This window comes from Roseibium sp., from assembly GCF_965229775.1.
In the GTDB taxonomy this organism is placed as follows: Bacteria; Pseudomonadota; Alphaproteobacteria; order Rhizobiales; family Stappiaceae; genus Roseibium.
Genome location: NZ_OZ245929.1, coordinates 4,392,393 through 4,506,599 on the forward strand (window position 1 = coordinate 4,392,393; position 114,207 = coordinate 4,506,599).

100 protein-coding genes and 1 pseudogene (2 of these 101 running past the window's edge) are annotated in these 114,207 nt (G+C 60.4%); 46 read left to right on the forward strand and 55 right to left on the reverse strand.

Features of this window, described 5'->3' with window-relative positions:
• Nucleotides 1-561, forward strand: partial view of a M23 family metallopeptidase gene (locus ACO07N_RS19800; RefSeq protein ID WP_421982675.1) — the 3' portion only. 471 nt of this gene lie to the left of the window's left edge; only the last 561 of its 1,032 coding nucleotides appear in the window; its start codon lies off the left edge, out of view; its stop codon occupies nt 559-561.
• 63 nt (nt 562-624) lie between these two features.
• Here ACO07N_RS19800 and ACO07N_RS19805 read toward each other — a convergent pair whose 3' ends face one another.
• Entirely contained in the window at nt 625-1,203 is a 579-nt protein-coding gene (locus ACO07N_RS19805) for a MarR family winged helix-turn-helix transcriptional regulator (RefSeq protein ID WP_421982676.1), read from the reverse strand.
• Nucleotides 1,204-1,428: 225 nt separating this feature from the next.
• Between ACO07N_RS19805 and ACO07N_RS19810 the strand changes: the two genes are divergently transcribed.
• The gene (locus ACO07N_RS19810) at nt 1,429-2,430 is read left to right on the forward strand and encodes a DMT family transporter (protein ID WP_421982677.1); all 1,002 of its coding nucleotides are present in this window, start codon (nt 1,429-1,431) and stop codon (nt 2,428-2,430) included.
• Between the two features lie 3 nt (nt 2,431-2,433).
• Here ACO07N_RS19810 and ACO07N_RS19815 read toward each other — a convergent pair whose 3' ends face one another.
• Together ACO07N_RS19815 and ACO07N_RS19820 are read right to left on the reverse strand one after the other, a co-directional pair.
• Nucleotides 2,434-3,327: an ROK family protein gene (locus tag ACO07N_RS19815; protein ID WP_421982678.1), complete on the reverse strand. Its 894-nt coding sequence runs from the start codon at nt 3,325-3,327 to the stop codon at nt 2,434-2,436.
• Nucleotides 3,328-3,691: 364 nt separating this feature from the next.
• Entirely contained in the window at nt 3,692-4,627 is a 936-nt protein-coding gene (locus ACO07N_RS19820; protein WP_421982679.1) for a pirin family protein, read from the reverse strand.
• A gap of 147 nt (nt 4,628-4,774) precedes the next feature.
• On the opposite strand from ACO07N_RS19820, the gene ACO07N_RS19825 reads away from it, so the two are divergent.
• Nucleotides 4,775-5,302 carry a DNA topology modulation protein FlaR gene (locus ACO07N_RS19825; RefSeq protein ID WP_421982680.1) on the forward strand — a complete coding sequence of 176 codons (528 nt, stop codon included), beginning with the start codon at nt 4,775-4,777 and terminating at the stop codon, nt 5,300-5,302.
• Nucleotides 5,303-5,338: 36 nt separating this feature from the next.
• The gene (locus ACO07N_RS19830; protein WP_421982681.1) at nt 5,339-5,941 is read left to right on the forward strand and encodes a thiamine phosphate synthase; all 603 of its coding nucleotides are present in this window, start codon (nt 5,339-5,341) and stop codon (nt 5,939-5,941) included.
• 21 nt (nt 5,942-5,962) lie between these two features.
• On the opposite strand, the gene ACO07N_RS19835 is transcribed toward ACO07N_RS19830, so the two are convergent.
• A complete protein-coding gene (locus ACO07N_RS19835) occupies nt 5,963-6,841 on the reverse strand; it encodes a LysR family transcriptional regulator (RefSeq protein WP_421984460.1) in 879 nt (292 codons plus the stop codon).
• Between the two features lie 278 nt (nt 6,842-7,119).
• Between ACO07N_RS19835 and ACO07N_RS19840 the strand changes: the two genes are divergently transcribed.
• Nucleotides 7,120-8,619 carry a CoA-acylating methylmalonate-semialdehyde dehydrogenase gene (locus ACO07N_RS19840; RefSeq protein WP_421982682.1) on the forward strand — a complete coding sequence of 500 codons (1,500 nt, stop codon included), beginning with the start codon at nt 7,120-7,122 and terminating at the stop codon, nt 8,617-8,619.
• A 47-nt stretch (nt 8,620-8,666) separates the two neighbouring features.
• Here ACO07N_RS19840 and ACO07N_RS19845 read toward each other — a convergent pair whose 3' ends face one another.
• On the reverse strand, nt 8,667-8,984 hold the full coding sequence (locus tag ACO07N_RS19845; RefSeq protein ID WP_421982683.1) for a hypothetical protein: 318 nt from the start codon (nt 8,982-8,984) through the stop codon (nt 8,667-8,669).
• A 324-nt stretch (nt 8,985-9,308) separates the two neighbouring features.
• Between ACO07N_RS19845 and cydD the strand changes: the two genes are divergently transcribed.
• The 5 genes from cydD (at nt 9,309) to cydX (ending at nt 15,874) form a co-directional block, all read left to right on the forward strand.
• Complete coding sequence (cydD, locus tag ACO07N_RS19850) at nt 9,309-11,024, forward strand: thiol reductant ABC exporter subunit CydD (RefSeq protein WP_421982684.1); 1,716 nt, start codon at nt 9,309-9,311, stop codon at nt 11,022-11,024.
• Nucleotides 11,021-12,673 (forward strand): thiol reductant ABC exporter subunit CydC, encoded by a 1,653-nt coding sequence (cydC, locus tag ACO07N_RS19855; RefSeq protein ID WP_421982685.1) that lies wholly within the window; start codon nt 11,021-11,023, stop codon nt 12,671-12,673. The genes cydD and cydC overlap by 4 nt, the downstream gene beginning before the upstream one ends.
• Before the next feature lie 285 nt (nt 12,674-12,958).
• Nucleotides 12,959-14,566, forward strand: coding sequence for a cytochrome ubiquinol oxidase subunit I (locus ACO07N_RS19860; protein WP_421982686.1), 1,608 nt, complete (start codon nt 12,959-12,961; stop codon nt 14,564-14,566).
• 6 nt (nt 14,567-14,572) lie between these two features.
• Complete coding sequence (gene cydB, locus ACO07N_RS19865) at nt 14,573-15,730, forward strand: cytochrome d ubiquinol oxidase subunit II (protein ID WP_421982687.1); 1,158 nt, start codon at nt 14,573-14,575, stop codon at nt 15,728-15,730.
• A 12-nt stretch (nt 15,731-15,742) separates the two neighbouring features.
• Nucleotides 15,743-15,874 carry a cytochrome bd-I oxidase subunit CydX gene (gene cydX / locus ACO07N_RS19870; RefSeq protein WP_319387106.1) on the forward strand — a complete coding sequence of 44 codons (132 nt, stop codon included), beginning with the start codon at nt 15,743-15,745 and terminating at the stop codon, nt 15,872-15,874.
• A 45-nt stretch (nt 15,875-15,919) separates the two neighbouring features.
• Here the strand turns inward: cydX and ACO07N_RS19875 are convergent, their stop codons facing one another.
• Nucleotides 15,920-16,795, reverse strand: coding sequence for a hypothetical protein (locus ACO07N_RS19875; RefSeq protein ID WP_421982688.1), 876 nt, complete (start codon nt 16,793-16,795; stop codon nt 15,920-15,922).
• Between the two features lie 269 nt (nt 16,796-17,064).
• Between ACO07N_RS19875 and ACO07N_RS19880 the strand changes: the two genes are divergently transcribed.
• From ACO07N_RS19880 to dusA, 4 genes are all read left to right on the forward strand, one after another.
• Nucleotides 17,065-17,502 (forward strand): TRAP transporter small permease subunit, encoded by a 438-nt coding sequence (locus ACO07N_RS19880; protein WP_421982689.1) that lies wholly within the window; start codon nt 17,065-17,067, stop codon nt 17,500-17,502.
• Nucleotides 17,499-19,055 (forward strand): TRAP transporter large permease, encoded by a 1,557-nt coding sequence (locus ACO07N_RS19885; RefSeq protein ID WP_421982690.1) that lies wholly within the window; start codon nt 17,499-17,501, stop codon nt 19,053-19,055. Before ACO07N_RS19880 ends, ACO07N_RS19885 begins: the two co-directional genes overlap by 4 nt.
• A gap of 16 nt (nt 19,056-19,071) precedes the next feature.
• Nucleotides 19,072-20,136, forward strand: coding sequence for a TRAP transporter substrate-binding protein (locus ACO07N_RS19890; RefSeq protein WP_421982691.1), 1,065 nt, complete (start codon nt 19,072-19,074; stop codon nt 20,134-20,136).
• 97 nt (nt 20,137-20,233) lie between these two features.
• Nucleotides 20,234-21,253, forward strand: coding sequence for a tRNA dihydrouridine(20/20a) synthase DusA (gene dusA, locus ACO07N_RS19895; RefSeq protein WP_421982692.1), 1,020 nt, complete (start codon nt 20,234-20,236; stop codon nt 21,251-21,253).
• A 12-nt stretch (nt 21,254-21,265) separates the two neighbouring features.
• Here dusA and ACO07N_RS19900 read toward each other — a convergent pair whose 3' ends face one another.
• The 4 genes from ACO07N_RS19900 to ACO07N_RS19915 all read right to left on the reverse strand — a co-directional run bounded on the left by ACO07N_RS19900 (nt 21,266) and on the right by ACO07N_RS19915 (nt 24,312).
• On the reverse strand, nt 21,266-21,982 hold the full coding sequence (locus ACO07N_RS19900; protein WP_421982693.1) for a retropepsin-like aspartic protease family protein: 717 nt from the start codon (nt 21,980-21,982) through the stop codon (nt 21,266-21,268).
• Nucleotides 21,982-22,161: a DUF1289 domain-containing protein gene (locus ACO07N_RS19905; protein WP_421982694.1), complete on the reverse strand. Its 180-nt coding sequence runs from the start codon at nt 22,159-22,161 to the stop codon at nt 21,982-21,984. The genes ACO07N_RS19900 and ACO07N_RS19905 overlap by 1 nt, the downstream gene beginning before the upstream one ends.
• Before the next feature lie 71 nt (nt 22,162-22,232).
• A complete protein-coding gene (locus ACO07N_RS19910; RefSeq protein ID WP_421982695.1) occupies nt 22,233-23,348 on the reverse strand; it encodes an alpha/beta hydrolase in 1,116 nt (371 codons plus the stop codon).
• 91 nt (nt 23,349-23,439) lie between these two features.
• Nucleotides 23,440-24,312, reverse strand: coding sequence for an adenosylcobinamide-GDP ribazoletransferase (locus tag ACO07N_RS19915; protein ID WP_421982696.1), 873 nt, complete (start codon nt 24,310-24,312; stop codon nt 23,440-23,442).
• Between the two features lie 105 nt (nt 24,313-24,417).
• On the opposite strand from ACO07N_RS19915, the gene cobT reads away from it, so the two are divergent.
• The gene (gene cobT / locus ACO07N_RS19920) at nt 24,418-25,440 is read left to right on the forward strand and encodes a nicotinate-nucleotide--dimethylbenzimidazole phosphoribosyltransferase (protein ID WP_421982697.1); all 1,023 of its coding nucleotides are present in this window, start codon (nt 24,418-24,420) and stop codon (nt 25,438-25,440) included.
• 2 nt (nt 25,441-25,442) lie between these two features.
• On the opposite strand, the gene ACO07N_RS19925 is transcribed toward cobT, so the two are convergent.
• Nucleotides 25,443-26,993, reverse strand: a complete 1,551-nt coding sequence (locus ACO07N_RS19925; protein WP_421982698.1) for a sensor histidine kinase — start codon at nt 26,991-26,993, stop codon at nt 25,443-25,445.
• 131 nt (nt 26,994-27,124) lie between these two features.
• Between ACO07N_RS19925 and ACO07N_RS19930 the strand changes: the two genes are divergently transcribed.
• Together ACO07N_RS19930 and ACO07N_RS19935 are read left to right on the forward strand one after the other, a co-directional pair.
• Nucleotides 27,125-27,775, forward strand: coding sequence for a uracil-DNA glycosylase family protein (locus ACO07N_RS19930; RefSeq protein ID WP_421982699.1), 651 nt, complete (start codon nt 27,125-27,127; stop codon nt 27,773-27,775).
• 149 nt (nt 27,776-27,924) lie between these two features.
• Nucleotides 27,925-28,410 carry an Lrp/AsnC family transcriptional regulator gene (locus ACO07N_RS19935; RefSeq protein ID WP_421984461.1) on the forward strand — a complete coding sequence of 162 codons (486 nt, stop codon included), beginning with the start codon at nt 27,925-27,927 and terminating at the stop codon, nt 28,408-28,410.
• A gap of 72 nt (nt 28,411-28,482) precedes the next feature.
• Here ACO07N_RS19935 and ACO07N_RS19940 read toward each other — a convergent pair whose 3' ends face one another.
• Nucleotides 28,483-29,127, reverse strand: a complete 645-nt coding sequence (locus ACO07N_RS19940) for a TetR/AcrR family transcriptional regulator (protein WP_421982700.1) — start codon at nt 29,125-29,127, stop codon at nt 28,483-28,485.
• Nucleotides 29,128-29,290: 163 nt separating this feature from the next.
• Between ACO07N_RS19940 and ACO07N_RS19945 the strand changes: the two genes are divergently transcribed.
• The 3 genes from ACO07N_RS19945 (at nt 29,291) to ACO07N_RS19955 (ending at nt 33,786) form a co-directional block, all read left to right on the forward strand.
• Nucleotides 29,291-31,330, forward strand: a complete 2,040-nt coding sequence (locus tag ACO07N_RS19945; RefSeq protein ID WP_421982701.1) for an FAD-dependent oxidoreductase — start codon at nt 29,291-29,293, stop codon at nt 31,328-31,330.
• 142 nt (nt 31,331-31,472) lie between these two features.
• On the forward strand, nt 31,473-32,708 hold the full coding sequence (locus ACO07N_RS19950; protein ID WP_421982702.1) for an aromatic ring-hydroxylating oxygenase subunit alpha: 1,236 nt from the start codon (nt 31,473-31,475) through the stop codon (nt 32,706-32,708).
• A 4-nt stretch (nt 32,709-32,712) separates the two neighbouring features.
• A complete protein-coding gene (locus ACO07N_RS19955) occupies nt 32,713-33,786 on the forward strand; it encodes a 2Fe-2S iron-sulfur cluster-binding protein (RefSeq protein ID WP_421982703.1) in 1,074 nt (357 codons plus the stop codon).
• A 6-nt stretch (nt 33,787-33,792) separates the two neighbouring features.
• Here ACO07N_RS19955 and ACO07N_RS19960 read toward each other — a convergent pair whose 3' ends face one another.
• Together ACO07N_RS19960 and ACO07N_RS19965 are read right to left on the reverse strand one after the other, a co-directional pair.
• Nucleotides 33,793-34,491 (reverse strand): DNA alkylation repair protein, encoded by a 699-nt coding sequence (locus tag ACO07N_RS19960; RefSeq protein ID WP_421982704.1) that lies wholly within the window; start codon nt 34,489-34,491, stop codon nt 33,793-33,795.
• Nucleotides 34,492-34,972: 481 nt separating this feature from the next.
• Entirely contained in the window at nt 34,973-35,125 is a 153-nt protein-coding gene (locus ACO07N_RS19965; protein WP_421982705.1) for a hypothetical protein, read from the reverse strand.
• A gap of 98 nt (nt 35,126-35,223) precedes the next feature.
• On the opposite strand from ACO07N_RS19965, the gene ACO07N_RS19970 reads away from it, so the two are divergent.
• Entirely contained in the window at nt 35,224-36,165 is a 942-nt protein-coding gene (locus tag ACO07N_RS19970; protein WP_421982706.1) for a LysR family transcriptional regulator, read from the forward strand.
• Between the two features lie 75 nt (nt 36,166-36,240).
• Here ACO07N_RS19970 and ACO07N_RS19975 read toward each other — a convergent pair whose 3' ends face one another.
• Nucleotides 36,241-37,761, reverse strand: a complete 1,521-nt coding sequence (locus ACO07N_RS19975; protein WP_421982707.1) for a DUF1214 domain-containing protein — start codon at nt 37,759-37,761, stop codon at nt 36,241-36,243.
• Nucleotides 37,762-38,056: 295 nt separating this feature from the next.
• Here ACO07N_RS19975 and grxC point away from each other — a divergent pair, with 295 nt between their 5' ends.
• Both grxC and ACO07N_RS19985 read left to right on the forward strand, forming a co-directional pair.
• The gene (gene grxC, locus ACO07N_RS19980; RefSeq protein ID WP_421982708.1) at nt 38,057-38,908 is read left to right on the forward strand and encodes a glutaredoxin 3; all 852 of its coding nucleotides are present in this window, start codon (nt 38,057-38,059) and stop codon (nt 38,906-38,908) included.
• Nucleotides 38,909-39,005: 97 nt separating this feature from the next.
• On the forward strand, nt 39,006-39,533 hold the full coding sequence (locus ACO07N_RS19985; RefSeq protein ID WP_421982709.1) for a hypothetical protein: 528 nt from the start codon (nt 39,006-39,008) through the stop codon (nt 39,531-39,533).
• Between the two features lie 37 nt (nt 39,534-39,570).
• On the opposite strand, the gene ACO07N_RS19990 is transcribed toward ACO07N_RS19985, so the two are convergent.
• The 3 genes from ACO07N_RS19990 to ACO07N_RS20000 form a co-directional block, all read right to left on the reverse strand.
• Entirely contained in the window at nt 39,571-40,551 is a 981-nt protein-coding gene (locus tag ACO07N_RS19990; protein ID WP_421982710.1) for a hypothetical protein, read from the reverse strand.
• A 162-nt stretch (nt 40,552-40,713) separates the two neighbouring features.
• Nucleotides 40,714-42,135 (reverse strand): amidase family protein, encoded by a 1,422-nt coding sequence (locus ACO07N_RS19995; protein ID WP_421982711.1) that lies wholly within the window; start codon nt 42,133-42,135, stop codon nt 40,714-40,716.
• Between the two features lie 269 nt (nt 42,136-42,404).
• Nucleotides 42,405-43,514, reverse strand: a complete 1,110-nt coding sequence (locus ACO07N_RS20000; protein ID WP_421982712.1) for a serine/threonine protein kinase — start codon at nt 43,512-43,514, stop codon at nt 42,405-42,407.
• Between the two features lie 336 nt (nt 43,515-43,850).
• On the opposite strand from ACO07N_RS20000, the gene ACO07N_RS20005 reads away from it, so the two are divergent.
• Together ACO07N_RS20005 and ACO07N_RS20010 are read left to right on the forward strand one after the other, a co-directional pair.
• Nucleotides 43,851-44,390: a heme NO-binding domain-containing protein gene (locus ACO07N_RS20005; protein ID WP_421982713.1), complete on the forward strand. Its 540-nt coding sequence runs from the start codon at nt 43,851-43,853 to the stop codon at nt 44,388-44,390.
• Nucleotides 44,390-46,120, forward strand: a complete 1,731-nt coding sequence (locus tag ACO07N_RS20010; protein WP_421982714.1) for an ATP-binding protein — start codon at nt 44,390-44,392, stop codon at nt 46,118-46,120. Before ACO07N_RS20005 ends, ACO07N_RS20010 begins: the two co-directional genes overlap by 1 nt.
• Before the next feature lie 155 nt (nt 46,121-46,275).
• Here the strand turns inward: ACO07N_RS20010 and ACO07N_RS20015 are convergent, their stop codons facing one another.
• The 6 genes from ACO07N_RS20015 to ACO07N_RS20040 form a co-directional block, all read right to left on the reverse strand.
• A complete protein-coding gene (locus tag ACO07N_RS20015) occupies nt 46,276-47,580 on the reverse strand; it encodes a ferric reductase-like transmembrane domain-containing protein (protein WP_421982715.1) in 1,305 nt (434 codons plus the stop codon).
• Between the two features lie 165 nt (nt 47,581-47,745).
• Complete coding sequence (locus ACO07N_RS20020; RefSeq protein ID WP_421982716.1) at nt 47,746-49,041, reverse strand: TRAP transporter large permease; 1,296 nt, start codon at nt 49,039-49,041, stop codon at nt 47,746-47,748.
• The gene (locus tag ACO07N_RS20025) at nt 49,038-49,601 is read right to left on the reverse strand and encodes a TRAP transporter small permease subunit (protein WP_421982717.1); all 564 of its coding nucleotides are present in this window, start codon (nt 49,599-49,601) and stop codon (nt 49,038-49,040) included. The genes ACO07N_RS20020 and ACO07N_RS20025 overlap by 4 nt, the downstream gene beginning before the upstream one ends.
• 55 nt (nt 49,602-49,656) lie before the next feature.
• Entirely contained in the window at nt 49,657-50,652 is a 996-nt protein-coding gene (dctP, locus tag ACO07N_RS20030; RefSeq protein WP_421984462.1) for a TRAP transporter substrate-binding protein DctP, read from the reverse strand.
• A gap of 42 nt (nt 50,653-50,694) precedes the next feature.
• The gene (locus ACO07N_RS20035; RefSeq protein WP_421982718.1) at nt 50,695-51,348 is read right to left on the reverse strand and encodes a GntR family transcriptional regulator; all 654 of its coding nucleotides are present in this window, start codon (nt 51,346-51,348) and stop codon (nt 50,695-50,697) included.
• Complete coding sequence (locus ACO07N_RS20040) at nt 51,345-52,211, reverse strand: dihydrodipicolinate synthase family protein (protein WP_421982719.1); 867 nt, start codon at nt 52,209-52,211, stop codon at nt 51,345-51,347. The genes ACO07N_RS20035 and ACO07N_RS20040 overlap by 4 nt, the downstream gene beginning before the upstream one ends.
• A 95-nt stretch (nt 52,212-52,306) precedes the next feature.
• Between ACO07N_RS20040 and ACO07N_RS20045 the strand changes: the two genes are divergently transcribed.
• Complete coding sequence (locus ACO07N_RS20045) at nt 52,307-53,149, forward strand: PfkB family carbohydrate kinase (RefSeq protein ID WP_421982720.1); 843 nt, start codon at nt 52,307-52,309, stop codon at nt 53,147-53,149.
• A gap of 57 nt (nt 53,150-53,206) precedes the next feature.
• Here ACO07N_RS20045 and ACO07N_RS20050 read toward each other — a convergent pair whose 3' ends face one another.
• Both ACO07N_RS20050 and ACO07N_RS20055 read right to left on the reverse strand, forming a co-directional pair.
• Nucleotides 53,207-54,754, reverse strand: coding sequence for a permease (locus ACO07N_RS20050; protein ID WP_421982721.1), 1,548 nt, complete (start codon nt 54,752-54,754; stop codon nt 53,207-53,209).
• Nucleotides 54,751-55,467 (reverse strand): annotated as a pseudogene (locus ACO07N_RS20055) (ABC transporter ATP-binding protein); the annotation flags it as partial. The gene ACO07N_RS20050 and the pseudogene ACO07N_RS20055, both read right to left, overlap by 4 nt.
• A gap of 397 nt (nt 55,468-55,864) precedes the next feature.
• On the opposite strand from ACO07N_RS20055, the gene ACO07N_RS20060 reads away from it, so the two are divergent.
• The 3 genes from ACO07N_RS20060 to ACO07N_RS20070 all read left to right on the forward strand — a co-directional run bounded on the left by ACO07N_RS20060 (nt 55,865) and on the right by ACO07N_RS20070 (nt 59,396).
• Entirely contained in the window at nt 55,865-56,338 is a 474-nt protein-coding gene (locus tag ACO07N_RS20060; protein ID WP_421982722.1) for an FGGY-family carbohydrate kinase, read from the forward strand.
• A 144-nt stretch (nt 56,339-56,482) separates the two neighbouring features.
• Nucleotides 56,483-58,213, forward strand: coding sequence for an L-arabinonate dehydratase (gene araD, locus ACO07N_RS20065; protein WP_421982723.1), 1,731 nt, complete (start codon nt 56,483-56,485; stop codon nt 58,211-58,213).
• Between the two features lie 673 nt (nt 58,214-58,886).
• Nucleotides 58,887-59,396 carry an ABC transporter permease gene (locus tag ACO07N_RS20070; protein ID WP_421982724.1) on the forward strand — a complete coding sequence of 170 codons (510 nt, stop codon included), beginning with the start codon at nt 58,887-58,889 and terminating at the stop codon, nt 59,394-59,396.
• A 51-nt stretch (nt 59,397-59,447) separates the two neighbouring features.
• On the opposite strand, the gene dmeF is transcribed toward ACO07N_RS20070, so the two are convergent.
• The 5 genes from dmeF to ACO07N_RS20095 all read right to left on the reverse strand — a co-directional run bounded on the left by dmeF (nt 59,448) and on the right by ACO07N_RS20095 (nt 64,445).
• Nucleotides 59,448-60,458 carry a CDF family Co(II)/Ni(II) efflux transporter DmeF gene (gene dmeF / locus ACO07N_RS20075; protein ID WP_421982725.1) on the reverse strand — a complete coding sequence of 337 codons (1,011 nt, stop codon included), beginning with the start codon at nt 60,456-60,458 and terminating at the stop codon, nt 59,448-59,450.
• A gap of 241 nt (nt 60,459-60,699) precedes the next feature.
• Nucleotides 60,700-61,869, reverse strand: coding sequence for a trans-sulfuration enzyme family protein (locus ACO07N_RS20080; protein WP_421982726.1), 1,170 nt, complete (start codon nt 61,867-61,869; stop codon nt 60,700-60,702).
• A gap of 43 nt (nt 61,870-61,912) precedes the next feature.
• Nucleotides 61,913-62,824 carry an ABC transporter permease gene (locus tag ACO07N_RS20085; RefSeq protein ID WP_421982727.1) on the reverse strand — a complete coding sequence of 304 codons (912 nt, stop codon included), beginning with the start codon at nt 62,822-62,824 and terminating at the stop codon, nt 61,913-61,915.
• Entirely contained in the window at nt 62,821-63,534 is a 714-nt protein-coding gene (locus tag ACO07N_RS20090; protein ID WP_421982728.1) for an ABC transporter permease, read from the reverse strand. Before ACO07N_RS20090 ends, ACO07N_RS20085 begins: the two co-directional genes overlap by 4 nt.
• A gap of 134 nt (nt 63,535-63,668) precedes the next feature.
• Nucleotides 63,669-64,445, reverse strand: a complete 777-nt coding sequence (locus ACO07N_RS20095) for an ABC transporter substrate-binding protein (protein WP_421982729.1) — start codon at nt 64,443-64,445, stop codon at nt 63,669-63,671.
• 661 nt (nt 64,446-65,106) lie between these two features.
• Here ACO07N_RS20095 and ACO07N_RS20100 point away from each other — a divergent pair.
• Nucleotides 65,107-65,754, forward strand: a complete 648-nt coding sequence (locus tag ACO07N_RS20100) for a glutathione S-transferase family protein (protein WP_421982730.1) — start codon at nt 65,107-65,109, stop codon at nt 65,752-65,754.
• A 115-nt stretch (nt 65,755-65,869) separates the two neighbouring features.
• On the opposite strand, the gene ACO07N_RS20105 is transcribed toward ACO07N_RS20100, so the two are convergent.
• Nucleotides 65,870-66,793 (reverse strand): LysR family transcriptional regulator, encoded by a 924-nt coding sequence (locus tag ACO07N_RS20105; RefSeq protein ID WP_421982731.1) that lies wholly within the window; start codon nt 66,791-66,793, stop codon nt 65,870-65,872.
• Nucleotides 66,794-66,974: 181 nt separating this feature from the next.
• Here ACO07N_RS20105 and ACO07N_RS20110 point away from each other — a divergent pair, with 181 nt between their 5' ends.
• A complete protein-coding gene (locus tag ACO07N_RS20110; protein ID WP_421982732.1) occupies nt 66,975-67,976 on the forward strand; it encodes an MBL fold metallo-hydrolase in 1,002 nt (333 codons plus the stop codon).
• 80 nt (nt 67,977-68,056) lie between these two features.
• Here the strand turns inward: ACO07N_RS20110 and glp are convergent, their stop codons facing one another.
• From glp to ACO07N_RS20145, 7 genes are all read right to left on the reverse strand, one after another.
• Nucleotides 68,057-69,334: a gephyrin-like molybdotransferase Glp gene (gene glp, locus ACO07N_RS20115; protein WP_421982733.1), complete on the reverse strand. Its 1,278-nt coding sequence runs from the start codon at nt 69,332-69,334 to the stop codon at nt 68,057-68,059.
• A complete protein-coding gene (gene mobB / locus ACO07N_RS20120; RefSeq protein ID WP_421982734.1) occupies nt 69,331-69,852 on the reverse strand; it encodes a molybdopterin-guanine dinucleotide biosynthesis protein B in 522 nt (173 codons plus the stop codon). The genes glp and mobB overlap by 4 nt, the downstream gene beginning before the upstream one ends.
• Nucleotides 69,849-70,502 (reverse strand): molybdenum cofactor guanylyltransferase MobA, encoded by a 654-nt coding sequence (gene mobA, locus ACO07N_RS20125; RefSeq protein ID WP_421982735.1) that lies wholly within the window; start codon nt 70,500-70,502, stop codon nt 69,849-69,851. The genes mobB and mobA overlap by 4 nt, the downstream gene beginning before the upstream one ends.
• Entirely contained in the window at nt 70,499-71,362 is an 864-nt protein-coding gene (gene fdhD, locus ACO07N_RS20130) for a formate dehydrogenase accessory sulfurtransferase FdhD (RefSeq protein WP_421982736.1), read from the reverse strand. Before fdhD ends, mobA begins: the two co-directional genes overlap by 4 nt.
• A 288-nt stretch (nt 71,363-71,650) precedes the next feature.
• The gene (locus tag ACO07N_RS20135; protein WP_421982737.1) at nt 71,651-72,109 is read right to left on the reverse strand and encodes a BLUF domain-containing protein; all 459 of its coding nucleotides are present in this window, start codon (nt 72,107-72,109) and stop codon (nt 71,651-71,653) included.
• A 203-nt stretch (nt 72,110-72,312) separates the two neighbouring features.
• A complete protein-coding gene (locus tag ACO07N_RS20140) occupies nt 72,313-72,903 on the reverse strand; it encodes a GNAT family N-acetyltransferase (protein WP_421982738.1) in 591 nt (196 codons plus the stop codon).
• A 31-nt stretch (nt 72,904-72,934) separates the two neighbouring features.
• The gene (locus tag ACO07N_RS20145) at nt 72,935-73,615 is read right to left on the reverse strand and encodes an SDR family oxidoreductase (RefSeq protein ID WP_421982739.1); all 681 of its coding nucleotides are present in this window, start codon (nt 73,613-73,615) and stop codon (nt 72,935-72,937) included.
• A 249-nt stretch (nt 73,616-73,864) separates the two neighbouring features.
• Here ACO07N_RS20145 and ACO07N_RS20150 point away from each other — a divergent pair, with 249 nt between their 5' ends.
• Nucleotides 73,865-75,013, forward strand: a complete 1,149-nt coding sequence (locus ACO07N_RS20150) for an Mrp/NBP35 family ATP-binding protein (RefSeq protein ID WP_421982740.1) — start codon at nt 73,865-73,867, stop codon at nt 75,011-75,013.
• A gap of 608 nt (nt 75,014-75,621) precedes the next feature.
• Nucleotides 75,622-76,860, forward strand: coding sequence for a multidrug effflux MFS transporter (locus ACO07N_RS20155; protein ID WP_421982741.1), 1,239 nt, complete (start codon nt 75,622-75,624; stop codon nt 76,858-76,860).
• Nucleotides 76,861-76,901: 41 nt separating this feature from the next.
• Here ACO07N_RS20155 and moaA read toward each other — a convergent pair whose 3' ends face one another.
• From moaA to ACO07N_RS20170, 3 genes are all read right to left on the reverse strand, one after another.
• Nucleotides 76,902-77,891: a GTP 3',8-cyclase MoaA gene (gene moaA / locus ACO07N_RS20160; protein ID WP_421982742.1), complete on the reverse strand. Its 990-nt coding sequence runs from the start codon at nt 77,889-77,891 to the stop codon at nt 76,902-76,904.
• A 202-nt stretch (nt 77,892-78,093) separates the two neighbouring features.
• Complete coding sequence (locus ACO07N_RS20165) at nt 78,094-78,549, reverse strand: MarR family winged helix-turn-helix transcriptional regulator (protein ID WP_421982743.1); 456 nt, start codon at nt 78,547-78,549, stop codon at nt 78,094-78,096.
• The gene (locus ACO07N_RS20170) at nt 78,542-79,648 is read right to left on the reverse strand and encodes an Acg family FMN-binding oxidoreductase (protein ID WP_421982744.1); all 1,107 of its coding nucleotides are present in this window, start codon (nt 79,646-79,648) and stop codon (nt 78,542-78,544) included. Before ACO07N_RS20170 ends, ACO07N_RS20165 begins: the two co-directional genes overlap by 8 nt.
• Before the next feature lie 160 nt (nt 79,649-79,808).
• Here ACO07N_RS20170 and ACO07N_RS20175 point away from each other — a divergent pair, with 160 nt between their 5' ends.
• The 6 genes from ACO07N_RS20175 (at nt 79,809) to ACO07N_RS20200 (ending at nt 83,955) form a co-directional block, all read left to right on the forward strand.
• Nucleotides 79,809-80,255, forward strand: a complete 447-nt coding sequence (locus tag ACO07N_RS20175; RefSeq protein WP_421982745.1) for a cupin domain-containing protein — start codon at nt 79,809-79,811, stop codon at nt 80,253-80,255.
• Nucleotides 80,252-80,593 carry an ArsR/SmtB family transcription factor gene (locus ACO07N_RS20180; protein WP_421982746.1) on the forward strand — a complete coding sequence of 114 codons (342 nt, stop codon included), beginning with the start codon at nt 80,252-80,254 and terminating at the stop codon, nt 80,591-80,593. The genes ACO07N_RS20175 and ACO07N_RS20180 overlap by 4 nt, the downstream gene beginning before the upstream one ends.
• A complete protein-coding gene (locus ACO07N_RS20185) occupies nt 80,590-81,024 on the forward strand; it encodes an SRPBCC family protein (protein ID WP_421982747.1) in 435 nt (144 codons plus the stop codon). Before ACO07N_RS20180 ends, ACO07N_RS20185 begins: the two co-directional genes overlap by 4 nt.
• 101 nt (nt 81,025-81,125) lie before the next feature.
• Complete coding sequence (locus tag ACO07N_RS20190; protein ID WP_421982748.1) at nt 81,126-82,562, forward strand: cryptochrome/photolyase family protein; 1,437 nt, start codon at nt 81,126-81,128, stop codon at nt 82,560-82,562.
• A gap of 65 nt (nt 82,563-82,627) precedes the next feature.
• Nucleotides 82,628-82,996, forward strand: a complete 369-nt coding sequence (locus ACO07N_RS20195; protein WP_421982749.1) for a gamma-butyrobetaine hydroxylase-like domain-containing protein — start codon at nt 82,628-82,630, stop codon at nt 82,994-82,996.
• 245 nt (nt 82,997-83,241) lie between these two features.
• Nucleotides 83,242-83,955, forward strand: a complete 714-nt coding sequence (locus ACO07N_RS20200) for a DNA helicase (protein WP_421982750.1) — start codon at nt 83,242-83,244, stop codon at nt 83,953-83,955.
• Nucleotides 83,956-84,042: 87 nt separating this feature from the next.
• Here the strand turns inward: ACO07N_RS20200 and ACO07N_RS20205 are convergent, their stop codons facing one another.
• From ACO07N_RS20205 to ACO07N_RS20230, 6 genes are all read right to left on the reverse strand, one after another.
• Nucleotides 84,043-84,636 (reverse strand): L,D-transpeptidase, encoded by a 594-nt coding sequence (locus ACO07N_RS20205; RefSeq protein WP_420332096.1) that lies wholly within the window; start codon nt 84,634-84,636, stop codon nt 84,043-84,045.
• Nucleotides 84,637-84,986: 350 nt separating this feature from the next.
• Nucleotides 84,987-86,678 carry a DUF1963 domain-containing protein gene (locus ACO07N_RS20210; protein ID WP_421982751.1) on the reverse strand — a complete coding sequence of 564 codons (1,692 nt, stop codon included), beginning with the start codon at nt 86,676-86,678 and terminating at the stop codon, nt 84,987-84,989.
• Nucleotides 86,679-86,821: 143 nt separating this feature from the next.
• The gene (locus ACO07N_RS20215; protein ID WP_421982752.1) at nt 86,822-88,459 is read right to left on the reverse strand and encodes a fumarate hydratase; all 1,638 of its coding nucleotides are present in this window, start codon (nt 88,457-88,459) and stop codon (nt 86,822-86,824) included.
• Between the two features lie 137 nt (nt 88,460-88,596).
• Nucleotides 88,597-89,154, reverse strand: coding sequence for a YceI family protein (locus ACO07N_RS20220; RefSeq protein WP_421982753.1), 558 nt, complete (start codon nt 89,152-89,154; stop codon nt 88,597-88,599).
• Between the two features lie 24 nt (nt 89,155-89,178).
• Nucleotides 89,179-89,763: a cytochrome b gene (locus ACO07N_RS20225; RefSeq protein WP_421982754.1), complete on the reverse strand. Its 585-nt coding sequence runs from the start codon at nt 89,761-89,763 to the stop codon at nt 89,179-89,181.
• A gap of 53 nt (nt 89,764-89,816) precedes the next feature.
• Entirely contained in the window at nt 89,817-90,401 is a 585-nt protein-coding gene (locus ACO07N_RS20230) for a YceI family protein (RefSeq protein ID WP_421982755.1), read from the reverse strand.
• Between the two features lie 389 nt (nt 90,402-90,790).
• Here ACO07N_RS20230 and ACO07N_RS20235 point away from each other — a divergent pair, with 389 nt between their 5' ends.
• From ACO07N_RS20235 to ACO07N_RS20260, 6 genes are all read left to right on the forward strand, one after another.
• Entirely contained in the window at nt 90,791-91,513 is a 723-nt protein-coding gene (locus tag ACO07N_RS20235; RefSeq protein WP_421982756.1) for a glycerophosphodiester phosphodiesterase, read from the forward strand.
• Nucleotides 91,514-91,661: 148 nt separating this feature from the next.
• Nucleotides 91,662-92,741, forward strand: coding sequence for a FecR family protein (locus tag ACO07N_RS20240; protein ID WP_421982757.1), 1,080 nt, complete (start codon nt 91,662-91,664; stop codon nt 92,739-92,741).
• Nucleotides 92,742-93,135: 394 nt separating this feature from the next.
• On the forward strand, nt 93,136-94,092 hold the full coding sequence (locus tag ACO07N_RS20245) for a FecR domain-containing protein (protein ID WP_421982758.1): 957 nt from the start codon (nt 93,136-93,138) through the stop codon (nt 94,090-94,092).
• Between the two features lie 58 nt (nt 94,093-94,150).
• Nucleotides 94,151-96,922, forward strand: coding sequence for an EAL domain-containing protein (locus ACO07N_RS20250; protein WP_421982759.1), 2,772 nt, complete (start codon nt 94,151-94,153; stop codon nt 96,920-96,922).
• Between the two features lie 126 nt (nt 96,923-97,048).
• Nucleotides 97,049-97,849 carry a DeoR/GlpR family DNA-binding transcription regulator gene (locus ACO07N_RS20255; protein ID WP_421982760.1) on the forward strand — a complete coding sequence of 267 codons (801 nt, stop codon included), beginning with the start codon at nt 97,049-97,051 and terminating at the stop codon, nt 97,847-97,849.
• Complete coding sequence (locus tag ACO07N_RS20260) at nt 97,849-99,003, forward strand: MFS transporter (protein WP_421982761.1); 1,155 nt, start codon at nt 97,849-97,851, stop codon at nt 99,001-99,003. Before ACO07N_RS20255 ends, ACO07N_RS20260 begins: the two co-directional genes overlap by 1 nt.
• A gap of 76 nt (nt 99,004-99,079) precedes the next feature.
• Here the strand turns inward: ACO07N_RS20260 and ACO07N_RS20265 are convergent, their stop codons facing one another.
• From ACO07N_RS20265 to ACO07N_RS20295, 7 genes are all read right to left on the reverse strand, one after another.
• A complete protein-coding gene (locus ACO07N_RS20265) occupies nt 99,080-100,537 on the reverse strand; it encodes an NAD-dependent succinate-semialdehyde dehydrogenase (protein WP_421982762.1) in 1,458 nt (485 codons plus the stop codon).
• A gap of 238 nt (nt 100,538-100,775) precedes the next feature.
• Nucleotides 100,776-101,129: a helix-turn-helix domain-containing protein gene (locus ACO07N_RS20270; protein ID WP_421982763.1), complete on the reverse strand. Its 354-nt coding sequence runs from the start codon at nt 101,127-101,129 to the stop codon at nt 100,776-100,778.
• Between the two features lie 218 nt (nt 101,130-101,347).
• Nucleotides 101,348-105,697 (reverse strand): translocation/assembly module TamB domain-containing protein, encoded by a 4,350-nt coding sequence (locus tag ACO07N_RS20275; RefSeq protein ID WP_421982764.1) that lies wholly within the window; start codon nt 105,695-105,697, stop codon nt 101,348-101,350.
• Between the two features lie 127 nt (nt 105,698-105,824).
• Nucleotides 105,825-107,681 carry an autotransporter assembly complex protein TamA gene (locus tag ACO07N_RS20280; RefSeq protein WP_421982765.1) on the reverse strand — a complete coding sequence of 619 codons (1,857 nt, stop codon included), beginning with the start codon at nt 107,679-107,681 and terminating at the stop codon, nt 105,825-105,827.
• A 422-nt stretch (nt 107,682-108,103) separates the two neighbouring features.
• Nucleotides 108,104-109,015, reverse strand: coding sequence for a bifunctional methylenetetrahydrofolate dehydrogenase/methenyltetrahydrofolate cyclohydrolase FolD (folD, locus tag ACO07N_RS20285; RefSeq protein WP_421982766.1), 912 nt, complete (start codon nt 109,013-109,015; stop codon nt 108,104-108,106).
• Nucleotides 109,016-109,147: 132 nt separating this feature from the next.
• Complete coding sequence (locus ACO07N_RS20290) at nt 109,148-110,326, reverse strand: AGE family epimerase/isomerase (protein ID WP_421982767.1); 1,179 nt, start codon at nt 110,324-110,326, stop codon at nt 109,148-109,150.
• A 173-nt stretch (nt 110,327-110,499) separates the two neighbouring features.
• Complete coding sequence (locus ACO07N_RS20295; RefSeq protein ID WP_421982768.1) at nt 110,500-112,038, reverse strand: trimethylamine methyltransferase family protein; 1,539 nt, start codon at nt 112,036-112,038, stop codon at nt 110,500-110,502.
• A gap of 913 nt (nt 112,039-112,951) precedes the next feature.
• Here ACO07N_RS20295 and ACO07N_RS20300 point away from each other — a divergent pair.
• A protein-coding gene (locus ACO07N_RS20300; protein WP_421982769.1) for an autotransporter domain-containing protein crosses the window boundary here: on the forward strand, nt 112,952-114,207 show its 5' portion. 703 nt of this gene lie beyond the right edge of the window; 1,256 of the gene's 1,959 nt are visible here — the first part of the coding sequence; it begins with the start codon at nt 112,952-112,954; the stop codon falls past the right edge of the window.

A 114,207-nucleotide genomic window follows, 5' to 3' on the forward strand; every position in this document is an offset into this window, starting at 1 on the left:
GACAGGCTAGCCCGCGTCGGCTATTCCGGCTTTGCCGCATTTCCGCATGTGCATCTGTCCGTCCGCAAGAATGGCGAGATGATTGACCCCTTTCTGGGGACCCCGGACAACGCCCGTTCCCGTCTGGAAGGCTGCCGGTCGGATGGATCCGGGTCGCTGCAATACCAGGACGCCCTCTGGCAGGCCGACCTCAACAGCCTGCTGATCGATGCCTCGGGCAAGATCATCGAAACCGGCTTTGCCGACAGTCCGGTGAAGTCGATTGACGTTGAACGTGCGGAAGTAAGGACGCCGGCGGCCGGTTCCCCGGCGTTCGTGTTCTTCGCTCGGCTGATCAATGTGCGCAAGGGAGACCGGATCGCCTTGCGGCTGGTCGGTCCCGAAGGGGTTCTTGCCGAGACCGGGGGCAAACCGATTGACGGACAGAAGGCGCAATGGGTTGCCTTTGCAGGACGCAAGCTGAAGCAGGAGAGCTGGCCGGCGGGAAATTATGTCGGGACCGCCATGCTGATCCGGGACGGCGAGATCATCCAGCAGGAAACGTCGGTATTGTCGTTCTGACGTGGTTGCCGCCCGTAGAGCTGAGGTCTCAGGCTACGGCGAATGTTCCCGGCGAACTCGGACCTACTTGCCGCCTGCCGGATCGTTGACGCTCCTGATCAGCTTGCCGAGCAGGGACGACAGCTGCGCCTGTTCAGGCCCGGTCAGCCCGCCGATCGCCCTGTGCTGCACATCGACATAGCCGGGGATCATGTCCTTGACCAGCTTGAGGCCCTCCGGTGTCACGCAGACCGAAAGCGCCCTGCGATCCTCGGGATGTGGACGGCGCTCCACGAAGCCGGCCTTTTCCAGCTTGTCGACACGGGCTGTCATGCCGCCGGAACTCATCATTGTCGATCTGTAGAGCTCCGTTGGCGTAAGCTGGTAGGGCGGGCCTGACCTGACAAGCGTGGCAAGAACGTCGAATTCGCCGAGTTTCAGTCCGATCTCGGCATAGGCGGGCACCAGATAGTCGCGGTTCATGATCTGGGCGGCTTCGTTGAGCCGGCCAAGCAGAACCATCGGCTGCAGCTTGTCAGCGACCGACGGCACTTCCTTTTGCCATTGCCGGCTGGCCCGCTCCGCCCGGTCGACCAGGAGGTCGTCCGGATCACCGAACAGGTTTCTCCCGGCTTTCGACGCATCAGTTTCTGACTTGGTCATGTCTTTCTCGAAGCCTGACGTTTCCGGATCAGTCAATTTCTCATCGGCTGTGCCGACGGGAAAAGGCCGATCTTTCAGGAATTTAACCCGGGAACCATTCCTGTTCGAGCAGGCAATGTCAATAATTTTCAAGAATCTTTAAATCAAGTATCTTGAAATCAAGATAAAATATGTTACCTAGCTTGACAGGGAAACGATCCCTTGTTCAACGATGGGGAAGGTGCCATGACAGCCACCGCAGGATGTGAAAAAAAGCCCGGCTCCGATGCCGGGGAAAGCCGGGACAGGACCAATGCAGGTGTCGGCAACCTGCTCGACGCGCCAATTGTGCTGTTGCTGATCGTTGGCTCGTTCCTTGCCGCTTCCACGGTGTTTGCCAAGGCTGCGCCGAGTTTCGGCTGGCACCCGGTCGGCCTGCTTCAATGGTCTGTTCTTGGCGGCGCCGCAGGAATGTTCGCGGCAACACGGCTGGCCGGTCTGAAAAGCCGGGAGGAAGGCTCCGGGGAGGCGGTCGCAAGCCGCCGCCAGTTGCTAGTCTACATCTCCGTCACGGGCATTCTGTTCATCTTGCCGAACATGATCGCGGTGACCGCTGCGCCGAAGGTCGGAGCCGGATTTGTGGCGCTTTGTTATGCGTTCCCTCTGGTCCTGACCTATGCATTCGCCGTCGTGCTGGGACTGCAGCGTTTCCAGTCGCTCATGGTCGCGGGCGTGATCTTCGGTGTCGCGGGGGGCGTGCTGCTCGCGGTCTCGGGCAAGACGCTGTCCGCCGATGCATCCCTGTGGTCCGTTCTGGCGCTGTCGATCCCCGTCTTCCTGGCGGCCGGAAACATTTATCGCACGCTCAAATGGCCGGAAGGTGCAAAACCCGTCGACCTTGCACTCGGGATGATGATTGTCGGATTTCTGGCCTTGTTCCTGTTCACCGCCCTCTGGAAGATTCCGGTCGCACCGGCTGAATGGACAGGGGAGGCCGTCACGCTGCTGGCCGCGCAGACTGCAATTTTCGGCCTGCAATACGGTCTCTATTTCCGGCTCCAGAAGAGCGCCGGACCGGTCTACCTGAGCCAGATCGGATCAGTTGCGGCCGTGGTCGGTCTCGCGCTCGGTTACCTCGTGTTCAACGAAATCCCGAACGCGGCGAAACTCGCAGCCGTCGGCGTCGTGGGGATCGGCATCGTGCTCGTCACGATGGGGCAGCGCCGGCTCTTGCGAGCTGGCCGCTAAGTATCAGTTCCAGAGCCAGGCCGCGCCGCGCACGCCCGAACTGTCACCATGAACCGCCTTGCGGATGGGCGTGTCGAACGTATCGGAGAATATGTACGGGGCCATTGCAGGCGGCAGATCGGCATAGAGTTCCTCGATGTTCGACATGCCGCCGCCCAGAACGAACACGTCTGGGTCCAGCAGGTTTGCGGACATGGCGAGCGAGCGGGCGAGGCGGCTGACATAGGCTTCGTAGATCTCGCCTGCAACCGGGTCACCACTGCGCTTGAGCGCCATGATTTCGTGCCCTTTCAGCAGTGTGCCGGTCTTTTCCTTGTAGTCGAGCTGAAAACCGGTGCCTGAACACCAGCGGTCGATGACGCCCTTGTGGCCGATCCAGCTGTCGGGTCCCGGAAACTCCCCGGCCGACAGCCAGGGCACGGTGATCGCTCCCCATTCACCGCCGATACCGTTGGCGCCCAGATGCGCCTTTGCGTCGATGGCGATGCCGGAACCGCTTCCCGTTCCGATAATGATCGCATGCACGACATGCGCACCGGCACCGGCTCCATCGGTTGCCTCGGAGACGGCCAGGCAGTTGGCATCGTTCTGAATGCGCACGGGCCTGCCGACCACCTTTTCCAGATCCTTGTCGAGCGGCTTGCCGTTCATCCACGTCGAGTTCGCGTTCTTGACGAGCCCCGACTTGGGCGACAGCGAACCGGGAATGCCGAGCCCGAGCGTGCCTGTCTGACCCGTGGCGGCCTCGGCGGCATCGACAAGGAACTTCACGGCCTCAAGACAGCCCTCATAGTCGTCACGCGGCGTGTCGACGCGTTGCCGGAAAAGCTCTTGCCCGTCCTGCGACAAGGCAATGATTTCTATCTTGGTGCCGCCCCAGTCTATCCCAAGCCGCATGGTGTCTTTCCTTCTTGTCAACCGCCGGCCCGAACCAACGTCAAGTTTTATCCAAGGTGGTTCCGGAGAATCCGGGGTTGAACGCGCACGAGGCGTTCCGGTACAGCGCGCTTCGTCTCGCCCGGGAAGCGGGCGGTTGCGAAATCGCGACCGGAACCGAATGAACGCAGCACACGTGAGCTGTTGTCAGAACGGGGCTTTATTTGCCGAGAACGGGAGCCAAAAGCAAGAGTACACCTGCCGAAACATGCCGAAACCCAACGGTATGGCGCTTTCCTTGCTCCCAGTCAGAAGGTGAAATGCAAAGAGAGCCGGGCACCGCCGGCTCTCTTCAACTTGGCTATTTGCTTTGCCGTCCCTTCCGTCAGGGCCCGGGCCGGTCGGGGAGCGGGATGAATTCTTCCGCATCGCCCGGAACCGTATCGAAACGGCCCTGCTTCCAGTCTTCCTTGGCCTGTTCGATCCGTTCTTTCGAGGAGGAAACGAAGTTCCACCAGATGTAGCGGTCACCGTCCATCGGTTCGCCGCCCAGAACAACGAAGCGCGCCGGATTGGGCGTGTTGTTCTCGATGACGAGATGATCGCCCGGTTTGAAGACCAGCAGCTGCGCCGGGTCGAAAGCCTGGCCGGCTATCGTTATCTGGCCGGAGATCGTGTAGAGGCCACGCTCTTCCCATCCGGCATCGAGCGGAACTTTCGCCCCCGGTTCCAGGGCTATGTCGGCATAGAACATGTCCGACGCCGTCTTCACCGGAGCCGTGTGCCCGTAAAGGCTGCCGGCGATCAGCTTGACCGATGCGCCATTGTCTGCGAATTCCGGTTGTTCATCCGTGCCATGGTGCTGGAACGTCGGATCGCCTTCTTCCAGATGCTTCGGCAGAGCGACCCAACTCTGCAATCCGAACAGGGGACGCTTTTCGGTCATACGCTCCGGACGCTCCCGCTCGGAGTGCACGATGCCCTTGCCGGCGCTCATCCAGTTGAGCGCACCCGGTGCAATCGCGATTTCCGTGCCGAGGCTGTCGCGGTGATACATTTCCCCTTCGAAGAGGTAGGTGACTGTCGCCAATCCGATATGGGGATGCGGGCGCACGTCTATGCCGCCGCCGACCAGAAGCTCTGCCGGTCCCATCTGATCGAAGAAAATGAAGGGCCCGACCATGCGGCGCTTTGCCGAGGGCAGGGCGCGCCGAACCGAAAAGCCACCGAGATCGGACGTGCGCGGTACGATTATCGTGTCGATGGGATCGCAACTTGATGCGACGCCGGGTATCGGATCCGGACTGTTCAACCAGCTCATTGACCTCTCCTTGCCGTCAAACTCTTCTCTGCCCCTTAGATAGGGTGACAGCGTGGAAAGTGTCCATTGAACAGTCTGTTTCCATCTGGCCAGACGATCACGGGTGTGTATAACAGCGGTCCAGCAACCGTCTCCGGAAGCAAATCAATGAAACGCGTCATGATCGTCGGTGGCCCGGGCTCCGGGAAAAGCACGCTTGCGCGCCGCTTGGGCGACCTGACAGGTCTGCCCGTCTTCCATATGGACAAGATCCACTGGTGCGCCGGATGGGTGGAACGCACCCGCGAGGAAAAGGGGCGCATGACGCACGAGGTGCATATCCGGGATCGCTGGATCTTAGAAGGCGGACATTCCAGCACCTATCCGGAACGGGTCGCGAGGGCGGACACGTTCGTCTGGCTCGATGTTGCGGTCGGCCTGCGCCTATTCAGGGTGCTCAAGCGATCCGTCCTGTTCTATGGCAAAACGCGGCCTGACCTGGCTGATGGCTGTCCCGAGCGGTTTGATCTGCAAACGATCGAGTTTGTCAGGTTCATCTGGCGCACGCGGCATTCCGCACGCGCCAAGCTGCTTGCCATCTATCAGAACCCGCCGCCGCATCTGCGGGTGTTCCGGCTGACAACAAAGGTTGAATTCGATGCGTTTTTGCAAACATTTTCCCTCAGCAATGACTGAAACAAGAAACGGCAGCAGCAGACAAAAGAGGACGTCATGAAACTCGATCCGTTCTACCCGATCGTCGACAGCTCGACCTGGGTTGCCCGCCTTGTGCCCCTTGGTGTGAAGCTGCTGCAATTGCGTATCAAGGACGTCGAGGACGAAAACATGCTGCGGCAGGAAATCTCGGCAGCGAGGAAGGTTTGTGAAAAACACGGCTGCCAGCTGATAATCAACGACCATTGGCAGCTGGCGATAGATGAAGCGTGTGATTTCGTTCATCTCGGACAGGAAGATCTGGAGGGCGCGGACCTGGACGCCATCCGCCGCGCGGGTCTTCGTCTGGGTGTCTCCACACATGATGGGGATGAGCTCGAGACAGCGCTGTCCGCTGATCCGGATTACATCGCGCTTGGCCCCGTGTTTCCGACCAGTTCCAAGTCCCTGAAATGGGAACCGCAAGGCGTTGCAAAGGTTACGGGCTGGAAGCGGCAGGTCGGCGGTCTGCCGCTCGTGGCGATTGGCGGCATCACTCTTGAAAGGGCCGGGGAGGTTCTGCAAAGCGGCGCTGACAGCATTGCCGTCATAAGCGACGTGATGCGCAACCCGGACCCGGAGCAGCGCACGCGGGACTGGATCGGGCAAACGCGTCGTTAGCCAGACGCCGGAAGAAAGGCTTCAGAAGAGCACCCTGTCGCGTGCGACCTGATCGCGCAGGAAATCCTGGACGGCGGCGACGTGGCGAAGCGGACGGGAACTTTCATGCGTGACCATCCAATAGGCACGGCGTAATTTCATGGCGGGAAGAACCGAGACGAGATCCGGGTCTTCGCGCGCGATAAAATCGTGCAGGATGCCGATGCCGGCACCGCCGCGGACGGCCTCCGTCTGTCCGAGCGCGGACGCGATTTCGAAGCGCGCCGTCCAGTCCCTGCTGAATTCAGTCCCGTAGTTCAGCTGCGGCGAGTAAAGGAGATCTTCCACGTAGCCGATAAGATCGTGTCCGCTAAGATCGCCTGCAGAGGCAGGCGTGCCGCGTTGGTTCAGGTAGGATTTCGAGGCATAGAGACCCAGGGCATAATCAACCAGCTTGCCCGCGACCAGGCGGCCGGTTTCGGGCCGGTCGATCGTAACGGCGATATCTGCCTCGCGGCGTGACAGGGAAAAGGAACGGGCGACCGGAACAAGCTGCACGGTCAGGCCGGGGTGCCTGGCGGTCAGCTTGCCGAGCCTGGGGGCGAGATAGGCGACGCCGAAGCCGTCGGGAGCACCGATGCGGACGGTACCGGCGATTTCCGGCGTATCACCTCCGAGATCCGCCTCCGCGGCAACCGCTTCCGCTTCCATCCGTTCCGCGCGCTCGAAAAAACGGCTGCCTGCCTCGGTCAGGAGACACCCGGACGTCGACCGGTCAAACAGCCTGGTGCCCAGGCTCTCTTCGAGGGAGGTGAGGCGCCTTGCGACCGTTGCGTGGTTTACGCCAAGGCGCTTGGCCGCGGCCAGGATCTGCCCGGTACGGGCAATCGACAGGAATATTCTGATGTCATCCCAGTTCATGACGTCCGCTCCAATCTCGCTGCCCTGCCGCACCAGCGGGCTTGACCCGGTGAACCGCGCCGTATTGTCTGTTTTCAACGCGCCTCCAACGTGCGTCGGAAGGGACGCGGACGGCTGGAGCAACTCTGGCATCTGAATGCCATAGCTTTAAAAAATGCACAACAGATCCGGAAAACTGGGTCTTGTTTGCAACAAAAATAAAAGCGACAAAGAGCGCAATCGGAGTGGACACAACACCGTGCCGTCAAACCGGCTGCGGTTGATTGGGAGAGATTGAAATGCAGAAAATCGGTCACTTTATCGACGGCAGGCATGTCGAAGGCACGTCCGGCCGCTATACCGACGTCTACAATCCGGCCACCGGCGAAGTTCAGGCGCAGGTCGCGCTCGCAAGCCAGGCCGAGATCGACGCCGCTGTCGCCAACGCCGCAGAAGCGCAGCTTGGCTGGGCCGCCACCAACCCGCAGCGCCGCGCCCGCGTCATGATGAAGTTTGTCGACCTCCTGAACCGGGACATGGACAAGCTGGCCGAAGCACTCTCGCGTGAGCACGGCAAGACGCTTCCCGACGCCAAGGGCGACATCATTCGCGGCCTGGAAGTGGCCGAATTCTGCATCGGTGCTCCGCACCTGCTGAAAGGTGAGTACACCGAAGGGGCGGGACCGGGCATCGACATGTACTCCATGCGCCAGCCCCTGGGTGTCGTTGCCGGTATCACGCCGTTCAACTTCCCGGCCATGATCCCGATGTGGAAATTCTGCCCGGCGATCTCCTGCGGCAACGCCTTCATTCTGAAGCCGTCCGAACGCGATCCGTCCGTGCCGATCATGCTCGCCGAGCTCATGATCGAAGCCGGTCTGCCGGCCGGTGTGCTGAACGTGGTCAATGGTGACAAGAGCGCCGTTGACGCAATCTGTGACGACGAAACCATCCAGGCCGTCGGATTTGTCGGGTCGACGCCGATCGCGCAGTATGTCTACTCCCGGGCAACGGCGAACGGAAAGCGCGCCCAGTGTTTCGGCGGCGCCAAGAACCACATGATCATCATGCCGGATGCCGATCTGGATCAGGCTGCCGACGCGCTCGTCGGTGCCGGTTACGGTGCAGCCGGGGAGCGCTGCATGGCTGTCTCCGTCGCGGTTCCCGTCGGCGAGACCACTGCCAACGCACTGATCGAGAAACTGGCGCCGAAGGTCGAAGCCCTGAAGATCGGCCCCTACACGGCAGGTGACGATGTCGACTTCGGTCCGCTTGTAACCAAGGAAGCACTCGGGCGTGTGCGCGGTCTGGTCGACCAGGGCGTCAAGGAAGGCGCGAACCTTGTCGTGGACGGCCGCGATTTCTCTATGCAGGGCTATGAGAACGGGTTCTTCATGGGCGGCTGTCTATTCGACAACGTGACCAAGGAGATGGACATCTACAAGACCGAGATCTTCGGCCCGGTTCTGTCGGTCGTCCGCGCCGAAAGCTACGAGGAAGCTCTCGATCTGCCGCTCAGCCACGAATACGGCAACGGCACCGCCATCTTCACCCGTGACGGTGATACGGCACGCGATTTCGCGTCCCGCATCAACATTGGCATGGTCGGCATCAACGTTCCGATCCCCGTGCCGCTCGCCTATCACACGTTTGGCGGCTGGAAGAAGTCCGGCTTCGGTGATCTGAACCAGCACGGTCCGGACGGGTTCAAGTTTTACACCCGTACCAAGACCGTGACCTCCCGCTGGCCTTCGGGTCTGAAAGACGGAGCGGAGTTCGTCATTCCGACAATGAAGTAAGTCATTTTAGATGCTGCAGTGAAAACGGCGCCGGTGGCGCCGTTTTTTTATGCGGCAACGGCCGGCGCCTCCACGGCACGGTCGGGTGCGTAGTGTGACATGGTGACAACGCCGTCGATTTCCGCAAGGAGCGCCGCGAAGGTCTGATCGCTCATGATCTTTTCCGATGCTGCCTTGGCGCAGTCCAGATCCTTCCAGAAAACGACATCGGCAAACATGTTTTCGTCTGTCAGGGATTCATAGGCGGTCCAGGAGACAAAGCCTTCAAATTGCCTTGCAATATCCTGCGCCGCACGGCGGGCCAATCGGGCTTTCTCCTTGTCCTTTATCTTGAAGACAACGAGTTCGAGGCAGGGGTCTGTCATGGTGTTCTCCGTCAGGTTTCGCGATTTCAATGTGCGCGAGCATCGCACAGGCCTCCTGACAGCATCCCGTCAGCACATTGCCGGCGTCCGTGCGCCAAAAAGTCCCGAGAGTTTCCTCCAGCCCATTGTGGCGAAACGGGAAGGGGCGTTGTAAGGAAATGCAGGAAGACGACGTTTGCAATTGTGCGTGATTTGTGGAGAGGCTGCTCCCTTATAGATCGGCTGGACCGGTTTTGACGGACATGAAGGGCGCTGGGACGGGGTTTGGGAAGAAACGCGAAAAACGCTCCTGAGATCGGAGGCCCGGACGATTGCGACGGGAAGATGCTGAGCCGGGCAGGCTTGGTTCAGGCGCTCGCGGATCTCCTGTGGGTGCCGCAGGCCGGGTTCCTAGCCTGGTCGCTGGGAGCGGTGCTGTCGCAAGCGGCCGGTTCCGGGACGGACGGCACGCAAACCCAGCTGGCACCTGTTCTCCTGACGGCGGCGGCCATGGTTGTCCTGATTGCCTTTGTTCGCGTTTTTCTGCAATACCATGCTCAGGACACGGCGCGGCGTGCCGCGCGGCAGATACAGGAAAGGGCCAGGTCGGCATTGCTTCATGCCGCCGCAAGGCGTTCGCCCTCTGAAAGCTTTCCCTCATCCGGGGCCTTTGCCGCGCATGTCGTCGATCAGGTGGATCTGCTGGGGCCATACTACCGGAATTTCATGCCGCAATACATGCGGCTCAAACTGGTGCCGATCTGCATCGTTCTGGTCACCGCATGGTTCAGCTGGCTCGCAGCCTTGATCCTGCTTGTCTGCGGTCCCGTAATCCCGGTTTTCATGGCGCTGATCGGATCTCGGGCAAAGGCCGCGAACGAGGACCAGCAGGAGGAATTGACGCGTCTCAGCGGCATGTTACTCGACCGGATCAAGGGTTTGGAGACACTCACGGTTTTCGGTGCACTCGACCGCACCAGGGCGGATATTCATGTTGCAGGTGAACGCTTCCGGCTCGGCACGATGAAGGTCCTGAAGGTGGCCTTCCTGTCGTCGACCGTCCTGGAACTCTTTTCCGCGCTCGGCATTGCCTTTTCTGCGGTTTATGTGGGTTTCACGCTGTTGGGCGATCTGGACATCGGAACCTGGGGTGTCCCGCTTGGCTACGCCGCCGGACTGTTTGTTCTTCTGCTCGCGCCCGAGTTCTTTGCACCCTTGCGCGCCTTTTCCGCGGCCTATCACGACCGCGCAGCGGGCATCGCGGCATCCCGCAAGCTTTCTGAGCTTCTTCAGGACATGCGGACCGGAAAACGGGACACTTTGAAAGAAAACGGCAGCTTCGCGGAAAACAGCGCGGCGCAGGAAGCCCGGTGCCTCGCCGGGCCGCCGGGCATTTTGGTCTTGGACCTGGCGATCACGCTGTCGGGCAGACCGGTTTTTGAACGGTTCTCGTTGAAGGTGGCGCCGGGAGAGACCCTTTTGCTCACCGGCAGAAGCGGACGTGGAAAGTCCACACTCCTGGATTGTATGCTTGGATTCCGGACACCGGATGCCGGGCAGGTGCTGCTGAACGGGACCGATGTTCGAGGTATGGCGAAAGACCTGCGGGCGAACGTCATGTGGCTGGGCCAGGCGCCCAGACTGTTTCACGGCAGTCTCAAGTCGAATCTCCTGAAAGGGCATCCGCGGGCGAACCTCATCTCCCCGGACGAGATCTGGAAGGCGCTGCATCTCGCGGGCGCCGCGGAACTCGTCGAGCGCCTGCCGCAGGGGCTCTCCACGCGGATCGGCGAAGATGGCTTCGGTCTGTCCGTCGGCGAAATACGCCGGATCGCACTGGCACGTGCGGCCTTGCGCGGAGACGCTGCCCTGCTAATCGCCGACGAACCGACCGCCGGCCTTGACGCCGACACGGCCGCTGATGTCGTGAGGGGGTTGGAACAACTGGCGAAGGGCAGGACAACTCTTGTTGCCTCACACGATGCCGCCGTCCTGAAGTTACCGGGCCGTGTGCTTGATCTTGACTGTCTCGAGACGTACGCACCGGAGCCGGCGACATGACGGCGATATGGCAAATCGTGAAGCGCCAGCGCTCCTTTGATCGTCTTCACTTCTGGCTCGGCATCCTGGTGGCCCTTTTGCCCGCCGTTGCCGGGATCCTTCTGCTCGGCGTCTCCGGATGGTTCATCACTGCTGCAGCGATTGCCGGGCTGAGCGGGGCGTTCCTCAACATCTTCGCACCGAGCGCCATCATCCGGGCCTTGGCCATCATCCGCACCGCGGGACGCTATGGCGAGCGGTTGCTCACGCATGATGCGACCTTTCGCTTCCTCGGGGATCTTCGCGACCGGCTGTTTGCACTGTGCTCGGAAAATGCGCGCGACGGGCGCCGGTCCGGCCTGCTGCTCAACCGATTGACTGCTGACATTGCCGCACTCGATGCGATTTACCTGCGTCTCGTCGTGCCCGGTGCCCTGGCGCTGACCATCTTCGCGTGTCTTCTCCTGTTCTGGTCCAGTGTATCGGTACCCGTATTCCTGGCAGGCTTCGTGTTTGTCCTGGCGTGGACGTTGCTGATCCTCCGTTCGCTTGCTCGCACCGACAAGACTTCCGCGCGCCGCGCGGACGCCGCGTCTGAGGCGATGCGGCTTCGAGCGGCGGATCTGGCGGCGGGCCGGCGCGATCTTGCCATCTACGGCGGCCTCGACGCCGCGGCGGAAAACGTTGCACATGCCGGACACCGGCTGCAGCAGGCCGAGGACCGTCTCGAAAGACGGGCCGCAGCGACATCCGCCGTCTCGAATCTTATCGGGCAGATGTTTCTGGCGGCGATGCTGCTCGCGTGCGCCTTCGGTGTCGCAGGCGGGACCATCGGCCTTGCCTTTGCCGTGGGCCTCGTGCTCGTCGTGACCGCGCTTCCGGACATCATCTCGATGCTGCTTGCCGGACTTGAAAATCTGCCCCGGACATCATTGGCTGCCCGGCGCACGATCGCGGCAGGTGAGGCCTCTGCCAGAAGCAACGAGACACGCACGGACCGTTCCGAAACGGAAGAACAGCCTTCCGGCGCTGCGGGCGTCCTGCGTTTTGAAAGGGTTTCGTTCAGCTATGAAGGCGCCGTCAAGGATGTGTTGGACGCCGTGTCCTTCGACATCGGCCCCGGCGAGATTGTTGCCGTTGCCGGGCGCAGCGGCTGCGGCAAAAGCACGATTGCCGCGCTCACCGCCCGGTTGATCCATGCGCGGAATGGCCGGGTCCTATTGAACGGGCGCCCGGTTGAAGACTATCCGGAAGACGCGCTTCGCAGGTCGATCACGGTCGTTGGTCAGCGTCCATACCTCTTCAATGACACGCTCGCTGCAAATCTGCGCGTGGCTGATCCGCAGGCAAGCGAGGCGGATCTCTGGCAGGCGCTGGAGCGGGCAGCGCTCTCAGAACGCATCGCAACGGGTAAAGAAGGTCTGGCGGCCGTTCTCGGAGAAGGCGGGTTGGGGCTGTCCGGCGGGGAGCATCGGCGACTAGCGCTCGCGCGCGCATTCCTCACGCGGCCTGCGCTATTCGTGCTCGATGAAATGACAGAGGGGCTCGATGACAGGACGGCCGGGGATGTTCTCGACAGGTTCCTGGAATACAGGGGCTCATCGGCTGTCCTGATGATTGCCCACAAGAAGCGGGAACTGGAAGCCGCCGATTGTGTGATATACCTGTAAAAAATGCCCGGCTGACCGGAAAGCCCGGCAGCGAAGGATCGTTTTTTTCAAAGGTGACGCCCGGTTTTTCTGCGATTTGTGGTTGTCCATTACGACTTGTCGCATTGACCTCTCTGCTGGCCTGAGCCACCATCCGGACTCGGTAGCCTATTGCTCTTAACTGTTTTTTTGACGGGAAAAGACAAGCATTTTGTACGGCGATGCGTGCGCCGAGTTGCATCATGTCGGTTGAGAGCAGCCCTGACTTGAGGTTCAGACCCTGAGGGTTTGAAAAGGGGGAATGCAATGGAACTGAGTGTCGTCGATCTGTCCCGGCTGCAATTTGCCATGACAGCGCTGTATCACTTCCTGTTTGTGCCTTTGACCATCGGATTGTCCATTCTGCTTGCGACCATGGAGACGGTCTACGTCATGACCGGCCGCGAGATCTGGAAACGCATGGTCAAGTTCTGGGGAACGCTGTTCGGGATCAATTTCGTTCTCGGTGTCGCCACCGGCCTTACGATGGAATTCCAGTTCGGCATGAACTGGGCCTATTTCAGCCAGTATGTAGGCGATGTCTTCGGCGCACCGCTGGCCATCGAAGGCCTGATGGCCTTCTTCCTCGAAGCCACGTTTGTCGGCCTGTTCTTCTTCGGCTGGGACAAGCTCACCAGGCGCCAGCACCTGGCAGCGACCTGGGCGCTCGCGCTCGGGACCAACTTCTCCGCGCTCTGGATCCTGATCGCCAACGGCTGGATGCAGAACCCGGTCGGGGCCATCTTCAATCCGGACACCATGCGCATGGAAGTCAGCAGTTTCTTCGACGTGCTGTTCAACCCGGTTGCGCAGGCAAAGTTCGTGCACACGGTTTCGGCCGGGTATGTCACGGCCGCGCTCTTCATGCTGGGCATTTCCGCCTGGTACATGCTTCAGGGCAGGCATCTCCAGATCGCCAAGCGGTCCATGGCGATCGCGTCCGCCTTCGGTTTTGCCTCGGCACTGTCTGTCGTCGTGCTCGGCGATGAAAGCGGCTACGAGGCCAACCTGAACCAGAAGATGAAGCTCGCAACGATCGAGGCCATGTGGGAGACCGAACCGGCGCCCGCGGCCTTCAACGTCGTCGCGTGGCCGGACATGGAAAAACGGGAGAACATCTTCGCGATCGAGGTACCCTATGTCATGGGTCTGATCGCGACCCGGTCGCTGGACACCGTGATCCCGGGCATCAATGAACTCGTCGACCGTTCCAAGGACCGCATCCGTCAGGGCGCCATTGCCTGGGATGCCCTGCAGAAGATCCGGGAGAACCCGGAGACGGTGTCGGAAGAGGTTCGCGAAACCTTCAGCTACAACGCCAGCTCGCTCGGCTATGCCTACCTGTTGCTGCCCTATACGGACAATCCGATGGAAGCGACCACCGAGCAGATCGAGGAGGCAGCCTGGTCCACCGTGCCGAACGTCTGGCCGATGTTCTACGCCTTCCGGATCATGGTGGCATGCGGCTTCTTCTTCATCCTGCTGACCACTGTCTTCTTCTACTATTCCTCATCGGGAAAGCTGGATCTCCTGCGCGAAAGGCACCGGTGGCTGCTTCATGTCGCCGTATGGTCGATCCCGCTTCCGTGGATCGCCTGCGAGATGGGATGGTTCGTAGCCGAGTACGGTCGCCAGCCGTGGATCATCGAAAGTATGCTGCCGACCTCCGCTGCGGTTTCCAGCCTGTCGGTCACCGAGGTTCTGTTGACGCTGGCAGGCTTCGTGATCCTCTACAGCACGCTGCTGGTGATCGAGATCGCCCTGATGATCAAGTACATCCGGATCGGTCCGGACGACGGCGAACCTGCCGGGACCGCGCCGCCGCCTGCAAGCGCACAGCCGGTTTCCGGCGCAGCCCCTGTTCCTGCGGAGTAACCGGCCATGATCCTTTATGAAATGATCGACTATTCGACACTGAAAGTGATCTGGTGGGTCCTGCTCGGCATCCTCCTGATCGGCTTCGCGGTCACCGACGGTTTCGACATGGGCGTCGGCGCGCTGCTGCCGTTCATTGCCGAAACCGACATCGAACGCCGCGTGGTGATCAATACCATCGGCCCGACATGGGAAGGCAACCAGGTCTGGTTCATTCTTGGGGGAGGGGCGATCTTCGCCGCCTGGCCGCCGCTCTACGCGATCAGTTTCTCCGGTTTCTATCTTGCCATGTTCGTGGTGCTTGCCGCGATGATCCTGCGGCCGGTCGCCTTCAAATACAGGTCGAAACGGCCCGATCCGTCCTGGCGCAACAGCTGGGATTGGGCACTCTTTGTCGGATCCTTCGTGCCGGCTCTGGTGTTCGGTGTCGCGGTCGGCAACGTGCTGCTGGGCGTGCCGTTCTCGCTCGATAACGACCTCAGGATGACCTACGAGGGATCGTTCTTCGGCCTTTTCTCTCCGTTCTCGTTGCTGTGCGGACTGCTCTCCGTCGCCATGCTGGTGATGCATGGCGCCGTTTGGCTGGTCATGCGCACGACCGGAGAAATCGCAACGAGGTCCCGCCGGTACGGCACGATTGCCGCGCTGCTTGGCATCGCCCTGTTCGCGCTTGGCGGCTATCTCGTTGCAAGCGGGTATGTCGACGGGTTCCGGATCACGTCGGACGTCGATCCGAACATGCAGGCGAACCCGCTGGCCAAGACCGCGGCGATCGAGGACGGTGCCTGGATGGCGAATTATGCCGCTTATCCGTTGCTCTGGATCGTGCCTGGCCTGGGCTTCTTCGGATTGCTCGGAACGCTGCTGCTGCTTCAGACGAGAATGGAGATGCTCATCTTCGCCTTTTCGAAGTCGGCGATTGTCGGGATCATCGCGACGGTCGGCATTTCCATGTTTCCGTTCATTCTGCCGTCTTCGGTGCAGCCGGAGGCGAGCCTGACCGTCTGGGACGCGTCCTCGACGCACCGGACCCTGTTCAACATGCTGGTGGCGACCGTCATCTTCCTGCCGATCATCCTTGTCTACACCGCCTGGGTCTACAAGGTGCTCTGGGGCAAGGTGGATGAGGAAACCATCGAGCGCGACAACCACACGGCTTATTGAGGAGACGACAAGATGTGGTATTTTGCCTGGATCCTCGGAATGCCGCTGGCGTGCTGCCTGGCGATTCTGAATGCCATGTGGCTGGAACTGCGTTCCGACGACGAGCGCAGGGAAGAAGAGCGTCAGCGCTTTCATCGCCCGTGATGGGGATTTCGGCCGGGACGCAGTACCCGGCCGTTGCCTGTCGGATTAGTTGATCGCGACCGTGTAGCGGACAATCCTGTTGTTGTCGCTGTCGGAGAAGTAATACTCGTTGCCCCGGATGGCGACACCTTCGGGATCGTCGAAGAGGTTGGGTCCCTTTCCGGGCGTTCCGGTTCCCAGAACACCGACGAGAACGGCGCCGTCTTCCGTATCCGGATCGATCATTAGGATGCGGTGCGCGTCCTGGTCCGCGACGACAAGTCTGCCGAAACTGTCGATGTCGAGATAGCGCGGTCCGTAAAACCCGAATTGCGGTCCTTCGACCGTCTGCAGTTTTTCAAGGCTTGGCGAGTACCGCACAAGCCGCCGGTTGAAATTGTCGGCCACCCAGACGGAGCCGTCAGGACCTTCGGCGACATCGTGCGCGCCCGGGTGCGAACCGGCGCTTGCGACCGCTTCACCATTCTCGTAGGCGATCAGAAGTCCGGTCCCGCCTGCCATCGCATAAATGCGGCCGTTGCTGTGGGCAAGCGCGCCCTCGGTCCTGGGGGCGGCCAGCGTCGCAGAGGGTTCACCATCAAGCGTCTCGATACCGCTGAAGACGAACACGCTGCCAAATCCCGTCACCGCGACAGCGACCTCGCCGCCGGGGCCGAAGGAGATGTCATGCGCGCCGGGCAACTTTCCCGCGCTCAGGCTTTCCACGACATCCAGCGTGTCCGGGTCAACGACGGCGATCCGGTTTCCGAACTTGTCCGCGACATAGAGGCGTCCGTCCGGCCCGAAGGCCAGGTCATGGGGATCGTTCAGGACTTCTGGTCCGGCCTTGTCGAACGAAGCGAAGGGCGCGGGGGCCTCTTGCGCGCTTGCAGCAAAGCTTGCAAGACATGCAACAACAAGGATTTCGATACCGATCCGCATGGACAGATCTCCAGTTTGCCCGAATGAACGGGCGCGAGAAAGACAGGCGGAATTATCGTGCTGTGAAAGCTGCGACCGGTCAACCTGAGGGACGGTTCGCCAACCCGCTGACACCGCGTGGCAGTTGTCTCTATACAAAGCCCCGGACGCTGAATAAGTTGAGGCCGCCCGGTAGGGCGGGCCGCAACACGGAAGCTGCTCCACACGCAGCATTGGCAGGATGGAGACATTTGATAAGAGCGGTGTTTTCGGGCGTAAGACGGATCTGCATGCTGCTTGCCGTGATCGTCTTTCTGGGCCAGCTTTCCATGGTCCTGATGCGCTACCTTCTGGGCTTCGGCTTTCTGGAAATTCAGGATGCGGTCAACTATGCATTCGCCTCGCTGGTGGCCCTTTCCGTCGCCGTGTCGTTCGAGGCGGACAAGCATGTCCGCGTCGACGTTTTCCGGCAAAGACTCACCGAGGCGGCCAACCGGCGGATCGACTGGCTGGGTGACATGGCCCTGGCTTTGCCGGTCTTCGTCATCATGCTCTGGATGGCCTATCCTCTTGTGCGCAGCTCCTGGGCAATTTTCGAGGGCTCGCCTGAAACCGGCGGACTGCCGGGCCTATTCCTCGTCAAGACCTGCCTTGTGATCCTGCCGGCACTGGTGGTCTGGCTGACTGTTTCACGGGTCATCGGGTTCTTTCGGCGGAAGGTGTCATGAGCATCGAAATCGTCTGGCTGCTCGTGATGGCACTCGCCGTCTTTGCCTGCATTCTCTCCGGTGTCCCGGTGCTGCTGGCCATTGCAGGCGCTCCGACGCTTGTTGCGCTCCTGGCCACATCCCTCGGCGACTTCGACCTGGTTTTCTTCCAGGCCGTTCCGCAGCGGATATTCGGCATCATGACCAACCCGCTGCTGCTGGCGGTGCCCCTGTTCGTGCTGATGGGACTGCTTCTGGAAAAATCGCAGCAGGCGGAGCGGATGCTCAAGAGCCTCAGTGCGGCGCTGGGCGGAAACCAGTCGGCGCTGGCGCTTTCCGTCGTTCTGGTCAGCGCCCTGATCGCCGCGTCCACCGGTATCATCGGCGCGACCATCGTCATGCTGGGATCGATCATGCTTCCGGCCCTCCTGAAAGCAGGTGTCGACAGGCACATGAGCAGCGGGCTGATCTGTGCAAGCGGCACGCTGGGACAGATCATTCCGCCCTCGATCGTGCTGATCCTGCTGGGTGACCAGATCTCCAATGCCTATTTCGAGGCACAGCAGGAAGCCGGAAACTTCGCACCCGACCCGGTCACGGTCGGCGATCTTTTCGCCGGCGCCCTGCTGCCCGGGCTCCTGCTCGTTGCGCTCTATGCCGGGTACGTCGTGTTCCGCCTGAGCCGCGGCGACAAGGAAGCAGGGCAGAAAGCGGACCGGGAGACCGTCTCCGCCGGACAGCTGACGGCTGCCATTGCGCCGACGCTCGGCCTGATCGTCGCCGTCCTCGGCAGCATTCTGATCGGTGTCGCGACTCCGACGGAAGCGGCGAGCGTGGGTGTTGCCGGCGCGTTGCTGATTGCCGCCGCAGGGCAGGGCAGGACGATTGCCCGCCCGGCGCTCTTCTGCGCTCTTCTGGCCGTTGCGCTGCTCGTGCTCCGTCAGGCCGGTATTCTCGGCCTCGACTTTGCCGACGGACGCATCAGCTGGACGTTCAAATCCGCGATCTCCGTTGCCGCGACCGCTGCCGCGCTGGGCCTGATGCTTGCCGTGTCCGCGTCGCTCCTGCGAAATGGCGTGCTCGCATCCGCGCTACGCGAGACCGTCACGATCACGGGAATGATCTTCGGCATCGTGATTGCCGCCAGCATTCTGTCGCTGGTCTTCCGCGGCTTCGACGGCGACGAGCATGTTGCTGAACTGCTCCAGTCGCTGCCCGGCGGCGCTTACGGCATGCTGCTGTTGACCATGCTGGTGATCTTTCTTCTCGGATTCATCCTCGAATTCGTTGAGATCATCTTCATCGTGGTGCCGATCGTCGGGCCGATCATTCTGCAGACCGATATCAGCCCTGTCTGGTTTGCGGTCCTGATTGCGCTGAACCTGCAGACGTCCTTCCTGACGCCGCCTTTCGGGTTTGCGCTTTTCTATTTCCGCTCGGTTGCGCCGGCCGAGATTCGAACGTCGCAAATCTATGTCGCCGTGATACCATTCGTGGCAATCCAGCTCGCGGCACTCGGCCTTGTTGCAATCTTCCCCGCTCTTGCGACATGGTTGCCCGAAGTTTTGTTTTGATGAGAGGAGTCTGGTGATGAAAAGACGGGAATTTCTGAAAGCCGGTGCGGTCGCCGCACCCGCCGCCGTGCTGGCGGCACCGGCCGTTGCCCAGGGCAAGGTCGAGTGGAAACTTCCCACATCCTTTCCTGCAAAAGCCCCGGGTGTCGGCACGAATGTGACCTCGTTTGCCGAGCGCGTCGCGGCCATGTCCGACGGCCAGCTGACGCTCAAGGTCTTTTCCGGCGGCGAACTCGTCCCGCCTTTCGGCGTGGAAGACGCCGTTGAACAGGGAACGGCGGAAATCGGCCACTCGACGCCTTACTACGCGGCCTCCAAGAACTCTGCGCTCCACTTCTTCTCCGCCGTGCCTTTCGGCATGACGGCTGTGGAGACGACGGCGTGGCTTCGCTACGGCGGCGGTCAGGATCTCTGGGACGGGATCTATGCCGAACGCGGCCTGAAGCCGTTCTATTCCGGAAATTCCGGGGTGCAGTCCGCCGGCTGGTTCAAGAAACCGATCGAAAGCCTCAACGACCTTGCCGGACTGAACATGCGCATTGCCGGGCTCGGCGGCGAGGCCATGCGCAAGCTCGGCGTCAACGCGGTCCTGTTGCCGCCGCCGGAAATCTTCCCGTCCTTCCAGTCCGGCGCGATCGACGCTGCGGAGTGGGTCGGGCCGATGCTCGACATGGCGTTCGGTCTGCAGAAGGTTGCCAAATACTGCTACGTGCCCGCTTTCCACGAGCCGTCAGCGGCGCTGGAAATCGTCGTCAACAAGGAGGCTTACGAAAGCCTGCCGGCCCATCTCCAGGCGGTGATCGCCAACGCGGCCGAGGCAACCTCCGTCGAGACCACGGCGCAATTTGACTACTTCAACTCGGTCGCGATGCAGAAGCTCAAGGCCGACGGCGTCACCTTCGGCGCATTCCCTGACGAGGTGATCGCGGCCCTGAAGACCGCGGTCGGCGAAGTCATGGCCGAGAACGCAGCCGCCAATCCGGCGTTTGCGGAAGTCCAGAAGAGCTATGACGCCTTCCTGGACCTCGCCAGGGACTACGCCATCGAAGTCAAGGCCGCGACGTTTACCCAGCGCGTCTAGGCGTTTGAATTCGGCGGCGGTGCCATGCATCGCCGCCGGACCGGTCATGCAAACCAGACCTTTGCGTCAAGGCGCCCCTGATGATATGGAGGCGCCCATGACGACATCCGACCGCCTCTATACCGGCCACAAGCCGCGCTTTTCCGTCGCACCCATGATGGAGTGGACGGACAGGCACTGCCGTGCGTTTCACCGGCAGCTGTCGCGCCATGCGTTGCTCTATACCGAGATGGTGACGACGGGAGCGGTCATTCACGGGGACCGGGAGCATCTGCTCGGGTTTTCGGACCTGGAGCATCCGGTCGCCTGCCAGCTTGGTGGCTCGGATCCGAAGGACATGGCAGCGTCTGCCAGGATCGCCGCAGATTTCGGCTATGACGAGGTCAACATCAATGTCGGCTGTCCGTCAGACCGTGTGCAATCGGGACGCTTCGGCGCCTGCCTGATGCAGGAGCCCGAGCTTGTCGCCGCCTGTGTTTCCTCCATGAAGGATGAAGTCGATATCCCGGTGACGGTGAAGTGCCGCATCGGCGTCGATGACCAGGACCCGGAAGAAGCGCTGGACCGGATGGCGGATGCGGTTTTTGCCGCCGGGGCGGATGCCCTCTGGGTGCATGCGCGCAAGGCCTGGCTGAAGGGTCTGAGCCCGAAGGAAAACCGGGATATTCCGCCGCTTGATTATGACCGCGTCCTGCGGCTGAAGCAGCGCTTTCCGGAAAAGTTCATCGGCCTGAATGGCGGCTTGCAGAGCCTGGACGAGGCCGAGCCCTATCTTGAGACCCTGGATGGATTGATGTTCGGGCGCGCGGCCTATCACACGCCGCAGATCCTGGGAGAGGTCGACCGCAGGCTCTATGGCGCATCGGCGCTGGACGTGTCGCCCTGGGAGGCCGTGCGAGCGCATATGGGCTACCTGGAAGGGCAGCTTTCAAAAGGCGTCAGGCTGGCGCACATGACGCGCCACATGCTCGGTCTCTTCCACGGGCGTCCAGGCGCGCGCAGCTGGCGCCGGATCCTGACAGTGGAGGCCATCCGGCCCGGTGCCGGGCTGGAGGTTGTCGAGAAAGCGCTGGCCGCGGTCAGCCCTGAGGATCACGCGGCAGAAGCTGCGGAATAGCGCTTCCGAAAATCACGGATTCATGATCAGGCGATCACCCTCGATGCGCCAGCTTCTGAGCTTGTCCAGCGCAGTGAGGCCGAACAGGCTGCCGTTCAAGGCCCCGTCACGCGCCACAAAGCCGCGGATGTTGCGCAGGCTGTGATCGCCGACCGTGATTGTCTCGATAAGGATGGGGGCGACCATCGCCCGCCCGTTGGCGGTGGAGACGGGCACGGTGAAAGAAAGGCCGTCCGGATCAAAACCGGCGCGGCGGGCATCCTCATAGGTCAGAACAACGGCACTGGCGCCGGTGTCGAGCAGGAAATGGGTCCGGGTCCCGTTGACCCGGCCATCAAGCACGAAGTGCCCGGTCGCATCCCGCACGATCAGGATCGACCCGTCGGGCTGCGTGACGGCGAGCCCGGGCGCAAGGGCACCAAGCACGCGGTAACCGGCCTGGACGAGATCGGTCCGGTAGGTGTAACCGACGACGAGAAGGGCACACAGACCGCCCCAGAAAAGCGTGCCCTGCACGATTTCCCGGATTTTCGGCTGGCCGAAGATGAAGCTCGCCAGGAAGACGAAGGCGAGGGCGGACAACGCGACGATCCGCGGTCCGCTGTCATCGAAGTTGATGTTTTCCGGATCGGTGGGATCGCCAAAGAAGTAATAGAACCCGGCCGCGAACATAATAACGACCAGCGCTGCGACAACGAAGCCCCGCAACTGTCTCGGTTTGTTGCTCATTACTCGCCGCCTTCTTGCCCCTCGGCGGCGCGGCGTCCGGGCAGGTCGGCCATGATCTCGGCGCGCCGTTCCTCGCTGTAGCCGGCCCAGCCGGCGATTTCATCGAGGGAACGCGAACAGCCGGCGCACAGTCCGGTCGTCCGGTCAATCTGGCAGAGTTGGATACATGGCGAGTTCATGATGCCGATATGGCCACAGATTGTGGCTTTGCCAAGTCACAAAAGCGTCCATCCACGCTCAGGATGCGTCTTCAGCGGGAAAATGGCGCGGTCACGATATTGATCGGGAGCGCAACCGTGTTCCCCACGAAAGATCCGAGGCTGTCTCCCAGCGTGGCTCCGCGCTGCAGATCCGTTGTCGACGTGCTCAGGCTCGAGTGCCCGAGCATTGCACGAAATTCCGGGCTGAGTTCCGCGAGCTGGGCAAACTTCGAGTGGTTGGCCGAGTCAAGGGACCCAAGCTCCGTCACGTCGATCACGATCGCACCGAGTTCGGCAAGTTCCTGGTCGTTGGAATACGCCCCGACCCGTTCCTTGCCGCCGGCAATCGCCCTGGAAAGCCGCAGGGCGCGGTCATCTCGTGAAACGACAACGACATACGGATTGGCCGGTCTGCCGAGTTTCCTGAGCTGCGCCTTGAAGAGATCGATGTCAATGTCCGGCGCGGCCAGGATTACCACCTTCAGCTTGCCCTGCAGCACCCGGCGCTGCTCCGCTGAGGACTGGACGGCCGTCTCCATGAGCAGCCAGTTGCCCATGGAGTGCGCGAGAATGGTGATGTTGTCCGCATTCGTCTTGGCAAGCAGCAGCATGGTTTCCGCAAGCGATTGCCGAGCGACTGCGGCACTGTTCAGATCGTAGACATAATCCTGAAGTTTCCCGCGCGACGCCCAGGTGAACAGTACGGGCACACCGTCAATGTCGCCGTCGTGGACCACCTGGACGAAGCGATAGAGCGCTTCGGGAAACAGCGTGTTGTATCCGTGTATGAACAGGAAGATGTCGCGTTTCCCGCGTGGCATCTTGGCCAGACGGTTGTTGATCTGGCGAATGAAGGTGTTTTGGTCCTCAATGTAGCCGGCATCCCGGGCGACGAACTCGGTCGCCGGGTTGCCCGGAAGGCTTTCGGGCCATTCGATCTGGCTGACCTCGTGGTTCGGCGGCACGGAGATGGTGGCATGCGCGTAGCTGACCCCTTCGCCGCGCTCTCCATTGAAATACGTGTCCGGACGGCTGTCGCGCTCGCGCGTCGTGACGACCATGATGTCGTGGGATTTTGCGCCCTGGGCGGGGACTTCGGTCAGCGCCAGCGCGCCAAATTCCGGGCGGCTTCCGCATCCGGCCAGCACGACAAGCAGAGCCAGCACCAAAACAGACCTGAGGGCATGAGCCCAAGCGTCTGCAGAACCATCGTGAATTTTATCAATCATCGCGTGTCGCCGCCCACCTAACACCTGCTCAAGGCACCATAAGCATCCCGACCAGGAATCCAAGCCCGCAGATTTGCTGAATGGCGCCGAGAACGTCACCGGTCACGCCGCCGATCTTCGCCTGCGCAACGTGCCCGACGGCAAAGCCTGTGCCGATCGCGATCACGAGGCCCAGGAAAAGAGCTACGGGGGATAGCAGGAGTGCAGCGGGGACGAGAAAGGGAAGCGTCAGCAACGCGGCTTTGCGCGCTGTCCCGGCATTCGGCTTGCCAAATCTGGCAGCAAGGCCGTCCGGTCGCGCCAGCGGTCGTTGAGACCATTGCCACACAAGGACCGCGCGGCTGAGGGCTTCGGTGCCGAGGAACAGCAGCGCTGCATCTGCCGGGCTGAATTTTTGCCACAGAACCGCCAGCAGGGAGATGCGCAGGACAACGGTCAGGACAAGGGCGAGCGCGCCGAAGGCGCCGATGCGGCTGTCCTTCATGATCTCGAGCCTGCGGGCGGGCGTTGTTCCGCCGAAGAAACCGTCGGCGACATCGCCAAGGCCGTCTTCGTGCAGGGCCCCCGTCGTTGCGCACAACGCTGCGAGGACAAGCGCGGCGACCGCGATACCGGGCAGGGCGGTGTACCCAAGCATCGTTCCGAGACCGGCGGCGGGAAGGGCGACGACAACGCCTGCCAGCGGCGCCGCGCCGGCGATTTGCGGAAAATGCGGTGCCGCCGCCGGATTGTCGGCGTCAGTCACCTTCGGCAGGGGAAGGCGGGAAAAAAAACGGACGCACGCGGCGGTGTCCGCTGCAAGCATCGCCAGAGAACGGGACAGTTTCGAACGTGCTGCCGCGGACCCGTTCTGACCGTGTTTTTCCCGGGAATCTGAGGATTGGTCGGTTTCCGAGCTCATCAGGCCGGTCCTGTGCTTGAGTTTTTCCAACGCGCCGTTATAGATCAGCCGCCAGAGAGGACCAAGTATCGGAACTCCCATAAAAACCAGACCGGGAAAAACAACATGTCCCTATCCGAGACCGCGCTTCCGTTCGATGATATCCGCAACCTCGTCAAGTCGATGCCGGGTCCGGACGAGGAGGCCTTGCAGAAGGTCAGGGACAGGGACAGTCAGCTGACGAAACCGGCCGGTTCTCTCGGACGTTTGGAAGAAATCGCGGAATGGCTGGCCGCCTGGTCCGGAAACACACCACCGAAGGTCTCCCGGCCGATGGTCGCGATCTTCGCATCCGCGCACGGGGTCGCCGACGAAGGCGTTTCGGCGTTTCCAAGTGCCGTGAACAAGCAGATGGTGGAAAACTTCGCTGCCGGTGGAGCCGCCATCAACCAGCTCTGCCGGGTCAACGACATCGGCCTGAAGGTATTCGATCTTGCGGTCGACATGCCGACGCCCAGCATCACCCGCGAAGACGCCATGGACGAGGCCAACTGCGCCGCGACCATGGCCTACGGCATGGAAGCGCTGGCCGGTGGGATCGATCTGATCTGCCTCGGTGAAATGGGGATCGGCAACACCACGGTCGCAGCGGCTGTCTTTCACGGACTGTTCGGGGGGGAGGCTTCCGATTGGATCGGCCGCGGAACCGGTGTCGATGACGACGGTCTTGCCCGCAAGCGCGAGGCCGTCGAGAAGGCGGTGGCCAGGCTGAACGGCGAGACCGATCCGCTCGAGATCCTCAGAAAGGTCGGTGGCCGTGAAATCGCGGCCATGGCGGGCCTGATCATCGCCGCGCGCCTGCAGCGCGTTCCCGTCATCGTTGACGGCTTTGTCACCACGGCCGCTGCGGCCGTGGTCTACGCGATGAACCCCTCCGGGCTTGATCATTGCCTGTTCGCCCATGTCTCCGCGGAGCATGCGCACGGACGCGTGCTTGAGCGGCTCGGCAAGGACGCCCTGTTCGATTTCGGAATGCGGCTAGGCGAAGGCTCTGGCGCGGCACTCGCAGCCGGCGTGGTCAAGGCCGCGTCCGAAATGCATTCCGGAATGGCGACGTTTGCTGACGCGGGTGTTTCCGGAAAGTCCTGACGTCAGGCGCTGCGGGCGGTTTTGTTTTGCTGCGCGGCTGCAACAGCCGGGGATTGGTTCGTCTCGGCCGCGTAGTTCATGTTTCGCGACGGCGGCAGCGATACGATCACTTCCGTGCCCTGGCCAAGTTTGGACTTTATGGTGAACTTGCCGTCATGCATGCTGACGAGTGCCTGGACAATGGACAGACCGAGACCGGTTCCCTGTTCGGCACTCTTGATCGCATGCGACCCCTGACCGAAGGCTTCGAGCACCGTTGGAATTTCCTCTTCGGGAATGCCCGGACCATTGTCGCGAATGGAAACATACTGTCCGCCATCTGACGTCGGTCCCAGATTTACCCGGACTTCACCCCCGACAGGCGTGAACTTCACGGCATTCGACATCAGATTGAGAATGACCTGCCGTACGGCACGCTCATCGGCCCAGACACGTGGCAGATCCGCCTGGTGCGCATGATGAAGCGCGATCGACTTCGCCTTTGCACGGACCTTCATCATCGTCCCGCATTCGGCAACCACGTCGTGCAGGTAGATGCTTTCCTCGTGCAACTCGTGACGGCCCGCCTCGATCCGGGAAAGGTCCAGTATCTCGTTGATGAGATTGAGAAGATGTTCGCCTGACCCGTGAATGTCTTCCGCGTAGGACCGGTAGTTCTTGTTGGTCATGGGACCCAGAACCTCGTCCTTCATGATTTCGGAAAACCCGAGGATGGCGTTGAGCGGCGTTCTCAGCTCGTGGCTCATCGTCGCCAGGAACCGGGATTTCGCCAGATTGGCGGCTTCGGCGCGCCGGCGTGCTTCGTCGGAAACGGAATTCGCGGTTTCAAGTTCGGCGATCAGGTGATCCTTGTCCGCACGGTATTCCAGCATCGTGTTGGCGTTTTTCAGAAGCTGGTTGCCCAGGATCAGGAAGAAGCCCTGCGCTCCGATGGCCATGGCCGCGAGCGTGTAGTGAACGGCACTGGACTGCTGCAGGAAACTGAAGGTCACCACGAACGTGATCGGCAGCGTGCTTGCCAGGAGGCATTTCGGCAGGTTGGCCGACTGCATCGTGTTCATCGCGATGACGATCAGGAGCGTCGCAAAGTGGAAGATGACCAGGCCTTCTCCGGACCCGATCCGTTCCGGCATCAGGAAGAACATTGCCCAGCTGCATCCGTAGATCAGGTCGCCGGCCGTGAACCGGCGGCGCCAGACAACCCGCACTTTCTGGTCCGAAGGTGCTTTTTCATAGGAGTGGCTGATCACGACCATCAGGAAGTGCGTGCAGATCGTGACGAGGAACCAGGCGCCCATGAACTGCGGACTGACCCAGAGCGAGGAGATCGCCGCCACGATCAGCGCAAGCAGCGGCGCGGCAAACGCCGCGTTGATGCGCGTATCGGCGAAGAGGTGCTGGCGCTCGTGCTCGAAGGTCGACTGGCGGTTTTCAGGCGCGCCAAGGCGGCTGCGGATATCACGTACCGAGCGTGCAAGCTCGCGCCGCCGCTCGGCGCGCCGCCTGTTGATCGCGATTGTGTCGCCAATTGAATCTGACGCTTGGGACTTCATGGGACGCCGGAAAATGTTGATATCGTTATTGTGATGCTGCGTGTTTATGCACTCTGACTCATCATTCCTTAAGATCGTCCTCAGGATCGTGGTAAGCATTGCGTTAACCGGCTGTATCAGGGTGCAACTCTTTGTCCTTTCAACATAATTCCTCATCGCTCAACGATCTCGCCACACGTATTCGTGCCTGCCGGAAATGCAGCGACGATCCGCTCGGAGAGGCCCTGCCGCACGAGCCCAGACCGGTCCTGCAGGTGTCGGCAAGCGCACGTCTGTGCATCAGCGGGCAGGCGCCCGGCACGCGGGTACACAAAAGCGGCCGGCCGTTCACCGATCCCTCCGGCGACCGGCTCAGAAACTGGATGGGAATTGACGAGGACATCTTCTACGACGCCGATCGGCTCGCCATCGTGCCCATGGGATTCTGCTTTCCGGGCCTTGACGACAAGGGCGGGGATCTTCCGCCGCGAAAGGAATGCCGAGACATCTGGCATGATGCCCTCTTTGCCGAAATGCCGAGAATAGAATTGATCCTGGTGATCGGACAATATGCGCAGGCGTATCATCTCGGCGCGATGCGCAAGAAAAGCCTCACGGAAACCGTCGGTTCCTGGCAGGACTATTTCACCGCTGCGGTTGAAAGCGGAAAGCCGAAGGTATTGCCGCTGCCGCACCCGTCATGGCGCAACAATGCCTGGCTCAGAAAGAACCCGTGGTTCGAAACTGATCTTTTGCCCGTTCTCAGGGCGGAAGTGGCGCGGCTGATCTCTCCAATGCGGTAAGGTTGAGGATAAAATGCTCAGATCGCTGCGATTTGACATGCTTTAAGAAAAATTCCATACGTCAATCCGCCTGTACCTGGATTCATTTCCTTCAGGCTGATATGTCCGTGTTGAACATCGCGTGCCTGGAATTGGAACTCACCGCCATGATTGATCGCATCGATCGCCGCATCCTGTCGATACTTCAGGAAGACTGCACCGTCCCGGTTGCCGAAATCGGCCGGCGTGTCGGTCTGTCGACGACGCCCTGCTGGCGCCGGATCCAGAAAATGGAGGAAGACGGGGTCATCACAGGACGTGTGGCCATCCTGGATCCGGCCAAGGTGAACGCGAAGGTGACTGCTTTCGTTGCGATCACGACAAGCCAGCATTCGGAAGACTGGCTGAAAAAATTCGCCGACGTGATCCAGGAATTTCCGGAAGTGGTCGAGTTCTATCGCATGGCGGGGCAGGTCGACTATCTTCTGCGGGTTGCCGTGCCGGACATCGAAGCTTACGACGCCTTCTACAAAAAGCTGATCGCAAAAATTGAGATCTCGGATGTGTCGACGACCTTTGCGATGGAGCAGATCAAGAACACGACGGCTCTGCCATTGTCCTACGTCGTTCCGGAGAAAGTCCGGGGAGACGCTTAGGCTCAGGACCACCCGTATTTTCGCTATACGGCCGCGGCCAGCACGTGAAACGCTGTCTCGTCGCAGGGAGCCTCAAGCCCCATTGAGGGGGTGCCGTGCGAAAAAACGGGCGGCCTCGGGATCGGTCACCGGCTGTCCGGCGAAGATTTCCGCATAGGTCCGCATGCGTTCGAGGCGCGGAGCCAGCGGGTCCGAGGGCCCGTCCTTCTTCATCGAAATATAGCCGATCTGGGTCTGATAGACCGTGTTTGCCCGCACGTTTGCGTGGAGGGCTTCGAAGCCGAAGCGCTCGAACATGGATTGCAGCGCCTCGACCCGGATCAGGTCGGCCTCTTCAAGCATCCCGGCGAGCCGCATGTCGGAATGGGCCCAATTCCGGACGGCAAATTCCAGTCTTGAATCGAACAGGCCCGGCATGAGCCACAAGTCGAAAACATTCAGGATGGCCTCGGTGATGGTCTCTGCATAGGCTTCGGTCCGCCGGATCAGATTGCCGGTGTTTTTCGATTGCCAGAGCTCGATCAATGCATCGAGCAGATCCTTGCGATCCGAAAAGTGACCATAGAAACTCGTTCGGGACAAACCCATGCGTTCCGCGAGCGGCATGACCTTGACCGCATCAATGCCGCTGTCCAGCAAGGCACTGTAGGCCGCCTGAATCCAGAGTTCCCGTGTTCCGCGCCATCCGCTGGTTTTTTCGATCAGGGGTTCGGTCATGGAGGCTCGTTAGCAGCTGATTTCCGGCCGAACAAGCCAAATTGACATGTATGTCTTTAAAAACGACATAAATGTCGTTTTTGCGGCTTTTCACCTTGCAGTTCCCCGCAATAAGCTCGCCACTGACCGGGCAGGCCGGCCGGATGCGAATTGAGGGAAGCGCATGTCAAGGGATCCACTGCTGCAGCCTTATCAGCTCAAGCACCTGACGCTGAAAAACAGGATCATGATCACGTCGCATGAGCCAGCCTATCCCGAGGACGGCATGCCCAAGGACCGCTATCGGGCCTATCACGAGACCCGGGCAAGGGCAGGGGTCGCGCTGACGATGACGGCGGGTTCGGCTGCCGTGTCGCGCAATTCGCCGCCCGCCTTCAACAACATCCTCGCTTACCGCGACGAAGTCGTGCCGTGGATCCGGCAGTTGACCGATGCCTGCCACGATCACGGCTGCGCCGTCATGATCCAACTCACCCATCTGGGCCGCCGGACCGGCTGGAACAAGGGCGACTGGCTGCCGTCCGTTTCCTCGACAATGGCCCAGGAACCGGCGCACAGGTTCTTTCCGAAGCTTGTCGAGGACTGGGATATAGCGCGCATCATCCAGGACTATGCCGACGCCGCGGAGCGCATGAAGGAAGGCGGTATGGACGGTGTCGAACTGGAAGCCTACGGCCACTTGATGGATCAGTTCTGGTCGCCGGCGACAAACCAGCTTGATGGTCCTTACGGCGGCGGAACGCTTGAGAACCGCATGCGGTTTTCGCTTGAGGTCATCGATGCCATCCGGCAACGGGTCGGGGAGGAGTTCATTCTTGGAATTCGCTTCACGGCCGACGAGGCGATGACGGGGGGCATAACCGCCGAGGAAGGACTGGAAATCGCCCGGCGCCTGAAAGCGACCGGTCAAATCGATTTCCTCAACGTGATCCGCGGCCATATCGACACCGACGCCGCGCTGACGGACGTCATCCCGGTGCAGGGCATGCGCAACGCTCCGCATCTCGATTTCGCCGGAAGGGTGCGGCGGGAAATCGGCCTGCCGACATTCCATGCGGCCAAGATCCCCGACGTTGCAACGGCACGTCACGCGATCGCCGAGGGATTGCTGGACATGGTCGGCATGACGCGCGCGCACATGGCCGATCCCCTGATCGTCCGGAAGATCTCGCAAAAGCGGGAAGAGGATATCAGGCCCTGTGTCGGCGCGACCTACTGCCTCGACCGGATCTACCAGGGGGGGGAAGCTCTGTGCATTCACAATCCCGCCACGGGCCGCGAGTTGACGATGCCGCACGAGATAACGCCGGCAAACGAGACGAAAAAGGTGGTTGTTGTCGGGGCAGGCCCCGCCGGCATGGAGGCGGCCCGCGTTGCATCTGAACGCGGCCACGATGTTGTCGTCTTCGAGGCGGCACCCGATGCGGGCGGACAGGTGCGGCTGACGGCCCAGTCCGAGAGGCGGCGGGAAATGATCTCGATCATCGACTGGCGCATGCAGCAATGCCTCGCCAGAAATGTGAGATTCAACTTCAATACATACGCGGAAGAGTCTGATGTCAGGTCAGAATCACCGGATACTGTTATTGTCGCGACAGGTGGTCTGCCCCATACCGATGTGCTGTCCGAGGGCAACGATCTGGTCGTCTCCGCCTGGGATATCATTGCCGGGGATGTCAAACCGGGCCGGCAGGTTCTCGTGTTTGACGACGCTGGGGATCATGCAGCCCTGCAGGCGGCCGAAATGATCGCCAAGACTGGCGCGCATGTCGAGATCATGACGCCCAATCGTTCATTCTCGCCGGAGGTCATGGGAATGAACCTGGTGCCCTACATGCGCGCGCTCCAGGACAAGGATGTCCGCTTCACGGTCACCTATCGCCTCAAGGCTGCCAAACGCGCGGGCAACTGGATCACTGCGGTTATCGGAACGGATTATTCCAGCCATACCGAGACGCGCGACTTCGACCAGATCGTCGTCAACCACGCAACGGTTCCGCTGGACGAGCTTTATTTCGACCTCAAGCCACGGTCGAAAAACCTCGGCGCCGTGAACCAGGAGGCGCTGATCTTTGGCCGTCCCCAGCCGCTTGAGGCCAATCCCGATGGAGAGTTTGCCCTGTTCCGGATTGGGGATGCGGTGTCCGCCAGGAACACCCATGCCGCGATCTACGACGCTTTGAGGCTGGTGAAAGACATCTGACGTCGCCTGGATGCGGAATTTTTGGGCAGCGTCTCACTTGAATAAGCGGATGCCGTTTTTGAGCTATGGCGGAGGATTGGTCCGGGACTAGTTTTCCGCAGCATCAACGCCCGGTGGCAGCGAACACATCAGGATCACACACATGTACAGCGACGCGGACATTCTATCGCTCTTGATGAGCCGGCGGCCCGGCTATTCCCTGCCGCAACCGTTCTATACAGACAGCGACGTGTTTCAGGCCGATCTCGCCCACATCTGGCAGAAAGACTGGGTTTTCGCGGTCTGTTCCGCAGAACTCCCGAAAACCGGAAACTACGTCACGATGCAGATCGGCGCGTACTCCGTCATTGTCGTGCGCGGTGCTGACGGGGTCATCCGGGCCTTCCACAACTCGTGCCGCCACCGCGGCAGCCGGATCTGTTCCGCCGCCAGGGGATCCGCGCCCAAGCTGGTGTGTCCCTACCATCAGTGGACCTATGAACTGGACGGCAAGCTCCTCTGGGCACGCGAGATGGGAGCCGACTTCAACCCCGGGGATCACGGGCTGAAGACGGTTCACTGCATTGATGTGTCCGGCATGATCTTCATCTGTCTTGCCGAGATCGCACCCGACGCGTCCGGCCTTCAACGTCAGGCCGAACGCTATCTCGGGCCCCACGACCTTGGAAATCTGAAGGTCGCGCACCAGTCGACGATCATCGAGAAAGGCAACTGGAAGCTCGTGTTGGAGAACAACCGGGAATGCTACCACTGTTCCGGCTCCCATCCTTCGCTGTGCCGGACATTCCCCGACGATCCGAACCTGGTCGGAGCCGATGACGCGTCGACCTCAAACGTCGGCAAGCAGCACGTCGAGCGCTGCGAGAACGCAGGACTGCCCGCGAAATACGTGATCTCGCCGAACGAGCAGTGGCGCTTCGTGCGTATCCCGTTCCTGGGGGAAGCCGTCAGCTACACGATGGACGGCAAGGCGGCCGTGTCGAAGCGCATCGGAACCGTCCCTTTCGACAATGCCGGAACGTGCCTGTTCTTCAACTATCCGAACACATGGAACCATTTCCTGTCGGATCAGGTTCTCACCTTCCGTGTGCTGCCGATCGGGCCGATGGAATCCGAGGTGACCACCACGTGGCTGGTTCACAAGGATGCGCAGGAAGGCGTCGACTACGACCTCGAGCGGCTGACCGAGGTCTGGACCCATACCAATGACGAGGACCGCCGGATCGTCGAGGAGAACCAGATCGGCATCTGTTCGCCGGCCTATGAGCCGGGGCCGTATTCACCGGTGCAGGAAAGCGGCGTCATCCAGTTCGTCGACTGGTATGCCGCGCATCTTGAAACGTCCCTTCTCGGACGCTTCCGCGTCGCGGCGGAGTAAGCCCATGATACCGATGCCGGGACGCGACACGCCTGTCTGGTCCGACAGCGAATTGCTGGAATGCGTGATGGTGGTGCCCGAAGCACCCGATGTGAAGACCTTCTCGTTCCGGCCGCCGTCCGGGGCAACGTTTGTCTACCGGGCAGGGCAGTTCATCACGCTGGATCTGCCGCTGCCCGGCGGCAATGTGCAGAGAACCTACACGCTGTCGTCTTCTCCGGTGTCCAACGCCTATGTTTCGGTGACCGTCAAGGCCCAGACCGGAAGTCAGGGATCGCGCTGGCTTCTGGACAATCTGAAGCCGGGCATGCGCCTGAAGGCGTTCGGTCCTGCCGGGCTCTTTCATCTGCCGCCGAGCCCGGACGGCAAGTTCCTGTTCATCTCGGCAGGCTCAGGCGTCACACCGATGATGTCGATGGCCCAGACGCTTTTTGAACGCGGCGAAGACCCGGACATCTGTTTCATCCAGTGTGCCAGACGTCCGGCGGATCTGATATTCCGTCAGAAACTGGAATACATGGCGAGCCGGGTCACGGGGCTGCAACTGCACTTCGTCGTCAAGCAGAGCGATCCCTATGAGGTCTGGACCGGCTATCGCGGGCATTTCAACCAGCTGATGCTCGGTCTGATGTGCAACGATTACCTGGAGCGCGACGTCTATTGCTGCGGTCCGGAAGGGTTCATGGATGCCGTCCGGGAGATCCTGAATGCGCTCGGGTACGACATGGACCGCTATCACCAGGAGAGTTTCCAGGCACCTGCCGAAACCAAGGCGGAACTGACCGAATTTGACGATGTCGTCCCGCAGGAAGACACCAAGGCGCAGATCGTTTTCGCCCATTCAGGTGTCTCTGCCTGGTGCACCGAGACCGATACCGTGCTTGCGGTCGCCAAGGATGCCGGCCTCAACATTCCGTCCGGATGCACGTTCGGCGTTTGCGGGACCTGCAAGGTCCGGAAACTGGACGGCGAAGTGCACATGGTCCATTCCGGCGGGATCAGTGAAGACGACATAGAGGCAGGATACATCCTCGCGTGCTGTTCCAACCCGATCGGCACCGTCGAAGTCGAGGTTTGAGCGGGATTATCCGATCCCGAGACGCTGACGCACTTTTGGCGAGGACAGCTCCTTCACGGTCTCGCGGCCGATCCTGCGCGCGGTCCGGTCGTCGGATCGGGCCAGTTCCTCGCCCAGGTTCAGTGCCGGACCATGCAGAGACGCCGAGCGTTTGCCGATTTGCCTTAACGCCCAATGCACCGCCTTCCAGACGAAATTGCGGTCGTCCGTGGAGGCCGCGCGGATGAAGGCGAAGCAGTCAAGAAACGCCTGATCCGGAGCGGTTTTCGCGTGGACGGCGCGCCAGGCGATCAATGCAAATCCGGCCCGCTTCACGAACTCGCGCTCGCTCGCCACGAGGTCTGCGACGAGTGCACCTGAATCCGGGCGCCGGGCGTAGACATTGGTGAGCTGGTCGCAGAGATCCCAGGACTGGATGTCGTCAAGCCAGCGCTGCATCAGCGCTGCCGTCATCGCTTTCGGAGGCGTGATCAGGATCGCGAGCAGCCGGGCCTCGTGAAATCCGGTAGCCCAAAGATCGCCTGCCAGGTCCGGCGACTTGCCGAGTTTCCTGGAAAAAGGGCGCAGAACGGAAAGCGGCACTCCGAAGGCTCTGGAAGCGTCGATGCCGAACCGGGCCATGCCCTGCCGGTTTTCCTCTGTTCCGAGATCGCCAAGGTGTTGAAGGACCGCCTGTGCTGTCCATTCTGAAGGGTCGTGGCGCATGGGTTCCCCTGGCAAAGATTTGATTTCAACCGCGGTCGAGCCTACTGCTGTCCGGTTTGAAAAATACAGTAGAATTTATGCCGTAGAGAAAGGTGCGCAATTCCGATCGGCACCAAGTCGGGATACGGTGCTTTCTCCCGGACTTGTCGTCCCGGTTTGCCGCACGCGCGGCAAGACCGGGAACCAGTACTCCATGTGGCCGAAGGTTGAAGGATGAAGGAGAAACAGGTGGTTACTGGGTTCCGGCCTTCCGCTGCGCTTCAGCCGGAATGACAAGTTTACTGACCGGGGATCGCCTGAATAGATCATGACCGGTTTAAACCGGGCCGTAGTGGGTCGAACCCTGCAAGCATAAGGCGGTTTCAGCGGCAAACGGAAGGCGCTGCGAGGGCAAGGGCATCCGGTGTGACCCAAAAAAAGCAGGTCCGGCGTTTGTGCCGGACCCTGTCTTGTTGAGACCGTCGATGAAGGCTCGCGGGGATTACACCCAATAGGGTCTGCGCCACCAGACACGGGCGGCCTGTTCTTCCCTGTTCCGTTCCTCGGCCAGACGGCGCTTGGTGCGCGGGTCCGTCGTTTCAGCGCGCGAAGACCGGGTTGCTTCCAGAAGGCTGCGTGCATAAATATCTAACATTGACTTACACTCCTCGGTTGGCGTCTGATGGGAATATGGCTCTGATGCGGGTGAAACGCGAGTCAGGAAGAATTTGAATATGTAAGGAAAAGTTACATATGGACTGGCGTACCCTGCCTCCGCTGAACAGTCTCAAGGTGTTTGCCGTCGTGGCCGAGACAAAAAGCCTTTCCGCTGCCGGACGGGAGCTCAATGTCACCCATGCGGCTGTCAGTCAGCAGATCCGAAGCCTCGAGAGTTTCATGGGACTGAAACTGATTGTGCGGGAAGGCCGGGGTGTCGCGCTGACCCTGGAAGGTGAACAATTGTTCGGCGGACTGAAGGGCGGTTTCGAAGCCATTCGCGACACCGTCGATGCGCTCCTCAAGGACGACCAGGCAAGGCCGCTCAACATCACCATGACGCCGACATTCGCGGTCAGCTGGCTGATGCCGCGCATCAACGATTTCCGGCTGAAGCACCCGGACATCGAGTTGATGCTCAACCCGACGGCCGAAGTCATCGAACTGACGCCGGGCGGCACCGACATGGCGATCCGCTTCGGCAGGGGCGACTGGCCCGGTCTGGATTCCGAATTGCTTTTGCCGACCAACTTTGCTGTTGTCGGGGCGCGCTGCCTGATCGGCGACAGGGCGATCGACAGCCCCGAGGACATTCTGGACTTCCCGTGGCTACAGGAATACGGCACCAACGAACTGGCGATCTGGATGGAGAACCAGGGCGTGGTGCCCTGTGAGAAGCTCAACGTCACCCATCTGCCGGGCTACATGCTGCTTGAAGGCCTCAGGCGCGGCGAGGGCGTCTCGGCGACAGCCAAGGCGTTTATCAAGCCGGATATCGACGCAGGCAGCCTTCAGGTGCTTTTCGAGGATGAAGAAGACCCGGGAACCGGCTATCACATGCTGACACGGCAGGGCGTCAAGCGCCCACCGTTGAAAAAGCTGATGACATGGCTGCGCGTCATGATCGCGGAGGATGGCGAGAGAGCTCGAACCGAGCCTCCCCGGGCAATGGACAACAAGCGCGATTGGTGCACTTGAAACGCAAATGATCTGGGCTGAACGAAAGCATTGTTGGGGGATTGTTGTCAGGACCCTGTTTGACGCTTCGACGCACTAGTCGACGCGTTCGATATCGTTCAGCTCAAAGCTGCTGTCGAGAAGTGCTGGCTCTGGTCCGTAAAAGCGCGCCAGAAGAAAGAAACGACGTTCCGGATCGGTCGGTAGCCAGTTGCTCTCTTTGCCCTTCGGTGCGGTCGGTCCGAAGAAAATGTCGACTGACCCGTCCTCGTTGGCCACGACATCGGTCATCGTTGAGTCAATGCTGCTCGGTTCCAGATCGCGCAGGTAAGATGCTGTTTCCAGGTCGTAGGTCGTTATCGCCCAGAAGTCTCTTACCGGCACATCTGGCGGCATTGTAAGCTTGTAGTTCCGGCTGCCGTCGAGCCATTCGCCATCCGGGGTTTCGGCAAGATCGAGGTAGTAGGTTGAACTGCCGTAGTTTTTCACGCTCGTGATGATTGCGTAGTAAAGCGCGCCGCGTGCGTGATAATCGTAATATGCAGGGTACTCGTAGGACCACTCCGTTTCGCGGGAACCGTTGGGAACCAGTGCCGACCAGCGCTTGCCTTCAAAGACAAACGGATTCAGAACGCGGTGGTATTGATCAATCATGTATTCCAGAGCCTCTGGCCCGGCGGCATCGAACATCGATTGAAGTTCATCGCTCGGCGCAAAGGGCTGATCCCGCCTGATCCCGATTCGTGACAGCAGCCCCATCATGGCAAGGTCACGCTCCAGAACAGTTTCTTCGCCGATCATCTCGTGGATCTGTGCGTATATGCTTCCATCCAGCTTGGGTGTCATTTCCAGCAACTTGCCGAAAAGATCGACGTAGTTGGTCGATGGACTGTCAGCTTCCGAAAGAGGATAGATCCTGAGTTTTTTTGTCAGTTCCGTCGCCCTGGCAAGGTTCTCAGCGGTTGCGCCACCCGGCAGGATCGGCCGCAAGACCGCAAAGCCGAAGTTGGTCTCCTGCTCATAGACGAGCGCGTTTTGCAGGAGTGGACCGTCGTAACCCGGCGGAACAATAAGGTATTTTGCGCCAAGGCCGCGATCGCGTCCCGCCGCGCCAACGTCGTCCAGTGGCCTTTGCCACGCATCCATGATTGTGCCGAAGATCCCCACTCCGTCTTCAGAGGGCGGCATTTCAACCACCACTGGGCCATCTTCGATGGACCAATAGGTCATGATGTAGGGAGTGGTGTTGTTCGGAGTCGCCGTCTGGAAGCGCCAGTCCTGTAATTGCGAAAAATAGCCGACATCATTCGGACCAACTCCGGCATCAGCCAGCGCGTCCCGGTAGAATTTGAAATTCATGAGGGGCATGGCCCAAACAGCGGCATCTACTGCCCGGTGGTATGTCATGCGCTCGTCTACGCTCGCCCCCACCATTTCGAACCCATCGGCATGGGCATTGGCCCCGAGAACCATACCAAGCAATATCACGCCAATCTTTGATGATCCCGCAAACCACCCCATGAAAGCCTCCTGCAAAAGGAATTTTCTTTTTCTTGGAATTGCAACACTATCTTCCCGCCAACACCGCTTCGAGATGTTACTTATGACGTTCGTCAAATTGACAGAGCTGGAGTGATTGCCCTGCGTTTGCACGAGACTGGAGCGAGAACGTCCGTAACTCCCGGCGGATGCTTCGTGTTGAGCCGGGCGCGGACCTGAGTGGGAGCCACAGGAATTGTCCGCTTTGAGCGAAAAAGATCATTCTCGGGTCATCGCAAAACAGGAACGGATTGTTGTCCCGGATCTCCACGTTTGATTGCGGAACCGGACCCCAAAAATTTGAACATACTGGACCTATTCGCGAAACCGCTTTTGAGGCACGGATAGAACAGGCAATTGGAGTTCTCGATCCATGACGAATACGCAAAACACCGCCAATCCGCTCGTTCTTCCAGATGACCTGCCACGACCGGTTGACGATGGCGGAGCTGATCATCTGAAGGGGATGAAAGTGCCGTCGGTCCATTTGCGCGCCACATCCGGAGACCGGGTGGATCTTTCGAAGGTCCCTGGCAGGGTGGTCGTCTACGCCTATCCGATGACTGGTGTTCCCGGCGTCGAACTGCCGCCCGGCTGGAACGATATTCCCGGCGCGCGCGGCTGCACCCCGCAGACGCTGTCGTTTCAGGCAGAAAAGGACGTCTTCGCCGCCTTTGGAGTGAGCGTTTTCGGCTTGAGCACGCAGACCGCGGACTATCAGAAGGAACTCTCCGACCGCCTGGATCTGTCTTTCCCGGTCCTGAGCGATACCGATTTCGAGTTCTCGGACGCCATGCGACTGCCAACCATGGTGGTCGAGGGGATGCGGTTGATCAAGCGGCTGACCCTCATTCTCAAGGATGGCGTTGTCGAGCATGTCTTCTATCCGGTCTTTCCACCGAACAGGTCCGCAGCCGAGGTGATCGGCTGGCTTCAGGACAACACGGCCGGGGAACACGGTTCCGGCGTCCTGATCTACACGACACCCGATTGCCCCCATTGCCGGGCTGCCAAGGCGCTCCTGCGGGAGAAGGGGATCGCTTATGTCGAGGTCGATGTGGACCGCGACCCGGAGGCGGCGAATGTCATGGTTACCCGCAGCAATGGCCGACGCACGGTGCCGCAGATCTTTGCCGGTCCGACTCATGTCGGCGGCGGCGAAGACCTTGCCGCGCTGGAGAAAGACGGACGGCTGGACGCACTGCTTGCAGGAAAGCCGGTGTAGCACGTAAGCGGTATCGGGCGTCGGACGCGCTGAATCCAGGCCCTGCCAGATGCAGACAAAAAGAGAGCGCGGGACCAGTACCTTGCAACCGGCACGCATGGAAGATGAAACGGTGTACGTGACTTTGGGCCCCGAAGGCACCAATCATGATTTTGTTCTGCGCAATTATCTGCGCGAGCGCGGGAGCCCGGCGCGGGTCATCCACGCGACGGACGCGGCCCGCATGCTGGAACATTGCGTCCGCGGCGAGGCCACACATTTGATGATTTGTGCCGCTCACCCGGCTGCCGCAGAGACGGTTGCGACAGCCCAGTACGCGCACGGTATCCTTTTGACCGACACTTTCATTGCGACGAGCCAGCCTCTCGCGATCTTGTCCCGGTTCAATGTCGAGCATCCCCGAACCATTGCGCTCCATCCGGCGACACGTTCTTACACGTCCCTGTCAGAATTCGACGAGATCATCGATGCAATGTCGACCGTCGCCGCTTTTGAGGGATTGTTGCAAGGCAACTGGGACTGTGCCCTCACGCTGCGCCGCTACGCTGAGACCGGGGATGTGAAGATGGTCCGGCCCGTCGATGCGGCGCGAGACGCCTGGCTGGTCCTCTCGCGCGGCCAATAAGACCCTTGGCCGCCCTCGGACACATCCAACACCGGATTCACTTGCAGATCGGCAGTTCCAGCGGCGGTTGTTTCGGCAAGGAGCGCCGCCATTCGTTGATGATCGGCTGCAGTTTTCTCTTCGGCCAGAACTGGGGCGCTCCGATTGCTTTCAGGCAACTGGCGTTCCAGTAGAGCCCCGCGTTGGCTAGCGACTTGCGTTTGCTGACCGCATTCGCCACCGCGTTGATGTCGCGTCCCTCGGGATAGATGTAGAGCGTGGTCGGGTTTCCCTCGACAAGCGACAGGATCTCCCGCGATTCGGACGGTGACCAGGTGGTGCAGCCATTGCTGCGCCCGCCGGTGTAGTTCACCAGCTTGCCGTATGGGACATAGCCATCCTCGTCCGCGTGCGGACTTTTCGGGTTCTTGAAACGGCATTGCCATTTCAGGAAAACAGCGGGGTGCCCGCCGATGGCCCGTTCCCGGGCATTTGCGGCGTCGCCTTCACCGTCAAACAACAGGAACGTCCGGTGAAAGGCTTTCCTTTTGCCGGACTGGCGGTGGTACCCTTTGAAGGATGTCCTCGTCTCGGCCGTGACGTAAGCGCCACCCGCCGTGAGTTTCGACCCCTCCGCATTGCTGAAATTCCTGGCGCACTGGCGACCGTTCGAGAAATTCGCGCGTTTCAGTTTCCGGCCGTTGCCGTAGCCGGACGAAACAGCCCGGAAAAACTTGCGTTGCTCGCAAATGACATAAAACCGGCGCCCTGGCTTTCCACTGCGCGCCGTGCTCGGGCGCGTTGCGTCCTTGGCGAGATAACAGGGGTTTCTGACTTTGCCCTGGCGGCGCTTTCGCTCATAGAGCGCACGCGCCCTTTGAAGGACAACCGGCGCAATTTGTCCTTCGGCGGTACCGACATGTTTTTGCAGCCAGCCGGGAATTCTTGAATTCTGCTGCGCCGCATCGGCCGGCGGCACACCCGATATGGCGGCAGCGAGCATAACGGCGAGGGTCAGGTGAGGCCAGGCAAACGGCAAGATCGGTCCTCCTGCAAATCGCGTGTCTCTGATACTACACGCAATGCGCCGGTTTCACTTGCGCAAAGCGAAGGAAAACACGTCTTGCGTCCAGAGACCGGTGCAAAACGTGCCCTAAGGTCAGAGTATCTGCCGTAGTCGATAGGCGAGCACCGTCCGTGCTCAGGACGCGTTCTGCGCGAACAGTTTTTCGGCCATGACGCCCACGCGTGTTTCCACCGCTTCGAGTGCATCGAGAATCAGGTCCTCCCGGAAGCGTTGTCCGGCAACCTGCACCGCGACCGGCATGCCGTCATGCATCGAAGGAGACACGATACCTGCGGGCAAACCCATGTAGTTCATGGCAAATGACCAGATCCCGCAGCCGAGCACTTCCATGATGCCGTCCTTGCCCTCCGCGTCCCTGTTCCAGGCATAGGTCGGAGACGGCAGGAAGGGGCACAACACGAGGGGATACTCCTCAAACAGGAGATTCCACTGGCGTATGAAATGGGAACGCCTTGCCATCTGCTGCAGCAGTTCGTCGTCCCTGAAGGGGGGGAACAGTTCAAAATACTCGTCGAACATCCGGTTGATTTCGGAGCTGCCGTGTTCGCGGACATCCTTCAGCATCAGCACGTTGACCTCGCCCATCAAGGCGCGGTAGCCCGTTTCGCCGATTTCGCTGATGTCGGGCGTCTCGATCTCGATGACCTCGTATCCGGCATCGATCAGGCAGTCGCGGGCGGTTTCAAGGGCCTGGAGGATCGCAGGGTGTGCCTCGAACTGATAGGTGTTGGTGGTGAACCCGACTTTGACCGGCTTTTCCGGAGCGGGGCCATCGAACGGGACGGGGGCCTGCCAGGGATCGTGCGGGTCGTAGGCGATGGCCGACCTCATCGCGAGCCGCACATCGCGGACCTCCCGGCAAATCACCCCCTGGACGGACATCAATTGCGCGAGCATACCGCGCTCGGCCTTTTGCGAAGGGTTCCAGGCAGGCGTGCGGCCAAGTCCCGGTTTGACGGTAACCGCACCGGTGGCGGCAGCGGGAAAGCGCAGCGACCCTCCGATGTCGTTTCCGTGGGCGATCGGACCCATGCCGCTCATGACGGCGGCCGAGGCGCCCCCTGACGACCCGCCGGGTGAGGCCCAGTCATTCCACGGGTTTGATGTGCGTCCATGCAATTCGTTGGTCGTCGTAGCGCGAAAGGAGAATTCAGGCGTATTCGTGCGGCCGATCACGATTGCGCCGGCATTGGTCAGGTTTCGCACGAATGGCGCGTCATCCGGCGCGACAATGTCGGTGAAGGCCTTGACCCCGTTCGTGGTCGATTTGCCCTTCTGGTCGACATTGACCTTGATGGTCACCGGGACACCGTGCAGCGGACCGAAAGGACCGGAATTGTTCTGGACAGCGTCCAGATAGCGCGCGGTTTCGATCGCTTCATCGCCCAGGTCATCGACAACCGCATTCAGATGACCGTTTTCTGCGCGCATGCGCGCCACGGTGCCTGCAACAACGGCTTCAGCCGTTGTTTCGCGCCTTGCGATCTGGTTGACGAGTTCGCTCGCGCTCAGCTGCCAGACTGGTTTTTCCGCCATGTATCAGGGCTCCTGCGTACGGCCGGTACGCGCAATCATTTCCCAAAAAGCATTTGTACCACCTGTCGGTCTTAGAGCAGGCGGCTCCTGACGGCAATGCGGCATCACTGTCTGAAAGGCCAGCGCGTCCGCAGGCGGCATCAAACGGCCGGGTTCCGGCCACAAAACCTGTCCCTGCAGTCGCACCAGACCGAAACGCCCAGTGTCTTCACGGCAAGGCAACCGGTCCGCAGATCCTGTCTACAGCGTCTGTCCGGGCGCGCTCTTGACTACTGGTTCGGAAAATAGTCTTCGCAACCACCTTCGCGGTACACATCGGCCGTACAACAGTGCAAACCGCCGCCAAAGGCATAGGCGTCGCGCAGTTCGACCTCGACGACTTCCATGCCCAGCTTGTCCATTTGCTCCGCCTGATAGACTTCGGACTTTTCGACACACACCGTCTTCGGATCGAGAACCAGCACGTTCATCGACAGCCAGACGCTGGAATAGCAAAGTGGCGGCGGCGCGTTGTGTGCGGGCTGCGCGGCATCCACGATCTCCCAGCCATTCGCTTCGAACAAGCCGCGCTGTTCCGAAGGTAAGCGCCGCTGCGGGTTGTTCAGGATCAAGCCCGGACGCAGTGGCGTGAAGGTCGCGTCAATATGAATGGGGTAGGGGTCTCCGGGGAAATTCACGGTATGGACGCGATGGTCCGGAAAATGCCGGCGCAGCCACTCGATGCCTTTCAGGTTCGTCGTGAAACCGTGCTGTACGACGAGATCCCTGCCGAAACGCAACACGTCCGCGGCATCGAACAGGGGCTCCTCTTCCGTCGTCACAAAGAACTTCTCGGCAGCCCACTGCAGACGCTTTTGCACGCCTATCTTTTCCGACAGGTAGTCCGGGTGATAATCGGCATCTGTGAGCCGGGGTTTGGGCGCGGCCTCGTGCCGGAAATTCGGATCCTCCTCCCAATAGCGCTGCAGCAGCGGGCGATAGTTCAGATATTCGAACCAGCGGCACCGATAGGACATCGTCGCCTCGAGGATTTCCGAGCCGACGGTCAAGAGCACGTCGCGCGGCGGCATGCATCCGAACTGGCTGTCGGTATGAAAATCGGGTGTCGTCGCAGGCAGCGAATGATCGATGGGAACCGGCCGGTCGACCCGGATTCCCCGGGCCTCCAGCTGGGCCGCGAACGTGTCCAGGAGTTCGTTGGCGCGATCGATCGTTTCCTGCGGGCGCCGTCCCCATTGTCCGCGCATGTCGCTGTCTTCGGGGACTTTCGCATCAAGCGCCGGTTCCTCGGGAGGAATATGGCAATCATCGGCGCGGCCGACGATGACGTGCTTCAAAGGATCCCATTCGTTCCAGCTACTTACGACCGTTTTGTTCATTCTTTCCTCCGCCCGGCAAGGGTCGCAGAAGATAGGAGTTTTCTCTCATTTGGACAAGGCATCTCGAGCGCATCGGGCAACTTCTTTTTCACCGGGATCGGCTGGAGAAAAGTCACGTGTTTCTTAAGTTTTCCCGGTCAAACTGCACAGACGTCATTCGAGACAGACATCACTCGATGGGCTGCCTGTCGCGGCGTCATTGATCGCGGTCTCGAATGGCGCCAATTGAGGTATTTGACACTGTTGCAAAGCCTTCATTGAAAGTAGCGTGCGTATTGAGTTCCGCGATGATCTCCGGAAGAATCTCGCGGCGATCCGAACCAAGGGTGAGCATCCATGCTGGGCGTCGTTTTCACTGAGTTTATGGAGATGGTCGAAGACAAGTTTTCCTTCGACGTTGCCGATGAGATCATGGAACTGTCCGGTGTGGGAAGCGAGACCGGCTTCACCGCCGTGCAGGACTACGACCACAATGACATGGTCAAACTCGTCGCCGCCCTCCACAAGGTGACCGGCATTGATATCGATACACTGATCGTGGTTTTCGGCGAGCACCTGTTTGGGCGCTTTACCGTGACGCATGCGCACTTCTTCGAAAAAACGGATAGCAGCCTGGATTTCCTGCAGAAAATCGAGGAATACATTCACGTCGAGGTCAAGAAACTCTACCCGAATGCGGAGCTGCCGACCTTTCTGTGCGAACGGGTGGATGAGAACAAGCTGATCATGAACTACAGCTCCAAGCGTCCGTTCGGGGACCTGGCGCATGGGCTCATCCAGGGGTGCGGAGCGCATTTCAAGGAAAACCTGACGATTGAAAGGACGGATGAAAACGGTCCCATGAAGGTTCAATTCGTCATTAGCCGGGAGGCCTGATGAGCGAAAACCTCGAAGCATCCAAGTGGATCCGGCGGTTTGAGCGGGAACGCGCGGCCCGCAAGGAGGCCGAACGGCTTCTGGAGCGCAAGAGCAGTGAACTCTACGAGATCAACCAGACGCTCAAGGTAACCCTCTCGCAGCTGGAGCGACAGGTCCAGGAACGGACGGCGGAGTTACAGTCCGCCATGCTGGACGCCGTCTCGGCGAACGAGGCAAAGTCCCAGTTCCTTGCAAATATCAGTCACGAAATCCGCACCCCGATGAACGGTGTTATCGGCATGATCTCCCTGTTGCAGGAAACCGGGCTGTCGTCCGAACAGCAGCGCTATGCCGACGCCGTGCTTTCCTCCGGCGAAGCGCTGTTGACCATCATCAACGACATCCTCGATCTTTCGAAGCTGGAAGCCGGCCGCATCGACCTGGCCGAAGAGGTTTTTGATCTGCGAAGGGCAGTCGACGGCGTCATCGAAATCCTGACGCCCGTCGCACTCGCCAGCGGCACGGAACTGGCGTGTCATATTGCTCCGTCTGTGCCGTCCAGGGTCATCGGAGATCCCGGCCGGTTCCGGCAGATCCTGATGAACCTGATCGGAAACGCGATCAAGTTCACGACAAAGGGGGCTGTCGTTCTCAGGGTTTCACAGGCCGCGGCAGTCAAGGACCTGCGTTTCGAAGTGGAAGACACCGGCATCGGGATTGAATCCGACCGGCTGCCCAGGCTGTTCGACAAGTTCTTTCAGGTCGATCAAAGCAATTCGCGCCGTCACGGCGGAACCGGTCTGGGGCTGGCGATCTCCAGGCAGCTGGCCGAGTTGATGGGAGGCCGGATCGGGGTCGAGAGCAAATTCGGCGCCGGCAGCACCTTCTGGTTCCAGATACCGTTCCCGCCGGTTCACGCAGGTTCCGAAAAGAGCGGCCAGCCGACCCGGATGGATCGTGGCCGCATTGTTTGTTTCAGTGCGCTTGAACCCGTCGCCGGGGTATATGCCGAGACACTGGAAGACCTCGGTTTCACGGTTGATCATGCCCGGTCGGTACAACAGGTGCGGGAGCACCTGGCGACGCATAGCTACGAGGCTGTCTTGGCAAGTGCCGTGAGCAGCGCGCAACTCGATGACCTTCTCTCGTTGGAACCGGACCGGTCCGCGCCGGTTCTGTTGGCAACGACAACGGATGCCGCGCCGTCTCGGACGGCTTCAAACCTGGTGATCCTGCCCAAACCGCTCGCGCATGACAGCGTCGCCAGTGCGTTGATGCCGGACGCATTCGCTGAGAGGCTCGAAGAGCAGCGCGGAAGAGTTTCCGATCCCGGTGTTGCCGGCGAAGAGGCGTCAGGCGAACGTCCACTCAAGGTCCTGATCGTTGAAGACATCGTCACCAATCAGCTGGTCATGTCGGGCTACCTGAGCACATTGGGGCATGAGGCAGACATTGCAGCCGATGGCCGGCACGCGCTCGCAGCTGTTCAGGAAACCGGGTACGACCTCGTTTTCATGGACATGCAGATGCCCGACATGGACGGATTGGAGGCCACGCGCGAAATACGCAAGCTGGCCGGCGCGGCGTCGAAGGTTCCGATTGTCGCGATGACGGCAAATGCGATGGCGCAGGATGAGGAAAGCTGCATTCAGGCAGGCATGGACGGGTTCCTGTCGAAGCCCGTTCGCATTGACCAGATTCGCGCAACCCTTGCGCAATTCTCTTCGGCACCTTCAGACGACACCTGACCCTGGTGTCGAACCCGTTTGCCCTTTCGGTTGATGTTGGAAGTACGTCTGGACCTCAACGCAAGACAAAAACCGCGAGCGCTACAAGAAGGATCGCATTGACGGCGAAAACCGTGAGAGCAACCTTCCGGCGCAGGGAGGTCTTTCGAAAGAGGTCAGTCATAGGCGAACCTCTCTGACAGGATCCGGTCCGATGGTGTTCCGCGGTCGATCAGATGGTCTTCGACCGTGTCCATCATGCTGGACGGGCCACACAGGACGAACAGCCATTCTCTGATCTGGTCGGGCGACAGAATCCGGTCCAGCAGCGCGCCGTCGATCAGGCCGGTTTCTCCGGGCCAGTCCTCCGGTGGTTCCGAGAGAACGTAGTTTGCATCTTCGCCCGCCAGTTCTTCACGGAACAGGATCTGCTCCACCGTTCTGTTGCCATAGATCAGGCAGACCTCGCGCGGATCGTTCGCAAGACGCAATTCCCGCATAATTCCCAGGAGCGGCGCGACGCCGACGCCGCCGGCAACCAGTACGATACCGGGCTCCTGGCGGCCGTCGACAACGAGACTGCCATAAGGACCGTCAAGGTAGGCGCGTATTCCGGGCACCATGGTTTTCAAGGAGCGGGTGAAGTCTCCGAGTTCCTTGATCAAAAACGAGAGGCTAGCGCCGCTGGATGGTGCCGAACTTATGGAAAACGGGTTCTCGTACAGCGAAAACGGGCTGTGACCGATGTTCAGCCAGACGAATTGGCCGGCCTTGTAGCGCAGGCCGGCGTGCCCCACCGGATCAATGGTGACCTCCCATTGCCTCGCCGACTGCTGCGAAATGCGGCTGACCTGCCATGGCCGCTTTAAATCCCGCATCGGCGCGATCAGATATACATAGAGCAGCGATCCGGTCGCGAGCGCGGTCATCGCGACCCAGACCCAGAGGAGGGGTGTTTCCTCACTGTAGCGTCCGGCAAACACGGCATGGTGCAGCAGCAGGAGTGCAATCAGAAGCGCACCGACACCATGCATGAAACGCCATGTTTCATACTTGAAGTCCAGCTGCGTACGGCAGACCGAGAACAGCACCAATGCCGGCAGAAGCACAAATGCGCCAATCCCGGAGGCGAGCGCGGAAAAATCTTCGGTCAGGGTGATTTGCCGGGTCGGATCCCACGGGCGCGTCCCGCCTGACGGGGTTCCCTGGTACAGAAACGGATGCACGAGTGCAAAAAGCAGGGCGGTACGGGCAATGAGTTGATGAAAGCGCATGGTGACATCCATGCCGAAAATGTTTGCAACGCTCTTGAGGCGACCGGAGAGAACAAACTCGCAAAGCACGATCGAAAACGCGAGTATTCCCATCCCGGACGCAAGATCCTGATGGATCGGACGCGGCGGTCCGCCGAATACCACCGCCAGCATCAGCGGCAAGGTGGCGGCAAGGAGATAGAGCGAAACGAGAGCCAGCGCTTTCATGCGGCTTTTGTATCCGTTCCAAAGGTGTCCGCAAGGATCTAGATCAAGCCTGGTTTCACAACGGGACTGTGAGTTCAAGAACCTCAAATTGCCCGGCCGAAGTGCCGGCCGGCATGGAAGCCGGCCGCCAGCATTGTTGCCAGCACTCCCAGCAAAGGGCTGCTCTCAACCCGCGTATCCGAACGCCTGCGGCAGCCAGAGCACGAGCCCCGGGAACAGGATCAGTGCGGCCAGCGCCGCCAGCAATACGGCCAGAAACGGCCAGATTTCGCGGATGATTTCGTTGAGCGGGATGCGGGTGACCGCGTTTATGACGAACAGAAGGATGCCATAGGGCGGGGTGATCAAACCGATCATGCAGTTCACGACCGCCACGACACCGAAGTGAACAAGGTCGATGCCGAGTTCGCGGCATGTCGGTATGAACAGCGGAATGATCACCAGGATGATCGTGGTGGCATCCAGAACGCACCCCAGAAGCAAGAGCAGAACATTCACCATCACCAGGAAAGCCAGAGGGTGGATATCGAGCCCGACCAGCTGCGCCGCCAGTATCGTCGGAATGTTTTCCGAAGCGACGACATAGTTCAGGATCAGCGCGCCGCCGATCACGATGCCGACCGCCGCTGATGAACGCGCGCTTTCCACGAGGATCGTGTAAAGCGTGCCAAGCGACAGAGCGCGATAGAACAGTCCCGCCAGGATGAGTGCATAAAAGGCGGCGACCGCAGCGGCTTCGGTCGGAGTCGTGACGCCGCCGTAAATGCCGTAGAGGAGGATCGCGGGCATCAGCAGTGCCGGGAAGGCGTTGACCGTCAGGCGGGGCAGCTCGACCAGGGGTACCGCGGGTTCCAGTGCGAAATTCCGGCGATGCGACAGCCAGATGTTGAGCCCCATCAGGACCGCTCCCATCAAAAGGCCCGGAACAATTCCGCCCAGGAACAGGTAACCGATCGAGGTGTTGGAAACGAGCGCGTAGAGCACCATCGGGATCGACGGCGGGATGATCGGCCCGATGGTGGCAGAGGCGGCGGTGATCGCGGCGGCATAGCCGCGCGTGTAGTGGCCGCTTTTGGTCATCATCTCGATGATGATCTTGCCGATCCCCGCCGCATCGGCCACGGCCGAGCCAGACATTCCCGAAAAGATCAGGGACGCCACGATGTTCACGTGGCCCAGCCCCCCGCGGAAGCGGCCGACAAGGGCGATGCAGAACTGCAGGAGCCGGTCGCTGATCGTGCCAGCATTCATGATGTTCGCGGCGACGATGAACAGGGGAACAGCCAGGAGCACGAAGCTGGAATACAGCCCGTCCATGAGCACCTTACCGGCCAGGCCGATGTCCTGTCCTGCAGCAAACAGATAGACGAGCGAGGAGATCAGGATGGCGTAGGCAATCGGTGCGCCCATGCCCGCCAGAAGAAACAGCGTTCCAAGGCACAGCAGAAACTGGACACTCATTCGCCCGGCCTCGGGTCTTCATGGCCCGGCGTTTCCGGTACGCCATACCGGAAGGCCTGCCACACGATCCAGAAATAGCGCACGGAGACAGCGCCGAGAAACAGCATGTAGACCACGTAAAGGTCGCGCATCCTGATCCAGTCGCCAAACAGGGAAGAGAGGGTCGCGGTCTTCTTCAGCCTGAGAATGTGGAACTTGGCCCAGGTGGGCTCGATCGAAACCGCAAGGCCGACGGCAATGCACAGACCGAAGACAATCACGAAGATGCGCCGCGTATTCCGGCTGACCCGGCTGTAGAGGATGTCGAAACGCACATGGTCGCTCTCGCGGACCACGAAGGCATTGCCCCAGAAGACCAGCCAGAGCCACAGGACAAGACACAGCTCCAGTGTCCAGCCAAAGCGCGTCGGTTCGAGAAATGGAAGATATTCAGGCAGCCATTCCAGGCGCGCCGAGTAACGGATGAAAATCTGAAGGACGAAAGTCAGGAACATGACGGCCATCATGGCAGCCGCAAGGGCCTGGGCCGCGTGTTTCAGACCTGCTGCAAGCTGTTTCATGTGTGCCGTTCACCAATGTGGGCAAGGGCGGACCGCCACCCTTGCCCTGCTTGGGTCAGTTGCCCAGTGCGTTGATCTTGTCCAGAACACCATCGGGCCAGGAGGCCGCAAATTCCGAACCAACGTATTGAGACTGCACGTGTTCACGGAAGGCTTTCAGGTCCGGCTCGTAGATCGCAAGGCCCTGTTCCTCCAGATACGACACCAGATCGGCTTCCTTTTGCAGCTGTGCGTTGCGGCCGCTTTCAGCTGCTGCCGCCGCCGCAGCCTGGACTTTCGCCTGCTGTTCGGGCGTAAGCTTGTCCCAGACGGCCTTGGAGAACGCCACATAGTTCAGGTCCACCAGATGCGAGGTCAGTGCGATCTGGTTGGTAACCTCGAAGAATTTGGCATCCACGACAGTCGGCAGCGGGTTGTCCTGTCCATCGACCGAACCGGTCTGCAAGGCGGTATAGACTTCCGTGAAAGCCATGGGGGTCGGGTTTGCACCCAGAGCCTTGCCCAGGAACTGCCAGGCGTCTGTGCCCGGCATGCGCAGGTTCACGCCCGCCAGGTCGGCCGGAGTCTTGACCGTCAATTCATCCTTGGTCTGCCGCAGGTTTACATGGCGGCGGCCCAGATACATGACGGCTAGAAGTTTGATGCCGAGTTCGTCTTCGACCTTCTGCTTGAACGGATCCATGAGCGGATCGTTGAAGACTCGCACCTGGTGATCGGCATCCTGATGCACATAACCGGTCGCAAAGATGGAGAACTCGGGGAAATATTGCGCCAGTTCCTGGGCGGATGCGATTGACATTTCCAGGTCGCCGGAAGCGATAGCCTCAAGCTCCGAGTTCTGTTTGATCAGCGACGCGTTGTAGTGCGGTTCGTATGTCGCAAACTCCGCCACTTGAGGTGCGAACACCTCGGCCAGGGCCACCGACCGCTGGTCGGTTTCAGATGCCGGTGTCGACATCCGCAGCGTAACCTTGTCGTCCGCCACGGCGGACGCAGTCATCGCCAGCGCCGCCAGTGCGGCCAGGCCATTACGGAAAAAAGAAGATTTCATTTTACTTCCTCCTCTGTCATTGCGGTTCTCCCGCATTTTTCGTCAGACCCCGAGGGCCCGGCGTTTTGCGCTGTCCACGTGTGCATGCACAGCTTCAACCGTTTTCTTCACGTCGCGATTTTCGAGTGCACTGATGATCACCAGATGTTCGTTCATGACGGATTCCACCAGTTCCGGCAGCATGCGCGTGTCGGAGTTTCTGATCAGGCGGATCTTGATGGCATTGACCCGGTGAATATCGGAGATGATCCGATTGCCGAGGGCATCGATGACAAAATCATGGAAGGCCCAGTCCATGTGCTGGGCGTGCGACAGCAATTCCGGAGTCACACCCTGCTCGGCTGCCACAAGGGTTCTGCGATGTTCATCGGCGATGCGTTCGATATCGGCATCGGGAGCATTCCTGCAAAAGGCCGCGAAAGCCTCGCTCTCGATGATCCTGCGCAGCTGGAAGGCATTGCGGATCAGTTCCAGATCTATGCTGAGAACCTGGAGACCCCGCTTGGGCACGGTGCGGATCAGTCCGTCCGCCTCAAGCCGGGGGATCATCTCGCGTATCGCGCCCAGGGGCATCCCGGTGAGTTCGACAAGTTCCCGTTGGGACACGACCTTTCCCGGCTGAATGTCACGCGACAGGAGCTTTTCGGTGAAACTGGAATAGGCGTCATCGCGCAGGCGGCGTGCGGACCTGTTCATGCGGCCATGCCCTTTCCCTCCAGTGCCAGAAGTCCGGACTTCTGCTCCGCAGACAGGCCGGTCAGGGGCGCACGCACGTTCTCCCAGACAGCATCCTCCAAAGTGTCGGCCAGCAGCACTTTCAGGGCCGGGATGACGGGTAGGGCGACGATACGATCCACCGTTCGCGACAACATCGGATCCTCGGTGGAGGAGGAGAGCACATTGCAAAGCCGCTCGGGGTAGAGGTTGGCAACCCCCGTGATGGACCCGACACAGCCCATGGCAACGCCCTTGTGCAGCAGGCGTTCGTCGCCTAGCAAAACAGGCAGTGACTTGCTTTCCAGCAGGCGCACGGCGTTCGCCCAGTCGCCTGAACTGTCCTTGATAGCGATGATCCGATCCGGACTGTAGTCCTTGAGCCGCCGGGTAAGGGAGTACGAAACGCCTACGCCGGTAACCTGGGGAATGTTGTAGAGAATGATTCCGGCTTGCGGGGCGCTCAAAGCCAGGAGTTCGGCGAACCAAAGAAAGATCCCGTCGTCCCCGGCGTCGCCGAAGTAACAGGGCGGCGGGACCAGAAATCGTGTGATCCCGGCGCGCAGTCCCTCGTCGATCTGGGCCGCGACATCCGCTGCGGCCGATCCGTAGACCCCCAGTACGATCCTGCCGGAAGATAGGCCGGTGTCGAGCAGGGCGCTGATTCCCTCGTGCCGTTCGCCGGCAGCAATCGAAGCACCTTCGCCCGTGGTGCCAAACAGCGTGACGCCGGCAGCGCCCCGGTCGATCATGGAGGCCGCGTGACTGGCGAGCCGCGCACCGTCGATCGACCCGTCGGCTGCAAAGGGTGTCAACAGAGCTGTCAAAATGCCGAACTGTGCCATTGGTTTCCCTGAATTGAACCCTTCCATGATACATGACATTTTAACTATGTACAGTCTAACATGTTACACGAGGATTTTTTTTTTGGAGGGCTGCTATGCCGACTGTCATCTGCGCCGGTTTGATAGCGTTGGATGCTGTCTACGATCTGACCGCCTATCCGGAGGAAGGCAGCAAGGTCAGGGCAGGTGCCGCCAGGCTTGTTCCCGGAGGCGGCGCGATGATCGCAGCCACGGCAATAGCGCGCTTGGGCGGGACGGTCCGTCTTGCCGGTGCCGTCGGGGACGATCTGTTCGGCCGATATCTTCGCGGCCAGATGAACCTGCGCGGAATTGACGACACGCTGGTGCAAACCGTGCGGGGCGAGACAACGTCCCATTCGGCGGTATTCGTCACTGCGGGCGGAGAGCGCACCATTGTCAATCAGAGACCGGACCGGTTGCTCGACAGGAAACTGACGGGTGATGTCTCCGGCTTTGACGTCGTTCTGGCGGACACAAGGTGCTTCAATCTGGCTAGAGAATTGTTTGAAGCGGCAGGTCGGCAGGGAAGGCCGGCGGTTCTGGACGGGGAGGCGCCGCTGCCGCTTGACCTTCTGCCGGACGTCAGCCATCTCGCGCTTTCCGAACAAGGGCTGGCTGAATTTGGCGGCAGATCGCTCGCCGGGATCGCGTCACAATATGACTGCTGGGTGTGCGTGACACGAGGAGCCGCAGAGGTTGAGGTCCATGACGGCAGCCGGTTCGCTCCGCCGCACGTCACGCCACTGGATACCCTGGGAGCAGGCGATGTGTGGCATGGAGCCTTCACCTTTGCATTGGCGGACGGGTCTGATGAACCGGACGCGGTGAAGTTCGCGAACGCGGCGGCTGCACTGTTCGTCTCGCGAATTGGGGACGAGCGGTTTCCAACCCGCGAGGAGGTCGAGTGCAAACTCTGAAAAGCCGCTGTTCCCGATTGCGATCGCACCGGGCCACGGGAACGGTCCCCCAGTTCTTCAGGATGTTGCGTTGTGCTTCGGCCGGACACTTCTGGCGGTGCCGAGCACGATCAGAAGAAGGAGGACGGGAAAGAGTGCCAGCGGGCTTCCCGCCGCGACGAGGGCCGTGCCGGCGGCGCAGGAAATGGACGCTGCGGCCTCCGCGAGCGTCGAGGCCTTTGAAGCGACCTGCCGGCGCCGGAAGGTGGAGCGGCTGGCTTGCGCACGAAACCAGAGTTGAACCAGGATAGCGCTTGCTGCCGCGATCATTGCGCCGGTGAAGGTGACCACGGCACCCCAAGGCGAGATGAGCGCCATACAAAGCGCAATCGGCAGCAGGACCCCAGCGACAAGCGTCAGGACCGACAGCACCTTCGCCCACAGGCGCGTAAACGCGGAGACCGGTGCCGTTGCAATCAGATCGGGAGCATCCTCACCGGAGATGGTCAGCCAGGCAAGGCCACCGGCAAGCTGTCCGACGGCCATGACAACAACCGGCGCGACTATCACGGAGATCTCGGTTTTCTCGCCGAAACTGACCCAGAGCATGACGGCTGGCGGGATGAGATAGAGGACCTGCATCAGCGTCTGGGAAACCAGCCAGGGGTCGCGGGCAATCAGCGTGAGTTCCTTGTAAACGAGTGCGCCGAGAGGGGCGTAACCGCGAAACGCCCGTACAGATGCGCGTCCACGAGGGGTCTTATCCGTGACACCGAGCGCCGAAACGACAATGCGCCGGAATTGTACCGAGCCACGCCAGGCGCCCCCGGCAAACATCAGGACGGATGCTGCAAGGAGTACCAACACGGCACTGCTCTGTCCGGCGACCGCATGCGCGGGGAACCACCATAGGGAACCGGCAGCCGGCGCATGTCTTGCCAGGAAGGCCGGATCGAAAAGCGAGAAACGGGACATCGATCCGAAGGAAAGGATTGCGACAACCTGCATCCCGATCAGGAAGGCCGCGCCGACCACCGCTGCCAGGATTTGCGCCGTGAATCGTGTGCGTTGCGCACCGATCGTCCCGAACAGCGCGAGTGTGATCAGCACGCCCGCACCGATTGCGGTCAGCGACACGGCCAGGAGAACCGCATATCCCGCAAGCCAGCGCTCTCCGCCAAGCGCCACGGCAACATTCAGGAAGGGAGAGATGACCAGCGCCGACATGCTCCAGCTTGTCAAAGCCATCATGACGATGCGTACAAGAAAAAGATCACGGGACGGTGCAGGTGAGGAAAGGATCAGGTCGAGGTCATCCCGTGCATAGAACGCGCGCGTCACCGACTCCATCGCCTGCGACAGCATCATGGTGAAGCTGAGCACCACCGTCACCGACAGCATTGCCAGGGCGGTCTGATCGAGGACGAATTCGTCGGTCAAATGGGGAGACAGCACGGCATACGCGACCAGGTGCATGATCGCGTAGAACAGGCCCATGCCGATCAGTGCGCGCCGCAGGCTCGTGTTGCGCCAGCCTGAAAACATCCAGGCCCAGTCGCGCCAGGCGAGCCGCAACTCGTGACGCGAAAAGCGCATCAGGGCGGAAGATGCCGCCATCTGGTTCATGCCACTTTGTCGTGCGTCTGAGCGATGCCGTCGGCGCCGCCGCCCACGATCTTGAGGAAAATATCCTCCAGGGTATTTCCGTCGGCGCTTGCCCGTTCGCGCAGTTCGTCCAGCGTTCCTTCCGCGACGAGCTGTCCGCGCGCGATGATCCCGATCCGGTCAGCCATGCGCTCCGCGACTTCAAGGATATGCGTTGTCATGATGATCGACACGCCTTGCGCAACGAGGCCGGACAGCACCTTCTTCACCTGCCGCGCCGATCCGGCATCAAGCCCGGTGAGTGGCTCATCGAGAATGATCAGGCGCGGTTCATGGATCAGCGCACCTGCAAGCGCCACCTTCTGCCGCATACCCTTGGAGAAGCCGCCACAGCGTTCGCTCGAATGGGGGGCTAGTCCGAAGGAGTCCAGCAGAGCGTCGGCCCTGAAACGTGCGTGGTTCGGCTCCATGCTCCACAGGCCCGCCACGAATTCCAGATACTCCAGCGGTGTCAGCTTGTCGTATACCATGGGTTCGTCCGGGACCCAGGACAGGATCTGCTTGGCGGCTACCGGATCCGCAAAGGCGTCGATGCCGCAGATCTTGACGGAGCCCGCATCGGCCTCAAGCAAACCCGCAACCATCCGCAGCGTCGTGGTTTTGCCCGCGCCGTTCGGGCCCAGCAAGGCATAGAATTCGCCGCCACGAACCGTCAGCGAGAGATCGTCGACAGCAGGTTCGCTGAAACGCTTTCGGAGATTGAGAATATTGAGGGCGGCGGGGCTGGAGGACGGCATCTGTCTCTCGTCTAAGTGCGGTTTTGGGCAGACTAGCCGAGGGACCTTTCGCGAGGGTAAAGCCTGCTCCTGCACGGTGCCTTTAATAAGGACGTAGGAGAACAGAGTCGCGAAACACGCCGCCCTTGCCGGCGCGATGCGACTTGTTTCAATACCGGCCTCTGGATATCTGTCTCATGCTGGAAAACCGAAACCGAAGGCCGGATCATGAAAGATTTGCTCTTGGGAATTGATCTTGTTCCCGGCACCGTTGAGCGTATGGCCCCGCTTCGATCCATGACGTCAGTCATCGGCGAGAGCCTGGACGGTATTCAGATGGCTGCGGCCACGATGGATGGTTGGGCCGGTCTGGAACGCAGATCTGCGCGGGGTGTTTCTGGGGCTGGAGGCCGGAATGCAGACAGCCGATTTTGCGTGTGCAGTCTATGAGGGCGTCGCCCTGTCCGCCCGCCATGTCCTTTCCGCGCTTGAAGCCTCCGGCGATACGCGCGCGCCTTGTCTGACCTGCGTGGGTGGCGGCTTCAGGTCCGACATCTGGGGCCAGATCCGCAGTGATGTCCTCGACCGGCCGCTGCAGCGCCTTGCTCTCGCCGAAGCGGGCGTTGTCGGCGCTGCCTGTATTGCCTCCGTTGCCTCCGGCATGAACGAAACACTCGCCAAGGCGCATACGCCATTTTCAGGAACGGACCGGGGATGGGAACCCGATCCGAACCGTCGGGCGTTCTATGACGATCTTTTCGAAATCTATCTCGAGGCTCTGAAAACACTGGAAGGCCTCGGCAAACGTCTGAATGCCCTGCGCGCCTGAACGTGTCCCCGAACCGGTCTCCGAACCCGTCTACGTGCGAGCCATGCGCAACTGTTTTGGGGCGTCTGGCAAAAATGTTGACCGGGACGGCAGAACCGGGTGCTTTTGTGCTTGAATAGCGGAAATCGAACGAGAGTTGCATCAATGACCAAACGCCCGGAAGACCTTCGCTCAGCCCGCTGGTTCGCGCCTGATGACCTACGGTCCATGGGGCACCGGTCGCGCGCAATGCAGATGGGGCTCGACGGCACGGACTGGCAAGGCAAGCCTGTCATCGCGATCATCAACACCTGGTCGGATCTGTCCCCGTGCCATCACCATCTTCGCGATCGGGCGGAGTTCGTCAGGAAAGGTGTCTACCAGGCCGGCGGCATGCCGGTTGAAATGCCGGTGCACTCCTTTTCCGAGCAGTTCCTGAAGCCGACATCGATGCTTTATCGCAACATGGGGGCCATGGAAGTGGAGGAGACGCTGAGGGCGCACCCGATCGACGGTGTCGTGCTGATGGGCGGGTGCGACAAGTCCACACCTGCGCTGGTCATGGGCGCGCTCAGCATGGGGCTTCCGTTCCTGTTCATGCCCGCCGGCGCCATGCTGCGCGGGAATTATGCCGGCCGCAAGCTGGGCTCGGGTACGGATGTCTGGAAATACTGGGACGAGCGGCGCGCGGGCACCATCGGCAAGGAGGAATGGGACGGGGTTCAGGGCGGCATCGCCCGCAGCTACGGCACCTGCATGACCATGGGCACGGCCTCGACAATGATGTCGATTGCCGAGGCTTTCGGGCTGACACTCCCAGGCGCGTCCTCCATTCCGGCGCCGGACGCCGCGCACAAACGCATGGCCGCGGCCTGCGGACGCCGCGTTGTCGACATGGTCTGGGAGGATCTGACGCCCGACAGGATCGTGACGCGCGCTTCCGCGGCGAACGCCACGGCGGTTGCCATGGCGACAGGCTGCTCCACGAATGCAGTCATTCACCTGATCGCCATGGCGCGGCGCGCGGGTGTGGACTGGGGCCTCGACGATCTGGACCGCATCGGTCACGAGGTGCCGGTGATCGCCAACATCCGGCCGTCCGGCACCGAGTATCTCATGGAGGATTTCTACTATGCCGGCGGCCTGCCGGCCCTGATGAAGGAAATGAGCGAGAAACTGGATCTGTCGGCACTGACGGTGAACGGAAAAACGCTGGGTGAGAACATCGCGGCGGCCGAGAACCACAATCCCGACGTTATCCGGCCGCTCACGAACCCGGTCTATCACGAGGGTTCGCTTGCCGTTCTGCGCGGCAACCTCGCGCCCGATGGCGCTGTCATCAAACCGGCTGCCTGCGACCCGAAGTTTCACCGGCACAAAGGCCCGGCGATTGTCGCCGACAGCTATCCTGAACTGAAGCAGATCATCAACGACCCGGACTACCCGATGTCTCCCGATCACGTGCTGGTCCTGCGCAATGCGGGGCCTCAGGGTGGCCCGGGCATGCCGGAATGGGGCATGATCCCGATGCCGCAGGCGCTCCTGAAAAACGGGCACCGCGACATGGTGCGGCTTTCCGATGCCAGGATGTCCGGAACGTCCTACGGGGCCTGCATCCTGCATGTTGCGCCCGAAGCCTTCATCGGCGGCCCCCTGGCGCTAGTCGAAACCGGGGACTTCATCGAACTGGACGTGCCGAACAGAACGCTGCGTGTCGACCTGGACGACCACGTGCTCGCGGAGCGCAAGGCCCGGTGGTCAGCGCCGGAGCCCCGCTATGAACGTGGCTATGGCCACATGTTTTCAAAGCATGTCGAACAGGCCGACAAGGGCTGCGACTTCGATTTCCTGCGCACCGATTTCGGCAAACCGGTTGCGGAACCGGATATATTCTGACGGGAAGGGAGCACGGCCTTTGACGCCGGCGGTTCCAGAGTGTCCTGCGCGGGGAGCCGGAGCAGGTTTTCCCGGCTGATCAACACGTTGTTCCGCATCTGATCCTCGTCACCCGGTGCAAGTCGAATAGGGTGCACCAGGCGAGAAACACCCCCCAATCCGGAATGAAGAGATGATGGATCTGCTGGTCGCCTGGCAACGCTGGATTTACGAGGGGGTGCGAAGCTCGATCCTGGAGTTCGGCCAATCCGGCGATGTCTGGCTGCTTCCGGGGATGATCGGAACCGGGATCGTGTTCGGCGCGGTCCATGCGCTGACACCGGGCCATGGCAAGAGCATACTTGCTAGAGCATTTTCCGACCAATTTGGTTCATTTGATGAGGATATCCGGTTCACTCGGCCAGGCGGGTCACGAAGCTCGATGCGGTGCATCGTGCAAGTGGCACAACGCAGCCGATGGGCCGGATATCCTCACCGGTTGTGGAACGTATTCAAGCGACACACATCAAGATTGGCCGGGCCCCTTTTCGCTCTGGCAGCGTTGGTCCACCCTTGTGGTGGGAAACACCACGGCGGGCGAACCGTCTCGCCAGCGCGAAAAAGGGCCTCGGTCAAATGATCCAAATTGGTCGGAAAATGCTCTAGTTACGTCGCGGACTCGGAAAACGGGTTCATGCGGGCGCTGTCGATCTCCACGGTTCTGGCGGCGATGCATGTTGTCACTGCGGTTCTGATTGCCTTTTTCGCAGCACATCTGATGGAGCGGTCTTTTGTCGGCGGCGGACGTGCCCCGGCTCTGGAGTTCCTGAGCCGCGCCATACTGGTCGCGATCGGTTTGTGGTTGCTCGTTCGCGCCCTTCGCGCCAGACGGCGGGAAGGCCGTCACGAAGGAATAGGGGTCGCGTTGACGACCGGCCTGGTTCCGTGCCCATTGACCCTGTTCGTTGTCGTGGCGGCCTTGTCGCAGGGCGTTCCGGAAGCCGGGCTTGTCTTCGCCGGATCGATGGTGATCGGGATCGCGCTGACGCTCGGTCTGGTCGCCGTTGCTGCCGTGGTGGGGCGGCGGACCATATTGCAGACCGTTTCAGGCAAAGGAGACGCTGTCGCGATCGTATCCCGGTTGCTTGATGCTGCCGCAGGCCTGCTCATCGTGGTCTTCGCCAGTCGCGATCTGCTGCAGTGAAAATCTCGGCGAGAACGGGACGTTGCAATCGAAGCGCGAAACACCGGACTTTCAGGCCGCCTGCTGTAATACCCCGCAGCGGTGAACCTCCAGGCTGACATGCACGATGCCAAGATCTTCCGGGATGAGCGACTTGTAATGGCCCGGACTGCGCGGGGTGTCGCTGACAATCACGACTTCGGCCGCATACTGGCTTTGTCCGATTGACCAGACGTGAATATCCGCGATCCGGTCGGTGTCATCTGCGAGCAGGGCGCGGCGCAGTTTCTCGACCTTCGGCTCTTCCGCCTGCCAGTCCAGCAGCACCTTCGCCGACATGCGCAGCAGCCCCAGGGACCAGTGAGCCACCAGAACGGCGCCAACGATGCCCATGATCGGGTCCAGCCAGGCGGCTCCGGCAAATTTGCCTGCCAGCAACGCGATGATCGCGAGCAGGGATGTCAGTGCGTCGGCAAGGACGTGAAGGTAGGCTGCCCTCAGATTGTGGTCCTTGTGGAGTTCGGAGGCCGTCTCGCCCTCTTCGTGATGATTATGGTGGTGGTCATGATGATGATCATGGCCATGATCGTGCCCATGACCGTGATCATGCCCGTGATGATGGTGAGGGGTCGAAGCCAGCAGCCAGGCGCTCGCACCATTCACGGCAAGACCCAGAACAGCCACAAGGATTGCCTGGTCGAAGCTGATCGCAACCGGATTGAAAAGGCGCTCGACGCTCTCCACCGCCATCACGACGGCAAACCCGCCCAGGAGGATCGCACTGGCGAAGGCCGCCAGGCTGTTGACCTTGCCGGTTCCGAAGGAGAACCGCCGGTCGCTTGCATGCCGTCGGGCATAAACATAAGCGGCGACGCTGATCCCCAGAGCGGCCGCGTGACTGGCCATGTGAAGCCCGTCGGCGAGCAGCGCCATGGAGCCGTAATAAAGGCCGGCAACGATCTCCACGACCATGAAGACGGCGGTCACAAGCACGATGATCAGCGTCCGCCGTTCACCGGGGCGTGCCTTGTCCTGTCCGAAGACGTGGTCGTGCGTCCAGGATGACATGTCATGTGTGTGCATTTGAGTTCTCTCAGGGAAAACGTGGCGTCTGTCGGGAAGCCCGGTCAGGTCCGGGGCATTCTCCGCATCCCTAACACAAACACCGGCATTCTGTCCTCGAGAGCTCGAGGAAGGCGGGATTGGCACTGTGCGAAACCAGGTTTTGGAAGGAAAGGCGGCCCGACGGGTAAACGGTCCGCAGCATTCTTGCTCAGTTCATTGACGGCCTTTCGCGCCGGACCTCATGCACGTCTTCCAGGCCTCACTTGATCGCCGTCAGCGCCTGCTCGAAATCCGAGACAAGGTCGGCCTGGTGTTCAATGCCGACAGAGAGCCGAAGCAGGTTTTCCGGTACATTCGTGACGTCGCCCTCGATTGTGTGACGGTGCTCAACGAGGCTCTCCGTGCCGCCGAGCGACGTGGCGCGCTGGAAGACGTCGAGACTTCCGGCAACGCGGAGCGCAGCAGCTTTGCCGCCCTTGACCTGGACAGACAGGAGCGAGCCGAAACCGCCGGTCATTTGTGCCTTTGCAAGGTCATGATGCGGGTGGCCGGGAAGCCCGGGGTAACGGACGTCGTCGACATTGGGATGCGTCTTCAGAAATTTTGCCAGCGCCATCGCATTGGCGTTCATACGTTCAACCCGGAGCGCCAGCGTTCTGAGACCGCGCAGCAGCAGCCAGGCTTCGAACGAGCCGAGAATGGCGCCTGCTATCTGGCGTTCCTCGCAGATGAATGTCCACGCCTCGCTGTCGGCATCCCTGGTCGAAACGACACCGCCCAGAAGGTCAGAGTGGCCGTTGAGCGCCTTGGTCGCCGAGTGCATGACAAGATCCGCACCGAGCGCAAGCGGTTTCAGGATCAGGGGCGTTGCCGCCGTCGCATCGACGGCAAGCAGGGCATCGTGCGCCTTGCACAGCTTTGATATCCGGCCGATATCGGCGACTTTCAGATAAGGATTGCTCGGAACTTCCAGCCAGACCATGTCGGGCTTGGTGATCGAAATTTCGTCGTGAATGCTGTCGAAATTGCTGGCATCCGTTTCCACGAGGACGATGTCGTTACGCGCGCAGTGCTTGCGCAAAAACAGGGTCGTGCCCCAGTAGATGCCGGATTGGACCAGAAGCGTGCCGCCCGGCTTGATACTGCGGACGATGGCCGCAATTGCTGCCATTCCCGATGCAAACAGGCGGCTTTCCGCACCGTCCTCCAGCGCGGCAATCAGCTTTTCCGCCTTGATGTAGAGATCGTTGCTGTCGCGGCTGTAGATGTGCCCTGAGCGGATCGGTTCATAGTCTTCGTCGCGCACGAAGGTCGTGGCGGTCTGGATCGGCGGGACCACCGCTCCCGTCGCAGGATCGAATCCGCCGCCCGCGTGGGCGAGGAGACTGTCAGGATGTAGACCGGAATTCGGACGAGGTGACTTGGACATGTGACCTTGACGGGTTGCGATGCTGCCCGGGAGGCGACCGGCGTCAGCGTTTCAGGTGACGGGTGAGGCGGGCTTCGATCTTGTCCCAGACCCGGCGAAGCGTTTCCACGATGAGAAGATAGATGACCGCGGCCCAGATATAGGCCTGAAAGTCATAGGTGCGGGAATAGGCGCGCCGGGTTTCACCCATGATATCGTAGATCGTGATGATGGCCGCAATGGCCGATCCCTTGATCATGAGAATGATCTCGTTGCCATAGGGGCGCAGGGCCACCATGAGAGCCTGGGGCAGAATCACCTTGAAGAACGTGACGGGCCGCGTGAGACCCAGCGCGGCCGCGCCTTCCCACTGTCCGCGGGCAATGTTCTGGATCGCCCCGCGCAGGATTTCCGCCTGGTAGGCGGCCGTGTTCAGCGAAAATGCAAAGACGACGCAGTAGAACGCGTCCCGGAAGAACCACCAAAGACCGACGGATTGCAATTCGGGCCGGAAGGACCCGAACCCGTAATAGATGAGAAAGGTCTGTGCCAGCAGCGGTGTTCCGCGGAAGAAATAGACATAGGCATAGGCCGGCGCAGAGAAGATCCGCCACGATGACGACCTTGCCAGCGCAATCGGAATGGACAGCAGGGCTCCGAACAGCAGCGACAGGCCCACGATCTGCAGCGTGACCAGAAAACCTTCGACATATTTGGCGCCGTAGCGCTCAAGAAAGCTGTCGAATTCATGGGTTTCCAGACGCGCGTCCGCCCAGGTCACCCAGTCGGCGGGAAGATAGGGCCGAAGGGCCTCCAGGATCGGTTTTTCGAGGTTGCCGAGCAGATAGACGACCAGCGAGACGCCGGCGACGATCCACAGCGCCATGAGCACGTGACCGGCAATCCTGGCATTCGTCCAGGGAAGGGGGCGCGGAGGCGGCGGTTTCATTCCCGTTGTGGGATCAGGCGCGATCATCTTTGCACCTCACCGCGTTTGGACCAGCGCTCGATGCGCGTGAAGGCGGTTGAGGAAATCATCGCCAGGACAAGGTAGATCAGGCAGGCGAGGCCGAAAAACAGGAACGGTTCCTTCGTGACCCGCGCCGCGATACTGGTTTCGCGCAGGAGGTCCGAAAGGCCGATCGTCGAGACGAGGGCCGTGTCCTTCAGGAGGATCAGCCAGAGATTTCCGAGTGCGGGCAGGGCCAGCCGGATGAGCTGCGGCAGGATGATCAGCGCCATTGTCTGGAAGCGCGACAGCCCCAGCGCATAACCGCCTTCATATTGACCCTGCGGGATGCCCCGGAATGCCGACAAAAATGCTTCCGAGGCAAAAGAGGAAAACACCAGCGAGAGGGCGATCATGCCCGCGACGAAGGAATTGACCTCGATATAGATGTCGAAGCCCATGAGCTTCAGGAGCTGCTGCAATCCGATCTGGACGCCGAAAAAGACCAGGAAGAGGGTCAGGAGCTCCGGCAATCCGCGAAATATGGTCGTGTAGATATTGGCCGCCAGCTTGAGGCTCGGCTCGCTGGAATTCTTGGCGAGCGCAATCAGGAAACCGATGATCAGTCCAAAGGGCAGCGTGGCAAGCGAAAGTGAGACGGTGATCAGCACACCCTTGGCGATCGTGTCGCCCCAGCCATTTTCCCCGAAGGACAGCAGCGTCAAAGCTTCTTCCATAAGCCGGCGCTTCTTTCTTTTCTTGTCGTTGCTGGCCCGGCCACCCCTCTGGCCGGTATTGCGATTCATATCGCAAACGAAAGCGCGGCGCTTGTTCCGCGCCGCGCTCCCGTGGTCGTCAAAGGGCCGTCAAATCAGCCGCCATAAACGTCGAAGGTGAAGTACTTGTCGTTGATTTCCTTGTACTTGCCGTTCGCGAGGATGGCTTCGAGTGCCTGGTTGAACTTGTCCTTGAGCTCGCCGTCGTCCTTGCGGATGGCAATGCCCGCGCCTTCACCGTTGATGACCGGGTCCGGCGTCAGGGTGCCGAGGATCTTGCAGCAGGCGCCGTCTTCGGTTGCCAGCCAGTCGGAAAGGACCACGACATCGTCGATGACGGCGTCGATACGGCCGCTGGCAATGTCGAGCTTGTACTCATCCGGCGTCGGGTAAAGCTTGAGGTCGGCCGACCCCAGTTTTTCCTCGGCATAGTTCGAATGGGTGGTCGACGACTGGGCGCCGAGCGCTATGCCGCTCAGGTCCGCATCGGAGGTTCCGGCGATGCTGGAATCCTTCGGTACGGCGATCGCCGGCGGTGTGTTGTAGTATTTGTTCGTGAAGTCGACCTTCTGCTTGCGCTCGTCGGTGATCGACATGGACGCGATGATCGCGTCGTACTTGCCGGCTTGCAGGCCGGGAATGATTCCGTCCCAGTCGGAAGTGATGAATTCGCACTCGACCTTCATCTCTTCACAGAGCGCCTTGGCGATGTCGACGTCAAAACCGACGAGCTGACCGTCGGAGGTCAGAGAGTTGAATGGAGGGTAGGCGCCTTCAGTCCCGATACGGACCTTTGACCAGTCCTTCGCTTGAGCACCACCAACGGCAGCCAGAACAGCAACTGCGGCTGCAGCCATACGCAAAACACGCATTTTTACTTCCCCTAATATTTTGTCGCGGCGCAAGCGGGTTCTTCCCGCCTTTTTGCCCGAAGGCCCTATTCCATACACTTCCGTCTAAATTTCAAGCATGCCCAACAAAAAAACACATTGTAATTTGCGCTTTTTGCGCCTTCAGATTGTGTGCCGATGCGGAAGGCACCATCTGGCTGTGCCGATGGCGGCAGGATCGGAACCGCTTGTTGCCAATCTGCCGGTCTGTCCGGTTTTCGGCGCTTCCTGGCGCGGACGGATCAGACTTGTTCATCGAATTCATGAAATAGTTGAATTTGTTCGGGCCGGTCCGACCCTCTAGGGTCAGGACCCATTAATTTGGATGAATTGGTAGGGATGAATTTGTTCGGATACGAGACGCAAAGCTGCAGGAAACCGTCCGGTTTCCAAAGATTTGCAACGACGTTGCCGGGCTAATTCACCCTATCCCTCAGGGACGCAAAAACGGCTTCGGTCTGCTTCGTCAAACCGCTCAACCGGGCAGGAAGCCCGCTTGTCGCGTTTTTCCTCGCAACTCATCGCCGTTTGCTGCGCCAATTCAACCAAATTAATGGGTCCTGACCCTAAGCAGGTGTCACCCGCAACAGTGAACCTCGTGAACTGGCCGCATGGTGTCCGTTCCCGATCCATGGAGGCCCGAATGGCATCTTTCGAACTCTTTATCGGCAACAAGAACTATTCGTCCTGGTCGTTCCGGCCCTGGATCGCCCTTCGGCATAAGGACATTGCCTTTGAGGAGAAACTCGTTCCCTTCGATTTCGAAAACGGCAACCCGGAGTTTCGCGCCTTCTCGCCGAGCATGAAGGTACCGGTGCTGAAAGACGGTTCCCTGACGGTCTGGGACAGTTTGGCGATCCTGGAATATGCCGCCGAGTGTTTTCCGGATAAGGGCTTGTTGCCGCAGGACAAGGCAATGCGCGCACGGGCGCGTGCCGTCTCAGCGGAGATGCATTCCGGTTTTTCAGCGCTCAGAAACGCATGCCCGATGAACATGCGCCGTCAGGTGGAGGTGCTGGCCGTCGATGACGCCGTCAAGGCGGACGTCTCGCGGATCCTGGATATCTGGAACGAATGCCTGAGTGCCTCCGGCGGGCCGTTCCTGTTCGGCGATTTCACGATCGCCGATGCCATGTACGCCCCGGTTGTCAGCCGCTTTGCGACCTACACGCTCACGCAGGACCCGGTCTTTCAGCAATATCACGCGGCGCTCACCGGCACCGTGGCCTGGCAGGCCTGGGAGGCGGACGCGCTGAAAGAAACCTGGTACGTCGCGGTCGACGAAGTCTAGAAGACAGCGGCAAGGTTTTCCGAAAGGGAACGGCTGCACCCGGCCGATGGACGGGAACGCACGCGGCGGCGTTCGCCCGTTTCGTCCACCGCTGGGAAACGCCACGCGCTGACTCTCAGTTGCGCGCGTCGAAGGTTTTGTCCAGCGCACCCATTTCCTTGAAATAGTCCTGAAGCCTGTCGACGAACCGGCGCACCTTGATCGGAATGAAGCGGTTGGACGGGTAGACCGCGTGGATCGGGTGCGGCGGGTATTGCCATTCGGGCAGGACCAGCTCCAGCTCACCGGAAGCCAGGTAGGGCTCGATCAGCCAGCGATTTGCAATCGAAATACCGAGCCCTGCAAGCGCAGCCTGGCGCAGGGTGGAGGAATTGTTGACGATCATGGCCGGATTGATCTTGATCGACAGCTTTTCTCCGAGCGTGCTGATGAACGGCACCCGGTCGCCCGTCGAGATGTTCTTGTAGAGCAGGTACTCGTGTTCGGGCAATTCGGCCGGGTGGCGCGGGCGGCCCTTGCGGTCGAGATATTCCGGCGACGCGACCAGGCAACGCTGCGCAACACCAAGACGCCGCACGATCAGCCGTTCGTCCCTGATTTCCCCCATTCTGATGGCGACATCCAGCCGTTCCTGGATGACATCGACAAACTGGTCGGACAGCGAAATGTCCAGCAGAAGACAGGGATGTTCCTTCTTGAACCGAATGAGGAAATCGGACAGCACGCTTTCCGCAAATCCGAGGGGCAGGCCGATCGAGAGCGGGCCGGACATCTGGGTTTCATCGCTCTGGACCGATCTGTCGGCCTCGACCATCCTTTCCAGGATGTCTCGTGCGTAGGCGTAGTAGCGTTCACCGGCTTCCGTGAGCTGAAGCTGCCGCGTCGTGCGATTGAGCAAACGCGTGCCGAGCTGGTCCTCAAGACCCCTGATCTGCTGACTGATTGCGGGTTGAGACACCCCGAGGTGTTTGGCAGCTGCCGAGAAGCTGCCGAGATTGACCGATTGAACGAAGCCTGAGAGTGCGCTGAGTTTGTCCATGTGAGCCCTTGAAACCGACGCCGGTGGGAGTGCCTGTATATATAAACTATACTTATGAGTTTTATAAGGTTGCCCGCTCTTCAAAAACAAATTGAATGAAACAATTTCTAGGAGGCCCCGCCGGTGTCACGGTTGGCGGCCTTCAAATACATCTTCTTCAGGTCAAGCCGGGAGGCAGTTTATGACCCATTCCAATCCTTCTCTTTCCAGACGTTCCCTTCTGGGCGCCGCAGCTGGCGCTGGCGCTGGCGCAATCGCGGCTGCCGGAAGCGTCACGCTCGTCGGTGGCGCTGCCAATGCGGCCGCGCCCAAGGCCGGTCAGCCGATGGCGGGTGCCTTGCGCTACAAGGTGGGCGACATGGAAGTGACCGCACTGCTGGACGGTTATCTCGACGTCACGCCAGAGGTTGTGGTCGGCTACGATGCGGCGGAAGGCAAGCGCCTCAGGGACGCCGCGCTGATCGAGGGCGACGCTCTGCGCATTCCCGTCAACGCCTATCTGGTCAATACGGGCGACCGGCTGGTGCTGGTCGACGCCGGAACCTCCGATGCGCTCGGCCCGACCATGGGCCGTCTTCCGTCGGCGCTTGAAGCGGCCGGTGTCTCGCCGGACCAGATCGACGCGATCCTGATCACGCACATGCATCCCGATCACCTGTTCGGGGCTGTCGATGGCGACGGCAACAGGGTTTTCGCCAATGCGGAACTGATGCTTCCCGAAACCGACAATGCCTTCTGGTTCGATGACGCAGCCATGAATGGTGCGCCTGAACAGTTCAAGCCCTTCTTCCTCGGCGCGCGCAAGGCCGCGGATGCCTACAAGGGCAGCCAGACGCTTTTCTCCGGTAACAAGGAACTGATGCCGGGTGTCAGTGCGATGGCGCTTCCGGGACATACGCCGGGTCACACGGGCTACGTCTTTGACAGCAACGGCGAAACACTGGTGATTGCGGGTGATATCATCCACATGACGGTCTACCAGTTCGACCAGCCGGGCTGGGGAATCGGTTTCGACATCGATTCCGGCAAGGCCGCCGAGACGAGAAAGAGCTTCTTCGATCAGGCGGCGACCGACAAGCTGCTCTTTGCAGGCGCCCACATCCCGTTCCCGGGCATGGGCCGCGTTGCCAAGGACGGCGACGCCTATCGTTTTGTGGCCGCCGGATGGCCCTACGCCTATTGATGATTTCGTCTTCGAGCCCGGCGGCCGTCCGCCGGGCCTGAAAAGACCATCGAATAGGGTCTTGCTTGTTGCGGTTGGTATTACCTGATCCCGAAGCCGGAGAAGGGCAGGTAGGCGACCAGGTCGCCTTCCTTGATTTGCGTGACGTCTTCCGGGATCTCGATCAGGCCGTCTGCTTCGCGCAGTCCCGTGATCAGGCCGGATCCGTCACGCATGAATTTCCGGGCAACCTGCACACCATCGCCATTGGTTTCCAGATAGCCCCGGTAGAACTCCCTCCGGTCCGGCTTTTTCTTCGGAATTTCAAAGCCGGCCGGCACCTGAAAGCTCTGCGGCTCAAGGAATTGCCCGCCGCCGAGGACACTCATGACCGGCCGCGCATAGAGGAGAAAGCAGACCATCGCGGCGACCGGGTTTCCCGGAAGTCCGAGAAAGACGCAAGACCCGATGGTTCCGAACATCATCGGCCGGCCGGGCTTGATCGCCAGTTGCCACATATGCTGCTGACCGAGTTTGTCGAGCGTATCGAGGATGTGATCCTCTTCACCGCGGCTGGCGCCGCCCGTCGTCAGGATGACGTCGAACCGCTCCGCCGCATCCCGCAGCGTGCGTTCGATCAGCATCTTGTCGTCCTTCAGGATGCCGAGATCCTCGATTTCGACCGGGGCAGTGGCGGACAGGCCGCGAAGAAGGAAATGGTTGCTGTCATAGACGTCGCCGACCGTTATCAGGTCGCCGGGCCGGCGCACCTCGTCTCCGGTCGAAACGAGCGCGACCCTGAGTTTCCTGTAGACGCTGACATCCGGCTTGCCGGTCGATGCGATGGCCGCCATGTCCTGCGGCCGCAATCTGTGACCAACCTTGACGATTGACGTACCGGCCGAAACGTCTTCACCGGCTTTGCGGCAATTCGCACCGGGTTTCAGGCCCTGCGGAATGATGACGAAGTTCTCGCCGTCCTGCGTGTGGGTTTCACAGTCCTCCTGCATGGCCACGGTATCGGCGCCGGGCGGCATGACGGCGCCGGTGAAAATCCGGGCGGCGGCCCAGGGGCCAAGAACGGTGCTGCTTGCGTGGCCGGCCGCGACGCGCTGATTGAGCCGGAAGAAACCGCCGGCTTCATCGAAATCCGAATGCCGGAACGCGTAGCCGTCCACGGCGGAATTGTCGGCAAGAGGAACATCGCGCGGCGCGCTCACATCTTCGGCAAGGATCCGTTCAAGCGAATCCTCTAGCGGGATGGTTTCAGCATCCGCAATCGTCGTCAGCCTGTCCTTGAGGATCGCAAGCGCCTCATCATGTTTCAGCCTGTCCTTGTCGTGCAGAAAGCAGTCATCCAGCAGACGTTTTGCCGTCATGGTCCGGTCCTCTCCAGATCGAGGTGGCGCTCGATGAAATCGGCCATGGCCGGAACATCGTCCAGGTCGAAGACGGGCAGGCCTTCATCGGGCAAGGCATGGTCTGCGGCGACGGCGAGAATATTCGGGTCCCGCGGGGCGAGGGGGCCGCGATCGAGGGTTTCCGTTCGCCTAGCCTCGATTTTTGGATGATCCTCGCGTTTGTAGCCTTCGATGAGGACAAGATCGCACGGTGCAAGCCGTGCGAGGATGTCGGCCAGAGACGGCTCGTCCTCCTGCCGCAATTCGTGCATCAGCGCCCACCTGCGGCCGGAAACCAGGGCGACCTCGCTGGCACCTGCCTCGCGGTGCCGGTAGCTGTCCGCTCCAGGCTTGTCGATGTCGAAATTGTGGTGCGCGTGCTTGACGGTCGACACCTTGAACCCGCGCGCCGTGAACTCCGCGACCAGCCGGGTCACGAGTTGCGTCTTGCCGGAGTTCTTCCAGCCGGTGATACCGAAGACGGGTGTGGTGGTCATGTGAAGCGTGCACTCAGCGTATTGCGGACCATCGCCAGGTCGTCTGGCTTGTTGGCGTTGAAGAAGGGATCGAGACCCGTTGCCGGGTCCAGATCGAAGGACACTTCCACGCTGTCGTGCCGGTCGACGAAGGCGAGCACCTTTCCGCTCTGTCCGGTCTCGAGCCACCTGTGAAGATCGTCTTTCAGCCTGACGGGCCAGAGCCCGAAAACGGGATGCAATTTGCTGGAGGACGAGGCAAGCGCGATCACCGGGACATCGGCCGGCACGGAGGCACACAAGCGCTCCACGAGGTCGGTCGGAAAGAACGGCGTGTCGCCGGCGACCGATACCACGTGACTGACCGCGGGATGGCATGTGTCCGCGTGGGTCAGTCCCGCCAGAACTCCTGCAAGGGGGCCCGCGAACTCGCCGACGGGATCGGGAACAACCGGAAGCCCGAACTGCGCGAACCGCGCCGGGTCACCATTGGCATTCAGAACGATGTCAGGGACCTGTCTGGACAACCGGGCGAGGATCACGTCCAGCATCGACTTGCCGCCGATATCAAGCAGGCTCTTGTCGCCGCCGCCCATGCGCCGGGACTGCCCGCCCGCCAGGACGCACCCGAGAACCTTGTCGATGGTCAAGGCGTCGCGCTTTGCCGTCATTGCGCTGCCAGGCTCCCTTTTCGTTTCGATTTTTCCGGTTCGTCCTCGGCGGTGGCGGGGTCCATGTCGAACTCGATGCGCTCTGATCCCGCCAGGGCCACGAACCTTTTGCCCCTTGCACGGCCGATCAGCGTCAGCCCGGCCCGTTGTGCCAGTTCGACGCCCCAGGCTGTGAAACCGGAGCGCGACACGAGAATCGGAATGCCCATCATCACGGTCTTTATCACCATTTCCGATGTCAGCCGCCCGGTCGTATAGAAGATCTTGTCACCCGCAGGGACACCATTGAGCATTATCCATCCGGCGATCTTGTCGACCGCGTTGTGTCTGCCGACGTCTTCCATGTAGACCAGCGGACGGTCTTCCTGGCAAAGCACGCAGCCGTGTATGGCTCCCGCCTCCAGGTAGAGGGAAGGCGTCGTGTTGATCGTCTTGGTCAGACTGTAGAGCCAGGACGTCCGCAGTCTGGCGTCCGGCGGCAGCGATGCCGTTTCGAAACCGTCCATGACATCGCCGAAAACGGTTCCCTGCGCACAACCCGACGTGCGGACCTTCTTTTTCAGCTTTTCCTCGTAGTCGGTCTCCCGCTCGGTGCGGACAACCACGACCTCGAGATCATCGTCATAGTCGATTTCGGTCACGACATCGTCGTCGGTGAGCATGTTCTGATTCTTCAGGTAGCCCACAGCGAGCAGGTCCGGATGATCGCCGATCGTCATCATCGTGACGACTTCCTGCGCGTTGAGATAAAGGGTCAGGGGTTTTTCGGTCACGACCCTGGTTTCGACGGATTGCCCGTTCTGATCGATTCCGGTGACCGTCGTTGAAAGCCTGGCGTCCAGGGGGTCGGGTTTCAGCACGTAAGGGCCTGACAAAGGCGCGTAACTCCACAACTGATTGTTCTGGAGACACTATGGGACGCGGCGGGCAAAGGGCAAGGTCTTATACCAACCTCGATAAGCAAGAACCTATTCGATGGGCTTAACTGTGCAAAGTGCCTTGCACCCGCCTGCAGGACGGGCGCCGGTCATTCGATCTGCGGAAGCAGGAGCTTGGCGCAGCGGAAGCACGGACTGGACACGATGGGCTTCCGGCATGCGCATCAGGGCATCAAGGTTGACGCGGCGCAGGCAACGCCGCGGCGGGCATCAGATCATCAGCATGTCATTGGTGAGCCGACCGGCCTGCAATTCGGCCGCGAAGTGGCTGAAGGCCAGATAGGCTTCGTCCCGCGTGACGTCGCCCGGATGATCCAGCAGCGGGCGCAGCACCGGATGGGACGCCGCTGCGACACCGTCCGTCAGATCGCGGAAGAACATGAGTGAATTGGGGAAGAGGCGAAAATCCACGGGCTCGTGGATGATGCCCTCGATGCTTTCAAGGCGCGGATCGTTCATCACGCAATAGACGGTATCCAGCACCTGTCCGGTCTGGCCTTCCAGGATCTGGACAATATGCTGGTCGACGAGCAGCAGGGCTCCGGTCACGCCCGCTTTCCGGTTGATCCTGCGGATCCGGAGGAGGGTTCTGTCGATCTCGTCGGGCAACGGCAAACGCATGTTGTCCCATTTGATTTTGCTGCGGTAGCAGGCGCGATAAAGCTCCATTGCGTGTCCAATCGTTTCTGTGCCGATAGACAAAGCCTGCGCCTCAATTCCTCACAATTGCTTAAAATCTTAGTCAAATTGGAAGAAGAAGTGGGGAAACGCTGAATAGATTGTAAAGTTCTGAGGAAACCAGTGCTTCACCGTTGCGTTCATGGTCAAAGAAAGCTGTGAAAAACCGGACGCCAAATCTTTGTGTGGAAAATTCATCGTTGCCTTGACAGGGTGTAGTCCAGCCCCGCTCTGACGGCAGGCCACTCATGAGAGAGAATCGAATACACCGCCGTGTCTCTCAATGACCCGTCCGCAGCAAGCTGATGCGATCTGAGGACGCCGTCGAGTTTCGCGCCAAGGCGCTCAATCGCCGCCCGGCTCTGCCTGTTCATGAAGTGGGTTCTGAACTCTACGGCAATGCAGTCGAGGTCTTCGAAGGCGTGGGCGAGTAGCATGCGTTTGCATTCGGAATTCAAGCCGGTTCTCTGGACCGATTTGCGGTACCAGGTCGAGCCGATTTCAACGCGCTTGTTCGCCGCATCGATGTTCATGTAGGTCGTCATGCCCACAGCCGTCCCGGCCGGTGTCAACACGGCGAACGGCAGCATCGACCCGGCCTCCTGCAACGCGAGCCGGCGGTTGATCTCGGCCTCGACTTCACCGGGCGCCGGAATGGACGTGTACCAGGCTTTCCACAGGTCTCCCTCGGCCGCGGCCACGGCCAGGTCTGACGCATGGCTCTGCGCCAGAGGGCAAAGGGTTGCGTGAACGCCTGTCAGGGTAACGGGAGGGGGCCAGCTCATGCATGTGCTCCGGAGTTCAAATTGCGGTGTTTCAGAAGGGACGTTCCTCGCCGCTCCACTTGAAGAACCTACCTGTGCGATCAAGGTCGAGCGTTGCCGCGACGTCCAGGATACCAGCGGCGACATCGGCGGGACAATTGTCGGCCGCAGCCCCACCCATCGATGTCCGCACCCAGCCGGGATCGATCAGTGCGACCGGAATTCCCTCGGGCTCCAGTTCGGTTGCCAGACCCTGCATGACCTTGTTGACCGCGGCTTTCGAGGCCCGGTAGGCGAGGGTGTCCGGCTTGCGGTATCCCATCCAGGACATCTGGCTGGAGATGGTGAGGATCTTCGCGTCGTCCGACTTCCTGAGATGCGGCAAAAAGATCTGAGAAACCGCCAGCGGGGCGAGCGTGTTGACTTCCAGCGTTTTCAGGAAGCCCTCGAAGTCCATGTCGAGCGGGGATTGCCGGTCCGGGGTGATGATGCCGGCATTGTTGATGAGCAGATCGAGGACCTCATCGAGGTCCTCCGCGGCGCGGCGCACGCCGTCGTGGTCGGTCACGTCGAAAACAAGCGGAACATAACCTTCGCCGAGCGTTTCAGCGCTTTCCCGTGCTGCTGATTGCGACCGGACCGATCCGTAGACGGTCCAGCCGTCGGCGAGAGCCTTTCGCGCAAGCTCGAGGCCGATCCCGCGATTGGTCGCGGTGATGAGACAAGTGGGCATGTGACGTCCTGATGTTCCGTTGGCCTTGAGATGGCGCTTTCCAGTGCGGCCAGTACACTACCGCGAGCCCGCTGCGGTGCAACCGGGATTCGCGCCGGCCGCCGCATTATGCCCCGTGTGTGGCTGCCGCAGTCAAAAAACAGACGCATGCAGCAATTTGGCGGCTTGTTTTTGTCGGCGCGCAAATTAGATTTCCTTGCGAAATACCGCGTTTCCTTCAGACGGTGCGCACAGCAACAGGACAGTGAAATGAGCGATGGAATCAAGCAGGCCGTGATCGAGAGCCTGAAACAGATCAAGGGTCCGGACCTTGAAGGGAACATCGTGTCGCTCGGGCTGGTTTCCGATGTGTTCGTCTCCGACGGCCGCGTCGCCTTCTCAATCACCGTCCCCGCCGCACGCGCGCAGGAACTCGAACCCTTGCGGCAAGCGGCCGAAAAGGTTGTCAGGGAAGTGGACGGCGTCGAAAACGCCATGGTGGCGCTGACCGCGGAGCGCGCTCCGGGCGCCGCACGCAACACCGCACCCCCACCCAAGCCGGCCCCCCGTCCGGCGCAACGCGCACCTGAAGAACAGGCGGCAGCCAAGCCCGGCGTGCCGGGGATCAAGCACATAATTGCCGTTGCTTCGGGCAAGGGCGGCGTTGGCAAGTCGACGACAACGGCCAATCTTGCGCTGGGTATGGCGGCGAACGGCCTGAAAGTCGGCGTTCTGGATGCCGACATATATGGCCCTTCGGTGCCACGGCTCTTCAATGTGTCGGGCCGGCCGGAAACCGTGTCGGGGCGCGTTCTGAAACCGCTTGAGGGGTATGGCATCAAGGTCATGTCGATGGGCTTCATGGTCGAGGAGGAAACCCCCATGATCTGGCGCGGGCCAATGGTCATTTCCGCGCTGACCCAGATGCTCAGGGAAGTCGCCTGGGGCGACCTCGATGTGCTTGTCGTCGACATGCCCCCCGGAACCGGCGACGCACAGCTCACCATGGCGCAACAGGTTCCCCTTGCAGGCGCGGTGATCGTCTCGACACCTCAGGATCTGGCACTGATAGATGCCCGCAAGGGCCTGAACATGTTCAAGCGGGTCGACGTGCCGGTGCTGGGAATCATCGAGAACATGAGCTATTTCCTCTGCCCCGATTGCGGCAGCCGCCACGACATTTTCGGACATGGTGGTGCCCGTGCGGAAGCAGAACGCCTCGGCGTTCCGTTCCTCGGTGAAATACCGCTAACCATGAAGATACGCGAGACTTCGGACGCCGGCACACCGATCGTGGTGTCTGATCCGGAAGGTCCGGTCGCCGAGATCTACAAGACCATTGCGGGGCAGGTCGTCGCCGCGATCGAAAGCGCTGCAACCTCGCCCGATCGGGCCGCCCCCAAGATCGTCTTCGATTGAACCGAAAAACCGGATTCCTGCAATTGAAGACGAATTCGGGCGGGCTTCCGTGATTGAACACACTGCTGTCCGGTTTAACTCGGAATTGATCCAGCGAGGCGATCCCAGCCCATGAGCTTGTCATTCCGGCTGAAGCGCAGCGGAAGGCCGGAACCCAGTAACCACCGGACTTTCCGTCTTGTTTCAGCCTCCGGCCACTTGGAGTACTGGTTCCCGGTCTTGCCGCTGACGCGGCAAACCGGGACGACAAATCGGGGGAACAATTCCGTATCCCGATTTGGCGCCGCACGGAACCATGCCGCTTTCTCAAAGACATAAGTTCGACAGTACTTTCTAAACCGGACAGCAATGGATTGAACACGTGCATGACCGGATGCGTTCAGCGGACGCGGGTGATGTTATGCGGGCGATTTTTCAAAACACACAGATTTTTAAATAGGTCGGTAAGTCAGAGAGTTAGCGCTGCTTTCCCTAGGGAGAGGCTACGCTTGCCGAAGTCGTCTTTACGGCACGTGACACATTTTCACGGGCAGATCACGCCCCGGCATTAGAGTACCCTGCGTTGAGTGTGGAGAATTTTCAATCAAACGTAGGGGTTGCGCTGCGGAATGGACTATGGCCATCCAGAGCAGAACAGGATCGTCGAGGCACCGTCTCTCGGTGTTTTGATTGCCATATCCACGGTCAGTCCGCTGGCAATGCAGATTTATCTGCCGTCATTGGCCGGGATGATGATCGTGTTTTCAGCATCGGCCGGCGAAATTCAACTCTCCATGTCCGCCTATTTCATCGCGGTGGCGGTGTCGCAACTGTTCTGGGGACCCCTGTCGGACCAGTTCGGACGCCGGCCCGTGATTGTCGCGGGAATGGCTCTGTTTGTGGCGGGTACCGTCTGGTGTCTTTTTGCCCCGACGATTGAGTGGCTGATTGCCGCACGTGTCCTGCAGGCGGCGGGGGGAAGCGCCGGCATGGTGCTCGCACGGGCAATCGTCAGGGATCTCTATGGCCCCGCCCAGGCCGCAAGCCGGATCGGCTATGTCATGATGGGCATGGCTGTCATGCCCACGATCGCACCGGCCCTTGGCGGTGTCCTGGATGCGTATTACGGCTGGCAGGGTGGTTTCTTCCTGCTGCTGCTGATCGGGCTCGGCGCTTTCCTTGCAAGCTATCTTTTTCTTCCCGAAACCAATCTGTCGCGCCGTTCAGCAGGTTTCGGCAGGGCCTTCCGGGCTTATGGCACCTTGATGAGTGAACCCCTGTTCTGGAGCTATGCGCTGACCGCGTCCTTTGCCGCGATGACGTATTTTGCCTATCTCGGCGGTGCGCCATTCATCGCCGCGCAGCTGCTCGCGTTGAGCGCAGCGGAAATGGGTCTGTATTTCATGTTCGTTGCGATCGGATACATTGCCGGCAACTTCCTGTCCGGGAAATTTTCCGAGCGGCTCGGGCTCTATCCGATGATCATTTCAGGTACGCTGCTGAGCGCCGCCGCCGTTGCGATGATGGGAGGGTTCGCCTCCGCCGGCATCGTTACGGCGGCGAGCCTCTTCCTGCCGATGTTCGTGCTGGGGCTCGGCAACGGTGTGTGCCTTCCAAGTACGATTTCGGGTGCGGTCAGTGTCCGTCCGGAGCTCGCGGGTGCGGCATCCGGGCTGGTTGCCTCGATGCAGGTCGGATTGGGGGCGGCTGCCGGGACACTCGTCGCGTGGCTGTTTGCAGACAGTTTTCTCGCCGGCTCAGCCTGGAGCATGATCGTGATCATGGCTCTCGGGGCCGCAGCCAACCTTGTCGCGGCAATGACAATCAAGCGGGCCACGGCCTCACAGCGCTTCGTGCCCGCTGAATAGCGGCCTTGCTTCTCTTTTGGTGACAAGCCTGACGGCGGCAATCAGCCGCCTGTCACGCTCATGTGGCGCGAGACCGCCGGCTGCTTGGAATTCCGGTCGATGACGAAATCATGGCCCTTGGGTTTGCGTCCGATCGCCTCGTCAATAGCGGTGTTCAGGACGTCGTTGCCCTCCGATGCCCGCAGAGGGGCGCGCAGATCGGCCATGTCGTCCTGCCCGAGGCACATGTAAAGCTGTCCGGTGCACGTGACGCGCACGCGGTTGCAGCTTTCGCAGAAATTATGCGTCAACGGTGTGATGAGGCCCAGGCGGCCGCCGGTTTCCTCGATCGTCACATACCGCGCCGGCCCGCCCGTTTTGTAGGGGATGTCCGTCAGCGTGAATTGCTCCGAAAGCCGCTGGCGCACTGTTGAGAGCGGCAGATACTGGTCTGTCCGGTCGCCGTCGATTTCGCCGAGCGGCATCGTCTCGATCAGGGTCAGATCATGGCCCTCGCCATGACACCACTTCAGCATCTCGATGATTTCGTGCTCATTGACGTCCTTGAGCGCCACCATGTTGATCTTGACCTTCAGACCGGCAGCGGTTGCTGCACGGATGCCGCCGAGTACCTTTTCAAGATCGCCCCAGCGGGTCACGGCCTTGAATTTCTGCGCATCGAGTGTGTCGATGGAGACATTGATGCGGCGGACACCGCAATCGTAGAGCTCCGTCGCGTAGCGGGCGAGCTGGGATCCGTTTGTGGTGATCGTCAATTCTTCGAGAGCCCCGCTGTCGAGATGACGTCCCAGGCTCCGGATCAGGCTCATGATGTTCTTGCGCACCAGCGGCTCGCCACCGGTGAGGCGTAGCTTGCGGACGCCTTTTTCGATGAACGCGGAGCAAAGCCGGTCGAGTTCTTCGAGACTCAACACTTCCCGCTTGGGAAGAAAGGTCATGTCCTCCGCCATGCAATAAACGCATCTGAAGTCGCAGCGATCGGTCACTGAAACGCGCAGGTAGGTGACGGCACGGCCGAAGGGATCAATCATAGGAGATGTCGGGCCCGGGGCATCGGCCGAATTGGTAGGAACGACAATTTTCCCGTCTGTCACGCTTTACTCTCCCATGCGTTCATTTTTGTTGACCACATCATATGGCGCGCCGTGAGACAATAGCAATGGAAACCGCCATGCCTCGGGACACTCCGGACGACAGGTAAACTTGAGAGTGTAGTTTTGTCAATCGCGTGCTTCAGGTCTTCTCGTCGCGGTTCGCATCGAGAAGGGTGCGGATCTCGGCAAGGGCAGGGACAAGCTCGCGGATCCTGTCTTCCGGATACTGGTTCCGGAAGACGTCTATGTCGGGATCGATCGACTTGATGGCGGCGTCGCGAAACAGCCGGCCGGCATCTGTCAGCCACACGGTCTTGCTGCGGCCGTCTTCGGGATTCGGACGGATCTCGACGAGGCCGTGCTCCACCAGGCCGCTCAGCGTATGGGTCATTGTGGTTTTCGGGACCTGAAACGCCCTGGCGAGCGCGAGCGGGGTCTGTCCGTTCTTGACCCGGATGAGGTGATTGACGACGCTGAAATGCGGTAGGGTCAAACCCTTGGGCAAACGCGCCTCCAGAGCTGTGCGGCTGAGCTGCGCGATTATCCCGATTTCGTTGAAGAACGCGAAGAAGAGCGTTCGGGTTTCGTTATCCATTCATGATCCGTGTTTCGAGCGGCCAGCGCGGCGAGGGAGGCGTTGTTGGACCGTAACCCAATCTGCCCAGCATCTGAACCGTTTCGCCGGGCTTGGCAAGGAGTTCGTGCGCCTTACGATAATGCGGCCGCATTTCCTCGAATTCCTGGAGCGCCTGGCTTACAGGGTGCAGGGCGAGCCCCAGTCTTGTGGTTTCCAGGTTCAGGCGCAGCCAGCGCCGCCCGGCGTCAATCTGGTCCCTCCGGGCATTTGACCGGGTTGTCAGGACGACATAGGCCGGCGTTGCAGCCAGCATTTCGCGATAGATCGTCACACCCTCCTGAAACCCGGTCGAGGCCGGGTCGAGCTGATCCTTCCGGTTCAACACACCGGCAAGCATCAGGGTTTCAAGAAAGGGGCCGCCGAGATCGATTCCATCCGGATTGGCATTGATTTCGGATTTGCCGAACCGCATCAGGTCAACGCTTTCCTTCAGCGTTCTGTGGGTCTGCATCTCCGTGAGCCAGGCATTCCAGGTAAGATCCCTGATCTGAGCCACCTGAACGGTGTCGGTTATGACGGTGCCGAACGGTTCAAGTGCCGCGACCATGCTTGCGGGGATAGCCTTGTCCTGAAACGGCTCCTTGCAGGTCCGCCTTGCCAGGATCTGATTTGCCAGGGGATCAACACCGCCGCCGGCCCGCAGCGACACGCGGGCGACCGGGCCGTCCTCGCCGTCCGGGAACAGCACGATATCCGCGGCACGGTTCTTCAGCGTGGCGGCGACGGACATCAACTCCAGAAAGCATCCCAGACCGATGAAAATCTGACGATGAAACGGATCGGTATGCGGCAGATCCCTGGTCTCGTCCCGATGCAGAAGGAAATCGTCGTCGCCTGAGAGTTCGAGTAGCCAGGGTTGCCTGTTGTGCGGGTTGGGAGCCAGCAATGCATGGGACAGTGCGAACAGCCTCGGGTCTTCGTAAGTGCCGGCAGTGTCCCACGGTGCGAGTGCTTTTTCAGGCGTACGCGTTGCCAGGAAGGTGCCGGCTGACGCGGTGGCCGCAACCACGGCACCGCCGCCGAGAATCGCGAGGGTCTTTCTGCGTGTCAGGGTCATCAGTCTCTCCATTGGTACGATATCGAACTAAATAGTGCGAAATCGAACTAAAATCAACCTGGCTGCCGAATTTTCGGAATTCTTTGAAAGAGAGACTTGTAATGACACTAAAAGGTGTTATTTAAAATAACACCAAAAGGTGTTGTTAATGGAGGTGCAGATGCGCATGACGAAATGCCTGGGGGCGGTTGCGGTCACCCTTTTTTCTGGTGCTCCGGTTGTCGGGGCCGCTGCGGCAGAGATCAAGCTGACGGCTCAGCCGGACCTTGCATGGCAGACGACGGCCGAGGGTGTCGCCTTCGCGCCGCTGAAAGGGAACCGGTTCGAGGAAAGCTACATGGCGATGGTGCGGTTGCCGGCCGGTCTCGTCAGTCCGGTCCACACCAAGAGCGCCGGAATGTATGGCCTCGTTGTTGCCGGTGAAATGGTTCATTTGGCCGGGGACGGGGGGGACCGCACGGAAAACGTCCTGAAAAGCGGAGACTACTATGAAATCCCCGCCGGGCTGCCGCACCTGAGCAAATGCGTCTCGCAAGTCGATTGCGTCACGTTTCTTTATCAGGACGGACCGTTTGACTTTCTGCCGGTCGGGGAGGAGCGCCGATGAATACGGGACCGCAACCTGTTTTCCGGGCGCTTTCCGATCCGACCCGGCGCGAGATTCTGCTGCATTTGAGCCGGGAAAGCCTCGCGATCTCCGAAATTTCGGAACGGTTCGGCATCACGCGGACCGCAATCAACAAGCATCTGGCGATCCTTGAGGAGGGCGGTCTCGTCAGAAGCGAGACGATCGGACGGGAGCGCCGGAAGAGCCTCTCTCCTGAGCCGTTGAGGTCGGCATTCGAATGGCTCGGATTCTTCGAACAGTTCTGGGACCGCAAACTGGCAGATCTGCAGCGTGAAATTGCCAGGGACATGAAGGAAAAGGAAGGAAAACCGAAATGACTGCGACCACGATCACCAAGACAATTTTTCTGAACGCGCCGCGCGAACATGTCTGGTCATTCCTGACCGAGAAGGACAAGCTTGCACGCTGGTTCCATCCGGCGGAAGAAGACCTGCAGGAAGGCGCGGATTACACGCTTCTCGACCAGCATGGTGACATGAACAGGATCTGCTGGGGCAGGGTTCTCGAAATGAAGCCGCACGAACGCCTCGTCTATACCTTCACCGTGAAGCCTTTGAACGGGGCCATGACCACCGTCCGCTGGACGCTGGAGGATGCGGCTGGCGGAACGCGCCTGACGCTTGTTCACGAGGGCATTGAACAGGCGGCCGGAGAGGCAGCCTTCATGATGCTGAGTGCGCTCGATGCGGGCTGGGACGAGCATTTCGGACGGTTCCGCACCCAGGTTCGCGAACCTGTTCCTGCGTAATTGGCGCATCGATGCCGGCGGCCGGCGGAAATTGCCGGCCGCACCGTTGATCCAGTCGCGGTCATGGACGTATTTGGAACAGTCAACATATTCGAGGCATCATGACCACACTTGTTTGGTTCCGGCAGGACCTGAGAACAGCTGATAACCCGGCGCTCCATGAAGCGGTGAAAAACGGGCCGGTTCTGCCTGTGTTCGTGCTGGAGGATCCGGCGCAGACCGGTGAGACCCATCCGCTCGGGGGTGCCAGCAAATGGTGGCTTCATCACAGCCTTGAAAACCTCGCACGGAACCTGCCGGGCCTGATCGTATGCAGGGGCGACGCGCGCTACATCATTCCGCAGATCGCACGGGAGAGCGGGGTTCGCTCGGTCTGCTGGAACCGGTGCTACGAGCCGCAGGCGATCGAGCGCGACACGGAAATCAAGTCCCTCCTGAAGGACGGCGGTTTCGACGTCCAGAGCTTCAAGGCATCGCTTCTGTTCGAACCATGGGAACTCGCCAACAAGACCGGAGGCTCCTTCAAGGTCTATTCGCCCTTCTGGAAGACGGCGCAGCAGCAGCCGGTGAGCGCGCCCTTGCCCGCACCAAAAGACGTGACCTTCTTGGACAGCGCGCATGGCGAAGCGCTTGAGAACCTCAGCCTGCTGCCGTCAAAGCCGAATTGGGCGGCGGGATGGGATCGCCTGTGGCAGCCCGGTGAGGACGGCGCGTCGGAGCGCCTGAAGGCGTTTCTCGCGGAAGGCCTTGAAGGCTACGGCGAGCTTCGAAACCGGCCGGATTTGCCGAATGTCTCCAGGCTGTCCCCGCATCTGCATTTCGGCGATATCTCTCCGCGGCAGATCTGGCACGAAACCTGGAAGGCGATCGATGCCGAAGACGGATACCGCAAGGACGGTCACAAGTTCCTGTCGGAAATCGCCTGGCGCGAATTCTCCTATCATCTCCTCTATCACTTTCCGGAGCTGCCACATGCGAACTGGCGTCCTACGTTCGACGCCTATCCCTGGCGCGAGTCTCCGGAAGATCTCGAACTCTGGCAAAAAGGTGAAACCGGCTATCCGATCGTCGACGCGGGCATGCGTGAACTCTGGCACACCGGATACATGCACAACCGCGTCCGGATGATCGTCGCGAGTTTTCTGGTCAAACACCTTCGTTTGCACTGGCGCCATGGCGAGGCCTGGTTCCGGGACACGTTGCTGGACGCCGACCTTGCCAACAATTCCGCCAGCTGGCAGTGGGTGACCGGATCCGGGGCCGATGCGGCGCCTTACTTCAGGATCTTCAATCCGATCACGCAGGGCAGGAAATTCGATCCGGACGGTACTTATGTGAAGACCTGGGTACCGGAGTTGAAAGGGTTGGAAACAGACTATCTGTTCGAACCGTTCAGCGCCTCAAAGACCGAACTGGAGCGGGCGGGTATCGTGCTCGGCAGGGACTATCCCATGCCGATTGTCGATCACGCCGCGGCACGGCAGGCGGCCCTGGACGGATATGAGGCGGTGAAGCTCGCCGGTCAAAACGCCGCTTGACGCCTAGACTGTGCGCAGTATCGTCCCGGCACACCTGAAAACTCAAACGTTCCGGAAGAAAATCAATGGCGGACGAGTCCACTCCCTGGCCGACAGAATTGCGGGTCGCAAGCGACAGGAAAACGCTGACAGTTGCGTTCGACAATGGGACTGCCCATGACCTGTCCGCTGAATATCTGAGGGTGTGCTCGCCGTCTGCGGAGGTCAAGGGGCATGCGCCGTCGCAAAAGCAGACGGTTCCCGGCAAGCGCAATGTCGAGATCATCAAGGTCGAACCGGTGGGCAACTACGCCGTTCGCATCCATTTCGACGACATGCACAGTTCGGGCATCTATTCATGGCGCTATTTGCTGGACCTCGGCGAGCGGCCGGAGAACCACTGGGGCGTCTACCTCCAGGAACTGGCGCAAAAGGGTCTCAGCCGGGACATCTAGATCCGGGTTATCCATATTGAAGGCGCGAATCGGATAGACTGGTGGAAGGCTGACCCCGAGCCTTCCCCCTCCGACCGGAGAAGCAGCTGACCTGCAGGGCTCTAGGGTACGCACTCATAATTGAAGTCAATTTGGCGGCAGAAATGGCGAAATCGGCTTCATTTATGAGTCCGTACCCTAAACCCAATTGGCTTGACGCGCGCGCATGAGGAGGGATTGCGGACCGGCGCAAACAGGATCTGCCAATGAAGCTATCCGCTCCGGTCTATCGCCTCAGGCGCAGGGCCAGAAACCTTGCCAGACGCGAAAACATTCCTCTTTCAAAGGCACTGGACCGCATCGCGAATGCGGAAGGGTTCATCAGCTGGAACCGCCTGGCCTCCGTTTACGGAAAACGTGCGCCATCGGCACGCCTGCTGGAGGTTCTTCAGCCAGGCGAATTGATGCTGCTGGCCGCACGCCCCGGGCATGGAAAGACACGCCTGGGTCTCGATCTGTTGTCGGAGGCATCCAGCCGTGGCTTCTCCTCGGTGTTTTTCTCCTCGGAGTTTTCCGAAAAGGAGCTGTCGCAGCTTGGTCCGGCGATCCGGCATCCCGGGCCCGGACGAGACAGGGTCGAAGCCGTGCTCACGGATACATTGAACGCGCACACGGTTACGGATTGTCTTTCGGGAAACGCTGGTGGTGTGGTCGCTGTCGTCGACTATCTGCAGGTACTGGACCAGAACCGCGCGGCACCCGAACTGTCTGACCAGGTCGAAATGCTCAAGGGTTTCGTGGCCGCCAGGGACGTGCGGCTGGTTGTTCTGTCGCAGGTTCACCGGTCCTATGACCCGGCAGGCAAGGCTCTCCCGGACTGGACGGACGTCAGGCTGCCCAACCCCGTCGACCTGTCGCTGTTCGACAGGGGCTGCTTTCTGCATGACGGCAAGCTGGCCGTTCACCCGGGACCCGAATGACAGGGGAAGGCGGGAAAGCTGACGAGGCAACGAAAAAAGGCCGGATCACGAGATCCGGCCTTTTCTTGATTGAGCTGCGGTCGATGCTTAGCGCTTGACCACGATCTTGGAGCCAACGCTGACGTTCTTGTAGAGGTGGATCACGTCTTCGTTCGCCATGCGGATGCAGCCTGAAGAAACTTCAGAACCGATTGTCCACGGCTCGGTGGTTCCATGAATGCGATAAAGGGTCGAGCCGATATAGAGCGCGCGGGCACCCATCGGGTTGTTCGGGCCGCCCGGCATGTAAGTCGGCAGGATCCGGCCCTTCTTGCGTTCACGCGCCCGCATCTGCGCCGGCGGTGTCCAGCTCGGCCATTCCGCCTTGCGGGTCACACGGTGCGTGCCGGCCCACTGGAAGCCCTGCTTGCCGACGCCAACGCCGTATTTCATGGCCTTGCCGTTGGGCAGAACGTGATAGAGGCGGCGCTCGGACGTGTCGATCACGATGGTTCCGGGCGAGTATGGTCCGCTATATTTGACCTGCTTGCGCCGCACGGGCGACTTGCCGCCGGGGTGATACTTCGGCGTCACCCAGGTGTTGGTGCTGTGGTCGAAGTACCCGGCGCGAGCCGACACTTCGGCGGGCAGCAGGAACGAGCCTGCCAGTATTGCAATCACTGCGTAGAAATAAGTCTTCATATTTATCCCCCTTCAGCGCCTGCCCACGTCAGAGCGCGCGTCACATCGAAGGTTACGTTAGGAAAATCTCCTTGCCGCACTATTAACAATCATGGCCTAATTTTGATTGGAAGGGAATCTCACGATGATGTGAGGAGGCGGCCGGTCGATCAAATGTGCCGAAATTGCAACGTGAATTCCTCCCATTAAGAGAAGAATTGTGTTTTTGCACCTAAAGATAGCATCACTTTCTTCAATTCGGCAGTGATCCGCCTCGATTATTGACCTCAGGGAAATGAAGAGATGCGCGCCGAAACGGCGGCGCTTTCCGTCCGATCACGAACGGCCCGGCCTGATTCCGCCTTCCGGGATCAATGCGCGCAATGCGCCGCCGAGACCTTGTCGAATTCCTGCTCGCCGAGATCGCTTTCATTGATCATGAAGTCGAACTCGCCGCCGTCGCCGATGGTCATCTCGGCGCCCCAGTCGCTGAACAGCTGCAGGAGCAACTGCTCCGGACTGTCATGGGCCATCTGGAACTGGACGGAGGAGAGGTGCCCGAACATCTGGTGGTAGCAGTTGCCGGAGCGGGCGCCCGGAAACTCGGGGCACTGGACACCGTCCGCATCCTTCAGGAACACGGGATGCCGGTCCGCCGCCGCGACATAGACCAGTTCGGGGATATGCTTTGCAAGCTCAGGATCGGCACCCGATTCCGTCACCAGCCTGTGCATCGCCCGTTCGATGTCCGACTTCAGATAGTTGCTGTATCGCTTGTCGGCCGCCTGGGCCAGGAAGTCGTTGAGGTCTTCGATGAAGGCCTCGATCGCACGCTGTTCGATGGCGGTTTCGTGTGATCTGTCCGCCTGCAGCTGCCAGTCTTCAAAACAGGCTTCAAATCCGGTTTCCTCCAGCTTGGCCGCGTGCCGGTTGCGCAGGATACGGCAGATCAGGCCGATGCCTCTCGGCGCGAACGGGAATCCGGTTTCTTCGTAGGGCCTGACAACAAGCGGCTTGCCGGCCGCCTTGTCCTCTTCGGTCCAGGGCGCGAACAGATGAAATTCCCGGTGCCGGGCATTGTCCGCCGTCATGGTTCCGAACGCGGTCAGCAACTGATCCGTCAGGTGGCGGGTATGCGCCTCCCGGTATCCCTCCGGCGCCTCGAAGGGCAGCCCCTCGGCAACCGGCATCGTTTCGACCTTGGCAAATTTCAGCGGCCATTCCGGGAAGATGCGGGACTTTTCGTCGCCCGGAAGGCCGAACAGGAGATCGAAGTGATAGTTGCCGTCCCGGAGCGAGGGCAGGTTCTTCGGAAAAGCGGTCGGTGCGCCGGCATAGTCCGCATCGTAAAGGACACGAATGTCGTTCGCGCTGGCGACATCGGGTTCGGACCAGGAAAGGCTCTCGTCGAACCGGCCGAAGAAAAACAGCATGCCGGCTTTCGGAATGCCTTCCGGGCGCCAGGGCAGATCCGCAAGGTCGATCTGCGCCAGAAAATGCAGCGGAAGGTCCGCCTTGACCTGATCGCCGTGTCCCGGTGCCTTCGGCCACGGAATGCTGTTTGGAAGATCCGGCAGGCCGCCGATCTTGCTGCGCCCGTGTTTCTCGCGATGCGGCGGGTAGGGACGAAACGCATAAACCGCGGGACGGGCAAGCCGGCTGCGCAGGCTGTCGAATGTATCGCCGGTTTCCGGATCGAGTTTTGAATCTTTCCGGTGCTCGCGCTTGAGCTCAAGCACCTCCTTGCGTTCCGGCACCGTCTCGGCCTCGGCTTCCGCAGGCTCCGCTTCCTCGGGCAGCTTCCTGGTTTCTTTCACCAGGACTTGCTGGAAGCGGCCGTCATTGATGTCTTGCGTCTCGGCATTCTGCTTCCGGTTGGACTTCAGCGGCAAAAGCGACCAGAGCGAGCTGAAGACCGGTTTGAAAAGCGGCAACAGCACCATACCCGCGACACTTCCCAGGATCGCAACCAGGAACAGAAAATACGCCTTGGGGAAGCCGAGCTGCTTGCTGCCATACGCAAAAATGACGAGAACCAGAAGGTAAAGAGCGAATTTGACCATGCAGACATCTATGATGTTGAGTTTTCACCCACATTTGTGACTGCATGGAATAAAGATCAGGTAAAGTTTTTTGGACAAATACCAACAGAACCTGTTGGAAAAGGGCGGCCAGAGCCGCCTTTTTCTTGTTTGACTGACCCTGGTCAGCCCAAATTCAGTTCCTTGAAGAAGTCGTTGCCCTTGTCATCTATGACGATGAAGGCCGGGAAGTCTTCGACTTCGATTTTCCAGATGGCTTCCATGCCGAGTTCTTCGAATTCGACGACCTCGACTTTCTTGATGCAGTCCTGGGCGAGACGCGCTGCAGGTCCGCCGATGGACCCGAGATAGAAACCGCCATGCGCCTGGCAGGCCCTGCGCACCTGGGCAGAGCGGTTGCCCTTCGCCAGCATGACCATGGAGCCGCCGGCTGCCTGGAACTGATCAGCATAAGCGTCCATCCGTCCGGCCGTGGTCGGTCCGAAGGAGCCGGACGGCATGCCATCCGGTGTCTTTGCCGGGCCCGCGTAGTAGATCGGGTGGTTCTTGAAATAGTCCGGTAGCGGTTGGCCGCTTTCAAGTCGGTCGCGCAGTTTGGAGTGCGCGAGGTCGCGCGCCACGATCAAAGGACCGGTAAGGGACAGCCGCGTTTTGACCGGATGCTTGCTGAGCTCGCCCAGAATTTCGGACATTGGCCGGGTCAGGTCGATCTTCACGACGTTGTCCGACAGCGAATCGTTGGTCACTTCCGGCAGGTACTTTTCGGGCTGTGTCTCCAGTTGCTCGAGAAAGATACCGTCCTTCGTGATCTTGCCGACGGCCTGACGGTCCGCCGAGCAGGAGACCGCAAGGCCGATGGGGAGCGAGGCCCCGTGTCGGGGCAGTCGGATGACGCGGACGTCGTGGCAGAAATACTTGCCGCCGAACTGGGCGCCGACTCCCGTTGCCTGCGTGAGCTTGTGGATTTCCTCTTCCATGGCAAGGTCACGAAACGCGTGGCCGCTTTCCGACCCGCCGGTCGGCAGGCCGTCGAGGTATCTGGCAGAGGCGAGTTTGGCCGTCTTGAGGTTCATTTCAGCCGAGGTGCCGCCGATCACGATCGCCAGGTGATAGGGCGGGCAGGCAGCCGTGCCGAGCGTCAGGATCTTTTCCTTCAGGAAATCGATCATGCGGTCATGCGTGAGCAGCGAGGGCGTGCCCTGGAAGAGGAACGTCTTGTTCGCAGAGCCGCCGCCCTTGGCCATGAACAGGAACTTGTAGGCGTCTTCGCCTTCGGCATAGAGCTCGATCTGCGCCGGCATGTTGCTCGCGGTGTTTTTCTCCTCGAACATGGAGATCGGCGCGAGCTGGGAATAGCGGAGGTTCTTCTTGAAATAGGCGTCCCGGGCGCCTTCGCCGAGGGCGGCTTCGTCGCCGCCCTTGGTCCAGACCCTGCGGCCTTTCTTGCCCATGATGATCGCGGTGCCGGTGTCCTGGCACATCGGCAGCACGCCGTGCGAGGCGATGTTTGCGTTTTTCAGAAGATCGAAGGCGACGAACTTGTCATTTTCCGTTGCTTCCGGATCGTCGAGAATTTTCCTCAGCTGTTCCAGGTGGCCGGGGCGCAGATAGTGATTGATATCCTTGAAGGCTTCCTCCGCCAGCAGGCGCAGCCCTTCCGGATCGACCATGAGCACTTTTTCGCCGTTGAATTCGGCGGTGCTGACGTAGTCGGACGTCAGCTTGCGGTACGGGGTCTGATCCTCGTTCTGCGGGAAGAGTGCGCTGTGGTGATATTCGGGAGGGGTGACGGGAGCGTTCATGAGGCGTCTTTCCTGATCTGGCTGCCTCGGCATCACCCGGCGGCGCTGGAACGATATCTGCCGTTCTCATACGGCAAAAAGGCCGCGGACGCCAAGTCCCGCGGCCTGCACAATTGGTTGCACAATCTGTGTGACCGTCAGCGCGTTGCCGTCAGGTCGAGCGTGACGGTGACGATATCGCCGACCGTGTCGGTACCGACTCCGGCGCCGAGCCCGTAGTCGAGGCGGTTGAGTTTCGCGGTTCCGGCCGCCCTGGCCGTGTCGCCGTCGATGTCGAGCGTGAAGTCGAGTGTCACCGGATGCGACGCGCCCTTGATGGTCAATGTGCCGTCGGCCCTGTAGCTGTTGCCTTCAACGAGCGTTGCGCCTTCCGACTTGAACTCGGCAACGGGAAAGCCGGCGGCATCGAACCAGTCCGCGGCGGGCAGGGTCGTGTCGAACTGCGGATTGCCTGTCGAAGCACTGGCCGGGTTGATGGTGGCGACGATGACCGCGCTCTCGGGGGCGGCAATGTCGAAATCGATGCTGGCGTCCCAGGTGGTGAAGGTTCCGCTCAGCGCCGAGCTGCCCTGCTGAACTTCGAAGGCGAGTGTGCTGTTCGCCGCATCCACGCTCCAGGCTTCGCCTTGCGCCGCGGAAACGGCTCCAATCATCGACAGAGACAGGCCAGATAAGATAATTTTTTTCAGTATCATGCTGATGTTTCCTGAAGTGAGAAATTAAGACTTGGCCTTGGCCGGTCCGGTTGACACCATGCGTTTCAGCGTGTCGTCCCGGGCGATGAAGTGGTGTTTGAGAGCGGCGGCGACGTGAACCACGACCAGCGCGATCAGAAGGTATGCGCCGTATTCGTGCAGAAACTTGAAGAAGCCCTCCGCCTGTTCCTTGGTGCCGAGTGCTTCCGGAACCGGAAGATGCGGCACGGGAAGGACATTGAAGAGCACCGTCGGAATGCCCCAGGGCGACGCCGAAACCATGAACCAGCCCGTGATCGGCATCGCGAAGATGAGGGCGTAGAGACCGATATGTCCGAGATGCGCGGCCGTCTTTTCAAGCGGATGCATGCCGGCAGGCAGTTTCGGGGACGGGTTCACCAGACGCCAGGCCAACCGGAGGACGGCAAGCGCCAGGACCACGAATCCGACCGACTTGTGCAACTGATAGAGCTGAAACGTTTCCGGGTCTGCTGGCGGCAGTGACGTCATGTAGAGCCCGAAAGCAAGCATTCCGGCAATCAGCACGGCCATCGTCCAGTGAAAGGCGATTGCAATGCGTCCGTAACCGGTCGAAGTGTTGCGCAGCATGGCGGGCTCCTTGAGTTGGGAGGCCGGTCACACCGGCCTCCGAGTCGGTCGGGTCAGTTCGTTGCCTGCGAAACCAGCGTTTCGGCATGGAACGTCACGGTGACCTCGTCACCTACATAGGGCACGAACATGTCCATGCCGAAGTCGGAACGCTTGATCACGGTGGTAACCGCGAAGCCGGCAGCCGGTTTCTTGGCCATCGGATGGTCGCCCATGGCAAGAACGTCGACCGTCAGCGTGACCGGCTTGGTGATGCCGCGCAGCGTCAGGTCGCCGGTGACGTCCAGCTGGTTCTCACCTGTCTGCTCGACCTTTGTGCTTTTGAACGTTGCCTGCGGGAACTTGGCCGCGTCGAAGAAATCCGGGCTTTTCAGGTGCTTGTCGCGATCCGCCCAGAACGTGTCGAGGCTGTCGATGTTGATCGTGAACTCGATGGAGGAGTTAGAAGGCGTGTCCTTGTCGATCAGCAATGTGCCGTCCCAGTCGCCGAAGCGTCCGTCGGTCGTCGAATAGCCGAGGTGGTTGTAGGTGAAGGAGAGGTTGGCGTGGGACTTGTCGAAGTCATAAGCGACCGGCTCGGCGATCGCCGGGGCCGCGAGAAGGGAAAGAGCAAGTGCGGAAGCTGCAAAACGGATCATGGGAGAACCTCATATCGTTGATCGAAGAGCGTTCGCTCATGAACGCTGCACCGGGAAGATAAGAAAGAAATTTTGCAGTGCAATTTGACTGACCGTTCGGTGTGGCTGAACAATATGTCGCACCGCTGGAGCGATTCTCCCGGGAGATGCTGGCCGTTGAAACGGGAGGCTGGGACAGCGAATCGAAAAAGCGTGTTCTGTGATATGTCTGCATTTTCTGGTTGTGGAGGGCAAAAGCAGACTTCGTAAGCTCATGAAAACAAAGAACGAGTACCTTTGTCATCAATCCATCAAGAAATTCAGGCAGCAAGTATGGATAATCTTGTCCAAAGAGGTGAGAAGGAAATCGGGGGGCGGCCGGTCCGGTTCGGCTACAAGGAGTACGTTACGTGAAACAGGCAGTCATCGTGTGCCATCGGGGCGCATGCAGACACGCTCCCGAAAATACCTTTGCTTCGCTCGAAAAGGCCATCGAACTCGGCGCGGATGTCGTCGAACTCGACGTCAGGCCGTCGAAGGACGGTGTCCTCTACGTTCTGCATGACGACACGCTCGAGCGGACCACAAACGGGACGGGCCGTCTTTCGGATTTCTCTTCCGCCGAACTTGACCGCCTGGACGCAGGCACCTGGTTCTCGCCCGAGTTCGCCGGTGAGCGCATCCCGCGTCTGGATGCATTCCTGGATGCCTGCCGCGGTCGGATCGGGACCTACGTGGAAATCAAGGAAGGCGATCCCGGTGAAGTCCGGGACATGCTTGCGGCACGCGGCATGCTCAATGACGCCTGGACCTTTTCCTTTGATCAGTCGATCCGTGCGCTGGCACGCGCCAAGGTCCCGGATCTGAAGCGCATGCTTCTCTTCGCGCATGTCGGCTCCGTGGAACGCGCCGTGGCCCAGGACGCCCATATCCTTGAATTCGACAAGGACACCCTGCGCGAAGATCTTGTCAACGAAGCCCGGGCGGCGAACCTTATCACGCAGATGTTCTACGACGGTGACGATCGGCATATGTTCGAGAAGGCTGTCCGTTTTGGAATCGAACAGATGAACATCGATCATGTCGAGGTGTTCCGGGAAGTCGAAAGCGCGTTGCTGACACCTGCTGAGTGATTTGCCGAATTTTTCAAATTTGCACAAAGGGATTCACTCACTGGAAACCCTGTTTGTCCATCGCGCCAATCATTTCTAAATATTTATTTTGAGTTAAGCAGAAATCGCTAAGAAAAAAGCTGAATTTTACCTGCGAGGTAGTTTGGCTATGGTTGTTCTTAGCTTGAAAAACAACTTAAAGAAATCAGGAGCTGGAAAGCGATCCAAATATAAAAGTCTGTCGAGTAAAGCCTCGGCCGCGCTTTTTGCTGCCTTGGTGTTAATACCGCTTTTCCTCGCAGGGACGGTGACCGGCGCGGCAGCGTCCGAATGGGTGGTCAAGCGCGTGTCGGGGATCGTCTATTTTGTCGCGCCCGGGGTTGAAGCGTTCCGCGTTCAAAGGGGCATGGTGTTTCAGAAGGGTTACACCATAGGCACCAGGGCAGGCGGCCGGGCGTTGATCGCGCGGGGTGAGGAAACCATCAGCGTTGGCCCGAACACGACATTCTCGATTTCAAAATACCAAAGCAACAGATCGAAAACGACCCTTTTGCAGCGCAAGGGCAACGTCGCCGTCGATGTGAGCAAGCGATCGAGACCGCACTTCTTCGTCGAAACGCCGTTTCTGGCCGCAGTGGTGAAGGGAACGCGGTTTGAAGTCAGCGTGAACACGAAGCGCACCCGCGTGATGGTGGAGCGAGGTGTTGTTGAGGTTCAGGACTTTTCATCCGGCGACAGGGCTGATCTGGGTGCGGGCCAAAACGCATCCAGTGCGCAAACCAGCGGTTCGGGCTTGGCGGTTGGCGGTAGAACGAAGCCTGATGTGCGAAAGGGACCGAAACGGGCGGCCAAGCCCGGGCTTGTGCCGGCAACTGCAACGCAAGCCGGTCAACCCGCAGCTGCGCAGCAACAGCCAACCACTCAAAGACGCGGCTTTTTCGGAGCATTGTTTGGTGGTGGCGGCATCGGGAACGTCAACAGCGGTTGGGAAAGCAGCGACAATTCGAATGGAAACGGCAATTCTTCCGACAATGCCTCCAATGGAAATGGCAACTCGACCAACGACGGGAACAGTGGAAACGGCGGTAGCGGCTCCGGTGGAAGTGGCGGCTCTGGCGGGGGTGGCGGCTCTGGCGGGGGCGGTGGCTCTGGAGGCTCTGGTGGGGGCGGCTTTGGCGGCGGTGGCGGCTTCGGCGGCGGTGGAGACGACGACGACGACGATGGCGGAGATGACGATGACGATGATTGAATCAGAATAAGCTCGAGTAAGTGCTACACTCCAGGAGCCCGTAGCTCGAATTGTGCCGCTTGATTGCAAAAGTGAACTTTGCGGTTTTCTAGTGTTTTGTCCAAAAAGAAGAATTCTAGTCACGGATTTAGATCGTTGAATTCACATATTGGAAACCTTGTGAAGAAATTGCTTCTTTTTCGTCCGCATATTTATTTTGAGTTAAGCAGAAATCGCTAAGAAAAAAGCTGAATTTTACCTGCGAGGTAGTTTAGCTATGGTTGTCTTTAACCTGAAGAACAACTTAAAGACATCAGGCCCTGCAAAGCATTCCAAATATGAAAGTCTGTCGAGTAAAGCCTCGGCCGCGCTTTTTGCTGCCTTGGTGTTAATACCGCTTTTCCTCGCAGGGACGGTGACCGGCGCGGCAGCGTCCGAATGGGTGGTCAAGCGCGTATCCGGCATCGTCTATTTTGTTGCGCCGGGTGTCGAGGCTTTCCGCGTCAAACGCGGGATGGCCTTTGAAAAAGGCTACACCATGGGCACCAGGGCAGGCGGCCGGGCATTGATCGCGCGTGGTGAGGAAACCATCAGTGTGGGTCCCAACACAACCTTCGCCCTGTCCAAATATCAAAGCAACAGATCGAAAACGACCCTCTTGCAGCGCAAGGGAAAGGTTACAGTCGATGTCGCAAAGAGGTCACGCCCGCACTTCTTCGTCGAAACGCCTTTTCTGGCCGCCGTTGTCAAGGGTACGCGGTTCGACGTTTCCGTTGGTGAGACGCGCGCGCGCGTTTCCGTCGATAGGGGCGTTGTCGGGGTTCAAGATTTCTCCTCCGGTGATCGCGCCGATCTGACGGCTGGGCAGAACGCCTCGAGCGCGAATGGAAACAATGGTGGCTTGAGTGTCGGCGGACGGACCAAACCGGACGTGCGCAAGGGGCCGAAGCGCAGCCCGAAAGTGGCGGCGTTGGGTCGCGCGGCTCCCGTCGATGTGCAGTCGGAAAGGCCTCAAAAGTCGAAAGGGTTCTTTGGTGGCCTGTTCAGCTCCAACGAGAGCTCGAACGGCAACGGAAACGGCAGCTCGAACGGCAACAGTAGCAGCAATTCAAACGGCGACAGCAACAGCAATTCGAATGGCAACAGCAACGGCAATTCGAATGGCAACGGTAACGGCAATTCGAATGGCAACAGCAACGGCAATTCGAACGGCAACGGCAACGGCAATTCGAATGGCAACGGTAACGGCAATTCGAATGGCAACAGCAACGGCAATTCGAACGGCAACAGCAACGGCAATTCAAACGGCAACGGCAACGGCAATTCAAACGGCAATGGAAATGGCAATTCGAACGGCAACAGTGGCAAATGATGTGAACTCGAGAAAGTTGCCCCCGATGCCGCAAGATCTGCGAACGTGGTGAGGCGGGGTGAACGTCTGGTACGAGAAATTTGGCGGGCGATTTGTAAACGCCATTCTGGTCGCGGTCTTTCTGGCCGCGGCTATTCTCGTTTTGCGCTTCGCGGGTCTGACCGACAGCATCGACAGGCTCGCCTGGGAGACCAGGTTCAGCCTGGATGCCAAACCGGTTTCGGGTCAGATTGTCTTCATCGATATTGATGCCGGCAGTCTCGAGGAGGTTGGTGTTTGGCCCTTTCCCCGCCGGATCCACGCAGACCTTGTCGACCGTCTCGCGGGCGCCGGTGCGCAGGATATTGTCTTCGACGTTGATTTCAGTGCCGCGTCCAACCCGGAAGATGATGCATTGTTCGCGCGTGCGATCGAGCAGGCGGGCAATGTCAGCCTCGCCGCCTTCCGTCAGGCGGCCTCCGCTCAGTCCGGCGAAAATGAAGTCATCAATCTTCCCGCGGACCCTTTTCTGGATCATGCCTGGCCGGTGGTCGTCATGGTGCCGATGGAGGCTGACAGCCGGATCTGGCGCAATCTCTATGGCTACGAGATAGACGGGGTCACCGAGATCTCCGCCGCCGCGTATCTCGGGGAACACAGCGGTGACACGCAAGGGGCCTTCTACCTCGACTACGGGATCGACGTCGCCAGTTTTCCCCGCATTCCCATGGCCGATGTGTTGAATGGTACAGCCGATCTGGGTCAGGTCAACGGCAAGAAAGTCATTGTCGGGGCCAGCGCACTCGAACTGCGCGACCTTTTCGCGGTACCGGTGCACGGGATCGTCCCCGGCGCGCTGGTCCAGGCGCTCGGTGCAGAAACGCTCCTCCAGAAACGGGCGCTGACACCCGTGAGCGAATCCTTTGCGCTCCTCTTCGCGGTTCTTGTTTTCGCCCTCTTGCTGATCACCAAGATCGAGGGGTGGGCGATCAAGCTCGGCATCTTCCTGCTGTCTGCGCTGGCGATCGAGATCGTGGCGTTCACCGTTCAGCAGTCGCATCCGGTTCTCGTTCCCACCGGAAGCGCTCATGTTCTGCTTGTTCTGGCGGCTGTGATTGTCGTTTTGCGCGAACTCGGACTGCACAAGCTTCTCGCACATGTCGCCGACATCAAGCAGCGCAACAGCGACCGGATGCTGGGTCAGGTATTCGATGACAGTTTCGACGCCATCATCGTCATCGACAGCGATTGCCTGATCACGGCGGCCAACAGGACAGCGCGGTCCCTTTTCTCCAGCGAAACGCTTGCCGGCAGCAGTGCGCGCTCGGCTCTGCCGAATGCGCTCGTCGAAGAAGCAATCGTTGCGCTTCAGGCCGCCGACGGGCGCGACCCGGTTCCGCAGATCCTGGTTCTCGCCCAGGAAGGGACAAAACGCCGTTTCATCGAATACGTGGTCACGAAGGCCGAAAAGACACTGGCCGAAGCCAAACACCCGAACAAGGTTGAAACGCGGGCGCTCGCCTGCCTGACCTGCAGGGATGTCACCGATGAGCGGGAATCCGCGGCCCGCCTGGAATATCTGGCACGTTTCGATCCGATCACAGACCTCCTCAACCGTAACGGATTTGAGCGGGAGTTGAAAAAACAGACCAAGAGTGCCTGTTCCAAGAGCGAAGCGGTCTGCGTTGTCCAGTTCGCCGTGACCAATCTCGATCAGATTGTTGCAACGCTCGGCTTCACCTATGGCGACCGCGTCCGCCAGTCGATCGCCTCGCGGCTGAAAAGCCATCTGGCCAAGGACATCACCTGGGCTGCCGTCACCGCAGACGTCTTCGCCGGTCTCAGCGTGTCGAAAACCGGCAGCGAAACGGAACTCGCGATCGTCGAGGAAGTCCAGAAAATCATCGGCGAAGACTACGCCATCGATGGCGCGCGCATCTCGGTACAGCTCAAGTTCGGCTATGTCGTGTCCGAAGGTGAGGGCGACCCGGACCTCATTCTGAAACGCGCCGGCAACGCGCTGTCGACGGCGCGGCGGGACAGCCAGAACCCGATCGTCTGTTTCAGGTCGGAAATGGACACTGCCCTTCAGCGCCGCAGAAAGCTGGAGACGGAACTGTTCAAGGCAATCATCCGGGATGAATTGCGTCTTGAATACCAGCCGCTGGTGCGCCTGAGCGACAGCACGCTTTTCGGTGTTGAAGCGCTCCTGAGGTGGGACAGCCGGGAGTTCGGCCGGGTCTCGCCCGTGGAGTTCATACCGATTGCAGAGGAAAACGGATACATTCAGGAACTCGGCGCCTGGGTGCTGAACCGCGGCATGAAGGAAGCATTGCACTGGAAACAGCCGTTGCGGCTTTCGGTCAATGTGTCGCCAATCCAGTTCTTCCGCGGGGATCTTGTCGAGACAGTCTCCGAAGCGCTGGAACGTTCGGGCTTTCCGGCCGACAGGCTGGATCTCGAAGTCACGGAATCGCTGTTCGTCGATGAGAGCCCGGAGCTGATGCAGTGCATCGAAGACCTGAAGTCGCGTGGCTGCAGTTTTTCCATGGACGACTTCGGCACCGGCTACTCTTCGCTCGGGTATCTCACCAAGTTTCCGTTCTCCAAGATCAAGCTCGACAGATCCTTCATCAAGGAAACGATCGACCGGCAGGAAGACACGGCCGTCATCGAGGCTGTGCTCCTGCTCGCCGAAGGCTACAGCATGTCGGTGGTCGTCGAGGGCATCGAGACATTCGAGCAGTCCTGCCGCCTGCAGGAACTGGGCTGCCAGCTCGGGCAGGGCTATTACTTCGGCCGCCCGATGACGGCGATTGACGTTGCCGAGCGTCTTGTGGTCGCTGCCTGACCCGGCTTTTTTCTTTTTTCGAAATCCAACCACCCGTTTGAAATCGTCGCGTTGCCGCGGTGAGGCTTCAAATGGGACGTAAATTTATTCTTGTTCATACATAGTTTTGCATGTTAATGCACGTTTATGTCCAATGTTTCTCATCTTCCCAATCAGCGTCGCGCGGCCATTCTCGAAATCCTTGCCCGTGGCGAGGCGGTGTCGGCGGCAAAGCTGGCAGCCGACTACGCCGTCTCCGAAGACGCCATCCGCCGGGATTTGCGCAAACTGGCCGCCGAGGGCCTTTGCGAGAAAGTCTATGGCGGCGCGTTGCCGGTGGCGCCGTCAGCGCAGCCGGTTTCGGTGCGCACCACGGAAGATGTCGAACGCAAGGAAGCCTTGGCAAAAGCCGCGCTCTCCCTGATCCGGCCGAGACATTGCCTGTTTCTGGATGTCGGCAGCACCAACATCATCCTCGCGGAGCACCTGCCTCTGAACCTTGAACTCACAGTCGTCACCAATTCCATCCCGGTGGTCGCCAAGCTGATGGGGAAAAAGGGTCTGAACGTCTTTTCGCTTGGCGGCGCCGTCAACGCGGACGTGGGTGGGACGACGGGGTCGCAAACCATCAGAGCTTTGGAGGCTTTCCGGTTCGACCTGGCATTTCTCGGCACCTGCGGCCTTTGCCGCGAGATCGGCGTCAGCGCTTATGACGCGCAAGATGCCGATGTGAAGCGGGCTGCGGTCAGCGCAAGCGACCGGGTTGTCATCCTGGCGACCGAACAGAAGCTTGGCGCCCGTTTGCCGCACAGGATCCTTCCCTTTGGTGAGATCGACTGCCTGGTCCTGGAAGCGCGCTTGAGCGAAGAATGCCTGTCGGAGTTCAGGACCGAAACAAATCAGCTCCTGACGGCCGCACCGCCTGCGGCAAGATCGGGGGCCGTCTGATGAGTGTGGACGCCGCCGGTCTTTCGACCGATCGCCCCGAAACCAGGCTGGCAACGCGTCTCGCGTTTTTCGCCGCCGGGTTCGTGCTCGGATGCTGGTCGCCGCTCATCCCATACGTGAAGCAGAGACTGGGCCTTGATGATGCCGGCCTCGGCCTGCTTCTGCTCGGCCTGGGTGCCGGGTCGGTTGCCGCAATGCCGCTCGCCGGAATTGCCTGCACGCACTTCGGCACGCGCAAGGTGACGGTTGCCGGCGGACTGGGGCTGGCGCTGCTGTTTCCGGCCGTCGGGTTCATCGGATCGCTCTGGACCATGGGGGCTGTTGTCGTCCTGATCGGGATCTTCCTGGGCATGCTTGAAGTCGGCATGAATTCGCACGCCGTGGAAGTGGAACGCGGATCTCCCAGGCCGCTCATGTCCGGATTTCATGCGCTTTTCAGCATCGGCGGCTTCGCGGGCGCGGGCGGCGCAACCGTCTTGCTGTCCTCTGGCGCGTCGCCCGGTTTGACCGCGGGCACCTGCGCGCTTCTGGCGCTCGCGGCGATCCTGGTGTCCTGGCCGATGTTGTTGAAAGCGGAACCGGAGGCCGGGTCGAACGCCATCGTTTTTCCCAGAGGCGTCGTTCTCGTGATCGCCCTGCTCACCGCCACGACCTTCCTCGTCGAAGGCGCGATCCTCGACTGGGGGGCGCTGCTCGTGACCGAACAGGGGCTCGTCGGCATCGCCATGGGCGGGTTCGGCTACATGCTTTTTTCCGTTGCCATGACGGTGGGCCGGATCTTCGGTGACAGGTTCGTTGCGGCGGTCGGTAGCCGCAGGTGTCTTGTCTGGGGCGGCAGCGTGACGATTGCCGGCATTCTACTCGTGACGCTGACACCTCATATCGTGGTTTCGGCAATCGGTTTTGTTGCGATCGGACTGGGCGCATCCAACATCGTACCGGTGCTGTTCAGCCTCGCCGGAACGCAGAAGGATATGCCGAGCGGGCAGGCGGTCGCCGCGGTCGCAACGACCGGCTATGGCGGCATCCTGCTCGGACCGGCCGCCATAGGTTTCGTGGCGAACGCCACCAGCCTGCAAACGGCCTTCCTGGCGCTGGCGCTGCTGATGTGTCTCGTGCCGCTTCTGGCGGTGCGCGTGACGCGCAATACATGACGTCGCAAAGACAGTCAGGATTTCGCCTCTGCGGTTAGCAGTCGAATCTTGGAACGCGGTGCCAAGTTCGGTGTGTCTAGAGCCCGAGCCCGCCGAGGCAGTTGTATTTCACGTTGAGATAGTCATCGAGACCGTATTTGGAGCCTTCGTTGCCGACGCCGCTTTCCTTGAAGCCGCCGAAAGGAGCAACCTCGGTGGTGATCACGCCTTCATTGACACCGACAAGGCCGTATTCGAGCGCCTCCATCACGCGGAAACACCGGCCCAGGTCCTGCGAATAGAAATAGCAGGCGAGCCCGTATTCCGTATCGTTGGCCAACTGGATGGCATCGGCCTCGCTGTCGAAGCGGAACAGGGCCGCAAGCGGACCGAAGGTCTCTTCATGTGCGACTTTCATGTCCGGAGTGGCGCCGGTAATCAGGGTCGGTTCGAAGAAAGTGCCCTCGCCATCGGGCCGGTTGCCGCCGGAAACAAGTTCGCCGCCCTTGCTCAGAGCGTCCTGCACATGCGCGGCAACCTTTTCCACGGCGGCCTCGTTGATCAGCGGACCCTGGGTGACCCCGGCCTCAAGACCGTTGCCGACCTTCAGCTGTTCGGCCATGGCGGTCTTCAGCTTCGCCGCAAACGCATCATAGACGCCGGCCTGGACGTAGATCCGGTTCGCGCACACGCAGGTCTGCCCGGAGTTGCGGAACTTGCTGGCGATGGCCCCGCTGATGGCCCGGTCCAGGTCGGCATCGTCGAACACGATGAAAGGCGCGTTGCCGCCGAGTTCCATCGAGATCTTCTTCATGTTCTTGCCGGCATTCGCGGCCAGCAGCTTTCCGACCCTGGTCGACCCCGTAAACGTGATCTTACGCACCGCCGGGTTCTCGCACATCTCTTCGCCGATGGCCGGAGCGTCGCCGGTGACGATGTTGACGACGCCGGCCGGCAGGCCGACCTTGTCGGCCATGATGCCGTAGATCAGTGCGGAATAGGGCGTGAATTCCGCCGGCTTCATGACCATGGTGCATCCCGATGCGAGCGCCGCGCCGAGCTTCCTGGCAATCATCGAATTCGGAAAATTCCAGGGCGTGATCGATGCGACAACGCCGACCGGTTCCTTCGTGACCAGAATGCGCCGGTCCGCCCAGGGGGACGGGATCGTGTCGCCGTAAATGCGTTTTCCTTCTTCGGCGAAGAAGCGGATGTATTTGACCCCGAGCGTGATTTCGCCCTTGGCCTCCGCGAGTGGTTTGCCCATTTCGGTGGTCAGGAGCACGGCAAGGTCGTCCACCTGGTCCATGATGGCGTCGCACAGCTTGTGCATGTAATCCGCACGCGCATCCGCCGTAAGGGCCTTCCATGCCGGAAACGCGGCCTTTGCCGCTGCGATGGCACGGGCGGTCTCACCGCGTCCGCAATAGGGGATCGTTCCGATGCTCTCGCCGGTCGCGGGATTTGCAACGGCAATTGTCTGGCCGCTATCCGCATCAACCCACTCGCCGTTGATGTAGACGTTCTGCTTGATTAGTGCGGTGTTCAAAGACATGGATCACTCCCGAATTCTTGTGCGGAGAAGGGCGGCCGAGCGGCCTGCCGGACCGGTTTTCAAAGAGATAGAGCGCCTTTGAGCCGTCTGGCAAGCGCTTTTCAGGCCCAAGGGGGCATTGGGCCCGGCCCGCGGTGTCAGACCGGTCGGATAACAGTCAGCCGCTCCCGAAGGGCGGGGCGTTCAGCAGACTGGTTTGGTAGGAAAAAAGGGGCCCCGAAGGGCCCGCAAAGCCTTGTCAGGATCCGCTGAGGCGTTCCTGCAGCACCGCGATTTCGTCCGCGAGTGCCTGGGCCTGTTTCTGCACGCGGTCGAGCGCAACCTTCATGCTGTCGAGATCCGCCGCGTCGTGGTCCTCCGCGAAGGGAGGCGCTCCGCGCCCGACGAGCAGCCAGGTCGGGCTGACATTCAGAACGCCCGCGAGCAGGACCAGTTTGTTGGACCGGGGCTCGGAACGGTCGCTTTCCCAGCTTTGCATGGTCGACGTCTTGATGCCGAGGCGGCGGGCAAGCTGCGCTGTCGACAGACCGGATGCGTCGCGCGCCTTGCAGATACGCTCGCCGAGAGTGTATTCGCTGCTTCGTGTCGTCATGACTGAACTCCCGTCGAGGCCGGTTCGGTCCGTCACCAAATGAACGGTTTCGTTCGCCAAGAACGGAACATTTTTTCTGAAATGATGGGTCATGGCGCGCACACTTGCATGATCGGCCTGTGCAGTGCAACAGCTGCCGGGCGATTTGTCGCATAGAGAGTGGGCCGCGGCGGGATTGAGCAAATTCCTCGGTAAAAATGACGGTTTTGGGCAGTGCCTCAGTATTCACGCTCGAAGAAGATTCCGGCCTTGGATTCACCGTCCGCGCCGACTTCGCCACGCACCTTCAGCCCGCGGTCGAGATCGATGTCCACCTTCACGCGGCTTGAGCCGGATCCTGTGCCCTGTTCGACGCCGAGATAGATATTGTCGTTGATGTACTTCCCGACGGCAACGGAGGGGCCGTCTTCTCCGTCCGTGTTGATATCGATGGCGTCCAGCCCGAGCGACTTGCGCAATGTCGCCAGCGGCCCACTGTCGCTGCCCCCCGTCAGGGTCGCGATCGCAGCCGCCAGGCTCGCGATTTGTGTCGCCGAAAGATTGCCGACGCTCTTGCCGAACAGGAGCAGGGCCAACACCTCGTCCTGGGGCAGTTCAGGCGAAGAGGTGAAGGCGATTTCCGGATCGTCCGCCTGGCCGCTCACGGTAACGGTGATCGTCGTGTCGTTGACGGTCGTCGTGGCGGCAAAATCGATCAGCGGCGTCAGCGAGCCGTCGAAGGTGGCGCTGCCGCGCGAGAAGGTCAGGCGGCGCGTCAGGATGTCGAGTTGGCCGCGTTTCAGCGAAAACGCACCGATGGCCTGAGGGTCTGCCGTCGTACCGACCACCTTGAGGTTGCCTTGCAGTTCGGCATCGAGGCCCCGCCCGCGGATGAAGATCCGCCCCGGCGCGTTGAGCACGATGTCCAGACGTGGCGGCACGGACTTCTGTTCCGCCTGCGACTGTTTGGGTTCTCCGCCAAGATCGGCTACCTGCTGCCGGATCGCCTGGGACGCGTTCACATGTTTCACCTCGACCGGCGGAATCGCCCCTGGCAGGTATTCCGGGATCGAGATATCCGCCTTGTTGATGGTGATGGACCCGCCGATCAGCGCCGAGTTCGACGCGGAGGCGAGCGGTCCGCTGATCTTGATGTCCGCATCAACCTCGGCGGTGACCAGGCCCGGGTCGACGTAACGCCCGCGGTTGAGCTTGAGCGCAAGATCTGCCGGAAAGCCGTTGTTCATCCCGACGCTGCCGGATGCGGACAAGGAGCCGCCTGTGGCAAGCTCGCCCGTGATTGAATTCAGCGACGCCAGTTCCTGCGTGACCGTCGCCGACCCGGCAATGTTCTGGACGGTCAATCCCGTCGACAGACTGGTGACTTTGAGACCCGCAGGCGTCGCGGTGATCTGGTAGGTCGGGGCAGCAGCGGACCCGCCGACATTGCCCTTGAGGGACACGGAGCCGTCGCCCCGCAATCCCGCCTCGAGAAGCGGGCGTTTCAGCGCGTTGACCGGAACGGTGCCGTCAAGCGTGATCGCAATGGCATTCGGTTGGGCAAGGCCCACCGTCCCGGACGCGGAGAAGGCAAGGCCGTTCGGATCGCTGACCGTGGTTTCCTGGGAGACCTGGTTGTCCTTCAGGGTGCCGGTCGTTTTCAGGGCGAGGGCGGAGAGCCCGTTGTTTTTCAATTCGCTCGCGGTAAGACCCGCGCCCGTAATCGACCAGGTCGCCTCCGGCGCCGCGGAACTGCCCTGGGCCTTCAGTGAGCCGGAGAGCGTTCCGCCCAGTCCGAGCGACGGCAGGAAGGCATTGGCGAGGTTGAGCGGCACGGAATTCAACTCGGCGGACATGTCAAGCGATTGACCCGCTGTTCCCGAAACGGAGAGCGATCCGTCGCCGAGCTTGAGCCTGAGCGGCTGGATATCGGCGGTCCCGGCGGAATAGGAAATGCGTGTTGCCTCTAGCAACTGGCTCGCGAGGCCCTGGTAGCGCATGGATAATTCGGAAAGGTCGACGACATAGGTGTCGGACGCCGGTTGCGCGACCCGTGCGGCAAGGGAGAGGCCGTCGTCATTGTCCTGATCAATCTTGACGTCGGCATTGATCGAGGTGCCGTCGCCCTCGGGTTTCGCCGACAGCGTCACCGCATGAACCGGCGTTGCGTCGGTGATCAGGTCGGAGAGCTCCACATCCGCGGTCGCCGTCTGTGGAGAGTAGGGGGCCGCAATGTCCGCCTTCACCTTGACACTGCCAATGCTCAGGGACGGAACATCGATGTCGGAACCGGTGAGATCGATCGCGAGTTTCTTCGCGTCGGGATCGGCGAGGACGCTCCCCTGCAGCCGCCCGCCGATTTCGGTCAGCACGAGGGGGGACAGCGAGGCAAGATCGGGGGCGTCGATCTCAAGGTCGCCCTTGAGTGTTTCGACCGGCTTCTGAAGATCGGCCATCGCGAGGGCGCCCGTGACGGTGTTTCCGGCGAGTTTGACAGACAGGGGGTTGATATCGGCGCCGCCGTTTTCGCTCTTCAGCTCGATATCGACCGCAATCGGCTGGCCCTTGAGGCTGGCCGAGGAGGTCACCTTGGCGCTTGGCGCCGCCATGTCCGCGATGGCCGTCGCCGCGAACTCGAGCGCGTCCAGTGGTGTGCCGGCGAGCAGGATCTGCTCGGAGGAGGCATCCAGTTCTACATTCAGCGCGTCGATCGGTCCGGACGTCCTGGCGGAAAGTTTGGCCGCGCCGGCAAGTTGCGGATCAAGCTTGCCCAGATCGGAAAGGTCGACCGAGACATCCGACGCCAGTTCCTGTTTCTGATAGTGCGCGTTTCCGCCGATTGCGATGGCGGCGTTCTTGATCGAAAGGCTCTCCACCGTGATGTCGTCCGCACCCGCCAGGGCAACAACGGTGTCGAGCTGCGTCGAACCGGACATCAAGGCGTCCGCCTGCGCAATGCCGGTCACCACGTCCTGCGTCGTCACCGCTGCAGTTGCCTTTCCGGAGACTTCGGCCGGATCAAGATCCGCTGAAAAAGTTGCGGAAACGCTCCCACCGAGGTCGCGTTGCGCCAGTTTTGAAAACAAGCTGATGTCGGACAGCGAAAGCCGTCCCTGACCGGCGACACTACCGGCTGAAAGCAAGGTGTCGGTCAGCGTGAGCGCTGCTGCGGAGGAGGTGAGCGCGAGGTCGGAGATCCGGACTTCCTCGGCGCTGCCGTTCGCCGTTCCCAAGGCTTTGAGCGACAACCCGCCCGTGAGCGGTTCGGTCTCCGCCGTCAGGCCGTCCAGGTCGGTGATCGCCAGTTGCAGGTCAAAGGGCGATGTCAGGACATCCGCTTGCAGGTTGGCCCCTGTTCCGCTGGCATCAAGCTTGATTGCGCCCGTTCTGGCCTCGGTCGTCTGAAAGGAACCCATGCCGATATTTGCCGACCAGTCTGCCGCCGACTGGCTGCCTGTCACCGCAACGGTGGCGTCAACGGGGCCGAAAACGATCCGCCGGTCGCCAAGGTCAAGGGCGATCAGGGCATTGTCGCCCGCGTTGACCGTCATGTTTGCTTCGGCGTTGATCTTTTCTTCGGCAAGGTCTGCGGACGCCTCGAGTGCCACAGTCTGGGTCTTGAGATCGAGATCGGCTGCGACGGGTGCGAATTCCGGTGTGAAACGCGCGCTGCCCGCTGCATGAGTGGTGCCGGTCAGGAAGGCCTTGGCTTGCGGCGGTGCGAGCGGTTCGAGATCTCCGTCCAGATCGAATGTGAGAACGCGCTCCGCGTCCTTTTCTTCCAGGTTGGCGGATCCGGTGACTGTTGTCCTTCCGTCCAGTGCGACACCGAGATTAGCCGCCCAGTTCGTCAGCGGACCGCTGCCTTTCAGGTCCAGCCGGATGGCCGGAAGGTCGGGAACCTCCAGGAGGCGCGCCGCCATTCCGCCGCGTGGCTCCGACAGAACTAGGTCGAAGGCCAGGGTTTCCGCAGCGGGTTCGAATTCGGCGGAGGCACTCAGGTTCGCATCGATGCCATCCACCCTCTGGACGTCGAGCTTGCCGGATATGAGGGCGGGATCGCGTTTGAAAGCCCCGGAACCGGCAACGGAAAACGACACCGCTTCGCCCAGAACGGAATTTCCGATGTTGATTTCATCGAGAGAAAGATCGGCCAACGAAACATCAAGCGGCAGCGCAAGGCCGCTGGACGCTTCGCTCGTGTCGGTCTCGCTTTCGGTGGCGCTCGCGGGTTGAGCGGCGGGAAGCCGGTTCAGGTCGATCCTGTCAGCGGTGAGGCTTGCGACATCGAGAGTTCCCGAAAGGAGCTGGAGCGGGTGCCAGTTCAGACCGAGTTGCTCGGCTTCGAACCAGACGCCGTCCTGATCTGCGAGTGCAACGTTTTTGACAGCCGCATTTAGGCCGAAGCTGAGATAGAGCCCCTCGATCTTGATTGCCATCGTTTCGCTCGATGCGAGCGAACTGACGACATTCGACACGAGATTGCGGCCCGAAGGAACCTGCAACACGGCAATCAGAAGCAAGGGAATCGCCACCACGAGGGCGATGAGAAATCCGAAAATACGAAGAGTAAGGTTCAAAAAACGCATGAGGATCAGGGTTTTCTGCTGTCCGGTGCCGCGAGGCTGATCAATCGGGTTTCAAGGGTTTAGCGCGTTCAGCAACGTGTTTCCAGGCAGCAGTGTTGCCGAACCGGTGTTCAAAGTGGTCCGTACCCTAAAAGGCCTGACTCAAGCCCACATACAACGCGAAATCGGGATCATCCTTGCCAGGATCGAGTGGAATCGCGGCATCGACGCGAAGCGGACCTATGGGAGTAAAGTACCGCAAACCTGCGCCCACGCCCACCTTCAAATCCTCCGCAAAATCCGGAACGGTGTCTTCGTAGGCGTTTCCGGCGTCCACGAAACCGACAACGCCGATGGTTTCGGTTACCCGGACGCGGACTTCCCCTGACAGTTCTACCAGGGATCGGCCGCCGACAACCTCACCGTTCACCCTGGGGCCGACATTGCGGTAGGCGTATCCGCGAATGGACCCGCCGCCGCCCGCAATGAAGCGCCGGCTTGCCGGAACCGCCTCGACCGAAGGCGCGAAAATGGATCCGAGCGTGACCTTGCCGGCCAGGATGAACCGCTTGGCCTCGTCCAGCGCATAATAGCTGGACACCGTGCCCCGCACGAAACCCATCGCATTGGAATTGAGCGTATCGTAAGCCGGTTCGGCAAAGACCGATGCAAAAACGCCCTTGGACGGGTTGAGTTTGTCGTCCCGGTTGTCGAACGTGAGGTCGGCAGGCAGACCGAGCAGCAGGTATTCGTTTTCGCCGAAGGCATCTTCCTCGTCGGCAAAGAAAACCTCTGCGCCCGCGCGTCCCTTGAGCGTGTCGGAAAACTCGCGGTTGAGAAAGGCGTTGAAGGTCGCGGTGCGGCTCTTGTAGGCGTCCGGATTTTCCTGTCTGGCTTCCAGGCTTGTCGAGAAACTGGTCAGCGGACCGAAAACCCCGGGTTTTTCGAAGGCGATCCGTGCCGAGTATTCCTGGTTTGCGAAACTCTCGGTGCCGATCCGCCCGACGGAGCCTTCCACGGAGAGCAATTCGCCGCGGCCGAAAAGGTTGCGCCGCCGCCAGTAGGCCTCCACTCCGAAGCCCTCCGTGCTCGACCAGGAGGCGCCGGCGCCGATGACATGCCGCTTGCGTTCGCTCACTTCGATCGTGATCGGCAACGTGCCGTCCGGTCCCGCAATGTCGCCCTCGACAAACCGGATGGAAGAGAAGATGCCGAGATCGTTCAGCCGCTTGCGCGCCCGTGCGATGTCCTCGGGAGAATAGATGCCGCCTTCAGGCAGCATCGCCTGCTGCTTGACGAAATCCGGATCGGTCACGTCGGTTCCGTTGACGGCCACCGGTCCGAACCGCGCCTGTGGCCCGGCATCGGCCACAAGCGTGACATCCAGCCTGTTGGAACTGTGGTCTGCGGTGATCCTGCGTTCAGCGATCCTCGCTTTCGGGTAACCACGCCCGCGCAGGAGCGCGACGATGCGTCCCTCCGCAGACAGGATCTTGCCCGATTCTGCGGGCTCACCAGGCGTGAGACCCCAAAAGGATGGGTCCGTCGACAATTCGCTGGTGTCCGACGTGATGGCAACGTTGCCGAAGGTGAACACCGGACCAGGGTTGACCAGTATCGAAACACGCACCGGCCGGGCATTGGGCAGGTCGCTCTGTTCAAGCGCGGTTTCCAGGGGAATGCCTGCCAACTTTATGGAAACCGTTCCGCCGTAGCGGCCTTCCGAGTAGAGCTTGGCAACGAGCCGTTCGCGGTCGGACAGCGCACGCGCGATCAGGCCTGCCTCTCCGGACGGCGGTTTGTCCTGCTGTTGGATGAGGAGGGAAGCGCCCTTCAGGTCGCCGGTCAGGTCCTCGTCACCGTCAGAGACGGCGAGTTCAGCCTCATAAGGGGTGGGATCGGGGACCGCTTCGCCCTGTTCTTCTTCCTCACCGCCGAAGGGTTTCCACCCGAAGATTTCAAATGCGCCTGCCGGATAAAGGGGCAGCGCGAGGCTGAGAATCAACGCTCCGATTGCGACAGCGGATTTTGAAACACGAAAAGGGCCGGTCGCCGTACCGGCAACCAACATCTTGGGTGCGGTTGAAACCGCACTCCGGGCAAGCCCGGAGAAGCAAGACGGTAGACCCTTCACTAACTGCCGCCTGACGGGTTGGTTCGGCCGGGCTCTCCCGATATTGAAAAGCACAACGTCCGAACTGCTTATGCAGCCCTACAATCGCAAGCGTATGCTGCCATGGTTAAATCTTGCTGAATCTTGATAGACCATGACGACTGGCTGAAAGCAAGAGAGAAGGCAGTGCAAGGGTTTGCCGGAATCAGTTGAAGCGGTGCTTGTCGCAGGTCAACACTGATTTCCTCTGCGGCAAAAACAGACACGCCGGACAAGTCCGGCGCGTTTTACTTTTCTCCCGGAGCTGCTTGCTCTCAGAACAGCGGATCTTCTTCCGGCAGGCCCATGAGACGCCGTGCTGCCGTCAGGGTATTTACCATGAGCATGGCGATCGTCATCGGGCCGACGCCGCCTGGCACCGGCGTGATTGCACCGGCATGGTCCACCGCCTCGTCGAAGGCAACGTCTCCGACCAGACGCGACTTTCCTTCGCCGCGTTCGGGCGCCGGTATCCTGTTGATGCCGACATCAATCACCGTCGCGCCGTCCTTGATCCAGTCGCCCTTGACCATTTCCGGACGTCCGACGGCGGCAACCACGATGTCGGCGGCACGCACGACGTCGGGAAGGTTCTGGGTGCGGCTGTGGGCAATCGTGACCGTGCAGCTTTCCTGGAGCAGCAGGCTGGCCATCGGTTTGCCGACAATGTTGGAGCGGCCGACAACCACGGCGGTCTTTCCGGAAAGCGAGTCGCCGAGCGTGCGTTTCAGAAGCACCAGGCTTCCGGCCGGCGTACAGGGAACAAGGGCGCTGTCGCGCTCTCCGGCGGTCAGGAGACCGACATTGACCGGATGGAAGCCGTCAACGTCCTTTTCAGGACGAATCAGACGCAGCACCTTGCTTTCATCGATATGGCCGGGCAGGGGCAGCTGGACCAGAATTCCGTGGATTTCCGGATCGTTGTTGAGCTGGTCGACCAGCGACAGCACCTCTTCCTCGCTGGAAGCGGCATCAAGCGTGTGCTTGACCGAATGAAAACCGCAGGCTTCTGCGGCCCGGTCCTTGTTGCGCACATAGACCTGGCTTGCCGGATCCTCGCCAACGAGCACAACCGCGAGCCCCGGGCGTTTTCCGCTTTCCTGGAGAAGGGCTGCTGCGCGGCGCGTAATCTCATCGCGCACGGATTCCGCAATGGCTTTGCCATCAATGATTTTGGCCTGGGGCATTCAGCCTCCTTGTCGATGATACGATTGAAACAAACGAATTCGGCGACCAGCTATAGAATGGCCGTCCGAATTGAAAAAGGCAGATTGCGTCGTTTCTTACTCTGGTTTCGCCACCGCGCCTGTCCTCACGCCTCAGGAGGTGCGCACGAACCGCTCAAGTTCCGAAATCGCGCAGACAATGTGATAAAGCGAGCTTGTGGGGGCCGGCTCATCCGCGAAACTGCCGTCGGGAGCCAGTTTGTCGAGGTAAAGCCCTGCCGGTGCATTCTCAAGATAGACCCGCAGTGCCGCGACCGATGCGGGAATGTCCGCCAGGTAAGCGTCTCTTTCCGGTCCGCTCGAGATTTCGGCCAGGGCAACCGCCGCCTTGATCCACTCGGTCTGTCCCCACAGGCGCGCGACCGGGTTTTGAACCGTGAAGTCGTCGTTGAGCGCCATGAAAGTGACGCCGCGGTTTTCGTCAATGCCGTATGTCCAGGCAATGTCATAAAGCCGTCTTGCGGCAACCAGGGCACCCGCATCTTCCCGCGAACGCCCCCATCTGCACAGCAACCACGCCCATTCGAACTGGTGGCCGGGTTCCATGATGCGGCCCTTGTCGCCGGGCATGGGCGACCAGTCCAGATCGAAGAATTCCCGCAGACCGCCGCTGACCGGATCAATGAAACTGTTCATCGCCAGGTCGGCAATCTCGTCCGCAAGCTCGTCCCAGACCGGATCATCGGAAACGGCTTCCCAGGCAAGGCAGGCTTCGAACAGGTGCATGTGCGGATTGGAACAGAGGGGTCGTTTGTCCGGATTGGCTTCCCGGAAACCCGCCTCGCTGTGCCTGTAGGTCTCCAGAAGGAAATTCAGGAGATTGGCGGCGTGCTCTTCCGCAAGTGCCTTCCGGCTCGGAACGGACGCCGCGATGTTCGCGAAACCGAACAGTGCGAAGGCCTGATTGTAAAGATCGAACGTGTCGTCCACGATCTCGTTGTTCAGGTTGGCTGCGGCGGCAATATAGCCGGATTTCGTCAGGTAGGTGCGCGTGAACCAGTCAAAAAGGCCGGCGGCGATCTCTTCCGCCGGTCCGTTCCATCCCAGCCTTGCGCCTTCCAGAAACGAATAGATCTGCCGGGGGACAATGCGCGCGCGGCGCGGCGCATCCGTTGCTTTGCGGTCGACCAGGTCGATGGCCTCGAAACACTCCCCCCTGGAAAGGTCGGCGCCCTCTGCGAGCCAGATCGGCAGGGCTTCGTCGTTCTGCCACTTGATGAGATCGGCGGACAGCTGCCTGATCGGCCCAAGGCCTGCGTTATGGGGTGCCATTGAAGTCCTCGTGCCCGGGTGAGGCGGATGCTCTGGGTGAATCGGTTTGAAACCGGTCAGGACGTTTTAGCGAAAAGTTCCAACAAGGAAAAACAGGTAAATTTACGGAGGCACCTCTATGCGCCGCTGCCTTGGCGGATGTCCCGGCACGGGCCGGGACACCGGATGCCGGTTCAGACGTTGCTGTCCGGGAAGGACGCCTTGCGCTCGGCCATGAAGCTGATCAGCGCATCGTCGATCGCCGGATCGAGTTCGGGACCGGTATAAGACCTGAGCATTTCCTTCCACTTGCCGTTGGCCCTGCGCGCGGCATCGAGTTCGCCGTCGGCAAGCCACTGCTCGTAGGAATTGTTGTCGGCGATCGAGGAGCGGTAGAACGCGCTCTCAAAGTTCCGCTGTGTGTGGGCGGCGCCGAGGAAGTGCCCGCCCGGGCCGACTTCCTGCAGGGCGTCCATTGCCAGGGTCTCGTCATCGACCTCGATGCCCTTTGCCAGCACATGCATCATGCCGAGCTGATCGGCATCCATGACGAATTTTTCGTAGGACGAACACAGACCGCCCTCGAGCCATCCGGCGGAGTGGAGGGCGAAGTTCACGCCCGACTGAAGCGTTGCAAGGATCGTCTGCGCCGATTCCTGCGCCGACTGGCCGTCCGGCAGCTTGGAGGCGGTGAACGAGCCGCCCGAGCGGAATGGCAGGTTGAGCCTGCGCGCCAGCTTGGCGGCACCGTTCAGAAGCAGCGAGCCTTCCGGGCTGCCGAAGGTCGGCGCGCCGGACTGCATGGAGATGGAGCTGACAAAGGCGCCGAACACCACCGGTGCGCCGGGGCGGATGAGCTGCGTCAGCGCACATCCCGCCATCGCCTCCGCCAGCACCTGGGACAGCGTCCCGGCAACCGTCACCGGGCTCATCGCGCCCGCCAGGATGAACGGCGACACGATGCAGGCCTGGTTGTTCTTCGCATAGACCTTCAATGCGCCAAGCATGGTGGCGTCGAAGACCAGCGGCGAGTTCGCGTTGATCAACTGGATCATGACGCAGTTTTGATCGACGAATTCCTCGCCGAAGGTGATCTTCGCCATCGCGACCGAATCTTCCGCGCGCTCCGGTGCCGTGACCGACCCCATGAACGGCTTGTCGGAATACTTGATGTGCGAATAGACCATGTCGAAATGGCGCTTGTTCACCGGCAGATCGACCGGTTCGCAGACAGTGCCGCCCGAATGGTGCATCCAGGGCGACATGTAGGCCAGTTTCACGAAGTTTCTGAAATCCTCGATCGTGCCGTAGCGGCGTCCCTGATCCAGATCGGTCACGAAGGGGGGGCCGTAGACAGGGGCAAATACGAGATTGTTGCCGCCGATCTCCACATTGCGGGCCGGGTTGCGCGCATGCTGGGTGAACTGGGACGGCGCTGTCTTCAGGATCTCGCGCAGCATGCCCTTCGGAAACCGCACGCGCTCGCCGTCGACATCCGCACCGGCGTCCTTCCAGATCCGGAGCACTTCCGGGTCTTCGCGGAATTCCAGTCCGATTTCCGCGAGAATGCGATCCGCATTCGCCTCGATCTTCAAAACGCCTTCTTCGCCGAGGACATCATAGATTGGGAGTTTGCGGGATATGTAGGGGACAGCCTGGCCGGCCGGACCTGCTTGCCTGCGCTCGCGGCGGGCGGATCGGCCTCTGCGGCCCGACGGGGCGGCGTCTGACATCATTCAGCTCCAAGGGTGGTGTTTTGAGTTGTGCGTAGTCTTTCTCAGGCGCAAGTGCAACCCGGCTCCAGATGCGTCGCACTTTGCCATAAATGCGTCATGTCCCTGACTTGATCGATCTTGCTTGCCGGTGCCGGGAGGCGGACAGTGTAGCACTGTTGCGGAAAACCGTCGCTTCTGCGTTGAAATCCGGCTCAGCGGCTGCCTTCCATGTGGTCGCTGCCGCGCTGCAGCGTTTCGGATGAATGCCGCATCCACCCGCTACGGCACCCTGTTCACGCACAAGATGCCGCGCAAAGGATTCCGGATCAGATCTCGGCATTGGAAACAAGACTGAAGGCGTCCTGAGGTGATCGGTGCACCGGACAGCCTTTCCCAGTCGTCATCCCGGACTTGATCCGGGATCCATGCCGCTCCGCCGCCACCTTGCAAAGGTCGAGTCCGTAGACGCGTCAGGGCATGGATTGCCGGATCAAGTCCGGCAATGACGCAAATGTTTGGGACAAGGTTTCGCGTCTTCGCGCTCATGCTGCGCCCCGGACGGCGGGGGGAGCGGAGGCGCTCTCACTCCCAGCCGTCATCCCGAACTTGCTCCGGGACCCAATCCATATTGCCTCAACACACCTGCCATGGAGCGGCAAACGGCGGATCCCGCTCTACCAAACAACCATTGCACTGCAAACGAGTAGGCCCCGGATCTCCGCTGCGCTGCGTCCGGGGTGACAAAGAGCACTGGTTCGCCTTCACTGACGGACGGCAGACGCCGGGTGGTGCGATCCATGTGGCGAATCTGCAACCCCTGGCGAAGTCGTGAATATCTGCACACTTTATTGGTTAATGCCGGTTTACCTGTCAGAAGTGACAGTGTACCAAGAGAGTGTGTGGGGGACGTCAGATATGAAAGACGTCCGGAATGGTCCTGTTTCCCCGTCAGCAAAAGCTGACCGCCCTGTGTGCCGGTGTTTTTATGTTCGCAGCGGCCGAGCAAACCCGAGCTGATGATTTCATCGTTGATACAGACGAGACCACCACACAGGTGGTCGATGGCGACGACACGCTGGTGGTCACCGAAGACGGCAGCATCATCACGACCGACGAATATGGTATCAACAGCAGCGGCTCCGGCAATACGATCACCAATTGGGGGCTGATCTCCACAAGCGGTGTGACCGCCGGCGGATCACGCGGGATCTACAATACCGGGGATGGGGCCAGGATCACGAACGAGGGAACCATCCGCACGACGCAATCTGCCTCGGAAGCTATCCTTAATAGCTCCGGTCACAACACGATAATTATCAATAACGGTGCCATCATGTCTGTCGCCTCAGGCATTCGCAACTTGAGAGGCAACAACGTTACGATCATCAACAACGGTTCAATCGAGACCAGTGGAAACGCAGCGCACGGCATCAGAAACTATGGCGATTTCACCGACATTCGAAACGTTGGATCAATCCGAACAGGTGGCAGCGGAATCACAAGTGGTATCTATTTGCAAAATGGATTGAGTTCCGCGCCATTCGAAGGCGTGACGGTGTTCAATAATGGAACCATCATTGGTGAGCAAGGCTACGCAATTCGTGTTGGTATCAATTATACCGATCCGGTTGTAAACTTGAACGCCCCGTCTTTTCTTGGCGGGGGAATCGAATTCAATTCCGATACTACACTCAACATCGATACCGGGCCGTCCCATTCCGTACTTTGGCAGCTTCCCACCACGAATGTCGCGGGCGGTGAGGCCAATATTTCCGGCACCGTCCCCTGGTTCTACGATCCAACCACCGGCCAGTTCGCCACCTTTGAGCCAACCGGGCTGAGCGCGAGTTTCAACCAACTGGCCGATAATGCGAACACGCTGGCCCGTCTCGGGCGCTATGGTTTGAGGCAGGCAGGGCGGCTGGCACCGGCGGCGGCTGTCTCCGCAGCGCTTGCCTATGGCGAAGACGCAACGCAGACCTCTGATGGATTTGACGCGCTGCTGGCAACCAACTCCGGCCCGGAGGCCGCCTACGGGTTCAAGTCGGGCCACTTCTGGATCACTGGCTTCGGCGGCACGGCCAACTATGAGGGCGACGGCAGCACACTCGACCAGACCATTGATCAGATCGGCGCTGCCGCCGGCTATGCCTGGAGCCAGTCATCGGTGATGCGCCTGGGCGTCAT

What these genes read in the sequence shown, in the direction of transcription:
- ACO07N_RS19805 (WP_421982676.1), bottom strand. Translation starts at nt 1,203, where the DNA reads ATGACCAAGTCAGAAACTGATGCGTCGAAAGCCGGGAGAAACCTGTTC.
- ACO07N_RS19810 (WP_421982677.1), top strand. Translation starts at nt 1,429, where the DNA reads ATGACAGCCACCGCAGGATGTGAAAAAAAGCCCGGCTCCGATGCCGGG.
- ACO07N_RS19815 (WP_421982678.1), bottom strand. Translation starts at nt 3,327, where the DNA reads ATGCGGCTTGGGATAGACTGGGGCGGCACCAAGATAGAAATCATTGCC.
- ACO07N_RS19820 (WP_421982679.1), bottom strand. Translation starts at nt 4,627, where the DNA reads ATGAGCTGGTTGAACAGTCCGGATCCGATACCCGGCGTCGCATCAAGT.
- ACO07N_RS19825 (WP_421982680.1), top strand. Translation starts at nt 4,775, where the DNA reads ATGAAACGCGTCATGATCGTCGGTGGCCCGGGCTCCGGGAAAAGCACG.
- ACO07N_RS19830 (WP_421982681.1), top strand. Translation starts at nt 5,339, where the DNA reads ATGAAACTCGATCCGTTCTACCCGATCGTCGACAGCTCGACCTGGGTT.
- ACO07N_RS19835 (WP_421984460.1), bottom strand. Translation starts at nt 6,841, where the DNA reads ATGAACTGGGATGACATCAGAATATTCCTGTCGATTGCCCGTACCGGG.
- ACO07N_RS19840 (WP_421982682.1), top strand. Translation starts at nt 7,120, where the DNA reads ATGCAGAAAATCGGTCACTTTATCGACGGCAGGCATGTCGAAGGCACG.
- ACO07N_RS19845 (WP_421982683.1), bottom strand. Translation starts at nt 8,984, where the DNA reads ATGACAGACCCCTGCCTCGAACTCGTTGTCTTCAAGATAAAGGACAAG.
- cydD (WP_421982684.1), top strand. Translation starts at nt 9,309, where the DNA reads ATGCTGAGCCGGGCAGGCTTGGTTCAGGCGCTCGCGGATCTCCTGTGG.
- cydC (WP_421982685.1), top strand. Translation starts at nt 11,021, where the DNA reads ATGACGGCGATATGGCAAATCGTGAAGCGCCAGCGCTCCTTTGATCGT.
- ACO07N_RS19860 (WP_421982686.1), top strand. Translation starts at nt 12,959, where the DNA reads ATGGAACTGAGTGTCGTCGATCTGTCCCGGCTGCAATTTGCCATGACA.
- cydB (WP_421982687.1), top strand. Translation starts at nt 14,573, where the DNA reads ATGATCCTTTATGAAATGATCGACTATTCGACACTGAAAGTGATCTGG.
- cydX (WP_319387106.1), top strand. Translation starts at nt 15,743, where the DNA reads ATGTGGTATTTTGCCTGGATCCTCGGAATGCCGCTGGCGTGCTGCCTG.
- ACO07N_RS19875 (WP_421982688.1), bottom strand. Translation starts at nt 16,795, where the DNA reads ATGCGGATCGGTATCGAAATCCTTGTTGTTGCATGTCTTGCAAGCTTT.
- ACO07N_RS19880 (WP_421982689.1), top strand. Translation starts at nt 17,065, where the DNA reads ATGCTGCTTGCCGTGATCGTCTTTCTGGGCCAGCTTTCCATGGTCCTG.
- ACO07N_RS19885 (WP_421982690.1), top strand. Translation starts at nt 17,499, where the DNA reads ATGAGCATCGAAATCGTCTGGCTGCTCGTGATGGCACTCGCCGTCTTT.
- ACO07N_RS19890 (WP_421982691.1), top strand. Translation starts at nt 19,072, where the DNA reads ATGAAAAGACGGGAATTTCTGAAAGCCGGTGCGGTCGCCGCACCCGCC.
- dusA (WP_421982692.1), top strand. Translation starts at nt 20,234, where the DNA reads ATGACGACATCCGACCGCCTCTATACCGGCCACAAGCCGCGCTTTTCC.
- ACO07N_RS19900 (WP_421982693.1), bottom strand. Translation starts at nt 21,982, where the DNA reads ATGAGCAACAAACCGAGACAGTTGCGGGGCTTCGTTGTCGCAGCGCTG.
- ACO07N_RS19905 (WP_421982694.1), bottom strand. Translation starts at nt 22,161, where the DNA reads ATGAACTCGCCATGTATCCAACTCTGCCAGATTGACCGGACGACCGGA.
- ACO07N_RS19915 (WP_421982696.1), bottom strand. Translation starts at nt 24,312, where the DNA reads ATGAGCTCGGAAACCGACCAATCCTCAGATTCCCGGGAAAAACACGGT.
- cobT (WP_421982697.1), top strand. Translation starts at nt 24,418, where the DNA reads ATGTCCCTATCCGAGACCGCGCTTCCGTTCGATGATATCCGCAACCTC.
- ACO07N_RS19925 (WP_421982698.1), bottom strand. Translation starts at nt 26,993, where the DNA reads ATGAAGTCCCAAGCGTCAGATTCAATTGGCGACACAATCGCGATCAAC.
- ACO07N_RS19940 (WP_421982700.1), bottom strand. Translation starts at nt 29,127, where the DNA reads ATGACCGAACCCCTGATCGAAAAAACCAGCGGATGGCGCGGAACACGG.
- ACO07N_RS19945 (WP_421982701.1), top strand. Translation starts at nt 29,291, where the DNA reads ATGTCAAGGGATCCACTGCTGCAGCCTTATCAGCTCAAGCACCTGACG.
- ACO07N_RS19950 (WP_421982702.1), top strand. Translation starts at nt 31,473, where the DNA reads ATGTACAGCGACGCGGACATTCTATCGCTCTTGATGAGCCGGCGGCCC.
- ACO07N_RS19955 (WP_421982703.1), top strand. Translation starts at nt 32,713, where the DNA reads ATGATACCGATGCCGGGACGCGACACGCCTGTCTGGTCCGACAGCGAA.
- ACO07N_RS19960 (WP_421982704.1), bottom strand. Translation starts at nt 34,491, where the DNA reads ATGCGCCACGACCCTTCAGAATGGACAGCACAGGCGGTCCTTCAACAC.
- ACO07N_RS19965 (WP_421982705.1), bottom strand. Translation starts at nt 35,125, where the DNA reads ATGTTAGATATTTATGCACGCAGCCTTCTGGAAGCAACCCGGTCTTCG.
- ACO07N_RS19970 (WP_421982706.1), top strand. Translation starts at nt 35,224, where the DNA reads ATGGACTGGCGTACCCTGCCTCCGCTGAACAGTCTCAAGGTGTTTGCC.
- grxC (WP_421982708.1), top strand. Translation starts at nt 38,057, where the DNA reads ATGACGAATACGCAAAACACCGCCAATCCGCTCGTTCTTCCAGATGAC.
- ACO07N_RS19985 (WP_421982709.1), top strand. Translation starts at nt 39,006, where the DNA reads ATGGAAGATGAAACGGTGTACGTGACTTTGGGCCCCGAAGGCACCAAT.
- ACO07N_RS19995 (WP_421982711.1), bottom strand. Translation starts at nt 42,135, where the DNA reads ATGGCGGAAAAACCAGTCTGGCAGCTGAGCGCGAGCGAACTCGTCAAC.
- ACO07N_RS20000 (WP_421982712.1), bottom strand. Translation starts at nt 43,514, where the DNA reads ATGAACAAAACGGTCGTAAGTAGCTGGAACGAATGGGATCCTTTGAAG.
- ACO07N_RS20005 (WP_421982713.1), top strand. Translation starts at nt 43,851, where the DNA reads ATGCTGGGCGTCGTTTTCACTGAGTTTATGGAGATGGTCGAAGACAAG.
- ACO07N_RS20010 (WP_421982714.1), top strand. Translation starts at nt 44,390, where the DNA reads ATGAGCGAAAACCTCGAAGCATCCAAGTGGATCCGGCGGTTTGAGCGG.
- ACO07N_RS20015 (WP_421982715.1), bottom strand. Translation starts at nt 47,580, where the DNA reads ATGAAAGCGCTGGCTCTCGTTTCGCTCTATCTCCTTGCCGCCACCTTG.
- ACO07N_RS20020 (WP_421982716.1), bottom strand. Translation starts at nt 49,041, where the DNA reads ATGAGTGTCCAGTTTCTGCTGTGCCTTGGAACGCTGTTTCTTCTGGCG.
- ACO07N_RS20025 (WP_421982717.1), bottom strand. Translation starts at nt 49,601, where the DNA reads ATGAAACAGCTTGCAGCAGGTCTGAAACACGCGGCCCAGGCCCTTGCG.
- dctP (WP_421984462.1), bottom strand. Translation starts at nt 50,652, where the DNA reads ATGAAATCTTCTTTTTTCCGTAATGGCCTGGCCGCACTGGCGGCGCTG.
- ACO07N_RS20035 (WP_421982718.1), bottom strand. Translation starts at nt 51,348, where the DNA reads ATGAACAGGTCCGCACGCCGCCTGCGCGATGACGCCTATTCCAGTTTC.
- ACO07N_RS20040 (WP_421982719.1), bottom strand. Translation starts at nt 52,211, where the DNA reads ATGGCACAGTTCGGCATTTTGACAGCTCTGTTGACACCCTTTGCAGCC.
- ACO07N_RS20045 (WP_421982720.1), top strand. Translation starts at nt 52,307, where the DNA reads ATGCCGACTGTCATCTGCGCCGGTTTGATAGCGTTGGATGCTGTCTAC.
- ACO07N_RS20050 (WP_421982721.1), bottom strand. Translation starts at nt 54,754, where the DNA reads ATGAACCAGATGGCGGCATCTTCCGCCCTGATGCGCTTTTCGCGTCAC.
- ACO07N_RS20060 (WP_421982722.1), top strand. Translation starts at nt 55,865, where the DNA reads ATGGTTGGGCCGGTCTGGAACGCAGATCTGCGCGGGGTGTTTCTGGGG.
- araD (WP_421982723.1), top strand. Translation starts at nt 56,483, where the DNA reads ATGACCAAACGCCCGGAAGACCTTCGCTCAGCCCGCTGGTTCGCGCCT.
- ACO07N_RS20070 (WP_421982724.1), top strand. Translation starts at nt 58,887, where the DNA reads ATGCGGGCGCTGTCGATCTCCACGGTTCTGGCGGCGATGCATGTTGTC.
- dmeF (WP_421982725.1), bottom strand. Translation starts at nt 60,458, where the DNA reads ATGCACACACATGACATGTCATCCTGGACGCACGACCACGTCTTCGGA.
- ACO07N_RS20080 (WP_421982726.1), bottom strand. Translation starts at nt 61,869, where the DNA reads ATGTCCAAGTCACCTCGTCCGAATTCCGGTCTACATCCTGACAGTCTC.
- ACO07N_RS20085 (WP_421982727.1), bottom strand. Translation starts at nt 62,824, where the DNA reads ATGATCGCGCCTGATCCCACAACGGGAATGAAACCGCCGCCTCCGCGC.
- ACO07N_RS20090 (WP_421982728.1), bottom strand. Translation starts at nt 63,534, where the DNA reads ATGGAAGAAGCTTTGACGCTGCTGTCCTTCGGGGAAAATGGCTGGGGC.
- ACO07N_RS20095 (WP_421982729.1), bottom strand. Translation starts at nt 64,445, where the DNA reads ATGCGTGTTTTGCGTATGGCTGCAGCCGCAGTTGCTGTTCTGGCTGCC.
- ACO07N_RS20100 (WP_421982730.1), top strand. Translation starts at nt 65,107, where the DNA reads ATGGCATCTTTCGAACTCTTTATCGGCAACAAGAACTATTCGTCCTGG.
- ACO07N_RS20105 (WP_421982731.1), bottom strand. Translation starts at nt 66,793, where the DNA reads ATGGACAAACTCAGCGCACTCTCAGGCTTCGTTCAATCGGTCAATCTC.
- ACO07N_RS20110 (WP_421982732.1), top strand. Translation starts at nt 66,975, where the DNA reads ATGACCCATTCCAATCCTTCTCTTTCCAGACGTTCCCTTCTGGGCGCC.
- glp (WP_421982733.1), bottom strand. Translation starts at nt 69,334, where the DNA reads ATGACGGCAAAACGTCTGCTGGATGACTGCTTTCTGCACGACAAGGAC.
- mobB (WP_421982734.1), bottom strand. Translation starts at nt 69,852, where the DNA reads ATGACCACCACACCCGTCTTCGGTATCACCGGCTGGAAGAACTCCGGC.
- mobA (WP_421982735.1), bottom strand. Translation starts at nt 70,502, where the DNA reads ATGACGGCAAAGCGCGACGCCTTGACCATCGACAAGGTTCTCGGGTGC.
- ACO07N_RS20135 (WP_421982737.1), bottom strand. Translation starts at nt 72,109, where the DNA reads ATGGAGCTTTATCGCGCCTGCTACCGCAGCAAAATCAAATGGGACAAC.
- ACO07N_RS20140 (WP_421982738.1), bottom strand. Translation starts at nt 72,903, where the DNA reads ATGAGCTGGCCCCCTCCCGTTACCCTGACAGGCGTTCACGCAACCCTT.
- ACO07N_RS20145 (WP_421982739.1), bottom strand. Translation starts at nt 73,615, where the DNA reads ATGCCCACTTGTCTCATCACCGCGACCAATCGCGGGATCGGCCTCGAG.
- ACO07N_RS20150 (WP_421982740.1), top strand. Translation starts at nt 73,865, where the DNA reads ATGAGCGATGGAATCAAGCAGGCCGTGATCGAGAGCCTGAAACAGATC.
- ACO07N_RS20155 (WP_421982741.1), top strand. Translation starts at nt 75,622, where the DNA reads ATGGACTATGGCCATCCAGAGCAGAACAGGATCGTCGAGGCACCGTCT.
- moaA (WP_421982742.1), bottom strand. Translation starts at nt 77,891, where the DNA reads ATGATTGATCCCTTCGGCCGTGCCGTCACCTACCTGCGCGTTTCAGTG.
- ACO07N_RS20165 (WP_421982743.1), bottom strand. Translation starts at nt 78,549, where the DNA reads ATGGATAACGAAACCCGAACGCTCTTCTTCGCGTTCTTCAACGAAATC.
- ACO07N_RS20170 (WP_421982744.1), bottom strand. Translation starts at nt 79,648, where the DNA reads ATGACCCTGACACGCAGAAAGACCCTCGCGATTCTCGGCGGCGGTGCC.
- ACO07N_RS20175 (WP_421982745.1), top strand. Translation starts at nt 79,809, where the DNA reads ATGCGCATGACGAAATGCCTGGGGGCGGTTGCGGTCACCCTTTTTTCT.
- ACO07N_RS20180 (WP_421982746.1), top strand. Translation starts at nt 80,252, where the DNA reads ATGAATACGGGACCGCAACCTGTTTTCCGGGCGCTTTCCGATCCGACC.
- ACO07N_RS20185 (WP_421982747.1), top strand. Translation starts at nt 80,590, where the DNA reads ATGACTGCGACCACGATCACCAAGACAATTTTTCTGAACGCGCCGCGC.
- ACO07N_RS20190 (WP_421982748.1), top strand. Translation starts at nt 81,126, where the DNA reads ATGACCACACTTGTTTGGTTCCGGCAGGACCTGAGAACAGCTGATAAC.
- ACO07N_RS20195 (WP_421982749.1), top strand. Translation starts at nt 82,628, where the DNA reads ATGGCGGACGAGTCCACTCCCTGGCCGACAGAATTGCGGGTCGCAAGC.
- ACO07N_RS20200 (WP_421982750.1), top strand. Translation starts at nt 83,242, where the DNA reads ATGAAGCTATCCGCTCCGGTCTATCGCCTCAGGCGCAGGGCCAGAAAC.
- ACO07N_RS20205 (WP_420332096.1), bottom strand. Translation starts at nt 84,636, where the DNA reads ATGAAGACTTATTTCTACGCAGTGATTGCAATACTGGCAGGCTCGTTC.
- ACO07N_RS20210 (WP_421982751.1), bottom strand. Translation starts at nt 86,678, where the DNA reads ATGGTCAAATTCGCTCTTTACCTTCTGGTTCTCGTCATTTTTGCGTAT.
- ACO07N_RS20215 (WP_421982752.1), bottom strand. Translation starts at nt 88,459, where the DNA reads ATGAACGCTCCCGTCACCCCTCCCGAATATCACCACAGCGCACTCTTC.
- ACO07N_RS20220 (WP_421982753.1), bottom strand. Translation starts at nt 89,154, where the DNA reads ATGATACTGAAAAAAATTATCTTATCTGGCCTGTCTCTGTCGATGATT.
- ACO07N_RS20225 (WP_421982754.1), bottom strand. Translation starts at nt 89,763, where the DNA reads ATGCTGCGCAACACTTCGACCGGTTACGGACGCATTGCAATCGCCTTT.
- ACO07N_RS20230 (WP_421982755.1), bottom strand. Translation starts at nt 90,401, where the DNA reads ATGATCCGTTTTGCAGCTTCCGCACTTGCTCTTTCCCTTCTCGCGGCC.
- ACO07N_RS20240 (WP_421982757.1), top strand. Translation starts at nt 91,662, where the DNA reads ATGGTTGTTCTTAGCTTGAAAAACAACTTAAAGAAATCAGGAGCTGGA.
- ACO07N_RS20255 (WP_421982760.1), top strand. Translation starts at nt 97,049, where the DNA reads ATGTCCAATGTTTCTCATCTTCCCAATCAGCGTCGCGCGGCCATTCTC.
- ACO07N_RS20260 (WP_421982761.1), top strand. Translation starts at nt 97,849, where the DNA reads ATGAGTGTGGACGCCGCCGGTCTTTCGACCGATCGCCCCGAAACCAGG.
- ACO07N_RS20265 (WP_421982762.1), bottom strand. Translation starts at nt 100,537, where the DNA reads ATGTCTTTGAACACCGCACTAATCAAGCAGAACGTCTACATCAACGGC.
- ACO07N_RS20270 (WP_421982763.1), bottom strand. Translation starts at nt 101,129, where the DNA reads ATGACGACACGAAGCAGCGAATACACTCTCGGCGAGCGTATCTGCAAG.
- ACO07N_RS20275 (WP_421982764.1), bottom strand. Translation starts at nt 105,697, where the DNA reads ATGCGTTTTTTGAACCTTACTCTTCGTATTTTCGGATTTCTCATCGCC.
- folD (WP_421982766.1), bottom strand. Translation starts at nt 109,015, where the DNA reads ATGCCCCAGGCCAAAATCATTGATGGCAAAGCCATTGCGGAATCCGTG.
- ACO07N_RS20290 (WP_421982767.1), bottom strand. Translation starts at nt 110,326, where the DNA reads ATGGCACCCCATAACGCAGGCCTTGGGCCGATCAGGCAGCTGTCCGCC.
- ACO07N_RS20295 (WP_421982768.1), bottom strand. Translation starts at nt 112,038, where the DNA reads ATGTCAGACGCCGCCCCGTCGGGCCGCAGAGGCCGATCCGCCCGCCGC.